This window comes from Pseudomonas sp. RIT357, assembly GCF_000632245.1.
GTDB classification, from domain to species: domain Bacteria; phylum Pseudomonadota; class Gammaproteobacteria; order Pseudomonadales; family Pseudomonadaceae; genus Aquipseudomonas; species Aquipseudomonas sivasensis.
On sequence record NZ_JFYX01000023.1, the window covers coordinates 170,258 to 283,556 of the forward strand.

Annotated in this window: 107 protein-coding genes and 1 riboswitch (1 of these 108 only partly in view); of the genes, 58 read left to right on the plus strand and 49 right to left on the minus strand. The window is 59.9% G+C overall.

Annotated features, from left to right (window positions below):
* Nucleotides 1–160 precede the first annotated feature (160 nt).
* From ccoP to ccoN, 4 genes are read right to left on the minus strand one after another with little or no spacing between them, the layout of a single operon-like run.
* Nucleotides 161–1,108, minus strand: a complete 948-nt coding sequence (gene ccoP / locus BW43_RS11835) for a cytochrome-c oxidase, cbb3-type subunit III (RefSeq protein ID WP_032887679.1) — start codon at nt 1,106–1,108, stop codon at nt 161–163.
* Nucleotides 1,105–1,305, minus strand: a complete 201-nt coding sequence (locus tag BW43_RS11830) for a cbb3-type cytochrome c oxidase subunit 3 (protein ID WP_032887681.1) — start codon at nt 1,303–1,305, stop codon at nt 1,105–1,107. Before BW43_RS11830 ends, ccoP begins: the two co-directional genes overlap by 4 nt.
* 3 nt (nt 1,306–1,308) lie before the next feature.
* A complete protein-coding gene (gene ccoO, locus BW43_RS11825) occupies nt 1,309–1,917 on the minus strand; it encodes a cytochrome-c oxidase, cbb3-type subunit II (protein WP_032887682.1) in 609 nt (202 codons plus the stop codon).
* A 10-nt stretch (nt 1,918–1,927) separates the two neighbouring features.
* A complete protein-coding gene (gene ccoN / locus BW43_RS11820; protein WP_032887684.1) occupies nt 1,928–3,352 on the minus strand; it encodes a cytochrome-c oxidase, cbb3-type subunit I in 1,425 nt (474 codons plus the stop codon).
* Between the two features lie 79 nt (nt 3,353–3,431).
* Here ccoN and BW43_RS11815 point away from each other — a divergent pair, with 79 nt between their 5' ends.
* Nucleotides 3,432–4,124: an alpha/beta family hydrolase gene (locus tag BW43_RS11815; RefSeq protein WP_032887686.1), complete on the plus strand. Its 693-nt coding sequence runs from the start codon at nt 3,432–3,434 to the stop codon at nt 4,122–4,124.
* A gap of 254 nt (nt 4,125–4,378) precedes the next feature.
* Here BW43_RS11815 and BW43_RS11810 read toward each other — a convergent pair whose 3' ends face one another.
* From BW43_RS11810 to BW43_RS11800, 3 genes are all read right to left on the minus strand, one after another.
* A complete protein-coding gene (locus BW43_RS11810; RefSeq protein ID WP_032887688.1) occupies nt 4,379–5,944 on the minus strand; it encodes a PAS domain-containing methyl-accepting chemotaxis protein in 1,566 nt (521 codons plus the stop codon).
* Between the two features lie 384 nt (nt 5,945–6,328).
* On the minus strand, nt 6,329–7,225 hold the full coding sequence (locus tag BW43_RS11805) for a DMT family transporter (RefSeq protein WP_032887690.1): 897 nt from the start codon (nt 7,223–7,225) through the stop codon (nt 6,329–6,331).
* 64 nt (nt 7,226–7,289) lie between these two features.
* Nucleotides 7,290–8,915, minus strand: a complete 1,626-nt coding sequence (locus BW43_RS11800; RefSeq protein WP_032887692.1) for a methyl-accepting chemotaxis protein — start codon at nt 8,913–8,915, stop codon at nt 7,290–7,292.
* A 388-nt stretch (nt 8,916–9,303) separates the two neighbouring features.
* Between BW43_RS11800 and aceK the strand changes: the two genes are divergently transcribed.
* Nucleotides 9,304–11,025, plus strand: coding sequence for a bifunctional isocitrate dehydrogenase kinase/phosphatase (aceK, locus tag BW43_RS11795; RefSeq protein WP_032887694.1), 1,722 nt, complete (start codon nt 9,304–9,306; stop codon nt 11,023–11,025).
* A 42-nt stretch (nt 11,026–11,067) separates the two neighbouring features.
* Here aceK and BW43_RS11790 read toward each other — a convergent pair whose 3' ends face one another.
* Nucleotides 11,068–11,622: a hypothetical protein gene (locus tag BW43_RS11790; protein ID WP_032887696.1), complete on the minus strand. Its 555-nt coding sequence runs from the start codon at nt 11,620–11,622 to the stop codon at nt 11,068–11,070.
* A gap of 249 nt (nt 11,623–11,871) precedes the next feature.
* Between BW43_RS11790 and hrpA the strand changes: the two genes are divergently transcribed.
* The 4 genes from hrpA (at nt 11,872) to BW43_RS11770 (ending at nt 18,112) form a co-directional block, all read left to right on the plus strand.
* The gene (gene hrpA, locus BW43_RS11785; RefSeq protein WP_032887698.1) at nt 11,872–15,783 is read left to right on the plus strand and encodes an ATP-dependent RNA helicase HrpA; all 3,912 of its coding nucleotides are present in this window, start codon (nt 11,872–11,874) and stop codon (nt 15,781–15,783) included.
* 328 nt (nt 15,784–16,111) lie between these two features.
* A complete protein-coding gene (locus tag BW43_RS11780; RefSeq protein ID WP_032887699.1) occupies nt 16,112–17,233 on the plus strand; it encodes a beta-ketoacyl-ACP synthase III in 1,122 nt (373 codons plus the stop codon).
* A 37-nt stretch (nt 17,234–17,270) separates the two neighbouring features.
* Complete coding sequence (locus tag BW43_RS11775) at nt 17,271–17,885, plus strand: RNA polymerase sigma factor (protein ID WP_032887701.1); 615 nt, start codon at nt 17,271–17,273, stop codon at nt 17,883–17,885.
* Nucleotides 17,879–18,112, plus strand: coding sequence for an anti-sigma factor (locus BW43_RS11770; RefSeq protein ID WP_032887702.1), 234 nt, complete (start codon nt 17,879–17,881; stop codon nt 18,110–18,112). The genes BW43_RS11775 and BW43_RS11770 overlap by 7 nt, the downstream gene beginning before the upstream one ends.
* Before the next feature lie 120 nt (nt 18,113–18,232).
* Here BW43_RS11770 and BW43_RS11765 read toward each other — a convergent pair whose 3' ends face one another.
* Nucleotides 18,233–19,579, minus strand: coding sequence for a putative porin (locus BW43_RS11765; RefSeq protein WP_032887704.1), 1,347 nt, complete (start codon nt 19,577–19,579; stop codon nt 18,233–18,235).
* Between the two features lie 283 nt (nt 19,580–19,862).
* On the opposite strand from BW43_RS11765, the gene BW43_RS11760 reads away from it, so the two are divergent.
* On the plus strand, nt 19,863–20,987 hold the full coding sequence (locus BW43_RS11760) for a GNAT family N-acetyltransferase (protein WP_032887706.1): 1,125 nt from the start codon (nt 19,863–19,865) through the stop codon (nt 20,985–20,987).
* 12 nt (nt 20,988–20,999) lie between these two features.
* Here the strand turns inward: BW43_RS11760 and aqpZ are convergent, their stop codons facing one another.
* The 5 genes from aqpZ to BW43_RS11735 form a co-directional block, all read right to left on the minus strand.
* A complete protein-coding gene (aqpZ, locus tag BW43_RS11755) occupies nt 21,000–21,701 on the minus strand; it encodes an aquaporin Z (RefSeq protein WP_032887707.1) in 702 nt (233 codons plus the stop codon).
* A 325-nt stretch (nt 21,702–22,026) separates the two neighbouring features.
* Nucleotides 22,027–23,859, minus strand: coding sequence for an ABC transporter ATP-binding protein (locus BW43_RS11750; RefSeq protein ID WP_032887709.1), 1,833 nt, complete (start codon nt 23,857–23,859; stop codon nt 22,027–22,029).
* 81 nt (nt 23,860–23,940) lie between these two features.
* A complete protein-coding gene (locus tag BW43_RS11745; RefSeq protein WP_032887711.1) occupies nt 23,941–24,504 on the minus strand; it encodes a peptidylprolyl isomerase in 564 nt (187 codons plus the stop codon).
* Between the two features lie 3 nt (nt 24,505–24,507).
* Entirely contained in the window at nt 24,508–25,311 is an 804-nt protein-coding gene (locus BW43_RS11740; RefSeq protein WP_032887712.1) for an alpha/beta fold hydrolase, read from the minus strand.
* A gap of 14 nt (nt 25,312–25,325) precedes the next feature.
* Entirely contained in the window at nt 25,326–26,249 is a 924-nt protein-coding gene (locus BW43_RS11735) for a LysR family transcriptional regulator (protein WP_032887714.1), read from the minus strand.
* 49 nt (nt 26,250–26,298) lie between these two features.
* On the opposite strand from BW43_RS11735, the gene BW43_RS11730 reads away from it, so the two are divergent.
* The 4 genes from BW43_RS11730 to BW43_RS11715 all read left to right on the plus strand — a co-directional run bounded on the left by BW43_RS11730 (nt 26,299) and on the right by BW43_RS11715 (nt 28,939).
* A complete protein-coding gene (locus tag BW43_RS11730) occupies nt 26,299–26,613 on the plus strand; it encodes a hypothetical protein (protein WP_032887716.1) in 315 nt (104 codons plus the stop codon).
* A 151-nt stretch (nt 26,614–26,764) separates the two neighbouring features.
* Nucleotides 26,765–27,367: an FMN-dependent NADH-azoreductase gene (locus tag BW43_RS11725; RefSeq protein WP_032887718.1), complete on the plus strand. Its 603-nt coding sequence runs from the start codon at nt 26,765–26,767 to the stop codon at nt 27,365–27,367.
* A 211-nt stretch (nt 27,368–27,578) separates the two neighbouring features.
* Nucleotides 27,579–28,454, plus strand: a complete 876-nt coding sequence (locus BW43_RS11720) for a carboxylate/amino acid/amine transporter (protein ID WP_032887720.1) — start codon at nt 27,579–27,581, stop codon at nt 28,452–28,454.
* Nucleotides 28,455–28,522: 68 nt separating this feature from the next.
* Complete coding sequence (locus BW43_RS11715; RefSeq protein ID WP_032887722.1) at nt 28,523–28,939, plus strand: Lrp/AsnC family transcriptional regulator; 417 nt, start codon at nt 28,523–28,525, stop codon at nt 28,937–28,939.
* A 28-nt stretch (nt 28,940–28,967) separates the two neighbouring features.
* Here BW43_RS11715 and BW43_RS11710 read toward each other — a convergent pair whose 3' ends face one another.
* The 6 genes from BW43_RS11710 to BW43_RS11685 form a co-directional block, all read right to left on the minus strand.
* The gene (locus BW43_RS11710; protein WP_032887724.1) at nt 28,968–29,645 is read right to left on the minus strand and encodes a phenylalanine--tRNA ligase beta subunit-related protein; all 678 of its coding nucleotides are present in this window, start codon (nt 29,643–29,645) and stop codon (nt 28,968–28,970) included.
* Between the two features lie 4 nt (nt 29,646–29,649).
* Complete coding sequence (locus tag BW43_RS11705) at nt 29,650–30,867, minus strand: ATP-grasp domain-containing protein (protein ID WP_032887726.1); 1,218 nt, start codon at nt 30,865–30,867, stop codon at nt 29,650–29,652.
* Nucleotides 30,868–30,879: 12 nt separating this feature from the next.
* Nucleotides 30,880–32,061 (minus strand): MFS transporter, encoded by a 1,182-nt coding sequence (locus tag BW43_RS11700; RefSeq protein WP_032887728.1) that lies wholly within the window; start codon nt 32,059–32,061, stop codon nt 30,880–30,882.
* 5 nt (nt 32,062–32,066) lie between these two features.
* On the minus strand, nt 32,067–32,384 hold the full coding sequence (locus tag BW43_RS11695) for a Rieske 2Fe-2S domain-containing protein (protein ID WP_032887730.1): 318 nt from the start codon (nt 32,382–32,384) through the stop codon (nt 32,067–32,069).
* Between the two features lie 12 nt (nt 32,385–32,396).
* A complete protein-coding gene (locus tag BW43_RS11690) occupies nt 32,397–33,620 on the minus strand; it encodes an iron-containing redox enzyme family protein (protein ID WP_233896885.1) in 1,224 nt (407 codons plus the stop codon).
* Between the two features lie 391 nt (nt 33,621–34,011).
* Nucleotides 34,012–35,298 (minus strand): mechanosensitive ion channel family protein, encoded by a 1,287-nt coding sequence (locus BW43_RS11685; protein WP_032887734.1) that lies wholly within the window; start codon nt 35,296–35,298, stop codon nt 34,012–34,014.
* A 193-nt stretch (nt 35,299–35,491) separates the two neighbouring features.
* On the opposite strand from BW43_RS11685, the gene BW43_RS11680 reads away from it, so the two are divergent.
* A complete protein-coding gene (locus BW43_RS11680; protein ID WP_017735367.1) occupies nt 35,492–36,838 on the plus strand; it encodes a DEAD/DEAH box helicase in 1,347 nt (448 codons plus the stop codon).
* Nucleotides 36,839–36,887: 49 nt separating this feature from the next.
* Here the strand turns inward: BW43_RS11680 and BW43_RS11675 are convergent, their stop codons facing one another.
* Nucleotides 36,888–37,163, minus strand: coding sequence for a hypothetical protein (locus BW43_RS11675; protein ID WP_032887735.1), 276 nt, complete (start codon nt 37,161–37,163; stop codon nt 36,888–36,890).
* Nucleotides 37,164–37,319: 156 nt separating this feature from the next.
* Here BW43_RS11675 and BW43_RS11670 point away from each other — a divergent pair, with 156 nt between their 5' ends.
* Nucleotides 37,320–37,709: a hypothetical protein gene (locus BW43_RS11670; protein WP_032887737.1), complete on the plus strand. Its 390-nt coding sequence runs from the start codon at nt 37,320–37,322 to the stop codon at nt 37,707–37,709.
* 42 nt (nt 37,710–37,751) lie between these two features.
* Here BW43_RS11670 and BW43_RS11665 read toward each other — a convergent pair whose 3' ends face one another.
* The 3 genes from BW43_RS11665 to BW43_RS11655 form a co-directional block, all read right to left on the minus strand.
* On the minus strand, nt 37,752–38,618 hold the full coding sequence (locus tag BW43_RS11665) for a DUF6279 family lipoprotein (RefSeq protein WP_032887739.1): 867 nt from the start codon (nt 38,616–38,618) through the stop codon (nt 37,752–37,754).
* Between the two features lie 66 nt (nt 38,619–38,684).
* Entirely contained in the window at nt 38,685–39,407 is a 723-nt protein-coding gene (locus tag BW43_RS11660) for a TorF family putative porin (RefSeq protein ID WP_032887741.1), read from the minus strand.
* 206 nt (nt 39,408–39,613) lie between these two features.
* Nucleotides 39,614–39,793: a hypothetical protein gene (locus tag BW43_RS11655; RefSeq protein WP_003193095.1), complete on the minus strand. Its 180-nt coding sequence runs from the start codon at nt 39,791–39,793 to the stop codon at nt 39,614–39,616.
* A 322-nt stretch (nt 39,794–40,115) separates the two neighbouring features.
* Here BW43_RS11655 and BW43_RS11650 point away from each other — a divergent pair, with 322 nt between their 5' ends.
* The 3 genes from BW43_RS11650 to BW43_RS11640 all read left to right on the plus strand — a co-directional run bounded on the left by BW43_RS11650 (nt 40,116) and on the right by BW43_RS11640 (nt 43,106).
* Nucleotides 40,116–40,952: a S1 RNA-binding domain-containing protein gene (locus tag BW43_RS11650; protein ID WP_032887742.1), complete on the plus strand. Its 837-nt coding sequence runs from the start codon at nt 40,116–40,118 to the stop codon at nt 40,950–40,952.
* 113 nt (nt 40,953–41,065) lie between these two features.
* The gene (locus tag BW43_RS11645; protein ID WP_032887744.1) at nt 41,066–41,464 is read left to right on the plus strand and encodes a DUF2177 family protein; all 399 of its coding nucleotides are present in this window, start codon (nt 41,066–41,068) and stop codon (nt 41,462–41,464) included.
* Between the two features lie 199 nt (nt 41,465–41,663).
* Complete coding sequence (locus BW43_RS11640; protein WP_032887746.1) at nt 41,664–43,106, plus strand: NCS1 family nucleobase:cation symporter-1; 1,443 nt, start codon at nt 41,664–41,666, stop codon at nt 43,104–43,106.
* Here BW43_RS11640 and BW43_RS11635 read toward each other — a convergent pair.
* Complete coding sequence (locus BW43_RS11635) at nt 43,018–44,223, minus strand: MFS transporter (RefSeq protein WP_032887748.1); 1,206 nt, start codon at nt 44,221–44,223, stop codon at nt 43,018–43,020. The genes BW43_RS11640 and BW43_RS11635 overlap by 89 nt on opposite strands.
* A 104-nt stretch (nt 44,224–44,327) precedes the next feature.
* Here BW43_RS11635 and BW43_RS11630 point away from each other — a divergent pair, with 104 nt between their 5' ends.
* A complete protein-coding gene (locus BW43_RS11630; protein WP_032887750.1) occupies nt 44,328–45,221 on the plus strand; it encodes a LysR family transcriptional regulator in 894 nt (297 codons plus the stop codon).
* A gap of 143 nt (nt 45,222–45,364) precedes the next feature.
* Nucleotides 45,365–45,487 (plus strand): PA1414 family protein, encoded by a 123-nt coding sequence (locus BW43_RS29300; RefSeq protein WP_003193089.1) that lies wholly within the window; start codon nt 45,365–45,367, stop codon nt 45,485–45,487.
* 90 nt (nt 45,488–45,577) lie between these two features.
* Here the strand turns inward: BW43_RS29300 and BW43_RS11625 are convergent, their stop codons facing one another.
* A complete protein-coding gene (locus BW43_RS11625; protein WP_032887752.1) occupies nt 45,578–45,886 on the minus strand; it encodes a hypothetical protein in 309 nt (102 codons plus the stop codon).
* 505 nt (nt 45,887–46,391) lie between these two features.
* Between BW43_RS11625 and BW43_RS11620 the strand changes: the two genes are divergently transcribed.
* On the plus strand, nt 46,392–48,464 hold the full coding sequence (locus BW43_RS11620; RefSeq protein ID WP_032887754.1) for an FAD-dependent oxidoreductase: 2,073 nt from the start codon (nt 46,392–46,394) through the stop codon (nt 48,462–48,464).
* 63 nt (nt 48,465–48,527) lie between these two features.
* On the opposite strand, the gene BW43_RS11615 is transcribed toward BW43_RS11620, so the two are convergent.
* Genes BW43_RS11615 through speB form a run of 4 tightly spaced genes read right to left on the minus strand, consistent with a single transcriptional unit; the run spans nt 48,528 to nt 52,852 of the window.
* Nucleotides 48,528–49,910, minus strand: coding sequence for a sodium:solute symporter (locus BW43_RS11615; protein ID WP_032887756.1), 1,383 nt, complete (start codon nt 49,908–49,910; stop codon nt 48,528–48,530).
* A gap of 33 nt (nt 49,911–49,943) precedes the next feature.
* Entirely contained in the window at nt 49,944–51,455 is a 1,512-nt protein-coding gene (locus BW43_RS11610; protein ID WP_032887758.1) for a cytosine permease, read from the minus strand.
* A gap of 21 nt (nt 51,456–51,476) precedes the next feature.
* On the minus strand, nt 51,477–51,902 hold the full coding sequence (locus tag BW43_RS11605; RefSeq protein WP_032887760.1) for a nuclear transport factor 2 family protein: 426 nt from the start codon (nt 51,900–51,902) through the stop codon (nt 51,477–51,479).
* Nucleotides 51,902–52,852 carry an agmatinase gene (speB, locus tag BW43_RS11600; RefSeq protein ID WP_032887762.1) on the minus strand — a complete coding sequence of 317 codons (951 nt, stop codon included), beginning with the start codon at nt 52,850–52,852 and terminating at the stop codon, nt 51,902–51,904. The genes BW43_RS11605 and speB overlap by 1 nt, the downstream gene beginning before the upstream one ends.
* A 149-nt stretch (nt 52,853–53,001) precedes the next feature.
* Between speB and BW43_RS11595 the strand changes: the two genes are divergently transcribed.
* From BW43_RS11595 to BW43_RS11565, 7 genes are all read left to right on the plus strand, one after another.
* On the plus strand, nt 53,002–53,895 hold the full coding sequence (locus BW43_RS11595) for a LysR family transcriptional regulator (RefSeq protein WP_017134867.1): 894 nt from the start codon (nt 53,002–53,004) through the stop codon (nt 53,893–53,895).
* Nucleotides 53,896–53,901: 6 nt separating this feature from the next.
* Nucleotides 53,902–54,507 (plus strand): tRNA-uridine aminocarboxypropyltransferase, encoded by a 606-nt coding sequence (locus BW43_RS11590; protein ID WP_032887764.1) that lies wholly within the window; start codon nt 53,902–53,904, stop codon nt 54,505–54,507.
* 230 nt (nt 54,508–54,737) lie between these two features.
* The gene (gene cysM / locus BW43_RS11585; protein WP_032887766.1) at nt 54,738–55,640 is read left to right on the plus strand and encodes a cysteine synthase CysM; all 903 of its coding nucleotides are present in this window, start codon (nt 54,738–54,740) and stop codon (nt 55,638–55,640) included.
* The gene (rlmD, locus tag BW43_RS11580; RefSeq protein ID WP_032887768.1) at nt 55,640–56,992 is read left to right on the plus strand and encodes a 23S rRNA (uracil(1939)-C(5))-methyltransferase RlmD; all 1,353 of its coding nucleotides are present in this window, start codon (nt 55,640–55,642) and stop codon (nt 56,990–56,992) included. The genes cysM and rlmD overlap by 1 nt, the downstream gene beginning before the upstream one ends.
* A gap of 121 nt (nt 56,993–57,113) precedes the next feature.
* Nucleotides 57,114–59,357, plus strand: a complete 2,244-nt coding sequence (relA, locus tag BW43_RS11575; RefSeq protein WP_032887770.1) for a GTP diphosphokinase — start codon at nt 57,114–57,116, stop codon at nt 59,355–59,357.
* A 132-nt stretch (nt 59,358–59,489) separates the two neighbouring features.
* Nucleotides 59,490–60,323 carry a nucleoside triphosphate pyrophosphohydrolase gene (gene mazG, locus BW43_RS11570; protein ID WP_032887772.1) on the plus strand — a complete coding sequence of 278 codons (834 nt, stop codon included), beginning with the start codon at nt 59,490–59,492 and terminating at the stop codon, nt 60,321–60,323.
* Between the two features lie 25 nt (nt 60,324–60,348).
* Complete coding sequence (locus BW43_RS11565) at nt 60,349–60,894, plus strand: DUF2058 domain-containing protein (RefSeq protein WP_014719402.1); 546 nt, start codon at nt 60,349–60,351, stop codon at nt 60,892–60,894.
* Nucleotides 60,895–61,015: 121 nt separating this feature from the next.
* Here BW43_RS11565 and BW43_RS11560 read toward each other — a convergent pair whose 3' ends face one another.
* The 4 genes from BW43_RS11560 to purM form a co-directional block, all read right to left on the minus strand.
* Nucleotides 61,016–61,204 carry a hypothetical protein gene (locus BW43_RS11560; protein ID WP_032887774.1) on the minus strand — a complete coding sequence of 63 codons (189 nt, stop codon included), beginning with the start codon at nt 61,202–61,204 and terminating at the stop codon, nt 61,016–61,018.
* Nucleotides 61,205–61,512: 308 nt separating this feature from the next.
* The gene (locus BW43_RS11555; protein WP_032887775.1) at nt 61,513–62,226 is read right to left on the minus strand and encodes a DUF3108 domain-containing protein; all 714 of its coding nucleotides are present in this window, start codon (nt 62,224–62,226) and stop codon (nt 61,513–61,515) included.
* Nucleotides 62,227–62,234: 8 nt separating this feature from the next.
* Nucleotides 62,235–62,885, minus strand: coding sequence for a phosphoribosylglycinamide formyltransferase (gene purN / locus BW43_RS11550; RefSeq protein ID WP_032887777.1), 651 nt, complete (start codon nt 62,883–62,885; stop codon nt 62,235–62,237).
* Complete coding sequence (gene purM, locus BW43_RS11545) at nt 62,885–63,943, minus strand: phosphoribosylformylglycinamidine cyclo-ligase (protein WP_014719398.1); 1,059 nt, start codon at nt 63,941–63,943, stop codon at nt 62,885–62,887. Before purM ends, purN begins: the two co-directional genes overlap by 1 nt.
* A gap of 343 nt (nt 63,944–64,286) precedes the next feature.
* Here purM and BW43_RS11540 point away from each other — a divergent pair, with 343 nt between their 5' ends.
* The 5 genes from BW43_RS11540 (at nt 64,287) to BW43_RS11520 (ending at nt 68,868) form a co-directional block, all read left to right on the plus strand.
* Entirely contained in the window at nt 64,287–65,327 is a 1,041-nt protein-coding gene (locus BW43_RS11540) for a DUF2066 domain-containing protein (RefSeq protein ID WP_032887779.1), read from the plus strand.
* Between the two features lie 35 nt (nt 65,328–65,362).
* Complete coding sequence (locus BW43_RS11535; protein ID WP_032887781.1) at nt 65,363–66,436, plus strand: AI-2E family transporter; 1,074 nt, start codon at nt 65,363–65,365, stop codon at nt 66,434–66,436.
* A gap of 203 nt (nt 66,437–66,639) precedes the next feature.
* A complete protein-coding gene (gene hda / locus BW43_RS11530) occupies nt 66,640–67,344 on the plus strand; it encodes a DnaA regulatory inactivator Hda (protein WP_032887783.1) in 705 nt (234 codons plus the stop codon).
* Between the two features lie 213 nt (nt 67,345–67,557).
* A complete protein-coding gene (locus BW43_RS11525) occupies nt 67,558–68,187 on the plus strand; it encodes a C40 family peptidase (protein WP_032887785.1) in 630 nt (209 codons plus the stop codon).
* A 144-nt stretch (nt 68,188–68,331) separates the two neighbouring features.
* Nucleotides 68,332–68,868: a C40 family peptidase gene (locus BW43_RS11520; RefSeq protein WP_032887787.1), complete on the plus strand. Its 537-nt coding sequence runs from the start codon at nt 68,332–68,334 to the stop codon at nt 68,866–68,868.
* A gap of 134 nt (nt 68,869–69,002) precedes the next feature.
* On the opposite strand, the gene BW43_RS11515 is transcribed toward BW43_RS11520, so the two are convergent.
* The gene (locus BW43_RS11515; RefSeq protein WP_032887789.1) at nt 69,003–70,316 is read right to left on the minus strand and encodes a sorbosone dehydrogenase family protein; all 1,314 of its coding nucleotides are present in this window, start codon (nt 70,314–70,316) and stop codon (nt 69,003–69,005) included.
* A 99-nt stretch (nt 70,317–70,415) separates the two neighbouring features.
* Nucleotides 70,416–70,669, plus strand: a riboswitch (cobalamin riboswitch).
* Nucleotides 70,670–70,747: 78 nt separating this feature from the next.
* Between BW43_RS11515 and cobO the strand changes: the two genes are divergently transcribed.
* The 13 genes from cobO (at nt 70,748) to BW43_RS11450 (ending at nt 82,092) form a co-directional block, all read left to right on the plus strand.
* A complete protein-coding gene (cobO, locus tag BW43_RS11510; RefSeq protein WP_027603802.1) occupies nt 70,748–71,359 on the plus strand; it encodes a cob(I)yrinic acid a,c-diamide adenosyltransferase in 612 nt (203 codons plus the stop codon).
* Nucleotides 71,356–72,663 carry a cobyrinate a,c-diamide synthase gene (locus BW43_RS11505; protein ID WP_032887791.1) on the plus strand — a complete coding sequence of 436 codons (1,308 nt, stop codon included), beginning with the start codon at nt 71,356–71,358 and terminating at the stop codon, nt 72,661–72,663. Before cobO ends, BW43_RS11505 begins: the two co-directional genes overlap by 4 nt.
* The gene (gene bluB / locus BW43_RS11500) at nt 72,660–73,310 is read left to right on the plus strand and encodes a 5,6-dimethylbenzimidazole synthase (RefSeq protein WP_032887793.1); all 651 of its coding nucleotides are present in this window, start codon (nt 72,660–72,662) and stop codon (nt 73,308–73,310) included. The genes BW43_RS11505 and bluB overlap by 4 nt, the downstream gene beginning before the upstream one ends.
* On the plus strand, nt 73,307–74,215 hold the full coding sequence (gene cbiB / locus BW43_RS11495) for an adenosylcobinamide-phosphate synthase CbiB (RefSeq protein ID WP_032887795.1): 909 nt from the start codon (nt 73,307–73,309) through the stop codon (nt 74,213–74,215). The genes bluB and cbiB overlap by 4 nt, the downstream gene beginning before the upstream one ends.
* On the plus strand, nt 74,208–75,197 hold the full coding sequence (gene cobD / locus BW43_RS11490) for a threonine-phosphate decarboxylase CobD (protein WP_032887797.1): 990 nt from the start codon (nt 74,208–74,210) through the stop codon (nt 75,195–75,197). Before cbiB ends, cobD begins: the two co-directional genes overlap by 8 nt.
* Nucleotides 75,194–76,645, plus strand: a complete 1,452-nt coding sequence (locus BW43_RS11485) for a cobyric acid synthase (protein WP_032887800.1) — start codon at nt 75,194–75,196, stop codon at nt 76,643–76,645. The genes cobD and BW43_RS11485 overlap by 4 nt, the downstream gene beginning before the upstream one ends.
* Before the next feature lie 157 nt (nt 76,646–76,802).
* The gene (gene cobU, locus BW43_RS11480; protein ID WP_032887802.1) at nt 76,803–77,324 is read left to right on the plus strand and encodes a bifunctional adenosylcobinamide kinase/adenosylcobinamide-phosphate guanylyltransferase; all 522 of its coding nucleotides are present in this window, start codon (nt 76,803–76,805) and stop codon (nt 77,322–77,324) included.
* Nucleotides 77,321–78,376 (plus strand): nicotinate-nucleotide--dimethylbenzimidazole phosphoribosyltransferase, encoded by a 1,056-nt coding sequence (cobT, locus tag BW43_RS11475; RefSeq protein WP_032887805.1) that lies wholly within the window; start codon nt 77,321–77,323, stop codon nt 78,374–78,376. Before cobU ends, cobT begins: the two co-directional genes overlap by 4 nt.
* Nucleotides 78,373–78,948, plus strand: a complete 576-nt coding sequence (gene cobC, locus BW43_RS11470) for an alpha-ribazole phosphatase family protein (protein ID WP_032887806.1) — start codon at nt 78,373–78,375, stop codon at nt 78,946–78,948. The genes cobT and cobC overlap by 4 nt, the downstream gene beginning before the upstream one ends.
* A 2-nt stretch (nt 78,949–78,950) precedes the next feature.
* Nucleotides 78,951–79,679, plus strand: coding sequence for an adenosylcobinamide-GDP ribazoletransferase (locus BW43_RS11465; protein ID WP_032887808.1), 729 nt, complete (start codon nt 78,951–78,953; stop codon nt 79,677–79,679).
* Between the two features lie 42 nt (nt 79,680–79,721).
* The gene (locus tag BW43_RS11460; protein ID WP_032887810.1) at nt 79,722–80,126 is read left to right on the plus strand and encodes a MarR family winged helix-turn-helix transcriptional regulator; all 405 of its coding nucleotides are present in this window, start codon (nt 79,722–79,724) and stop codon (nt 80,124–80,126) included.
* Between the two features lie 63 nt (nt 80,127–80,189).
* Nucleotides 80,190–81,389 carry an MFS transporter gene (locus BW43_RS11455; RefSeq protein WP_163033221.1) on the plus strand — a complete coding sequence of 400 codons (1,200 nt, stop codon included), beginning with the start codon at nt 80,190–80,192 and terminating at the stop codon, nt 81,387–81,389.
* A gap of 151 nt (nt 81,390–81,540) precedes the next feature.
* Nucleotides 81,541–82,092, plus strand: a complete 552-nt coding sequence (locus BW43_RS11450) for a glutathione peroxidase (protein WP_032887814.1) — start codon at nt 81,541–81,543, stop codon at nt 82,090–82,092.
* 65 nt (nt 82,093–82,157) lie between these two features.
* Here the strand turns inward: BW43_RS11450 and BW43_RS11445 are convergent, their stop codons facing one another.
* The 4 genes from BW43_RS11445 to BW43_RS11430 all read right to left on the minus strand — a co-directional run bounded on the left by BW43_RS11445 (nt 82,158) and on the right by BW43_RS11430 (nt 85,320).
* The gene (locus BW43_RS11445) at nt 82,158–83,435 is read right to left on the minus strand and encodes an OmpP1/FadL family transporter (protein ID WP_032887816.1); all 1,278 of its coding nucleotides are present in this window, start codon (nt 83,433–83,435) and stop codon (nt 82,158–82,160) included.
* Nucleotides 83,436–83,581: 146 nt separating this feature from the next.
* Nucleotides 83,582–84,064 carry a hypothetical protein gene (locus tag BW43_RS11440; protein WP_032887818.1) on the minus strand — a complete coding sequence of 161 codons (483 nt, stop codon included), beginning with the start codon at nt 84,062–84,064 and terminating at the stop codon, nt 83,582–83,584.
* A 281-nt stretch (nt 84,065–84,345) separates the two neighbouring features.
* The gene (locus tag BW43_RS11435) at nt 84,346–84,570 is read right to left on the minus strand and encodes a hypothetical protein (RefSeq protein WP_003175353.1); all 225 of its coding nucleotides are present in this window, start codon (nt 84,568–84,570) and stop codon (nt 84,346–84,348) included.
* Between the two features lie 444 nt (nt 84,571–85,014).
* Nucleotides 85,015–85,320: a hypothetical protein gene (locus BW43_RS11430; protein ID WP_032887819.1), complete on the minus strand. Its 306-nt coding sequence runs from the start codon at nt 85,318–85,320 to the stop codon at nt 85,015–85,017.
* A gap of 456 nt (nt 85,321–85,776) precedes the next feature.
* On the opposite strand from BW43_RS11430, the gene BW43_RS11425 reads away from it, so the two are divergent.
* Nucleotides 85,777–86,100: a hypothetical protein gene (locus BW43_RS11425; protein ID WP_032887821.1), complete on the plus strand. Its 324-nt coding sequence runs from the start codon at nt 85,777–85,779 to the stop codon at nt 86,098–86,100.
* 61 nt (nt 86,101–86,161) lie between these two features.
* On the plus strand, nt 86,162–87,640 hold the full coding sequence (gene rmuC, locus BW43_RS11420) for a DNA recombination protein RmuC (protein ID WP_032887823.1): 1,479 nt from the start codon (nt 86,162–86,164) through the stop codon (nt 87,638–87,640).
* A gap of 33 nt (nt 87,641–87,673) precedes the next feature.
* On the opposite strand, the gene BW43_RS11415 is transcribed toward rmuC, so the two are convergent.
* The 3 genes from BW43_RS11415 to BW43_RS11405 form a co-directional block, all read right to left on the minus strand.
* Nucleotides 87,674–91,144 (minus strand): PAS domain-containing hybrid sensor histidine kinase/response regulator, encoded by a 3,471-nt coding sequence (locus BW43_RS11415; protein ID WP_032887824.1) that lies wholly within the window; start codon nt 91,142–91,144, stop codon nt 87,674–87,676.
* 120 nt (nt 91,145–91,264) lie between these two features.
* Nucleotides 91,265–91,648, minus strand: coding sequence for a YbaN family protein (locus BW43_RS11410; RefSeq protein ID WP_032887826.1), 384 nt, complete (start codon nt 91,646–91,648; stop codon nt 91,265–91,267).
* Between the two features lie 20 nt (nt 91,649–91,668).
* Nucleotides 91,669–92,256: a YecA family protein gene (locus BW43_RS11405; RefSeq protein ID WP_032887828.1), complete on the minus strand. Its 588-nt coding sequence runs from the start codon at nt 92,254–92,256 to the stop codon at nt 91,669–91,671.
* A 279-nt stretch (nt 92,257–92,535) separates the two neighbouring features.
* Between BW43_RS11405 and recQ the strand changes: the two genes are divergently transcribed.
* Nucleotides 92,536–94,662 carry a DNA helicase RecQ gene (gene recQ, locus BW43_RS11400; protein WP_032887830.1) on the plus strand — a complete coding sequence of 709 codons (2,127 nt, stop codon included), beginning with the start codon at nt 92,536–92,538 and terminating at the stop codon, nt 94,660–94,662.
* 121 nt (nt 94,663–94,783) lie between these two features.
* Nucleotides 94,784–95,218 (plus strand): MarR family transcriptional regulator, encoded by a 435-nt coding sequence (locus BW43_RS11395; protein WP_032887832.1) that lies wholly within the window; start codon nt 94,784–94,786, stop codon nt 95,216–95,218.
* A 101-nt stretch (nt 95,219–95,319) separates the two neighbouring features.
* Here the strand turns inward: BW43_RS11395 and BW43_RS11390 are convergent, their stop codons facing one another.
* Complete coding sequence (locus tag BW43_RS11390; RefSeq protein WP_032887834.1) at nt 95,320–97,509, minus strand: patatin-like phospholipase family protein; 2,190 nt, start codon at nt 97,507–97,509, stop codon at nt 95,320–95,322.
* 84 nt (nt 97,510–97,593) lie between these two features.
* Here BW43_RS11390 and BW43_RS11385 point away from each other — a divergent pair, with 84 nt between their 5' ends.
* Nucleotides 97,594–97,881, plus strand: a complete 288-nt coding sequence (locus BW43_RS11385) for a SelT/SelW/SelH family protein (protein WP_032888088.1) — start codon at nt 97,594–97,596, stop codon at nt 97,879–97,881.
* Nucleotides 97,882–97,920: 39 nt separating this feature from the next.
* Here the strand turns inward: BW43_RS11385 and BW43_RS11380 are convergent, their stop codons facing one another.
* The 3 genes from BW43_RS11380 to BW43_RS11370 form a co-directional block, all read right to left on the minus strand.
* Entirely contained in the window at nt 97,921–98,202 is a 282-nt protein-coding gene (locus tag BW43_RS11380; protein WP_032887836.1) for a hypothetical protein, read from the minus strand.
* Between the two features lie 132 nt (nt 98,203–98,334).
* The gene (locus BW43_RS11375) at nt 98,335–99,219 is read right to left on the minus strand and encodes a DMT family transporter (RefSeq protein ID WP_032887838.1); all 885 of its coding nucleotides are present in this window, start codon (nt 99,217–99,219) and stop codon (nt 98,335–98,337) included.
* Between the two features lie 99 nt (nt 99,220–99,318).
* Nucleotides 99,319–100,068 carry a helix-turn-helix domain-containing protein gene (locus BW43_RS11370; protein ID WP_032887840.1) on the minus strand — a complete coding sequence of 250 codons (750 nt, stop codon included), beginning with the start codon at nt 100,066–100,068 and terminating at the stop codon, nt 99,319–99,321.
* A 134-nt stretch (nt 100,069–100,202) separates the two neighbouring features.
* On the opposite strand from BW43_RS11370, the gene BW43_RS11365 reads away from it, so the two are divergent.
* A complete protein-coding gene (locus BW43_RS11365) occupies nt 100,203–101,012 on the plus strand; it encodes a UDP-2,3-diacylglucosamine diphosphatase (protein WP_032887843.1) in 810 nt (269 codons plus the stop codon).
* A gap of 126 nt (nt 101,013–101,138) precedes the next feature.
* On the opposite strand, the gene BW43_RS11360 is transcribed toward BW43_RS11365, so the two are convergent.
* From BW43_RS11360 to phhA, 3 genes are all read right to left on the minus strand, one after another.
* A complete protein-coding gene (locus BW43_RS11360) occupies nt 101,139–102,332 on the minus strand; it encodes an amino acid aminotransferase (protein WP_032887845.1) in 1,194 nt (397 codons plus the stop codon).
* On the minus strand, nt 102,332–102,688 hold the full coding sequence (locus BW43_RS11355; protein ID WP_010208721.1) for a 4a-hydroxytetrahydrobiopterin dehydratase: 357 nt from the start codon (nt 102,686–102,688) through the stop codon (nt 102,332–102,334). Before BW43_RS11355 ends, BW43_RS11360 begins: the two co-directional genes overlap by 1 nt.
* A 105-nt stretch (nt 102,689–102,793) precedes the next feature.
* On the minus strand, nt 102,794–103,585 hold the full coding sequence (phhA, locus tag BW43_RS11350; protein WP_032887847.1) for a phenylalanine 4-monooxygenase: 792 nt from the start codon (nt 103,583–103,585) through the stop codon (nt 102,794–102,796).
* A gap of 258 nt (nt 103,586–103,843) precedes the next feature.
* Between phhA and BW43_RS11345 the strand changes: the two genes are divergently transcribed.
* The 8 genes from BW43_RS11345 to BW43_RS11310 form a co-directional block, all read left to right on the plus strand.
* Nucleotides 103,844–105,406 (plus strand): sigma-54-dependent phenylalanine hydroxylase transcriptional regulator PhhR, encoded by a 1,563-nt coding sequence (locus tag BW43_RS11345; protein ID WP_032887849.1) that lies wholly within the window; start codon nt 103,844–103,846, stop codon nt 105,404–105,406.
* 272 nt (nt 105,407–105,678) lie between these two features.
* Nucleotides 105,679–106,419 carry a flagellar basal body rod protein FlgF gene (locus BW43_RS11340; protein WP_032887850.1) on the plus strand — a complete coding sequence of 247 codons (741 nt, stop codon included), beginning with the start codon at nt 105,679–105,681 and terminating at the stop codon, nt 106,417–106,419.
* A 62-nt stretch (nt 106,420–106,481) separates the two neighbouring features.
* Nucleotides 106,482–107,267 (plus strand): flagellar basal-body rod protein FlgG, encoded by a 786-nt coding sequence (gene flgG / locus BW43_RS11335; protein WP_032887852.1) that lies wholly within the window; start codon nt 106,482–106,484, stop codon nt 107,265–107,267.
* Nucleotides 107,268–107,320: 53 nt separating this feature from the next.
* On the plus strand, nt 107,321–108,016 hold the full coding sequence (gene flgH, locus BW43_RS11330) for a flagellar basal body L-ring protein FlgH (protein WP_032887854.1): 696 nt from the start codon (nt 107,321–107,323) through the stop codon (nt 108,014–108,016).
* A 27-nt stretch (nt 108,017–108,043) separates the two neighbouring features.
* Nucleotides 108,044–109,132 (plus strand): flagellar basal body P-ring protein FlgI, encoded by a 1,089-nt coding sequence (locus BW43_RS11325; protein ID WP_081797739.1) that lies wholly within the window; start codon nt 108,044–108,046, stop codon nt 109,130–109,132.
* A 10-nt stretch (nt 109,133–109,142) separates the two neighbouring features.
* Nucleotides 109,143–110,408 carry a flagellar assembly peptidoglycan hydrolase FlgJ gene (flgJ, locus tag BW43_RS11320; protein ID WP_032887857.1) on the plus strand — a complete coding sequence of 422 codons (1,266 nt, stop codon included), beginning with the start codon at nt 109,143–109,145 and terminating at the stop codon, nt 110,406–110,408.
* Nucleotides 110,409–110,418: 10 nt separating this feature from the next.
* Nucleotides 110,419–112,467, plus strand: a complete 2,049-nt coding sequence (gene flgK / locus BW43_RS11315; RefSeq protein ID WP_032887859.1) for a flagellar hook-associated protein FlgK — start codon at nt 110,419–110,421, stop codon at nt 112,465–112,467.
* Nucleotides 112,468–112,481: 14 nt separating this feature from the next.
* A protein-coding gene (locus tag BW43_RS11310) for a flagellar hook-associated protein 3 (RefSeq protein WP_032887861.1) crosses the window boundary here: on the plus strand, nt 112,482–113,299 show its 5' portion. 823 nt of this gene lie beyond the right edge of the window; the window shows 818 of its 1,641 coding nt (coding positions 1–818); its start codon is at nt 112,482–112,484; its stop codon lies beyond the right edge, outside the window.

Here is a 113,299-nt window from a genome sequence, read left to right on the forward strand (position 1 = left end):
GGGTCGCAACGACTGTCGTCGCGTACGCCAAGATCGGTCCGCTGTGCAAGCAAGCGTAGACCCGAATGGCAGTAGGGGAAAGTTGTGCTTTGGAGGGGTGTGACACTTGGTCGCGTAGCGCGGTAGAGCTGCCGCCCCAAATTGGGGCGGCAGTCAGATGTTACTGAGCTGCGCTTTCTGGCATTGCACCATCAGCGTTGTGAGACAGGCTGTACACGTAAGCTGCGAGCAGGTGCACTTTGTCGTTGCCCTGCAACAGTTCCTGCGCCGGCATCTGGCCCTGACGGCCGTGACGAATGGTCTGCTGCAATTGCGCCAGGCTGGTGCCGTAGATATAGCCGCCTGGCAGCGTCAGGTTCGGCGCCCCCATGACTTCCATACCGTGGCCTTCCGGCCCATGGCAGGCCACGCAGGTGGTGTTGAACGCCGCTTTGCCCGCATCCAGGTCGGCAGTGCTATCGGCCGGCAGTGGCAACTTGGCCAAATCGTGACGTACATAGGCAGCGACGTTTTTCACACCGTCGTCACCCAGCACCGTACCCCAGGCCGGCATCGCCGCGTGGCGACCGTTCAGGATGGTGGTCTTGATGGCCTCAGCCGAGCCGCCCCAGCGCCAGATGTTGTCTGCCAGGTTAGGGAAGCCGAACGCGCCCTTGGCGTCCGAGCCGTGACACACCGCGCAGTTGGACGCGAACAGGCGACCGCCCATCTTCAGCGCTTGCGGGTCTTTAGCGACTTCTTCAACGGGCATGGCCGAGAATTTGGCGAAGATCGGCCCGAACTTGGTGTCGGCCTTGGCCATCTCCTTGTCCCACTCCTTGGCCGAGGTCCAACCGTCTTCATAGCCCGGCAGCACACCTTTCCAGTTGCCCAGGCCCGGGTAGAGCACCAGGTAGCCGACCGCAAACACCAGGGTGCCGGCGAACAGCATGAACCACCACTGGGGCAGCGGGTTGTCGTATTCCTCGATACCGTCGAAGGCGTGGCCCATGGTCTGGTCGACACTGCCCTTGGTCTCGCCCTTGCGGGTGGCGATCAATAGCCAGGTCAGCCCGATCAGGCTGCCGAGGGTCAGTACGCAGATCCATGTACTCCAGAATAGGGTCATGGCCGATTGCTCCTTGTTGCAGGCTCTTCTTGAGCGTCGGATGGAGAAGGTTCATCGGCGAAGGGCAGCAGGCGCGCCTGCTCGAATTCCTCATTGCGCCGGTTGTTGAACACCCACAGCGACAGGCCGATAAAGGCGATGGCAACGACCAGCGTGCCAAGGCCCCGGATGGTGCCCGCATCGAATTCAAATCCCATGGCTCACCTCTTGCTCTTGATGGCAGTGCCGAGTACTTGCAGGTACGAAACCAGCGCGTCCATCTCGGTCTTGCCCTTGAGGCTGGCCACGGCGCCACTGATGTCGTCGTCGGTGTATGGCACGCCGAGGGTGCGCATTACTTTCAACTTGTTCTCGGTGTGGCTGCTGTCGACCTGGGCCGTGACCAGCCACGGGTAGGCCGGCATCTTCGACTCGGGCACTACGTTGCGCGGGTTGTACAAGTGCGCGCGGTGCCAGTCGTCCGAGTAGCGGGCGCCAACGCGGGCCAGATCCGGGCCGGTGCGCTTGGAGCCCCACAGGAACGGGTGATCCCACACGCTTTCGCCCGCCACCGAGTAGTGGCCGTAGCGTTCGGTTTCGGCGCGGAACGGACGGATCATCTGCGAGTGGCACTGCACGCAGCCTTCGCGGATGTAGATGTCGCGGCCTTCCAGTTGCAGCGCGGTGTACGGCTTCATGCCTTCCACCGGCTTGTTGGTCACGTCCTGGAAGAACAGCGGGACGATCTGGGTCAGGCCGCCGATGCTCACGGCGAGCACCATGAGCAGCATCAGCAGGCCGACGTTCTTTTCAATCGTTTCGTGTTTCATCACAGACTCCTCAGGCCAGCTGCGCAGTGGTGGCGGCTTCGACAGGCTGCGGCGAACGCACGGTGCGCCACGTGTTGTAAGCCATCAGGAACATGCCGCTGAGGAACACCGCACCGCCCACCAGCCGCACGATGAAGCCTGGATGGCTGGCCACCAGGGTTTCGACGAAGGAGTAGGTCAAGGTGCCGTCTTCGTTGATCGCACGCCACATCAGGCCCTGGGCGATGCCGTTGACCCACATCGAGGCGATGTAGAGCACGGTGCCGATGGTGGCCAGCCAGAAGTGCGCGTTGATCAGGCCGAGGCTGTACATCTGCTCGCGACCGAAGACTTTCGGGATCATGTGGTACAGCGCGCCGATGGAGATCATCGCCACCCAACCGAGGGCGCCGGCGTGTACGTGGCCGATGGTCCAGTCGGTGTAGTGGGAGAGGGCGTTGACGGTCTTGATCGCCATCATCGGGCCTTCGAAGGTCGACATGCCGTAGAACGCCAGGGACACCACCAAAAAGCGCAGGATCGGGTCGCTGCGCAACTTATGCCAGGCGCCCGAGAGGGTCATCATCCCGTTGATCATGCCGCCCCAGCTCGGAGCCAGCAGTACCAGAGACATCACCATGCCCAGGGACTGCGCCCAGTCCGGCAGCGCGGTGTAGTGCAAGTGGTGCGGACCGGCCCAGATGTACAGGGTGATCAGCGCCCAGAAGTGCACGATGGACAAGCGATAGGAATACACCGGACGTTCGGCCTGCTTGGGCACGAAGTAGTACATCATCCCCAGGAAGCCTGCGGTGAGGAAAAAGCCTACCGCGTTGTGCCCATACCACCACTGCACCATGGCATCCGTCGCACCGCCGTAGAGGCTGTAGGACTTGGTCAGGCTGACCGGGATTTCCAGGTTGTTGACGATATGCAGGATCGCCACGGTGATGATGAACGCACCGAAGAACCAGTTACCGACGTAGATGTGCTTGGTGTTGCGCTTCATCACCGTGCCGAAGAACACGATGGCGTAGGCCACCCAGACAATGGTGATCAGGATGTCGATCGGCCATTCCAGCTCGGCGTATTCCTTGGAACTGGTGTAGCCCAGCGGCAAGGTGATCGCAGCCAGCAGGATGACCAACTGCCAACCCCAGAAGCAAAACGCGGCGATTTTCGGCGCGAACAGCTGCGTTTGGCAGGTGCGTTGCACCGAGTAGAACGAGCTGGCAAACAGTGCGCAGCCGCCGAAAGCGAAGATCACCGCGTTGGTGTGCAGCGGGCGCAAGCGGCCGAAGCTGGTCCAGGGCAAATCGAAGTTGAGTGCGGGCCAAACCAATTGGGCGGCGAGAAAAACCCCGAGCCCCATGCCGACGATGCCCCACACCACCGTCATAATGGCGAATTGGCGGACCACCTTGTAGTTATAGGCGGTACTTAAAGTAGTGTTCATGGTTCCCCATCCACGGTTCAACCCAAGCAAATGCGGCACTTGGGCTGGAGTTATAGGCAGACTAAATAGCGAGGCAAGCATGGGCAAAGAGCACAAGGCCAGTATTGACGGGGATCAATGGGCGCAGTGTGTGCGGGAACACGGCTGGTTGTGGGATGTAGCGAAAGGGTCTATCGCGCGTACACCGGTGACGCTGATCCTGGCCCACGGCGCCGGCGCACCGATGGACTCATCCTTCATGAACGACATGGCTGCACGCCTTGCCGGGCATGGCGTCAACGTGTTGCGCTTCGAGTTTCCCTACATGGCCCAGCGTCGATTGGATGGTGGCAAACGCCCACCCAACCCGGCGCCGAAACTGCTGGAAGCCTGGCGCGAAGTGCATGCCGAGGTGCGACGTCATGTCGCTGGGAAACTGGCCATTGGTGGCAAGTCCATGGGCGGGCGCATGGCGAGTCTGTTGGCCGATGAATTGGCCGCGGACGCGTTGGTGTGCCTGGGCTATCCGTTCTATGCGGTGGGCAAGCCGGAAAAACCGAGGGTCGAGCATTTGGTCGAGCTAAAGACGCCGACGTTGATTGTGCAGGGCGAGCGCGATGCGCTGGGCAATCGGGCGACGGTGGAGGGGTATGTGTTGTCACCGAGCATCGAGGTGATGTGGCTGGTGGCGGGGGATCATGATTTGAAGCCGTTGAAGGCTTCGGGGTTTAGTCATGAGCAGCATTTGGAGGCTGCGGCGGTGCAGGTCGCCAGGTTTCTCGGCGCCTGTTAGGGACGTATCGGGACGTAGGTATCTACACATCTTCGATGCAAACATACCCTGAGAAAACGAGGCTCTTGTGGGGAGCGGGCTTGCCCCGCGCTGGGCTGCGCAGCAGCCCCAAAACCTGCCAGTCGGGTGTTGCTGAAAAAATGCGGTGTCTGGATTAGGGCTGCTTCGCAGCCCAGCGCGGGCAAGCCCGCTCACCACAGAGTTATGTGTCTGCCTTTAAGCGTTGTGTAGATAACCCTGCCCCCGAGAGCGGTCTAGCGGTTAAAACGCTCCACCAGCGAGTACTGGGTATTGGCGGTATGCGTCAATTCCTCACTCAACTGCGCCGAGTTCATCGCCTGCTCCGAGGTCTGATCTGCCAACAGCGCAATGGTGCTGATGTTACGGCTGATCTCTTCGGCTACCGAGCTTTGCTCTTCAGTCGCCGCTGCAATTTGCGTGGTCATGTCAGTGATATGCGCCACCGCCTCACTGATGCCCACCAACGCCTGATCCGCTTCCATCACCCGCGCCACACCTTCTTCGGCCTGGCGATGCCCGGCGTCCATGGTTTGCACAGCGGCGGCGGCGGTGTGTTGCAGCTTGGCGATCAGAGCATGGATCTGCCCGGTCGACTCGGCCGTACGCTGCGCCAGCTGCCGTACTTCGTCAGCTACCACGGCAAAGCCACGGCCCATCTCGCCGGCACGAGCGGCTTCGATAGCAGCGTTCAATGCCAACAGGTTGGTCTGGTCGGCAATGCCCTTGATCACGTCAACAACACCGCCGATCTCATCGCTGTCCTTGGCCAGTTGAGTGACGGTCACGCCCGTCTCACCCACGGCAACCGACAGACGCTGAATGGCCTCGCGGGTTTCCCCCGCGATATCCCGGCCGCGACCGGTCAAGCGATTGGCTTCCTGAGTGGCGTCAGCCGTGCGCTGCACATGGCTGGCGACTTCCTGGGTGGTCGCCGCCATCTGGTTGACCGCTGTGGCCACCTGTTCGGTTTCCACGCGCTGGCGTTCCAGGCCGCTGGAGCTGTTGTGGGCCAGGGTGTTGGACTGCGCCGCTTGCTCGTTGAGATGCTCAGCAGTGTCCTGCAAGCGTGTAAGGCATGTCTTCAGACGCGCTTCCTGGCTGAGGATCGACATCTCCAAGCGCGCCTGAGCGCCACGGCTGTCGGTGTACATCTGCGCGATCAACGGGTCGGAGGTGGTCTGCTCGGCCAAACGCAGCAGGCGCTTGAGACCGCGCTGTTGCCAGCTCAGGCCCAGCAGGCCCAACGGCACCGACAAACCCGCCGCCAGGGCAAAGCCCCAGTGGGAGTTGAGCGACACGCCAATCATGAAGCTCAACTGGCTGATCAGGATAAACGGCAGCCAGTCCTGCAACACCGGCAACCACTTGTCCCGCTGGGGAACGGCCGACTTGCCCTGGTTGATACGTTGGTAGAGCGCTTCGGCCCGGCGGATCTGCTCGGCGGTGGGCTTGATGCGCACCGATTCGTAGCCGACCACCTGATTGCCTTCAAAGACCGGCGTCACATAGGCGTTAACCCAGTAGTGATCGCCCGTCTTGCAGCGGTTCTTAACGATGCCCATCCATGGCAAGCCTTGTTTGAGCGTGGCCCACATATGCCCGAACACCGCCGCCGGCACGTCCGGGTGACGAACCAGGTTGTGCGGGGCGCGTACCAGTTCTTCGCGACTAAACCCACTGATCTCGACGAAAGCGTCGTTGCAGTAGGTGATCACGCCTTTGGCATCTGTGGTTGAGATCAACCGTTGCTGAGCGGGGAAGGTACGTTCGCGCTGGGTAACGGGTTGGTTATTACGCATGGTTGTTCAATCCGCAAGGCTTTCAGGGGGTATCGACCGGAACGGGGGTTTATTTAACTTATTTTTGCAACAATCCCTCGGTCGGACGCCACCTCACTGTTCTATTTGAGTTTTCCGGTATTGAGAATGTCGATCGCCATAGGCTGCTGGATAGTGCTGCGCTAATACTCGTGGATAAAAGCCATATGCTCAGTAGCGCCTTGGCTCAACTAGGTGAGTGTGGCATCCGGGTTAATGGGGTAAATACCGAAGCATCTGGAATACATTGAGAAGGCCATGGCATCCGGGGACGGGCTGTACGTCAATGCCGTTTCCGTTATAGAAGCCGGGCAGCCACTGGAACGCCAGGCTCAGTGCCAACACGATAAACAGCCCTTGTCCCGCCTAAATCACTTTGGCCAATTTCCCCGGTCGCAACACCAGCCACAACGCCCCCCCAATCAACACCCCGCCGTATAGATGCGCCATCGATAACGGTTCGTCGAGCAACAACGCCCCCCACAGCACCCCAAACGGCGGGATCAGGAAGGTAGTGGTCATCGACCTCACCGGTCCAATAGCCGTCAGCAACCGGAAGTACAAAACATACGCCAACGCTGTACACCCCAACCCCAACCCGAGCAACGATGCCCACACCTCCCAGCCACCCCAGCTCGCGGGCGGATGCAGGGCGGCGCTGTAGACGAAGAGCGGCAACAGAAACAACGTCGCGCCGAGCATGCTGCCCAAGGCGGACAGGCGACTGTCCAACCCGCCACGCTGGTCCAGCCAACGCCGCGCGAGGAAGCCGGCGAAGCCATAACAGGTGGTCGCCACCAGGCAGGCCACTGCACCCATCAGCAGCTCAAGGTCAAAGGCCACCGGCCTGGCGCGCGTGAGTACGCCTACACCAAGCAGGCCAAGGCTCACCCCGGCTATTTTTGAAGCGGTGAGCCGTTCGCTGAAGAACAGCCCGCCGATCAATACACCCATCAGCGGCGTGGTGGCATTGAAGATCGCCGAGTAACCGGCCGGCAGCACTTGGGCGGCCACGGAGTACATGGTCGCCGGGATCCCGGAGTTGATCACGCCGAGCAACAGGACTGTCTTGAACTTGCCCTGGAAATCCCAGCGCACTCGCATTACTGCCAGCATCACCAGCAGGCCGGCGGCGGCAATCGATACGCGGAAAAACGCGGTCGGGACGGGGCCGATTTCCGGGGCGATGATGCGCATGAACAAAAAGCTCGCGCCCCAAATGGCAGCCAGCCCCAACAGGTACAGGGTGTCGACAGGTCTCACGGAATATTCCTACATCAATAAGGCCGCGAGTGTTGCCCAGTCACCTGTCCGACACAATCACTGTTTACACGACAAACCGCGTCACCAAACCGTTGAGGTCCACTGCCAGGCGCGACAATTCCTGGCTGGCGGCCGAGGTCTGGGTAGCGCCGGCGGCGGTCTGGGTGGACAGGTCGCGGATATTCACCAGGCTGCGGTCCACTTCGCGGGCCACCAGCGCCTGTTGCTCGGCGGCGCTGGCGATCACCAGGTTGCGCTGGCTGATCTGCGAGATGGCGGCGGTGATTTTCTCAAGGGCGCTGCCGGCGCTGTTGGCCCGTTGCAGGGTCTGGCCAGCGTGCTCTGCGCTGCTGTTCAACGCTTCGACGGTGTCCTGCGTGCCTTGCTGGATACCGCTGATCATCTGCTCGATTTCTTCGGTGGAATCCTGTGTGCGCTGCGCGAGGGAACGCACCTCGTCGGCAACCACCGCAAAACCGCGCCCGGCTTCACCTGCGCGCGCCGCTTCAATCGCAGCGTTGAGGGCCAGCAGGTTGGTTTGCCCGGCAATCCCACGGATGACTTCCAGCACCTTGCTGATGTCCTGGGCCTGTACCGCCAGGCCTTCGGCTTTGTTCGAGGCGCTGAGTACTTCATCCACCAGGTTCTGGATCGAGCTGATGGTTTCGCTGATCTGGTAGTGGCCGTGCTTGCTGTCTTCATCCGAGGCCTGGGACGCTTCAGCGCTGGACACCGCATTGCCCGCCACTTCGTCCACGGCCGCGCTCATCTGGGTAACGGCGGTGGCGGCTTGTTCGATTTCATCGTTTTGCGCTTGCAGGCCGCGTGTGCTCTGTTCCATCACCGAGCTCATTTCTTCGGCGGCCGAGGCCAGTTGTTGCGCCGATTCGCTGATCCCACGGATGGTGGTCTGCAACTGCGTCTGCATGGTGACCAGGGCGCCAAGCAGTTGGGCCGGCTCATCATTGCCGCTGACGTTGATCGGTTGGCTCAAGTCGCCGGCGGCGATGGTGCGCGCCACGGACAGCGCCTGGCTGAGCGGCGCGGTGATGCTGCGGGTCAGCAGCCACGCCAGCAGCAAAGTGGCGATCAGTGCAATCACGATGATCAGGCCGACCACCCATTGCGCGCTCGAATACATCTGTGCGGCGGAGTCCGCAGCGGCTTCGACACCGTTCTGATTGAAGACGATCAGCTTTTCCAAACTCTGGGTGAGGAGGGTGCCTTGAGGCGCAAGGCGGTTGTTGAGCAGGTCAATAGCGTCTTGTTGCTGATCCTTATCGATCAAATCAACCATTTGGCCGACGATCGCCAGGTAGCCGGCCACGTCGGTTTTGACCTGCTTGAGCATCTCGCGCTCTTCGTCATTGGTCAGCAGGGTTTCATGGCGGGCCAGCAGGGTTTGCAGTTCGTTGCGCTGCAGGGTAATCAGGTTTCTGCTGTTGTCACGCACCCGGGACTCATCGGTGGTCACCAGGCGCAAAGCCTCCAGGCGGATACTGGCCGCGAAGGCCGCGCTGTCGTGGATATTCTCGATGCTCGGCATCCACGACTGCTCGATGACCAGCGCGCTTTCGCGCAGCTTGGCCATCTGCCCCAGGCCGAACAGGCCAACAATCACCAGCAAGCTGGCCAACACCCCAAAACTCAGACTGGCACGCAGACCGATCCTCATGTTCCTCAATGACATCTCAATGCTCCTTGGGCAATTAGAACCTGCTCCCGGATCGGTCTTTTGACCTTGTTAGGGTGGGAGAGGGCGCGCTGTATATCAAAGTGCCATCAAGGTGGTAATCGGGGTTTCCCTTAGTTGGATCCAACGCTTGAGGCGGGATCAAAATTGGAATTGGCACCGCTATTTCTGGCACCAAGTGCCAAGCCCCGCCGTTAGCGGCTATTGGTCAAACGGATGACGACTAATAGGTGTTTTTATTGACCGTATGGTCGAATTAAAAAAATTGAAAACAAATGTACGATGTGAACGAAGTTGTACAACGCAGCGCAAAAAATCAGCCTTCTCCTGCTTACGTACACTGGCTAAGCTCAGGGCTTCCCGATGCTCGTTCGAGGTTTTCCGCATGTCGCAACCCACGCCCGCCCTCGCTATCGCCCGCACGATCCTCGACGGCTTCGACGATTACCGTGAGCACTTTCGCCAGATCACCGATGGCGCCCGCGAGCGTTTCGAAAAGGCCCAGTGGCAGCAGGGCCAGGCGGCGTCTGCGGCGCGGATCAACCTGTACGAAGAGAAGGTCTCTGAGGTGATCGCTGGCCTGCGCGCCCGTTTCGAAGACGCGGACTTACTGGATGTCGACCTGTGGCCCTTGGTCAAAAGCGCCTACATCGACTTGATCGACCTGCGTTTCGACGATGAGCTGTCCGAGACTTGGTACAACTCGATCTTCTGCGGCCTGTTCAGCCACGACCTGATCAGCGACGGCTGCATGTTTATCCACACCACTCGGCCCAGCCTGCGTCGGGCGCGGGCAGCGCAGACCCGCACCTATACGCCCGCCGGTAAAATCGGCGAGATGCTTGCGCAGATCTTTGCGGACTACCGTTTCAGCGAGCCCTACGCCGATCTGAACGCAGACCTGCAGCGCCTCGAAGCGCAATTACGGGAAAACCTGCCCGATTGGGTATGCAAGGACCCGGACCTCAAGGTCGAGTTGTTTTCTTCGGTGCTCTACCGCAACAAAGGCGCCTATCTTGTAGGTCGCCTCTACACCCGAGAGGAACAATGGCCCCTGGTGATTCCGTTGTTGCACCGCGAAGGGCAGGGCATCCAGATCGATGCGTTGATCACCGACGAAGCCGATGTGTCGATCATCTTTTCGTTTACGCGTTCCTACTTCATGGTCGACGTACCGGTGCCCGCGGAGTTCATCGGTTTCCTCAAGCGCATCCTGCCGGGCAAGCACATCGCCGAGCTGTACACCTCCATCGGCTTCTATAAGCATGGCAAGTCGGAGTTCTATCGCGCGCTGATCAATCACCTGGCCACCACCGACGACCAATTCATCATGGCGCCGGGCGTGCGTGGCATGGTCATGAGTGTGTTCACGCTGCCGGGCTTCAACACCGTGTTCAAGATCATCAAGGACCGCTTTTCACCGTCGAAAAACGTCAACCGCGCCACGGTCATCGAGAAGTACCGGCTGGTCAAAAGCGTCGACCGTGTGGGGCGCATGGCCGATACCCAGGAGTTTGCCGACTTCCGTTTCCCCTTGAGCAAGTTCGAGCCCGAGTGCCTGGCCGAGTTGCTGGAAGTCGCCGCCGGCACCGTCGAAGTAGAGGGCGACACCGTGCTCATTCGTCACTGCTGGACCGAGCGGCGCATGACCCCGCTCAACCTGTACCTCGAAAACGCCAACCCCGCCCAGGTGCGCGAAGCCCTGGAGGACTACGGCTTGGCCATCAAGCAACTGGCGGCGGCGAATATCTTCCCCGGCGACATGCTGCTGAAGAACTTCGGCGTCACCCGCCACGGCCGCGTGGTGTTTTATGACTACGACGAAATCTGCTTTCTCACCGAAGCCAATTTCCGCCACATCCCCGAGCCACGCACGCCCGAGGATGAAATGGCGTCGGAACCCTGGTACTCCATCGGTCCGCTGGACGTGTTCCCAGAAGAATTCCCGCCGTTCCTGTTCGCCGACGCCGGGCAGCGCAAGCTATTTGATGAATTGCATGGCGAGTTGTACAACGCCGACTACTGGAAGGGACTGCAAGAAGCGATTCGCGCGGGGAAGGTGATTGATGTGTTTCCGTACCGACGCAAGGAGCGCGGTTACTCCTGAAGGGCGAGGTGTGCTGGAACCCCCGCCCTGAGTCAGCCGGCGTCAGACGATGACACATACGCCCTTGGTTGCCTCCACGCCCATGCTCCTTAAATGTTGCAGCGCGGGCCTCAAGTCACTTTGCTTGGGTAAGTAATGGCCTGACGTATTGGATAGACAGACTTTCCCCAGCAGGTTTTTTTTCATGTACCCGGCACTGACGATCTTCTGCGACTGACCGGGGCCAGCGCCGATTTCGGCAATGGCGGGGTGAGACATCCACTTGGGTGGCACGTTTTTGTCGATGTTGCCGACTACCAATTGGCCGCCTTGGGTTAGCACAAACTTATTCAACGAAGTCGGTTTATCCAGGATCTTCAGGTCTTTTGGCTGATTGACGTTCACCAACTGACCTCTGGGGCTTCTGGGGTTCAGCGCCGCGCCTGCCAGGTGCAGTTCCGCATTCAGGTCCCGCGCTTTTGTATTGTTCAGCAGCGCATAGCCAACGGAAGTGCAGCAGGGTAACGGCGAGCCCTTATAAGGCGTGACGTCGTGATGTGTGTTGGCGTGTGAATGCGAGAAACTGCCGCTGGTAGAGCGATGGGGATTAATAGGCATACGAAATCCTCTTGGGGGGGGCAGATTTGAACCCCGCGTCGCTCGCTCAATACATCGGATTTCAGCTTTAACGCGTGGGAAGGGTGGTCGGATTTTTGTAGGAACCGTCCTTGTGATGGGGTTGCCAGCGGCGTTACCCGATGACGCAACGTCTCCCGTCCTGCCGAAATCTGCGACAATCGCGTCCATTCCATCGACTGATGCTGCGCAGGCCTCACCTGCCTCACCCAAAAGACCCTTGCCGCCCTGATGACTGACCAAGCGCCCGCTATTGACCAACTGCTGAAAAACCTCGATCACGCCATGCTCGCCGACCGCCACCGCTTGCGGCGGCAGTTGCTTGAGCTGCGCAAGAAGCCCGACGAGGAAAAACTGGCGCAGTGGGTCACGCGCATGCAGGCGTCCTGCGCCCAGGTCACGGCACGGCGCGCCAGCCTGCCGGTGATTCGCTACGACGACAGCCTGCCGATTGCCGCCAAGCGCGACGAGATCAAGGACGCGCTGAACAAACATCAGGTACTGATCATTGCCGGCGAAACCGGTTCGGGTAAAACCACCCAGTTACCGAAAATCTGCCTGGAAATCGGTCGCGGCCAGTACGGTTTGATCGGTCACACCCAGCCACGCCGAATTGCCGCGCGCAGCGTTGCCAGCCGGGTTGCCGAAGAGTTGGCCACGCCTTTGGGCGCGTTGGTGGGCTATCAGGTCCGGTTCGAGGATCAGAGCGATTCCAACACCCTGATCAAGCTGATGACTGACGGCATCCTGCTGGCGGAAACCCAGAACGACCGTTACCTGGAACGCTACGACACGATCATCGTCGACGAAGCCCACGAACGCAGCCTGAACATCGACTTCCTGCTCGGTTACCTGAAAACCCTGCTACCGCGTCGCCCGGACCTCAAGGTCATCATCACCTCGGCCACCATCGACCTGGAGCGCTTTTCCAAGCACTTCGACGATGCACCGATTGTCGAGGTCTCGGGTCGCACGTTCCCGGTGGACACGTGGTACCGCCCGCTGACCCTGGAACAGGACGAAGAGGGCAACCGCGTCGAGGATGACTTGACCGTTGACCAGGCGATTCTCGCCACCCTCGATGAAATTGCCGCTTACGAGCGCAGCGAACGGCGCAGCCCCGGCGATGTGTTGGTGTTTTTGCCGGGCGAGCGCGAGATTCGTGACGCCGCCGAGATGCTGCGCAAGGCCCAGCTCAAGCACACGGAAATCCTGCCGCTGTACGCGCGCCTGTCACCGGCCGAGCAGCAGCGGATTTTCCAATCCCACCCGGGCCGGCGCGTGGTGCTGGCGACCAACGTCGCGGAAACCTCGCTGACCGTGCCTGGCATTCGCTATGTGATCGACAGCGGCACCGCACGCATCAGCCGCTACAGCTACCGCGCCAAGGTGCAGCGCCTGCCGATCGAGGCGATTTCCCAGGCCAGTGCCAACCAGCGTAAAGGTCGGTGCGGCCGGGTCGAGCCGGGTATCTGCATCCGTCTGTTCAGCGAAGAAGATTTTATCGGGCGGCCGGAATTTACCGATCCGGAGATCCTGCGTACCAACCTCGCCGCCGTGATCCTGCAGATGCTGCACCTGCGCTTGGGTGAAATCACCGACTTCCCGTTTATCGAACCGCCGGATGGCAAGGCGATCAGCGACGGTTTCAACCTGTTGCAAGAGCTCTCGGCCGTGGACCGCAACAGCCAACTCACCCCGCTGGGCCGCCAACTGGCGCGCCTGCCGGTGGACCCGCGCATGGGGCGCATGTTGCTGGAAGCCGCCAAGCTCGGCAGTTTGCAGGAAGTGCTGATCGTCGCCAGCGCCATGTCGATCCAGGACCCACGCGAGCGTCCGCCGGAGCGCCAACAGGCCGCCGACCAGGCCCATGCACAGTGGAAAGATCCCGATTCGGACTTCGCCGGGCTGGTCAATTTGTGGCGCGGCTTTGAAGAACAGCGCCAGGAATTGACTGCCAGCCCGCTGCGCAATTGGTGCCGCAAGAACTTCCTCAACTACCTGCGCCTGCGCGAGTGGCGTGATTCCCATCGCCAGTTGAGCCTGATCTGTCGTGACATGCAGCTGACCATCAACAAAGAACCGGCTGATTTCCCGAAACTGCACAAAGCGGTGCTCTCCGGCCTGCTCAGCCAGATTGGGCAGAAGACCGAAGACGGTGATTACCTCGGTGCGCGCCAGCGGCGCTTCTGGATTCACCCTTCGTCGGGTATTGGCAAGAAGCGTCCGCAATGGCTGATGACCGCCGAACTGGTGGAAACCACCAAGTTGTACGCGCGGATGGTCGCCAAGATCGACGCGGACTGGATCGAACCGCTGGCCGGGCACCTGATCAAGAAAAACCACTTCGAGCCGCATTGGGAGAAGAAGCGCGGCCAAGTGGTGGCGTTTGAGCAGATCACCTTGTTCGGGTTGATTGTGGTCGGGCGCCGGCCGGTGCATTACGGGCCGATTGACCCGGTGGTGTCCCGCGAGCTGTTTATCCGCGAAGGCCTGGTGCGCGGCGAGATTCAATCCCGCGCCAAGTGCCTCACGGCCAACCAGCAACTGCTGGAACAACTCGACGAACTGGAAGCCAAGGCCCGCCGTCGCGACATCCTGGCCGATGAAGAAACCCTGTACGCCTTCTACGACGCGCGCTTGCCGGCGGAGATCCACCAGACCGCCACCTTTGACAGCTGGTACAAGGTCAACAGCCAGAAAGACCCGCAACTGCTGATCATGCGCGAAGAAGACGTGCTCGCCCGTGAGGCCAGTGAAGTCACCGCCGCGCATTACCCGGACACCCTGCACTTGGGCGACCTGGAACTGGCCCTGAGTTACCACTTCGAACCCAACCACCCGCGCGACGGCGTGACCCTGCGCGTACCGGCGCCGCTGTTGCCGGCCTTGCCGGCGGAACGTTTGGAATGGCTGGTGCCGGGGGTGATCGAAGCCAAGTGCATCGCCCTGGTGCGCAACCTGCCCAAAGCGCTGCGCAAGAATTTCGTGCCGGTGCCGGACTTCGTAAAGGCCGCACTGCAACGCATCGAGTTCGGTCAGGGCTCGCTGCCCCAGGCGCTGGGGCGTGAACTGTTGCGCATGACCGGCGCGCGGGTCAGCGATGAAGCTTGGGCCGAGTCGGCGCAGCAGGTGGAAAGCCACCTGAAGATGAACCTGGAAGTGGTCGACGGCCAAGGTAAGTTCCTCGGCGAAGGTCGCGACTTGGCTGAGCTGACCGCACGCTTTGCCGAAGCCAGCCAAGCCGCGTTGGCCGTGCCGCAAACGGCGAAAAGCCAGCAGCCGGTGGAAGCCAAGGTGTTCGCCGCTGTGGCCGAGAAAACCCAGCAAAAGATCGCAGGGCTGTCGATGACGGTGTACCCGGCGCTGGTGGAAGAAAACGGTACGGTCAAGGAAGGTCGCTTTTCCACCGCCGCCGAGGCTGAGTTCCAGCATCGCCGCGCGTTGCAGCGTCTGCTGATGCAGCAACTGGCGGAACCGGCGAAATTCCTGCGCGGCAAGTTACCCGGCCTCACCGAGTTGGGGCTGATGTACCGTGAATTGGGGCGTATCGATGCGCTGGTGGAAGATATCCTGCTGGCGAGCCTAGACACCTGCGTGCTCGAAGGCGAAGCCAGCCTGCCGCGTGATGGCGCTGGTTTGGCCGCTTTGGCCGAACGCAAGCGCGGCAGTTGGACCGAACACGCCGAACGCCAGGCGCGCTTGACCCTGGAGGTGCTGAAACTCTGGCACGGCTTGCAAAAGCGCTTCAAAGGCAAGATCGACCTGGCGCAGGCGGTGGCCTTGAATGACATCAAGCAGCAACTGAGTAATTTGGTCTATCCAGGTTTTGTGCGGGAAACCCCGGCGCAGTGGTTCAAGGAGCTGCCGCGTTACCTCAAGGCCATTGAGTTGCGTCTGGAAAAACTGCCGAGCCAGGTGCAAAAAGATCGGGTGTGGAGCAGCGAGCTCAGCGGGCTGTGGGCGCAATACCAGAACCGCCTGAACAAGCATGCCCAGGAAGGTAAGCGTGATCCTCAGTTGGAGCTTTATCGCTGGTGGCTGGAGGAATATCGGGTGTCGTTGTTTGCCCAGCAGTTGGGCACCAAAGTGCCAATTTCCGACAAGCGCTTGAGCAAGCAGTGGACGCTGGTCGAGGCCTGATCCCTTCACGATTTCCAGCATCAACAAGGTTTCAATGTGGGAGTGGGGTTGCTCCCGATGGCGGTCTATCAGAAACAAATTCTGTAACTGACACACCGCTATCGGGAGCAAGCCCCTACCACACATTAAAAAGGTGTTTGTCTGGGAAGTGGCGCCAAACCCCAGCGTTTGTGGCAAACTTCGCGCCCATAAATGCCGGGATCGTCGTAGCAGCGACGCGATGGAATAAAGCGATGCCAGTTTGATGTCCGCTGGGCGGAATAGAACTACTCACAGTTTGGTACGACGGTACCAATATCTTCTGCCTGACAGATTTAGAGGAACGACCGTGCATAACGTCGTCATCAGCGGCACTGGCCTTTACACCCCTGCCAACAGCATCTCTAACGAAGAGCTGGTGCAGTCTTTCAATACCTACGTGCAGCAGTTCAATGCTGACAACGCTGCTGCCATCGAGCGTGGCGAGGTGCAGGCGCTGACTGAGTCCAGCGCGGCCTTTATCGAAAAGGCGTCGGGCATCAAGAGCCGCTTCGTGATGGACAAAGACGGCATTCTCGATCCGCAGCGCATGGCCCCACGCCTGCCTGAGCGCAGCAACGACGAATGGTCGGTGCTCTGCCAGATGGCCATCGGCGCCGCCGAACAAGCCCTGCAGCGTGCAGGCAAGACCGCCGCCGACATCGACGGCGTGATCGTCGCTTGCTCCAACCTGCAGCGCGCCTACCCGGCCATTGCCATCGAAGTCCAGGAAGCCCTGGGTATCGCCGGGTTCGGTTTTGACATGAATGTGGCGTGCTCCTCGGCGACCTTCGGCATCCAGAACGCCGCCAACAGCATCCAACTCGGCCAGGCCCGGGCGATCCTGATGGTCAACCCGGAGGTCTGCACCGGCCACCTGAACTTCCGCGATCGCGATAGCCATTTCATCTTTGGTGACGCCGCTACTGCTGTGGTCCTGGAACGTGCCGACCTGGCAACGTCCGAGCACCAGTTCGATGTGGTGAGCACCAAGCTGCTGACCAAGTTTTCCAACAACATCCGCAACAACTTCGGCTTCCTCAACCGTGCGGCGGAAGAGGGCATCGGCGCGCCCGACAAGCTGTTCGTGCAGGAAGGCCGCAAAGTCTTCCGCGACGTATGCCCGATGGTGGCCGAGCTGATCGGCGTGCACCTCGAAGAAAACCAGTTGAACGTGGCCGATGTGAAACGCTTCTGGCTTCACCAGGCCAACCTGAGCATGAACCACCTGATCGTGAAGAAACTGCTGGGCCGCGAAGCCACGGTAGAAGAGGCCCCGGTGATTCTCGATACTTACGCCAATACCAGCTCCGCTGGCTCGGTGATTGCGTTTCACACCTACCAGGATGACCTGCCCAAAGGGTCGGTTGCGGTGCTCAGTTCGTTCGGTGCAGGTTATTCCATCGGCAGCGTGATCCTGCGCAAGCGTTGATCCTGCGACAGGCCTTGCAGTGAAATCGAGGTAGACAATGGCAGCAGCGGACGACGCGCATCTGCTTGAACGCCTGCTCAAGGGTGATCAACGGGCTTACAAGGAGTTGGTCACCACCTACCAGAGCGCCATGCGGGCGGTGGCATATGCCATCGTCGGCCAGCGCCATGCCGATGAAATCGTCCAGGACGCCTGGCTGTCGGTAGTGCGCAACCTGTCCAAGTTCGAAGGCCGGTCCAGCCTCAAGACCTGGCTGCTGACCATCACCGCTAACGCCGCCAAGGGGCGCTACAAGCAGAATCGTCGTGAGGTGTTGCTCGACGATTTGCCTTCGCCCCACGGCACCATCGGCGATGACCGCTTTACCCCCGACGATGGCCACTGGGCGGTCGCCCCCTTTGCCTGGCATCAGGACACGCCGGAAGCCTTGCTGACCGAGGATGAGCTGCGTGATTGCCTGGAGCATACGCTGCTGAGTTTGTCGCAGTTGCAAAGCAGCGTCCTGGTGCTGCGTGAACGCCAGGGCCTGGAGTTGGAGGAGATTTGTAATCTCCTGACGCTCTCACTCTCCAATGTCCGTGTGCTGTTACATCGAGCACGGCTTAAAGTCTTTGCCACGGTGGAGCATTTTGAGGAAACGGGCGAATGTTGACCTGTAAAGAACAAGTGGCACGTTCCAGTGACTATCTCGATGGGCAATTGACCTTTCGCGAGCGCTTGCTGGTGCGTCATCACTTGATGTTCTGCCCGAACTGCCGCCGGTTTATCCGTCAGATGCGCCTGATGCAGGCGACCCTGAAGATCATGCCGGATGAGCCGGTGAAGGATGTGGATGCCTTGGCGCAACGGCTGGCTGCCGAGCGGCTCAAGGATCAATAAAGGCGGGGTAGAAGCAGACTCGCGTGGCGTGATCGAACGGATGATGGGGATCGATCTCGCCACGCAAGGCTGTTGCAACCACCTCGGGTCGTCCTGGCCCAAGGCTTATTACACGTACTGTTAGAACTTGGCTTCTGCGTCCAACTGCAGAGTATTGGCATTGGCGTCGCGGTAACCTGCGACGCTGGCGTAGTCTGCCTTGGTCAGGAAGTAAGTCGCGCCGATGGCGAAGTTCTTGTCGATGTCGTAACCGACCTTGAACTTGTGACCCCGTGCACCGGTGAAGCCGCCGGCGAAGTCCGAGTCGGTGAGGGCACCCACCACCGCGTAACGCTGCACATCGCGGTAGTTGTAGTCCAGGTTCAGGCCAAACACCTTGGACTTGGCACCCAGCAACCAGGCTGTGTCCTTGTCTTTATCAGTGGCTTTGGTGTTTTGCACGTACTGGCCGTAGAACGACAACGGTACGGCCAGGCCGCCGATATCGATTTGGCTGAAGCCTTCGTACAGGCGGTATTCGCTGGCATTGCCGGCCGTGGTGTTCGCCACGGTTTCAGCCGGGGTCAGGCACTGGAAGGAACCGGCGGTCGGGCAGCGGCTGTCTTCGTCATTCTGGAACGCATAGACACTGCCGCCCAGCGTCAGCTTCAGGTTGTCGGTCAGGGTGAAACGCGAGCCCAACTGGCCGGCGGTCATGCGCAGGTCATTGCGAAATTGCACGCCGTCGCCATTGACGTTGTCTTTGAGGTTGTAGTTACCCAGGCTGCCGAACAGCTCGGCGCTGCTCCCCAGTGGGTATTTGTAGGTCAGGGCCAGACCTTCCGGGTTGATATCGCTATCCCAGATCACGTCGCCCATGCTGACCCACGGTTGCAGCATCTTGCCGCCGATCACGTGCAGGTTTTTGATCTGGTCCGGGTGGTAGTCGATGTAGCCCAGGTCCAGCCAGATCGACTTCTTGTTGAAGTAGCCATCCAGGTCCTGGTTGGTGGAACGGGCGTCGTCGCTGCTACCGGTAGCAATGCGGATGCCGGTATCCACTTGTGGGTTGATTTCGGTGTAGGCGCCCAGACGCGCGCGGATGCGCTCACGGTCCTTGTCCTTGCCGCCATTGTTGGGGGTGCCATCGATCTTGATGGTCTCGTGGCGGAAACGTACGTCACCCTTGAATTGTGTCTTGGCTGCCCAAGCCAGCTTCTGGTCGAAGCTGCTCAGCTCATTGGTTTTTTTCGCGGTGGCCGCGATCTGTTCGTTGCTCTCTTGCTGAGCTTGCCGGGCGATCTGCTGTTCTTTCTGGTCTTTGGCCAACTCGTTTTGCAGTTCGGTGTACTGCGAAGCGGTGATCTGGCCGTTGGCCTTGAGCATGTCGAGCAGTTTAGCGTCGACTGCAGCGCTGGCCGGAACGCTCAGGGCCAGTAACAGGCCGCCGCACAGGGCCGCCGCAGTTTTAGTGGAAGCAAGACGCATATCAATCTCCGAAAGTGAGGAGGGATGGCAAACCATCCAGGACACAACCGACCGATGACGGACGGAAAAATAGCCGACTGGTAGAACCAGGCGCTCTAAAAACAGGCGTCAGTATCGCGATGGTTTATGACGCAGCAGTGGCGAAGTGATGTCATCTGTGTGACAAATTCATTTGCTTCGGAACTATTGTTTTAGAGCCTTGTCGGGCGATTTGAGGGTGTGTGAAACCTAGCGATAAGCGATACTCGCGGAGCTTTTACGCCCTGATGTAGTGAGGATGCCGATGCCGTTGCAACGCCTGCAAAGCTTGTCCGAAATAGCCCCGCAGACCTGGGATGCCTTGGTGCCTCAGGCCCAACCGTTCGTGCGGCACGCGTTCCTGAGCGCCCTCGAAGACAGCGGCAGCGTCGGCCCGCACTCCGGCTGGCAGCCGGAGCATTTACTGCACTGGGAAGGTGATCGGCTGGTGGCGGCACTGCCGGGTTATCGCAAGTGGCATTCTTATGGCGAATACGTGTTCGATCACGGTTGGGCCGATGCCTGCGAGCGGGCCGGTATCGAGTACTACCCCAAATTGCTGACAGCTGTACCGTTCAGTCCGGTCAGTGGCCCGCGCCTGTTGGCGGCCAACGCACAGGACGGTTTCGAATTGCTCAACAGCCTGCCGGGCTACCTGGAAATCGAAGGGCTCTCCAGTGCGCATATCAACTTTACCGATGCCTTGGCCGATGAGGCCTTAGCCCTGCAACCGGGCTGGATGCAGCGCCTGGGCTGCCAGTTTCATTGGCAGAACCGTGGCTACCGTGACTTCCAGGATTTCCTCGACGCCCTGAGTTCACGCAAGCGCAAGCAGATGCGCAAAGAGCGTGAGCAAGTGGCGGGGCAGGGTATCGACTTCGAATGGTTGCAAGGCCATGAGTTGAGCGAGGCGCAGTGGGATTTTGTTTACGCCTGCTACGCCAACACCTACGCGGTGCGCCGCCAATCGCCCTACCTGACCCGCGCGTTTTTCAGCCTGCTGGCCGAACGTATGCCCGAGGCAATCCGGGTGGTGCTGGCCAAACAAGGCGCGCGGCCGGTGGCCATGGCCTTCAGCCTGATCGGCGGTGACAGCTTCTACGGCCGCTACTGGGGTTGCCTGGCGGAGTTCGACCGCCTGCATTTCGAAACCTGTTTCTACCAGGGCATGGACTACGCCATCGCCCACGGCGTGCAACGCTTCGACGCTGGCGCCCAGGGCGAGCATAAATTGATTCGCGGGTTTGAGCCGGTGATTACCCACTCCTGGCATTACCTGCGCCATCCAGGGTTGAAGAATGCCGTGGAGGATTTTCTTGAGCGTGAGCGGGTAGGGATTCTGGCGTATGCCGAAGAGGCGAGGGCGGCCCTGCCTTATCGGCAGGGCTGACCCCCGCTGGTTTCAGGCTGAGTCCTCCCTGCCCAGCCATCGATAGGTAACACCGCCGATGACCGCACCGAGGATCGGCGCGAGCCAGAACATCCACAATTGCTGGATCGCCCACCCGCCCACGATCAGTGCCGGCCCGGTACTGCGAGCCGGGTTGACTGAGGTGTTGGTGACAGGGATGGAGATCAAGTGGATCAAGGTGAGCGCCAGGCCAATGGCGATGGGCGCGAGGCCCTTCGGGGCGCGGTGGTCGGTGGCGCCGAGGATGATCAGCACGAACATGGCCGTCATCACCAGCTCGCACACCAACCCCGCCGCCATCGAATAACCGCCCGGCGAATGCTCGCCATAGCCGTTGGAGGCCAGCCCGCCGGCCAGTTCAAAGCCAGGCTTGCCGCTGGCGATGAAGTACAACAATGCGGCGGCGACTACCCCGCCAATGACTTGGGCCACGATGTACGCCGGTAACTCCCTGGCCGGAAACCTCCCGCCCACTACCAGCCCCACCGATACCGCCGGGTTGAGGTGACAACCGCTGATATGCCCAATGGCAAACGCCATGGTCAGCACCGTGAGCCCGAACGCCAGGGACACGCCCAACAACCCGATCCCGACAGCAGGAAACGCGGCGGCCAACACCGCACTCCCGCAACCGCCCAACACCAGCCAAAACGTACCCAGCCCCTCTGTGACTGAACGCTTGAACAAAGACATGCAGCACGTCCTTGATAGATCACTCTACCGAATCAGTAAATCAATGATGCTCCCTGCAGATTTACTTCAGCGCCCGTCTGGGCACTGCACTCAGTACAGCACGGTTTTTACACAAATCCAGGCGATGAAAAAGCGCCAAAGGGCTGTGGGCGTTGGCGCGAACTGCACATTCTACTGAGTGGCTGGCTACTGAATGGCTGTGAGCAAATGTGGGAGAGGGCTTGCCCCCGATAGCCGTGTGTCAGTCACCGATGCAGCAACTGACACACCCTCATCGGGGACAAGCCCCCTCCCACAATTTGAACGGTGTATAGGATTGAAATCCTCAGTCGATTCCGACAAACCCGCCCGTCTGGTGCTGCCACAACCGCGCATACAAGCCCTTATGGGCCAGCAACTCGGCATGGCTGCCGCTTTCGGCAATCTGGCCTTTCTCCAGCACCACCAAGCGATCCATCCGCGCAATCGTAGACAAGCGGTGTGCAATCGCAATCACGGTCTTGCCTTTCATCAGGGTTTCCAGGCTTTCCTGGATCGCCGCTTCCACTTCCGAGTCCAGGGCCGAAGTGGCTTCGTCCATGATCAGGATCGGCGCATCTTTGAGAAGCACGCGTGCGATGGCAATACGCTGACGTTGGCCACCGGAGAGTTTCACCCCGCGTTCGCCCACGTGTGCATCCAGCCCGGTGCGGCCTTCGGAGTCTGACAGCAGTGGGATGAACTCATCGGCGCGAGCCTTGTGCACGGCGGCCCAGAGCTCTTCGTCGGTGGCGTCGGGCTTGCCGTACAGCAGGTTGTCGCGGATCGAACGGTGCAGCAGCGAGGTGTCCTGCGTGATCATGCCGATTTGGGCGCGCAGGGATTCCTGGGCGACCTCGGCTATGTTCTGGCCATCGATCAGGATGCGCCCGCCTTGCAGGTCGTACAGGCGCAGCAGCAGGTTGACCAGGGTCGATTTTCCCGCCCCGGACGGGCCGATCAGGCCGATCTTTTCACCGGCCTTGATCTCAAGGTTCAGGCCGCCAATGATCCCGCTCTGTTTGCCGTAGTGGAAATCCACCTGCTCAAAGCGTACTTCGCCATGGGGCACCGTCAGGCGCGGCGCGTTGTCGCGGTCAATCACCGCCAATGGCTGAGCGATGGTCTTGAGACCGTCCTGCACCATGCCGATGTTTTCGAAGATGCCGTTGACCACCCACATGATCCAGCCGGACATGTTGACGATTCGGATCACCAGACCGGTGGCCAGGGCAATCGCGCCCACGGAAATCAGCGACTGGGTCCATAGCCACAGGGCGAGGCCGGTGGTGGTGACAATCAGCAGGCCGTTCATGGTGGTGATCACGATGTCCATGCTGGTCACCACGCGGCTGGCCAACTGGGTTTTTTCGGTCTGCTCGATGATCGCTTCCTTGGCGTACTCCTGTTCGGATTGGGTATGGGCGAACAGCTTCAAGGTGGTGATGTTGGTGTAGCCGTCGACGATGCGGCCCATCAGTTTGGAGCGCGCCTCGGAGGAAATCACCGAGCGCTCCTTCACCCGTGGCACGAAGTAACGCAGTGCCAGGCTGTAGGCGATGATCCAGGTCACCAGCGGGATCATCAGGCGCCAGTCGGCCTCAGCGAACAGCACCAGCGAACTGATGGCGTAGATCGCCACGTGCCAGATCGCATCCACCGCCGCCACGGCGGAGTCGCGCAGGGAGTTGCCGGTCTGCATGATGCGTTGGGCGATACGACCGGCGAAGTCATTCTGGAAGAAGTTGAGGCTCTGTTTGAGCACATAGCTGTGGTTCTGCCAGCGAATCAGGCTGGTCATCCCGGGGCTGATGGTCTGATGCACCAGCAAGTCATGCAGTGCGCCGAAGATCGGGCGCAGCAACAGGGCGACAACGGCCATCCAGATCAGCTCGGTGCTGTGGACCTGGAAGAAGTCAGCGGGCGGGGTGCCTTGGGCGAGGTCGATGATGCGGCTCAGGTAGCTGAACAGCGCGACTTCGATCAGCGCACCGATCAGTCCCACTACCAGCAAGGCGGCAAAGTGCGGCCACACCTGGCGCAGGTAGTAGAGGTAGAAGGGCAGGACTTTATCGGGAGGGGCTTCGCTGGGTGCGTCGCGGAAAATATCGATCAGTTGTTCAAAACGACGATAGAGCATTGAGTATGACGCCCGCTATGCGGGCTCTCCTTTCAAATGCGCGCGCCGCCTTGTGGGCCGCGCGCGGAACTACCTGCTACCTCAGTCGATGCGCTTGGCCGACTTGATGTACACAGGATCGATTGGCACGTTCTGCATGCCCTGCTTGGTAGTGGTTTGCGAGTTGACGATCACATCAACCACGTCCATGCCCTTGACCACTTTGGCGAACACCGCATAACCGGCATCGCGACCCGGATCGAGGAAGGCGTTGTCAGCCACGTTGATGAAGAACTGGCTGGTCGCCGAGTTCGGGTCATTGGTGCGCGCCATGGACAAGGTGCCACGCACGTTATGCAGGCCGTTGCTGGCTTCGTTCTTGATCGGTGCTTCGGTCGGCTTTTGCGACATCGACTGGGTAAAACCGCCACCCTGGACCATGAAGCCCGGGATCACACGGTGGAAAATCGTGTTGGTGTAGAAGCCCTTGTCGACATAGGCCAGGAAGTTCTTGGTACTGATCGGCGCCTTGACCGGGTCCAGTTCGATTTCAATGTCGCCGTTGGTGGTGGAGATCAATACGTGTGGCGCCTTGGCGGGTTCGGCCGCCATCAGGTTGGCAGCGAACAGAACGGAACCGGCAAAGAAGGCGATTTTTTTCAGCATGGGTCAGTGATCCTGGGTAGTGGTTTCGACTGTCTCTAGAAAATCGAGCAGGGTGGTATTAAAGACTTCGGGTTGGTCCAAGGGCGTGGCGTGGCGGGAATCCTTGATCACCACCAGCCGCGCATCGGGCAGCAGTTTTACATAGTTTTCTTTCTGGGCCACGGGGGTGTAGTCGTGGTCGGCGCTGATGACCAGGGTTGGACAGGTAATCCTCGAAAGTCGTTCCTGCACGCCCCAGCCCACAATGGCATCGAAGCTGGCGAGATAAGCACGTTTGTCGTTTTTTGCCCAGCGTTCGGCCATCTTGCGGCGCAGGTCGGCCTGCGCAGGTTTGGGGAACAGCCGGTCGCCGAGGGCCTTGCCGATGGTGGCCAGGCTGAGCACGCGGGCCAGCGTCCAGCGCTTGGCCCACTGCCAATAGTCATCGGCACTGCGCACCTTGACCTCGGGTGCGCTGTTGACGATGCACAGGCTTCTGACCAACGTAGGTTCATCCACGGCTAACTGGAAAGCGATCATGCCGCCCATGGACAGGCCCACCACATGAGCGGCAGGCAGGTTCAGGTGCTCGAACAGCGCCACCACGTCATGGGTGAACCCTGGGATGCTGTAACGCTCACGCGGTTTGTCGGAGCGACCATGACCGCGTACGTCCACCACGATCACCCGGTAGTGCCTGGACAGTACCGGAATCTGCAATTCCCAATCCTGGCTGCTGGAGCCCAGGCCGTGGATCAGCACCAGCGGTGTGCCGTGGCCGTATTCCTCGTAGTGCAGGCTGCATCCTTCGTGGTCGAACCAGGCCATGGATGAACTCCGTTTCAGGCTTGTTGGGGGGCGGCGAAAGGTGCGTCCAGGGGCGCCGTGTCAAACGTGCGCAGTAATTCCACGAGGATCTGCGTCGCCGGCCCCAGGGGTTTGTCCTTGTTCGAGTACAGGTAGAACGCGGGGTGACGGCTGCCGCCCTGTTCCAAGGGTAGTTGCTTGAGCACGCCCTCGGCGAGTTCGCGTTCGATCATGTGCCGCGGCAGCCAGGCGAAGCCCAGGCCGCTGCCGACAAAGGCGGCCGCGGTGGCCAGGCTGCCGACGGTCCAGCGTTGTTCGGCGCCGAGCCAGCCCACATCCCGTGGCTGCTGGCGGCCGGAGTCGCGGATCACCACTTGCATCTGGCTTTCCAGGTCCTGGAAGCTCAGCTCGCGATTCATACGGTGCAGCGGATGCTCGGGGTGGGCCACGGCGACGAATTCCACGTCGCTCATTTCCGTGCCCAGGTAACCGGGGATGCTGAAGCCGCAGATCGCCAGGTCGGCCACGCCTTCGATCAACAACTCTTCAACACCGGACAACACCTCTTCACGCAGGCGCACGCGGCAACCACGGCTTTGCGGCATAAAGGCCGTGAGGGCGCGCACCAGGCGGGCGTTGGGGTAGGCAGCGTCCACGACCAGCCGCACTTCGGCTTCCCAGCCCTGTTCCATATGGTGGGCGAGGTCTTCCAGCTGACTGGCGTTTTTCACCAGTTGCCGGGAGCGGCGCAACAGCACTTCACCGGCGTCAGTGAGCACGGCTTTGCGCCCGTCGATGCGCAGCAGCGGCACGCCAAGCTGGTCTTGCATACGGGCCACGGTGTAGCTCACCGAAGATTGCGAACGGTGCAGCGCTTCGGCCGCCTGGGCGAAGCCGCCATGGTCGACCACGGCTTGCAGCGTGCGCCATTGATCGAGGGTAACGCGGGGCGCTTTCAAGATAGGTTCCTCTTGTCCTAAGCTGGCGGTCCTTATTGGAGACTGCCGAATGAGAAAATTTTGTTATGTGCTGTTGGCGCTGCTGCCGATGAGCGCGTTTGCGTACCCCATCGACGTGACAAAAAAGATCAGTGGCGTGAGCGTGGACTACACCGCCTCAGACGTGGACGGCGACATCAGTTCGATTCAACTAAACAACTACGGCACCAACGATGCCTTGTGCTCGGTAGTCTTCACCAATGGCCCGGAGGCCCCCCGCCGACGCACGGTCTCGGTGCCGGCAGGTAAAAGCACCAACACCACGGTCAAGTTCAACCGCGCCATTATCAAGATGCGGATTGCCTTGGACTGCGCGCCAAAATAAAGGGGTAGCGGAGCATGTCTACAGGAATACTCCGCATATCAACAAATTTCTAGATGGGTTATAGCAGTTTTTTGCGCTTTTTTATCGAATGAGCCATGGTTAATCTTTTCTCCATCGACTTACAGCATTTACAGATGGAGCCTACGAAGCCATGTCCAACGTTCTGATCATCGAAAGCAGCGCCCGCCAACAGGACTCGATCTCCCGTCAACTGACCCAGCAGTTCATCAGCCAATGGCAGGCCGCCCACCCGGCAGACCAGATCACCGTGCGCGACGTGGCCCTCAACCCGGTGCCGCACTTGGACGCCAACCTCCTTGGCGGCTGGATGAAACCTGCGGATCAGCGCAACGACAGCGAGCAGGTGTCCCTTAACCGCTCCAACGAATTGACCGACGAACTGCTCGCCGCCGACGTACTGGTGATGGCCGCGCCGATGTACAACTTCGCCATCCCCAGCACCCTCAAGGCCTGGCTGGATCACGTGTTACGCGCTGGTGTGACCTTCAAGTACACTCCCACCGGCCCACAGGGTCTGTTGACCGGCAAGCGTGCCATTGTCCTGACCGCGCGCGGCGGCATCCACGCCGGCGCCAGCTCCGATCACCAGGAGCCTTACCTGCGCCAGGTCATGGGGTTTATCGGGATTCATGACGTCACCTTCATTCACGCCGAAGGGGTGAACCTGAGCGGTGACTTCCAGGAAAAGGGCATCAACCACGCCAAGGCCCTGCTGGTGCAACTCGTGGCATGAGCCGCTTGATCCTTTAATCGTCAGATAATCGCGCGGTGTTTATATCGCTCCACGCAAACCCTTCAAGTACGCGTACGAACCTCCCTTTGCACTTGTTGCTCCTAAGTGCTCCTGCCCGACTGACGCTTTAGCGAGGTCGGGTTTTTTTTGCCCTGAGTTTCTTCAAACCCTGAAAACCTTTAATGTCGCGCCCATTCGAAGCGAGGCACACATGGGCTATCTACTGGTTGTCACCCTGATTCAGGCATTTTCCTTCAGTCTGATCGGCGAATACCTCGCCGGTCATGTCGACAGTTACTTCGCGGTGCTGGTGCGCGTCGTGCTGGCCGGGCTGGTATTTATCCCGCTGACCCGCTGGCGCTCGGTAGAGCCGGCCTTTATGCGAGGCATGCTGGTGATCGGCGCGCTGCAGTTTGGCGTGACCTACGTGTGCCTGTACCTGAGTTTTCGCGTGCTCACGGTGCCGGAGGTGTTGCTGTTCACCATCCTCACGCCGTTGCACGTGACGCTTATCGAAGATGCACTTAACCGGCGCTTCAACCCCTGGGCCCTGGTCGCCGCCTTGGTGGCAGTGGCGGGGGCGGCGGTGATTCGTTTCGATCAGATCACGCCTCACTTCCTGATGGGCTTCCTGCTGCTGCAACTGGCCAACTTCACCTACGCCGCCGGGCAAGTGATGTACAAGCACCTGGTAGCGCGTTATCCGAGTGACCTGCCGCACTACCGGCGCTTCGGTTACTTCTACCTCGGTGCGTTGCTGGTGGTGTTGCCGGCGTTCCTGCTGTTCGCCAAGGCCGACTTTCTCCCGCAAGCGCCGCTGCAATGGGGTGTGTTGGTGTTCCTCGGGCTGGTCAGCACGGCGCTGGGCATGTACTGGTGGAACAAGGGCGCGTGTTTGGTGCATGGCGGCACGCTGGCGGTGATGAACAATCTGCATGTACCAGTGGGGTTGCTGCTGAACCTGCTGATCTGGAACCAACACGAACCCCTGGGCCGCCTGGCGTTGGGTGGGTTGGTGATTCTCGGGGCGGTGTGGATCAGTCGGTTGGGCATAAAGCCTGCGCCTGGCGTAAAGTCTGCGACGTGATGGCCCCAAGGCATACGTGAGCGGCAATGAAAGTCTGTTATAGAAAAGAACGGTGTGGGGGCGGCAGAGTGGACAAGATTGATGAACTGATCATTGCAGCCTTGAAGGACGACTCCCGGGTCAGCCTGGCGCAATTGGCGCGGCAAGTTCATAAGTCGCGAACAGCGGTGGAGTCGCGTGTCCAGAAGTTGATTGAAAAGGGCATCATCCTAGGCTTCACCATCAACGTAGCCGAGGGCGATGAGACCCTGCAAGCGGCGTTCTTGATGCTGACGCTCAATGGCAGCAACTGCCACCTGGTGTTTCCGAAGATCCAGCAGTTCAGCCAAGTGGTGCACGCCTACTCACTGTTTGGCGACGTGGACATGATGCTCGACGTTCGCTACAGGAGCTTTGAAGAACTGATGGTCTTCAAGGAAAGCCTGCTGAACATCGAGCATGTGAAGGAAGTCGTGGTCAACCCCGTGCTTAAGGCCTGGCGCTAGGCGCCGGCCGTTTCTTCAACGCGTGGCTTCAGGCGTGATCGCGAACCGTTTCAAGGAAGTGATGGCTCAGGTTCGGCATTTTCTGACGAAGCGTGTCCACCAGCTCTTCGATGACGCCCTGGTTGAATTGAAGCGACGTGTCGTCATGCCCCAGGATCACCACCAGAAGCCTTGACGAGTCCTTCGTCAGCCGGAAGTCATGGGCGTCGGCGTCAACCTTGCCGATGCTCGCCAACGGCACATCCCCGCAGGTATAGACAATATCGCCAACGGGAATGGTGATGGCCTTCTTGGCGAACAGTGGGCGTAGAACCCTTGGTTTGTCAGAGCGCATCACGTAGATGTCATCTTTCTGATGATAGGTGTGCACACCGATGCTGACCCCATGACGGATGGAGACGGCGTTATAGGCGTCAACGATGTTGTTGATGGGGTACACGCCCTTGGCGATGAAACGCCGCAGCAGCTTTTCGTTGGCGCTGACGGTGTTTTCGTAGCCGAGTTTTTTGAGCTGCTTGGCAAACCCTTCATACACGATGTTCGAGTCCAGCTCATTGAGGCGGGATGCGACGTGGTTCAGGTTGCTCTGCAACACCCCGACGAAGCTTTGGTCGTCTGAAACGGTGATGTCTTCGATAACCGCGGCGCACGCATTATTGATGCCCAGCTCACAGGCTGATTTTTTGATGATCAAGCGACTTTGCATAACCTTAGCCCCAGAGTAGTTTTCGAAGGTTCGCGGTACTGGTGTCCAGTTGCAGCGCCGAAGGACTCTGTAGCCAGAACAGCCCCGGACAGGTGGCGAAGTCAATCGTGACCGGCGTGGTATGACCGGGAGCGATGAAGTACCGGTGGCCGCAATAGGCCTCGTCCGCTTGGGCACTCTGGAGAGCCTGGGGGGAGGGAGGATCGAAGGTGCGTTGTGCATCGGAGCAGAAGAAACCGATCCGGCCATGGCTGATCTGGCTCGCTGCATCAGCCTGTGGGCGTGGGTGGCCGAGGTAGCTGTCGATCGACAGCGACAGCAAGTCGGGGTGATAGACCTGTTGAAACAGAAGGGGCGCGATGCCGCCGTGCAAGCGACCTCCGGCTTCAATCATCACCGGCCCGGCATCGGACCAAATGATCTCCATATGAATCGGCCCGACCCGCACGCCGAGCGCCGCGGCTGCCTGGCGGGCGTAATCGGTCAGCGGTTGCAGGTGCGCAGCCTGGGGATCAAGTGTGTCCAGGCTTTCGTAGACAAACATGCTGCCGTTCTTCTGAATCTTGGTGTACTTGCAGACACTGGCAATGATGTACGTGCCGTTGAAGGCGACCATATCCACCACGTACTCCGGCCCCGCGATAAACGACTGCACGATAAACCCCAGGTTGACCTCACCCAGGTCATTCTTCTGCTGCCAGGCCGCGTTTCTCAACGCGGTTTCTGCTTCGCCTTTGCCCTGGGCAAACACCACGCCTTCGGTGGCGGCCGAATTCAGCGGCTTGACCACATAGGTGGCCGACTCTTCCAGCTTGGCCACCACTTCGCCAATGCGGCTTGGCGAGCTCAACAGGTGCGAGTCGATGTGCGCCAACTGGTGTTTTTTCAGCGCCTGCTGCATGGAGAATTTGTTGCGCCGCAGGTCGCTGGTGATACGGCTGTTACCCGGAATGCTGAGCAACTCCGTCAGGTAGTCCGTGAGGTAGATGGCGGTTTCGCAACCGGCGATTACTGCGCTCAAAGACAACGTTTCCAGGGTGATCAGCAGGCTCTCTTCCCAGTGATACACCTCATGGAAATTCTCAGCGACCAGGTCGTTGGTGAAGTGTTCGGGCAAGGCGCGTGTGGAGATCACGGCGATGCACCGTATGCCCTGCGCGTTGAGCAGGGGCGCATAGAGCTTGCCCGTGGAGAATGGGTCAACAATCAGTACGGTTTTCACGTCGTGCAATCCTTATTCCGTGGTGGCGGCAGGCGAGGCTGCGGGGGTCAGGTTCCACGCCAGTACGGCAGTGGCCAACAGGCCGGCGGAGACGATCATCAACAGCCGTGCGCCTTCGAGTCCGAGAAAGCCCGAGGTGGTAAAGAACGTTAGGATCATCGGTGCCGAGCCACTGACCAGCAGGTAGTAGAGCGAGCTTTTCGCGGCGATGACGTCGGCTACCCGGTCGTTGGGCGCCGATTCGATCAGGGTTTTACGCAGTTGGATCCGCAGGCTGTTGATGCAAAAGCCCAGCAGGAACGCAGCGGCCATCATCACGTAGAGATTCTGGAAGTAGACGATTGCCACGTCCGCCAGAATCACCAGTGCGATGGCCCCATAGCTGTTGAGCTTGATACGCGGAAGCACGGCGGCGCTGAAGGCCCCCAGGCCGGCGAGGCCACTGGCGACGCCAAACAGGGTGGCGTTCCACTCATTGAGCTTTTGAAAAACGATAGGCACCAGGCTGTTGAACGCGCCGATATGGAAGCCGATCATGCTCAGCACAATGATCAGAATGTAGAGGTTGCGCGGCAGGTCCAGCGGCGCGGCGGCGGTGGAGGCTGCGGTCTGATCGGTGCCTTTTGCGCTGGGGCTGTCGGCCACCAGGTAGACGCCCGCCAGTGACACAATCGCCGCCAGGCTGATGATTTGCAGCGTCTCGCTGACCGAGAACACATCCACGATCAAACCGCCCAGGAGCGCGCCGCCGAAGGCACCGATCTGGATGGAGGTTTGCATCAACCGCGCGCAGGTATCGCTGTCGGTGAGGCCTGCCAGCACCAGCTTGGTGTTTTTCGATTCCAGGGTACTGATGGTGAAGTAGTCGGTGACGCCCACCACAAACGCGATCGCCAGGAAGCCGATCGGCAGCAAGGCGGCCTGTGTAAACGACAATCCCAGGACGGCGGCGAACGCAGCCAGGCGTATGTACAGCAGCCGTTTCAGGCTGAGTTCAATCGTGAAGAACTTGCCGATGTACTGTTCGCATAAATAGGGGACCACGGTCGCTACACACAAGGTGGCGCCTACCAGGAATGTGGACCCGGTGGTCTCAAGGCCAAACCAGACCATCGCGATCACAATCGCCATGTCGAGGCCGGTGAAGAGGGTCACGATTGAATAGAACGCGGTCAGTGTCGAATTAGTCTTCATGGGCTTCATCCGTCGTAACGGGAGAGTTTAAGTAGCGGCACGCACCGTTCGGTGTCGCCGACCACGGTGCTGATCTGGTTTCTGACGCGCACGGTGGGCAGCGCCTTCTTTTCCAGGTTGCAGACCTTGTAGGCGTTGTCGTGCCAGGGACAGATCACGCTTTGGCCGTCGCCCGTCACTTCGCCCATGTGCAGTGGGCCGCCACGATGGGGGCACGAGGTGGGCAGCAATTGCGTCGAATACGCGTGACGCTTCAGAAAATAGGTTCTGTCCTCCACGGCCACGTAATGGGCGTGGGTGATATTCAGGCTGATGGCTTTCATTGGGTGGCCCATTCAGATGGCGGTGACGGTGTACGTGCAGGACGGACTGACGATGCGCGTGCCATGGAGCATTCCCTTGGGAATCACGACGCCTTCGCCGGCGATGAGGCGCACAGTCAATTCGGGGCTGGCGATAAACTCCAGCTCGCCGGATTCGACCCAGAACAGTTCGTCATTGGGGTGGGTGTGCAGCACCGAGAGCTCGTGTTCAGCCTCGGTGATTCGCAGGTCCACCGGCTTTTGGCCCTGAAGCTGCGAAGCCTTGGCGCGATGTTCATCCAGCTCGTCGTGCCATTTGATATGGGCATACAGTTCTTCGTCGGCGATGTCCTGAAGGAGCTTGAACTCTTCAAAGCCGCGGATAAGGTCGGGGATGATCTTGGTGCCGAACTGCTTGATCATGGGAATGATCAGGCGCTGAAGTGCCATTCTGCCGTGGTGCACATCGATATGAGCATGCTCATCGAAGTAGGCAGTGGAGACCTGGCCATCGAAGATGGTCTTGATCGCACGGGACTGGTGCTTGGTCGTCAGCGCCAGCGTAGCTTCGGTGTAGTACATGGCGCCGATGTAGCGGAACAGTTCGCCGTGGTTGGCCGACACATAGTGGAAATAGTTGGTCAGCGACAGCGACGCCGGCGTGTAGAACTGCCAGTAATGGTGCACGTGGTGTGACATGTCCATGTCCTGGAGCATGTCTTCAAAGATGGTGCTGTGCTTCTTTTTGTCGACGCCGTAGCCATACTCGTCGATCAGGATCTTGAACAACTCGCTGGTGTACACACCGCAGTTACCCAAAACATTGCGCGCCATGGCCGAGGCTTCACTGAGGAAATCCCCTGCGCATTGGGTCATGAAAAAACGCGCGGCACGCTGGGGGTTGCGGCTGGTGGTCAGCACCTCATGCAGTTTGGAGTCGGCTTGGGCTACATCATCCAAGACTTTATCGGTGTGGGCGACAAAAGAGTCCAGGCACCAAGGGCCATTGATGTGCACTTCTTCCTTAAGCCAGTTGTATAAGTAGTGTTCCAGTAACGGGCGGATCTTTTTGCCACTGGCGGCATGTTGGGGGTCATAAAACTGTTTGAAAGCCTTTAAGTCGAGTTCTAATGGCGGCTTGGGCAAGAAGACTAAGTCTTGCTCGTAGATATTCAATAACAAGCGTTGCGCCAACAAATGCTGACTGTCTGAAAGTTGGTCGCTGGTCAGGCTGGTGGTGATGATCGAGTCGGTCACGTCCTGCGGCCTGGAAGGTCGCTGATAGGGACTAGTGGTATAAAAATCGCGAGGTTGAGCAAAGGCACTAGCACCACAATAGTGGGTCAACGCTTCGGCATTCGAAGTTAATACAAAGTCTGCCGCATTATCAGAAAGCTGAGTTGTCCATAACATGAGGGATGGCCTTTATCTGGCGTTGTTTGATGGCCAAATGCTAAGGCGTTGGTTTTTTTAAAAACAGATTAGAAATAGTGCGCACAAGTAGTGAAAATCACTAAAGGCGTAGGAGAAATTTTCTTTATTGTTTGCGTCAGTTGATTATTCGGTCGCAGCGGCTACACATAGTTGCCGGCGCTTAGGGGGATATTGCGCCGGCGAGGCGCGTATTTTCACCTCGCCGGCTTCGGGCTCACTGCAGGGCTGGCGTGCTCTGGGGGCTGGGTGTCAGCGCCAGAATTCCTGCCCGTAGATCGGTGCCACTCGGTTGCTGGTACAGACTCAGTCCAAACTCCGGCAACACCGCCAGCAGGTAATCGAAGATGTCCCCCTGGATGCGCTCGTAATCGGCCCACGCCGTGGTGCGGGTGAAGCAGTAGATCTCCAGTGGCACGCCCTGAGCCGTGGTTTGCATCTGGCGCACCATGCAGGTCATGTTCGGCTGGATGTCCGGATGGCTTTTCAGGTAGGCCAGGGCATAGGCGCGGAAGGTGCCGAGGTTGGTCATTCGGCGACGGTTGGCCAGCAGTTGTGCGCTGTGTCCTTGGGCTTCATTCCAGGCCTTGAGCTCTGCCTGCTTGCGCCCGATGTAGTCGGTGAGCAGGTGCACCTGGGTCATGCGCACCTCTTCGTCATCGCGCAGGAACCGCACGCCGCTGGCGTCGATGAACAGGCTGCGCTTGATCCGACGCCCGCCGGAGGCTTGCATGCCGCGCCAGTTCTTGAACGACTCGGACATCAGGCGCCAGGTAGGAATGGAGACGATGGTCTTGTCGAAATTCTGCACCTTGACCGTGTGCAGAGTGATGTCCACCACGTCGCCGTCGGCGCCGACCTGGGGCATTTCGATCCAGTCGCCGACCCGCAGCATGTCGTTGCTGGTGAGCTGCACACTGGCGACGAACGACAGTAGCGTGTCCTTGTACACCAACAGAATCACCGCCGACATCGCACCCAAACCTGACAGCAGCAACAGCGGCGAGCGGTCAATCAGGGTGGCGACGATGATGATCGCGCCGAACACGAACAGCACCATCTTCGCCAACTGCACGTAACCCTTGATTGAGCGGGTGCGCGCGTGTTCGGTGCGGGCATAGATGTCCAGCAGGGCATTGAGCAGGGCGCTCATGGCCAGGACTAGGAACAGGATGGAGATGGCCAGTGCCACGTTGCCGATGAACAGAATTGCGGTTTTGCTCAAGTCCGGCACCAGGTACAGGCCGAACTGGATCACCAGGGACGGCGTCATTTGCGCCAGGCGGTGGAAGACTTTGTTGTGCCGCAGATCATTGAGCCAGTGCAGCGACGGTTGGCGGCCGAGCAATTTGACGGCGTGCAGGGTGAGGTATCGCGCTACCCGTCCGAGCAGCAGGGCCACCACCAGCAACACCATAAAACCAAGGCTGGCATGCAGCACCGGGTGTTGGTCGAGGGCGCCCCATAGGTCTTGGACGTTGAGCCAAAGCTGTTTGATATCCATGGGTGAAACCGATTCCTCTGTAAGACAAGACGGCGCGATTAGAGCATCTAAGTGCGACAAAGTTGACGTTGTAGACAAATGCCCTGACAAAAAAGCACCTGATTCGCACCGTTCGCGTAAAGAAACTCGGTTTGGGCGCCCGAAACCGTTACCCTATGCAGCTGATATTTTGTATTTCTTCGAGGTAGCACCCGTGTTTTCCCAATTCGCCCTGCACGAACGCCTGCTCAAAGCCGTGGCCGAGCTAAAATTTGTCGAGCCTACGCCTGTGCAAGCAGCGGCCATCCCGCTCGCGCTCGAAGGGCGTGACCTGCGGGTGACGGCTCAAACTGGCAGCGGCAAAACCGCCGCTTTCGTCTTGCCGGTTCTGAATCGTCTGATCGGCCCGGCCAAAGTCCGCGTGAGCATCAAGACCCTGATCCTGCTGCCGACCCGTGAGCTCGCCCAGCAGACTTTGAAGGAAGTGGAGCGCTTCTCGCAGTTCACCTTCATCAAGTCCGGCATTATTACTGGCGGCGAAGACTTCAAGGTCCAGGCCGCCATGCTGCGCAAGGTGCCGGACATCTTGATCGGCACCCCAGGCCGTATGATCGAGCAACTCAACGCCGGCAACCTCGACCTCAAGGAAGTCGAAGTGCTGGTGCTCGACGAAGCCGACCGCATGCTCGACATGGGCTTTGCCGACGACGTTCAGCGTCTGGTTGCCGAATGTGTCAATCGCCAGCAGACCATGCTGTTCTCCGCCACTACCGGCGGCTCGACCTTGCGCGAAATGGTCGCCAAGGTGCTGAACAACCCTGAGCACTTGCAGGTCAACAATGTCAGCGACCTGAATGCCACCACGCGCCAGCAGATCGTCACCGCTGACCACAATGTGCACAAAGAACAGATCCTCAACTGGCTGTTGGCCAACGAGACCTACCAGAAGGCCATCGTGTTCACCAACACCCGCGCTGCCGCCGACCGCATCTACGGTCGCTTGGTTGCCCAGGAATACAAGGCGTTCGTGCTGCACGGCGAGAAAGACCAGAAGGACCGCAAGCTGGCCATCGATCGCCTCAAGGCGGGCGGCGTGAAGATCCTGGTGGCTACCGACGTGGCTGCCCGTGGCCTGGACGTTGATGGCCTGGACCTGGTGATCAACTTCGACATGCCACGAAGCGGCGACGAGTACGTGCACCGTATCGGCCGTACCGGGCGTGCCGGCAACGATGGCCTGGCCATTTCGCTGATCTGCCATGGCGACTGGAACCTGATGTCGAGCATCGAGCGCTACCTCAAGCAGTCGTTCGAGCGCCGCACCATCAAGGAAGTCAAAGGCACCTACACCGGGCCGAAGAAGGTCAAGGCGTCGGGCAAGGCTGTTGGCGTGAAGAAGAAAAAGACTGACGCCAAGGGCGACAAGAAGAAGACAGGCGCCAAGTCGCCGACCAAGCGCAAGATCGCCAACCGTCCGAAGACCGATAACCTGTCGTTGGTCAGCAAAGACGGCATGGCCCCGCTTAAACGCCGCAAGCCCGAAGCACCGGCTGCTGAATAAGCCAGCGCTGATGTGAAAAAACCGGACATCGTCCGGTTTTTTTATGCCTTCAGTTTTTGGCTTTTGCCGCAGCTTCTTTCAATTCTTTAAGGCGGGCTTCGATCAGCTGGCACTTGTCAGGGAATTCCGCGCTTTCAGTGTCCAGGTCCATCTTCTGCAGCTCGTCGTTCATCTCTTTGGCTTTGGTGGGGTTCTGCTCGGTGAGCTTGGTCACTTCCGTCGCCAACTGCTCTCGTTTCGCGGTGGCCTCTTCGGGCGTGCAGGCCCAGGCGGGCAGGGCCGTGAGCAGGGCGGCGGCGATGGCCAGGTTTCTCAAGGTGTTCATGGTACGTACCTCCTTGGTGATGATGTGCGGTTGAGGGGGCGAACGTCTGGAAAGTTCAGAGAAATGACGTCCGTCTGGCGGGCTGAACGGTGGCAGGTGTGGCATGTCACACCTTTTGACGGGCTACTTTTTCTTAGGCCTGCAGGAGGAATCAGGATGACGACTTACAACTGGGATCTAATCGAACGTCTGCTGCACGAAGTGCAGAACGGCGAAGGCAGCTTTGCCCCGCGCAAATACGCCGAGCAGGAAGCGGCCGAGAAGGCCACGGCGGGTGAGAATACCGGCAATCTGGATGCGCTGAAAAAGACCGCAGCGGATTATGAAGCGCTGCTGTTCAAGCGCGGTTTTATTGAATCGCGCCCCGAGGCAGAGGGCGGAAATGGTGAGAACTTCATTTTGACGCAATTGGGTGCCCAACTGCTGGCGCTGATCGACAGTTCCATTCCCGGCAACGATCACCCGCGCCAAGTGCTGGATGAGCAGCCGGATGCACTGGACCCGGCAACCTTCGCTGAAGTGGCGTCCAAAGCGCAGATTGCCTGACGGGTATGCGCGGACCCAGTGTGGGTGGCAGCCCCTCCCACATTAAATCCCGGCGGCCTTGAGGCATTTGAGTGCCTTGAAGTCGCTGCGTACGCCGTCGATTTTCTGCGTGAGTTTAAGGCGTTGCTGCGGCGTACTTTCGGCCATCACGTCGACAATCAGGCTGCGCGCCGCAGCTTCGGTCTGGGCGTAAGCCGCGCGATATTGCGGGGTCCATAGGCTTTCGCGGTCCACCAGCAGTTGCTGCATCTTCTGTGGGAATTCGGCGCTGTGGCGTTGCTGCACCGCTTCGATAAATTGCGCCTGCCAATGGGCGCGATTGCCGATCCATTCCTGATTCTGTTCGCCCAGCGCGACGGACCACGCGGTGACGCGATTTTGCTGGCTAGCGCTCAGTGGGCCCATCCAGGTGTCCAGGCGTTTGTTCATGCGCTCGGCGCGGTCCTTGATTTGTTGGGCGAGGGGCGGCTTAAGGTAGTCGTCCTGGCGTTTGCGCAGATCCTTGGCCAGGGCGTCATTCATTTCTTTGACCTGCTGATCATTCAATCCCTGGAGCAATTCGATGGCTGAGGGGGTGATTTCGCGGGCGACTTCAGCGATTGCCTGTTCGGCTTCAGCGGTGCGCGTTTTCAATGCAGCATCGGTGACTTGGTTTTCGTCGACCATCTGTTGCAGGCGATCGAGCCAATCGAGATAACCCGGCAACTGCGTTGTGCAATGCCAGGCCAGGTGTTCCTTGAGCTTATCGTTGAACCAACTCTTCTGCCCGGCGTTCATGTCCAGGTAGTCATTGAGGGTCCAGGGGATGATCACGTCCAGGTTGCGGTAGGCCAGGCCCACGCGGTTGCAGCCGGCGAGTGCCAGGCTTAGGGTCAGCAGGGCCACCAACAGTTTGAGCCGACGCAGCATGGGCGTTTCCTTGGGCAGAGGGATTCAATGCATGTGAACCCGCGCCAGGCGCTACAGTTCAGCCCATCAATAAAACGACCGCGCGGCCTTTAACGTCAACAGCCCGTCGCATTGCGAATTGTGTCCGGAGTACGCCGAGCAGTCGCCGCCGCTAAGGCTGGAGTCGCTGTAAATCAGGTCCAAGTCGATGCCCTTCCAGGCGCGGGAGAACTGAACCGACCAGTCGCTGAAGCTGCTGATGGTGCCGCCGTCCACCGAAGCTGGAGTGCCCAATTGGTGGGTGGTGTACTTCATGCTGACGCCGATGCCGAAGGGTTGGGTGCCGCCGAGGTCGGCGAAGAGGGTGCTGTCCTGGCGGTCCGGGTCGTTGCTGAAGGAGGCACCGAAACGATTGCCCAACAGGTTCAAGCCACCGTAGAACTCTTGGCTGTCGAGGGGGCTGAGCTTGGGGTAGCTGTAGTGGATCAAGCCGACTTCGTAGCCGAGCGTCTGGTCGAAGGGGTGTTTGAAGCCCATGTAGGAGTCGACTTCGAGGGTGCTTGCCGAAGACAGGCCCATGTTTGGCGAGAACTGGCCGAAGTACAGGCCGCTGTTGTGGCTGAGGTCCAACCCCCCGTGGAAAGAGTCGCTGCCCGGCGAGGTCGGCTTGACCAGGCCCTGTGCCATGCTGCGGCTGGGGGTGGTGCCTAATTTCAGGTCGAAGTCGCCCAATTCGCGCTGGAAGATCTGCGCTTCGGCAAGGGGGCAAGCCACTAATGTGCTGACCAGAAAAATGCAGGATTTGAGCATGCTTCACTCCATGAAAAGCGAGGAGCAGTAACGGAGAAAATCGGGCAGATGCCCGTGCTAGACGTGTGCAAGGATACCGGCGAATGCCAGGCGATGAGGCCCGTTCGTCGATTAACGCAATATTGAATGTAGAAGGAGGGTGTTTCGGGCTCTAGTCCTAGCGCCTTGGAGGCAAGACGCTTAGGGACCAGGTATTTTGCGCGGTGTTACTTTTTACCCAGGCTGATCTGCTTGGACGGGCCGAAAGTCTGGCCGCTCACGCCTTTTGCAATTTGTTGGATTTCGCCACCGGACTTGAGGAAAGCAGCGATTTGGCTGTTGATCGATTCGCTGGTTTCAACGGCTGGAGCTGGCTTTGCTTTGCTGTTGGATGCTTTTACGCGCATGGCGGCCACTAACCTGTAGAAAATTAACTTGGCCAGGCATCGTACAGGAAATACTTGACAATTGCTTGGCAAATATCCCCTGGGAATAAGTAGCAAGGCTAGAAATAAACGAAGTTCATCGTTGAAATTAGGCCCTAACTTACTGTTTTGACTCGAAACCACCTAGCAAAGCAGTGCTGGTGGAAGGGCAAAACTCAGTCGAATGATCGGACGAGCGGAGCGATGCCATCGTAGGGCCATGCCAGGCCGCGATTTTTCAGGCGTGCGCGCGTCGCGGGCGCAACTCGGGTAGAATGCCGCCCACGCAATGAGGGTATTGGAAATGGCTCTAGTCGGGCGCTACAACAGCTTACAAGTGGTTAAACACACTAACTTCGGTTTGTACCTTGATGGTGCGCAAGATGGCGAAATCCTCTTGCCTAATCGGTATATCCCAAAAGATATTCCCAGTGAAGATGAAGACTGGCTTAACGTTTTTATTTACCTGGACAGCGATGACAAACTTATCGCCACCACCGAAAAACCCAAAGTTCAAGTCGGCGAATTTGCCAGTTTGAAAGTGGTGGAAGTCAACAGTATTGGCGTGTTCCTCGATTGGGGTCTGCCAAAGGACCTTTTGCTTCCGTACTCGGAAGAAAAACGTCAGATGACCGCCGGTGAATACTGCGTGGTGCACGTCTATCTCGACAAGCACACCAAGCGTATTACCGCCACCGCGCGCCTTGACCGCTACCTGGACAAGACGCCGGCCAACTACGTTGTGGGCCAGGAAGTGGACCTCTTGGTGGCCGAAGCCACTGATATGGGCTTCAAGGCGATCATCAACAACAAACACTGGGGGCTGATCCACAAGAACGAAGTGTTCAAGTTCCTGCGTCCCGGCAAGGAAGAGAAAGGCTTCATCAAAGAGATCCGCGCCGATGGCAACATCAGCCTGAGCCTGCAACCGGTCGGCCAGGAAGCGGCCTCCAGTCTCAACTCGAAGATCCTCGCCAAGTTGCGCGAAAACAACGGCACGTTGCCGGTCAGCGATAAAAGCGACCCGGCAGTAATCAGCAACTTGTTCGGCGTGAGCAAGGGTAACTTCAAGAAGGCTATTGGTGCGCTCTACAAGCAGGGTCAGATCGTGATTCACGCGGATCGCATTGAACTAAGCTGAGTAGGGTTTGCTCTTCTGTAGGAGCGAGCTTGCTCGCGAAAAGGGTACATCCGATACCGCGATGGGCCTGAGATATTTTCGCGAGCAAGCTCGCTCCTACAGAGGTCCGCTTGATGTCTAAAAAATCGTTGTTCGCCTACCTCGGCACCTTGCTTGCTTTTCTGGTGCTCGACGGCCTCTGGCTCGGCGTCCTCATGGGCCCTACCTACAAATCCTTGCTGGGCCCGCTGATGCTTGATCAGCCCCGCCTATTGCCCGCAGTGCTGTTCTATCTCCTGTATGTCCTCGGTTGTGTGGTGTTCGTGGTCTTGCCAAGCATCAACTGGCAACGCGCAGCGCGTCTGGGTGCCTTGCTGGGTCTGGTGGCCTATGGCACCTATGACCTGAGCAACTGGGCCACACTGCAAGGCTGGTCTGCGAGCTTGGCCCTGATGGACATGGCCTGGGGCACCTTCCTGACAGCGGTGTGTTGCACGGTTGGACACGTGTGTGCACATCGGGTGCACCGATGATTGTGTACAGGATTTATGTGCACCGTTGCTGAGCGCGGTCCCCGCTACTAAACCGTCATAAGCGCCTTTGGAGCACCGTCGTAGAGGGATTGTGTGCCATTGGCACGCATTCTGCTGACTGTCTCGTATACAAACCTGGCCGCCTCCCGTATGCATCCCCGTGACGGAAGCGCAGGCCGGTATTACGAGGAGCCCAGCGATGACCGAACAATTGCCCAAAGGCTATAGCCCGCGCCTGTACAACCAGGATCTGGGCCCACTGCCGCAGAAGTGGAACTGGTACAACATTTTTGCCTTCTGGATGAGTGACGTGCACAGCGTCGGTGGTTATGTATTCGCTGCCAGTCTGTTCGCCTTGGGGCTAGCTAGTTGGCAGGTGTTGATCGCCTTGCTCGCGGGTATTTGCATCGTGCAATTGATCGCCAATCTGGTGGCTAAGCCTAGCCAGCAGGCCGCCGTTCCTTATCCAGTCATCTGCCGGCTCGCATTTGGTGTGTTTGGCGCGAATATTCCTGCGGTGATTCGTGGCCTGATTGCCGTGGCCTGGTACGGGATTCAGACCTATCTGGCGTCCAGCGCTTTGATCATCGTGGTGTTGCGCTTTTTCCCACAGATGGCGGTGTATGCAGAACCGCATTTCGCCGGTCTGTCCTACTTGGGCTGGTTTGGTTTCCTCAGCCTGTGGGTACTGCAAGCTGCAGTTTTCTGGGCCGGCATGGAGTCTATCCGCCGCTTTATCGATTGGGCGGGGCCCGTGGTATATGCGGTGATGTTTGCCCTGGCTGGCTGGATTGTGTGGAAGGCTGGCTGGTCGAACATCAGCTTTACTCTGTCGGAAAAGTCCCTGTCGGGCTGGCAAGCGTTCGGCCAAGTGATCGTAGCCACGGCGCTGGTGGTGTCGTACTTCTCTGGGCCAACCCTGAATTTCGGCGATTTCAGCCGCTACTGCCGCAGCATGCAGGATGTGCGACGCGGAAACTTTTGGGGCCTGCCGGTGAATTTCCTGGCCTTTTCCCTGGTGACGGTAGTGATCGTCTCTGGCACCTTGCCGGTGTTTGGCGAAATGCTCCACGACCCGATCGCCACGGTTTCGCGTATCGACAACAACATGGCCGTGCTGCTTGGCGCATTTGCCTTTGTGACCGCGACCATCGGTATCAATATCGTCGCCAACTTTGTGTCCCCTGCGTTTGACTTCGCCAACGTCGCGCCAAGCAAAATCAGCTGGCGTGCCGGGGGCATGATCGCAGCAGTAGCCTCGATCTTTATCACTCCATGGAACCTGTTCAATAACCCGCTGATGATCCATTACACCCTGGATATCCTCGCGGCGTTTATCGGGCCGCTGTTTGGGATTCTGTTGGTAGATTTCTACCTGATCAAAAAACAGAAAATCGATGTAGATGCGCTGTTCGATGACAGCCCAAGCGGGCGCTATTACTTCGACGGCGGCGTGAACTGGACAGCGGTCAAGGCGCTGGTGCCCGCAACACTGGTGGGCGTCGCGATCACCTTCACACCGGCGTTACAGGGCATGGCCAACTTCGCCTGGTTTACCGGCTGCTTCCTGGGAGGGCTGTTTTTCCTGGCGCTGTCACGGCGCGAACAGGTGCGCACGCAAGCGCCTTTGGTTGCTGGCTGACCAATATCCCCCCCGCCAAGAACAGGCCTGTACCGGCAATCACCAATGCCGGTTGCAGGCCGCCGCTTAGATGGCTGCTCGCCGACGCCAATAAGGGCCCGCTCAATTGGCCGATGGCAAAGCTGGCGGTCAGCAGACCGGTGCTGCGCTGGTAGCCGTGGGGCGCTACATCCCGCAAGCGCGCCATCACCAATTGCATACAGGCCAGGAACGGACCGCCGCAAAGCAGAACGCCCAGTGCCAACCCCCAGCCATTGCCCAGCAAGCACGTGAACACTCCCGCCGCTTGCAGCCACAGGGTTGTCATCAGCCAGCGGCGAGTAGCGTCTGGATCTTTGCGACGCAGAGTCGCCACGCCCACGCCAATCGCTGCCAGCAGGCCAAAGCACGGCCAGAACAGATCGGCCTGCCAGGCCCCTTTGAACTGGGCGCTGGCCATCTGTGACAGGAAGGTCGCTGGAATGATGTAACCCAGTCCGAATAGCACATAAACCCAGCACAGGTGCGTGATGCTGCCGTTGCTGCCCGCGTCGCTATGACCCGCGCCAGGGGCGCTGGCACAGGGCTGCGGCAAAAACGGCAGGATCGCCAGCAGCATGAGCAGCGCCACAGCGCCATAGATCAACCATAACGTGGCGGAGTTTTGCCCCAGCAGGTTTGAGCCGAGCGCCAATAGCCCGGTCAAGAGAATCCCCAGGCCCGGTCCGGCAAATACCAGAGCACCCAGACGCGGGCGTCCGGCGGCGAGCGCCAGCGGCTGGCTCAAGCTAGTGATCATCACCAATGCCCAGGCACTTGCCACGCCAGTGCCAAAGCGCAACAGCAGATGGGGCCAGAACCCATGGGCCCAGGAGGACGCAAAGGTCAGCAGCACACATAACCAGAGCCCACCGTACAGCCGACCGCGTACATGACGGTGACCGCGGGCGAAAATCGAATCCACCGCGCCCACGAAGTAGCCGAGGTAATTGGCGGCGGCGATCAGGCCGGCGTCGGTCAGGTCGATCTGCCCTTCGCTAAGCATGTGGGGCATTTGTGGGGTGAGGGCGAAGCGGCCAATGCCCATGGCCATCATCAGGGCGATGGAGCTGGCGAGTAAGCGAATCAGGGGTGACATGGTCAGGTGTCCTGCTGAGAAACGAATGACCCTCAGCCTAAGGTGTGTTGACTTTCTGTAAAATTGAATAATATTGAGTAACTTATTCAGTTTTGGAGAAAGTCGTGGAGTTCAGTCAATTGCGCATTTTCCAGGCCGTGGCGGAAGAGGGGTCCATCACCCGCGCGGCTGAGCGCCTGCACCGCGTGCCGTCAAACCTATCGACCCGACTCAAACAGATGGAGGAACAGCTCGGTGTAGAGCTGTTCCTGCGCGAACGTCAGCGCTTGCAGCTGTCTCCGGCGGGCAAGATATTGCTGGACTACAGCACCCGTCTGCTGGCACTGCACGATGAAGCCCATGGCGCCGTGCAAGGTGGGCAACCGGCCGGCGACTTTGTTCTGGGCAGCATGTACAGCACTGGAGCAGTGCATTTGCCCAAGCTGCTGGCGCGTTATCACAAGGCCTACCCAATGGTGAATCTGCAGGTGCAGTCAGCGCCCAGTGGTGAGTTGCTGGAAGGTCTGATCACGGGGCGTCTGGACGCAGCGTTTGTGGACGGCCCGCTGACCATCGCCAGCCTGGACGGCGTACAGTTATGCGAGGAAAAACTGGTGCTGATCTGTGAAGCCGACCACCCACCCGTGCGTGGTCCCCAGGACGTTGCCGGCCGCTCGGTGTTTACGTTCCGACGCAGTTGCGCTTATCGCACACGCCTGGAGAGCTGGTTTTCCCACGAGCGCGTAGCCATGGGACGGGCGATTGAGATCGAGTCATATCAAGGCATGCTCGCTTGCGTGATTGCCGGTTCAGGAGTGGCGTTGATGTCCCAAGCCATGCTCGACAGCCTGCCAGGCAAGGACAGCGTGTCCGTTCATCCACTGACAGGGCATTTTGCCACTGCGACCACCTGGTTGATGTGGCGAAAGGGTATGCTCGGCGCTAACCTCAATGCGTGGATCGACTTGCAGCAAGAGGGCCAGGCGACGGTAATGAAAGACACCCGCGCCATTGCCTGACCGGTCCGTCAGAATTCGGATGAATTCAGTAATAGTTCGTTGTGGTTTCGTTCAAGCAATATTTAGGACTTAGGGCTACTATCAGTGTAGGAAAAGGCGACATAGCTTGCGCCTACAAGCATTACCCTCAAAGGGGGCAAACCATGAAAGAGAAAATCCAAAACTGGCTCCATGATCTGGGCGTTGCACTGGGCTTGATCGAGCCTCCGCTGCAGCCGGTGCCGATTCGTACGGATGACGAGCAGCGTCGCCCACGTCGCAGATGAGGCCCGGGGAGCGCTCGCGCGATGAATACCTCTCTATGTCGTGGGAGCGCTGCCAGGTAAATCGGATGGCTGTACGACGTGTGAGTTGCGTCATTCGCCTTTACTGACTTCGGTAAACCCGAAGCTATGTATGTGGTCCTCGCCAGTGGCGCAATCGTGATAATGGCCCTTTACCTCCATCTCACCATTGAAACTTCCGTGAACTTCAAAGCCGAACCAGTCTTTAAATGCTCGTTCTATGGGCAGTGTGGCAAATGAAGTCCCGTTTTTATAAAACATGAGCTTGTATATTCCAGTGCAGACGCCTGCGTGGGGGCCGCTCATATGCACGCGGTCGCCTGTCTTAAGTTGCGGTGGAACTGTTGACGAAGCGGGGTAGCTAGGATCGCGCTGTTTCATTTCATCACCTCATGGGTTATCGGGTAGCCAAGCCAACTTCTTCAGATTTGAAATAGCGATGTCAGGCTATTACGGCCCTCAGCGGTCCTTCTACTGTGATAACTACCAGTTTCGACCAATGGCAGCTGGGTGAGCTCAGGGAAAACAGGTGCAGCATCCGCGTGCATCTGATGCAGTAAATTCCTCCCGAACATATTCGTTGGGTAACGCCTCGTAGACACGGGTTGCAGTCCGTAAGTGAGCGTGCCATTCAGGCTGTGCTTTTTTAAGACCGGAATTGGACTACCCGTTTATCAGAAGCGGTTGGGTTAGTTAGTTTGAAATATCGGAGTAGTTTGAGTTTCGTTAAGTAATGATTTGTACCGCTTACTGATATAAAGCTTCCTGAAGAAAACGGGTTTATGAAGAGTGAGTTTTAGGGCTTTAAGTATTTAAAGTGTTGGCCCCAACTTATTTAACTCCTATCTCCAGGCATTAGTCAGCCAGAATTGTTGGAGACGAAACTATGCTGCTCTCTCACGTTCCGCCAGTTGCCGCGTCACTCATCGCCACTACCGAAAATATTTTACATATCGCGCCTACGTCGAGCCGTTGGAAGGCTGATGCACCCAGCAACGTAGTGTTTTTCCCCCCGAACTCAACCAAGCAAGCGCTGCTGCTACAGATCGGGCTCGTGCGCCCATCAACGATCATTATTGGAGATCAGGTTATCGATGGGGAGGTCATTGACCTATGGCGTTTAAGCCACCCATTTGGAGATCTCTGTCTGATTCGCCGAGGCACAAGTCTGGATAAGGTGCGGTTGGATTTATGCGAGTCAAACGGCATTCGAGTGGTCAACACTCCTGGGGTCAACGCGCCGCACGTTGCGGCTTATATCGCGCACTGGCTGACACTTGCCGATGGCTCTACACCCCAAGACATCTGTGTCCTGGGTTACGGAAATGTGGGGAAAGAGCTGGTCAAGTTGTTACTTGATCGAGATCCGCATGTTCGGATCAAAGTGTTGAGTCCACGCAACCAGGCGTGTCCAGATAGCCGAGTCTCATTTGTGTCGGACTGGTCCGAGGCACTGCAAGGGGCCCGTTCTATCGCCATTTGTTTATCCCTGAATGATGAGTCTGCGCATCGCATTGATCGGGCCCTGATTCAATGTATGCACAGGCAGGCGCGTCTGATCTGCGTCGCCAAACCAGATGTGTTCAGCGACGATGCGTTGCAATCCCTTTCACTGGCTGACGACGTCCAACTTGTCTTGGATTACGGGCCAGCGACATTGGAGGCGTTTCGGATACGTACACAAGCGCTCGGTTGCAGTGTCGCCACCTGGCGCAGACCGGCGACGCTGACTGCACAGGCGGCAACCACCGAAGCCTGCCATTGCGACCTTGATTATGCCGTCGCTGTTCAATTGAGCTTGGTGGCCCTGCGTGGCCTTGTCAGGCGCAAACTTGCACGCTCACTGACGATCCCCCCACTGCATGCACATGCCGATGCGCCCCGTGTATCAATCATCGGCAGAGGGATCAACGGCCTGCTCCAGGCCGTGATGTTTCGCTTGGCGAATTATCAGGTAACAGTCTATGGAGGCAATCGGGACAGTGATGGTGCCAGCCATAAGCGTATGAATATGCGCCATCTTTCATCAACTGAGACGACTGCAAAGCCGCCACATAACGACTATTTACTTCCAGGAAATCAGTATCTGGCCATTGAGTGCAACCGCGCCGGCATTGAGTTGTTTGAAAAATTTCTGGCTGACAACCCATCACTGGAGCAATTTGCGCGAGCGCGGGTTGTGCGCGCTTATACGGAGACAACCAGTGAAGTAGATGCCGCAATACGCGAGCAACGCGAGATCGAAAGCAGACCGTGGCCTAGTGGCAAACCTGGAGGTGAGCTCAGAGAAATCAGCCCACAACAACTCCACGCGCTTTGTGGCATCCATGGAGTGGGTAGGGCTATTGAAGTATCAGGCTACGATGTGGAATTTGTTCACCTAATGGATGAGATTGAGGTGCTGTTGCAGTGCTCTGGGGTTCAGTTCCAGCCTCAGCATCTGAGCCGTGTCCAAATTGCTGAGCTGAGCAAAGAACATTTCGTCGTCAGTGCCATGGGCGTAGAGGAGCCAGAGGTTATCGCGATCATCGGCTGGTTTTTCAAGCTGCCTGCTGTGGGTAATGAAGGCGCTGAAATGCGGGGGCTCAAGCTTCAATACGATCTGCCAATTGGTGTCATGAATTGCCGCTTGGACGGGCACTGCATTCTCGTCTCCGGTGGACAGGTCCCGCCCGATTCGACGCCGGAGCACAAAGAGCAGATCCTGGCAGCCTGTCTGGCCGCTGTTTCTCTTCACTTTCCAATGTCTTATTGCAGTGCAATCGAAAGTGGCGACTTGCATATTGTCGAATGTGCCAGGCCCGGCACCTCAGATGGACTTTCGATCGTTTATTGGGCCGCCCATCATCAAATCGCCGCCGGAGGCACCTATGCCGGAGGCACAACCCAAGGATTGGTATGGGCCTCCCTGGTCCAGGAAATCATCCAGGCAAACCAAAACCTGTCAGTTGGACGATAAAAAAACGGGCGCGACATCCGACGTCGCGCCCGCTGAAGAAACCGCTCTTGATTCTGTGAGGCGTCAAACCACCCGAGTCGCCATCGCCTCCGGCCGCCGGGACAACAAACTGACCAGCACAAAACTCACCAGCCCAACCGCCAGGCTGTAGTAAATCGGCGTGTTCGCATCCAGCCCATCCTTGAACATGAACACCAGCGCCGTCACAAAGCCCAGCGTCATGGACGTAATCGCCCCCGACGTGGTCGCGCGCTTCCAGAAGATCGCGCCAATCAACGGGATCAACATCCCGCCGACCAAAAGGTTATAGGCCAGGGTCAGCGCGCTGATTACATCGCTGACCACCAGCGCGATACCCAGCACGGCGATACCGGTCAGCATCGTGAACAGGCGGTTGATGTTGAGGCTCGACTGCTTACCACCACGCAAACGCGGCAGCAGGTCCTCGGTCAGTACGGTGGAGGCGGCCAGCAAGCCGGCGCTGGCCGTCGACATCATCGCCGCCAGTGCTGCCGCGATCACCAGCCCACGGATGCCGTCCGGCAGCGACAGTTTGACGATGGCCGCAAACGCGTTGTTGACGTTGTCCAGGTCCGGAATCAGTACATGGGCCGCCATGCCGATCAGCGCACAGGCCAGGCCGTAAAGGATGCAGTAGAAACCGGCGAAGGTGCCCGCGTACTTGGCGACCTTTTCGTCACGGGCGGTGAACACCCGCTGCCAGATGTCCTGGCCGATCAGGATGCCGAAGAAGTAGATCATGAAGTAGGTAATGATCGTGTCCCAGCCGATCGCGGTGAAGCTGAAGCTCGACGCCGGCAGCTTGGCTACCAGTTCATCCCAGCCGCCTACGCGGTACAGGCAGATCGGCAGCAGGATAAACATCAGGCCGACGGTCTTGATCACGAACTGCACGATGTCTGTGAGGGTCAGCGACCACATGCCGCCGATGGTCGAGTACACCACCACCACGCCGCCGCCTAGCAGTACCGAGATCCAGAACGGCAGGCCGAACAGCACTTGCAGCACGGTGCCGATGGCCAGGATCGAAGTTACGCCGATCATCAGCGCGTAGGCCAGCATGATCACCGCACTCGCTTGGCGAGCCATGGGGTTGTAGCGTTTTTCCAGCACCTGGGTGACGGTGAAGATCTTCAGTTTGAGCAGCGGCTTGGCCAGGAACAGGTTCAGCGCGATGATTCCCATGCCCAGCGCGGCGCACAGCCAGAAGCCGGAGATGCCATGCACATAACCCAGGCGCACGGTGCCGACGGTGGACGCTCCGCCCAATACCGTCGCGGCCATGGTGCCCATGTACAGCGACGGGCCCAGGTTGCGCCCGGCCACCAGGTAGTCTTCGTGGGTCTTGGCGCGGCGCATGCCGTAATAGCCGAGCACGAGCATGCCGGCGGCGTAGATGAGTACGACGAATAAATCCAAAGCCATGACGGCGAGTCTCCGATTATCTTTTTTATGAGGTCAGGCGGCGTGTTGCATCGCCGGTTTAGCGAGCGAATCCATGCTCTTGCTGCGTGGATCAGTCGGTCCATAAACAGAGACCGGCTCCGGGAACACACGCAACAACGTCAGGTACACCACTGACGCCAACCCCAGCGTTACCGGCAGGCTGATATCGATGCCATCGGCCAAATTGCCCAGCGGCCCGACAAACTGCCCCGGCAGGTTGACGAAGCACAGGCCCACCAACGCGCTCGGAATCCAGGCCCCCAGCCCGCGCCAGTTCCAGCCATGGCTGAACCAGTAGCGCCCGCCGGTTTCACCGCGGGTGAACACTTGCAGGTCATCCGGGCAGTAGAAGCCGCGGCGCACGATCAGGCCGATGATCATCATCACCATCCACGGCGTGGTGCAGGTGATGATCAGCACGGCGAAGGTCGACACGCTCTGCACCAGGTTGGCGGCGAAACGTCCGATAAAGATGAAGGCAATCGACATCACCCCAATCAGCAGCGTGGCCTTGACCCGCGACAGCAGGCGCGGGAATACGCTGGACATGTCCAGCCCCGTGCCATAAAGCGAGGTCGTGCCGGTGGACATGCCGCCGATCACCGCGATCAGGCACACCGGCAGGAAGAACCAGGTGGGTGCCACCGCCAGCAGGCCACCGACATAGTTGTTGGCTGCGATGTAATCCGGTGCCTTGATCGCCACGATGGTCGCGGTGGCGAGGCCAAACAGGAACGGGATCAAAGTAGCGATTTGCGCCAGGACCACTGCCAGCATGATGCGCATTTTCGGCGTCTCACGGGGGATGTAGCGTGACCAGTCTCCGAGGAACGCGCCGAAGGAAATCGGGTTGCTCATGGCTACCAGCGCAGCGCCGATAAACGCGGCCCAGAAGCCGGTCTGGCCCATGGCGACGCTGCCTGAGAAGTGGCTGTCAAAGGCTGGCGCGAACGCGAAGATCCCCAGCAAAAACAGCAGGCTCGCCGCCCACACCGCAATTCGGTTGACCCACAGCATGAAGCGAAAGCCGTAGATGCACACCGTGAGGACAAGCAGGGCGAACAGGCCGTAGGCCAGGCCCAGGGTCAGGTCGGTTTCCGGCAGGCCAATCAGGCGTTTCGCACCTCCGACCAGCGCATCGCCTGAACTCCACACCGACAGTGAGAAGAAGGCAATTGCCGTCAGCAATGACAGAAACGAACCGACGATCCGCCCGTGCACCCCAAAGTGCGCACCTGAAGACACCGCGTTGTTAGTGCCATTGATCGGCCCGAACAAGCCCATAGGCGCCAGGATCAGAGCACCCAGCAGCACGCCCAGCACAATGGCCCAGACACCGGCCTGGAATGACAAGCCAAACAGCACTGGGAACGAGCCCAGCACGGCAGTGGCGAAGGTATTGGCACCGCCGAAGATCAGACGGAACAGATCCTTGGGGTTGGCGGTACGTTCTTGGTCCGGGATCTGTTCGACCCCGTTGGTTTCAATCTTGCGAATACTGTTTTCGTTGTTTTTATTATTCATGATCAGCTCCGATCACATTGGCTAAGGGGGCGGCAGCCCTTCCGGCACAGCGGACAAATGTTCGTGACAGGCCAGCCACAGGCCTTGTTTTTGTTGTGTGCGTAGCCCTTGCCGTTTGAAGACAATGGTCTCGCGTTCCTGGCTGAAAAATTGCTCCCCGTTCATGCGCAACTCGGTGGCCACGTCATGAATAAATATCGCCACATCCTCACCTTGCAGGCTGACAGACGGGTTGCTCGACGTGCAGGACAGCACCTCGAAGCCCTCGTCCGCGCGCCAGCTGTCCCACAACGCCTGGTAGGCATCGCGGCTGAGCAGCGGTTGGGGGAGGGTGTAGAACACAAAGCTGGCATCGGCCGTGAACGCACCGAAGTAGGCGGCGCGGTCATTGCGGGCGAAGGCCGTCACCAGGTTGGCGGCGGCTTGCAGCACCTCGTGCGTGCTCATCAGCGATGCGCCACGCCGGGCAGTACGCAGAGCATCTCGTACAGCAGGTTGGCGCCGAGCAGCGAGGTGTTGCCGGTGGTGTCGTAGGGCGGCGAAACTTCTACCAGATCACAACCAACCAGGTCGAGGCCCTGGCAACCACGGATGATCTCAATGGCCTGGATAGTGGTCAGCCCGCCGATTTCCGGAGTGCCTGTGCCGGGGGCCCAGGCGGGATCGATGCCGTCGATGTCGAAGCTCAGGTACACCGGGCCGCCGCCAACTTTCTCCCGCACTTCGGCCATCAACGGCGCGAGGGAGTGGTGCCAGCATTCTTCCGCCTGGACCACGCGAAAGCCCTGTTTGCGGCTCCAGTTGAAGTCTTCCGCGGTGTAGCCCTGGGCGCGCAGGCCTATCTGCACCACGCGGTCGCAATCGAGCAGGCCTTCTTCCACGGCGCGGCGGAAGGTGGTGCCGTGGGCGATTTTCTCGCCGAACATATGGTCGTTGACGTCGGCGTGGGCATCGATGTGCACCAGCCCGACCTTGCCGTGTTTCTTGTGGATCGCCCGCAGGATCGGCAGGGTGATGGTGTGGTCACCGCCCAGCGTCATGGGGATCACATCGTGTTCTAGGATCTCGTCGTAGGCTTCTTCGATGATGCGCACGGCGTCGAGCAGGTTGAAGGTGTTGATCGCCACGTCGCCGATGTCAGCCACGGAAAGCGAGTCGAACGGTGCTGCGCCGGTGGCCATGTTGTACGGGCGGATCATCACTGATTCGGCGCGGATTTCACGCGGCCCGAAGCGGGTGCCGGCACGCAGCGAGGTGCCGATGTCCAAGGGCACGCCGACAAAAGCAGCGTCCAGGCCTTTGGCCGATTGCAGGTGGGGAAGACGCATCATGGTGGCGATGCCGGCGAAGCGCGGCATTTCGTTGCCGCCCAGTGGTTGGTGGAAGATCTTGTCCACGGGATTGCCTCATCGTTGTTTTGTTTATTAGGGGCCGATTCTGCGAAATGCGAAGGAAGGGAAGAATCGGCAGAGGCAAATACTTAGTTCAGGTTTTTCTAAACTAATGCACGCGAGTAAACTGCTCCGGTCCTTACCCGGAGCCGACCATGGCCAACGCCTTGCCCGACCTCAAACTCCTGCGCATCTTCGTCAGCGTCGTGCGCCACCAGGGGTTCGCCAACGCCCAGCACGAACTCAACCTGTCCACGTCGGCCATCAGCACCTATATGAGCCAGTTGGAAAGCGCGTTGGGCCTGGTGCTGTGCCATCGCGGGCGCGGCGGCTTCAGCCTCACCAGCAAGGGCGAGTTGTTTCACCAGGAAACCTTGCGCCTACTCGGTGAACTGGAAGGCTTCGAGCAGTACGCCGCCGCGCTCAAAGGGGAGTTGCGCGGCACCCTCAAGCTTGGCGTGCTCGATTCCACCGTCAGCGACAAGGCCCTGCCGTTCGCCGAAGTGATCGGCGCCTACAGCCTGGAACATCCGGCGGTGCATCTGCATCTCTCGGTGATGAGCCCGTACGAATTGCAATTGGGTGTGCAGGACAACCGCCTCGACCTGGCCATCGGCGCCTTCTCCAACCGTATGAGCGGGCTGATCTACATGCCGCTTTATCGCGAGCAGCATTGGCTGTATTGCAGCACGCGGCATCCTTTATTCAATGAGCGACGCATTCCCGAACAAGTGATCACCCAGCAACGCATGGTCGGACGCGGCTACTGGAGCCAGGCGGAACTCGCGCGCCACGGCTTCAAGCACAGCGCCGCCACGGTGGAAAGTATGGAGGCGCAGCTGATCCTGGTGCTGTCCGGCGCCTATATTGGTTACCTGCCGGAGCATTACGCCCAGGCCTGGGCCGACAAGGGTGACCTGCGCGTATTGCTGCCAGCCACCTTTGGCTATCAAGCGCCATTTTCGATGATCATGCGCCGGGGCCGCAGCCGTGAGCCGCTGATCCAGACCTTCCGCGATTTGCTCAAAGCCCAGCTCAATCAGGCCTGAAGAACCATGTCCAGACCCCAATGCTCCCGTTGCCTCAGGCCCACTGCCCATTGCTTGTGCGCGCTGATCCCCAACCTCGATAGCCGCACCCGCGTATTGCTGTTGCAGCACCCGAGCGAGGTCAACCATGCGCTCAATACCGCGCGGTTGGCGGCGCTGGGATTGAACAATGCGCAGTTGGTGGTGGGCGAGGTCTTTGATGACTTGCAGGCCCTGTTGAACCCGCCCGGCTACCAGGCGAGGCTGTTGTTTCCTGCTGACGATGCCCAGCCGCTGCAAGCCTACGCGCCAGGGGCTCAGCCGCTGTTGCTGGTGGTGCCTGACGGCACTTGGCGCAAGGCGCGCAAGCTCTTGCACCTCAATCCCTTGCTGGCGGCGTTGCCTCGGGTGACGCTGGCTGAGGCCGCCGTGTCCCGCTATCGACTGCGCAAGGCGCCCGGGCCAGGGGCGTTGTCGACGGTGGAGGCGATTGTGCAGGCGCTGCAAGTGCTGGAGGCGCCGGTGTCGTTTGAACCGTTGCTCAAGCCGTTTGATGCATTGATCGAAGGGCAGATTGCAGCGATGGGTGAGGAGGTCTTTCGGAGAAATCATGGCGATGGGCATTTGGGCTAGGTGGGGTATCGAGGCGCGGCCATCGGGAGCAAGCCCGCTCCCACATTCGACCGAGTTCCAGCATGAGAATGCGGTCCAGTGTAGGAGGGGGCTTGCTCCCGATGGGGTCCCCAAGCTCACCCTCTTTTCCGCTTATTCCTTTAAGCCATAAGCACCACACTTTGCGTGATATGGCCCGCCGGCCTTTCCCGGTATGATGTGCGCCCCGCAGTCTGGATTGCGAATACGCCATGACCTTGCAGTACCCTACAATCGCCGATTGCGTCGGCAACACGCCCCTGGTCCGCTTGCAACGCATGGCGGGTGAAACCAGCAATACCCTTTTGCTCAAGCTCGAAGGCAACAACCCGGCCGGCTCGGTAAAAGACCGCCCGGCGCTGTCGATGATCACCCGCGCCGAGCTGCGTGGGCAGATCAAGCCCGGTGACACCCTGATCGAAGCCACCTCCGGTAACACCGGGATCGCCCTGGCCATGGCCGCCGCGATCAAGGGTTACAAGATGGTGCTGATCATGCCCGACAACGGCAGCGCCGAGCGCAAGGCGGCGATGACCGCCTATGGCGCCGAGTTGGTGCTGGTCACCCAGGAAGAAGGCATGGAAGGCGCCCGCGACCTCGCTGAGCGCATGGCCGCCGAAGGCCGTGGCCAGGTGCTGGACCAGTTCGCCAATGGGGACAACCCCGAAGCGCACTACACCACCACCGGTCCGGAAATCTGGCGTCAGACCCAGGGCACCATCACCCATTTCGTCAGCTCCATGGGTACCACCGGCACCATCATGGGCAACTCGCGCTACCTCAAGGAGCAGAATCCGGCGATCCAGATCGTCGGCCTGCAACCGATGGAAGGCGCGGCCATCCCAGGCATTCGTCGCTGGCCCGAAGAGTACTTGCCGAAGATCTACAACGCGGCCCGCGTGGATCGCATCATCGACATGGCCCAGCGCGAAGCCGAAGACACCACCCGCCGACTGGCCCGTGAAGAAGGCATCTTCTGCGGCGTGTCGTCCGGCGGTGCCGTGGCGGGTATGTTGCGCTTGTCCAAGGAAGTGGAAAACGCGGTGATCGTCGCGATCATCTGTGACCGAGGCGACCGTTACTTGTCGACCGGCATTTTCGACGAACCCAACTGATGGCCAAGCACGAGAGAGGCCTGCGCTTCCAACCGACGGGCGGCAGCCGGGCCCCACAGATTCCAGTGGGCAAGAAACAACGCCTGACCATTGAGCGCCTGGCCAACGATGGCCGTGGCATCGTCTTTTTTGAAGGCCGCACCTGGTTCGTCAATGGCGCGCTGGCCGGCGAAGAAGTCGAAGCGCGGGTGTTGGGTACCCACGGCAAAGTGGTCGAGGCCCGCACCGAGCGGGTGTTCAAGGCCAGTGAACTGCGCCGTCCTGCACCGTGCGCGCACTTCGGCCGCTGTGGCGGTTGCAGCGTGCAGCACTTGCCCCACAACGAACAACTCGCCCTGAAACAGCGCATGCTCGCCGAGCAACTGTCCCGCGTGGCCGGGGTCGAACCGCAAGAGTGGGCCGCACCGTTGAGCTGCCCGGAGTTCGGTTACCGGCGCCGTGCCCGCGTGGCGGTGCGTTGGGATGCCAAGGCAAAAAAACTCGACGTGGGTTTCCGCGCTGTTGCCAGCCAGGACATCGTCGCCATCGATGATTGCCCGGTGCTGGTACAGGCCTTGCAGCCGATCATGCAGCGCTTGCCCAACATGCTCCGTCGTCTGAGCAAACCTCAGGCACTGGGCCATGTTGAGTTGTTCAGTGGCTCGTCCGTCGCCGTCTTGTTGCGGCATATGGCGCCGTTGTCGGAGGCGGACCTGCTGATCCTGAAAGAATTTTGTAGCTTCCATGAAGCCCAGTTGTGGCTGCATGGCGAAGGCCAGCCGGAACCCTTTGAGGCCGATCAGTCACTAGGTTTCCGATTGGACGCATGGGACTTGGAGTTGGCGTACCGGCCGGGGGATTTTGTCCAGGTCAACGCCGGGGTCAATGAGGCGATGGTTGCCCAGGCCCTGGACTGGCTGGCGCCGCAACCTGATGAACGGGTGTTGGACCTATTTTGCGGCTTGGGCAATTTTGCCCTGCCACTGGCCAAACAGGTGCGTGAAGTGGTGGCAGTGGAAGGGGTGCAGACCATGGTGGACCGGGCTGCACAGAACGCCATCAGCAACAATTTGCATAATGCGCAGTTTTTTCAGGCCGATTTGTCCCAGCCTTTGACTGACGCGGATTGGGCCAAACAGGGCTTTTCTGCGGTACTCTTGGATCCACCCCGCGATGGTGCCCAAGAGGTTGTGCGCAAGCTCGCCACCCTGGGGGCCAAGCGCCTGGTGTATGTGTCCTGCAACCCGGCGACGCTGGCGCGGGACACGGTTGAGTTGGTCAAGCAAGGCTACCGGCTAAAACGGGCCGGGATCCTCGACATGTTTCCGCAGACGGCGCATGTCGAGGCGATGGCGTTATTTGAAGCGGGCTAGGATGCCCGTTTAATCCGACTGGCCTGCATTCTCCAAGGCCGTGAACTGCCAGGGAGTTTGCAGCAAAAGGTCGGCATGATTTTTGGCGCATCCAAGGTGCGTCGTAGGGAAGGTAAGCAAGATGGTACAGGTGAGAGCACACCAGCCGATCAACACCGACGGCAGTATCAACCTGGAGGCATGGCTGGATCATGCCATCAGTGTCGACCCGGCACTGGACCGTGAAGCCTTGAAAGCAGCCTGCGAGTTCGCTCGCGAGTCTGAGCAGCAAGACAATGCGGCCAAGAACCTGTGGGCTGAAGGCACTTCCAGCTTTCGCACCGGGTTGGAAATCGCCGAGATTCTTGCCGATCTCAAGTTGGACCAGGATTCGCTGATCGCCGCCGTGCTCTATCGCGGCGTGCGTGAAGGGCACATCCAGTTGCCTACGGTCAGCCAGCGTTTCGGCGCAGTGGTGGCCAAGCTGATTGACGGCGTCCTGCGCATGGCGGCCATCAGCGCGAGCCTCAGTCCGCGCCAGTCCATGGTGCTGGGCACCCAGGGCCAAGTCGAGAACCTGCGCAAGATGCTGGTCGCTATGGTCGACGACGTACGCGTCGCCCTGATCAAGCTGGCCGAACGCACCTGCGCGATCCGTGCGGTAAAAACCGCCGACGACGAAAAGCGCAACCGCGTTGCCCGCGAAGTCTTCGACATCTACGCCCCCCTGGCTCACCGCCTGGGCATCGGCCATATCAAATGGGAGTTGGAGGACTTGTCCTTCCGCTACCTGGAACCCGATCAATACAAACAGATTGCCACGCTGCTGCATGAGCGGCGGCTCGATCGCGAGCGGTTTATCAGCGACGTGATGGGCCAGTTGCGCTCCGAGTTGCAGGCCACCGGGGTCGACGCCGACATCAGCGGCCGTGCCAAGCACATCTATTCCATCTGGCGCAAAATGCAGCGCAAGGGCTTGGCCTTCAGCCAGATCTACGACGTGCGTGCGGTGCGCGTGCTGGTGCCGGAAATGCGCGACTGTTACACCGCGCTGGGCATCGTTCATACGCTGTGGCGTCACATTCCCAAGGAGTTTGACGACTACATCGCCAACCCCAAGGAAAACGGCTATCGCTCTCTGCACACCGCCGTGATTGGCCCCGAAGGCAAGGTACTGGAAGTGCAGATCCGCACCCACGCCATGCACGAAGAGGCTGAGCTGGGCGTGTGCGCGCACTGGCGCTACAAGGGCACCGACGTTAAGGCCGGGTCCAACCAGTACGAAGAGAAAATCTCCTGGCTGCGCCAAGTGCTGGAATGGCATGAAGAGCTCGGCGACATCGGCGGCCTGGCCGAACAACTGCGTGTGGATATCGAACCGGATCGGGTCTACATCTTCACCCCCGACGGCCACGCCATCGACCTGCCCAAGGGCTCGACGCCGCTGGACTTCGCCTACCGCGTTCACACCGAGATCGGCCACAACTGCCGGGGCGCCAAGATCAACGGGCGCATCGTACCGCTCAACTACAGCCTGCAGACCGGTGAGCAGGTCGAAATCATCACCAGCAAACACGGCACGCCGAGCCGCGACTGGCTGAACCCGAACCTGGGCTACATCACCACGTCGCGGGCGCGGGCGAAGATCGTCCACTGGTTCAAATTGCAAGCGCGCGACCAAAACGTCGCCGCCGGCAAGACCCTGCTTGAGCGCGAACTGGCTCGCCTGGGCCTGCCGCAGGTGGACTTCGACAAGCTGGCCGAAAAGGCCAACATGAAGATCGCCGAAGACATGTTCGCCGCCCTGGGTGCCGGCGATCTGCGCCTGGCGCAACTGGTCAATCTGGCCCAGCAGTTGGTCGAGCCGGAACGCGGCAACGAACAACTTGAGCTGATCCCCCGTAAAGCCACCGGCTATAAGCCTGGCAAGCGCGGTGATATCCAGATCCAGGGCGTGGGCAACCTGCTGACGCAAATCGCCGGCTGCTGCCAGCCGCTGCCGGGGGATGCGATCGTCGGTTACATCACCCAGGGCCGTGGCGTGAGCATTCACCGCCAGGACTGCGCCTCGGTGCTGCAACTGGGTGGGCGCGAGCCGGAGCGGATTATCCAGGTCAGCTGGGGCCCGGTGCCGGTGCTCACCTACCCGGTGGACATCATCATCCGTGCCTACGACCGTTCCGGCCTGCTGCGTGACGTCTCGCAAGTGTTGCTCAATGAGCGCATCAACGTGCTGGCGGTCAACACCCGCTCGAATAAAGAGGACAACACTGCATTGATGTCCTTGACCATCGAGATCCCGGGGTTGGACGCATTGGGCCGGTTGCTGGGGCGGATTTCCCAGTTGCCGAACATCATAGAGACACGGCGTAACCGCACACCATGATTCGCGGAATGAATGCAGGCTAAATGTGGGAGGGGGCTTGCTCCCGATAGCAGGCTGTCAGTTGATACATCTGGTGGCTGACGCACCGCTATCGGGAGCAAGCCCCCTCCCACACTGATCGGACACAGAAAGATGTATTCACTTGAAGACCTGCTGCACCTGATGAGCCGCCTGCGAGACCCGCAATATGGGTGCCCGTGGGACCTCAAGCAAACCTACGCGACCATCGTCCCGCACACCCTCGAAGAAGCCTATGAAGTGGCCGACGCCATCGAGCGCGGCGACTTCGATCACCTGCAAGGCGAGTTGGGCGACCTGTTGTTCCAAGTGGTGTATTACAGCCAGTTGGCGCGGGAAGAGGGGCGTTTCGAATTTGCCGGCGTGATCGACAGCATCACGCGCAAGCTGATCCGGCGTCATCCCCATGTGTTCCCCACCGGTGATCTGTATGCGCCACTGGATATCCCACAGTTGAGCGAAGAGCAGGTCAAGGAGCGCTGGGAGCAGATCAAAGCCGAGGAGCGTGCGGAAAAATCCGACGCACCAGAGCAGCTTTCCCTGCTGGATGATGTGCCCACGGCGCTGCCGTCCTTATCCCGTGCCGCCAAATTGCAAAAGCGCGCCAGCCAGGTCGGTTTCGACTGGCCGTCTGCCTTGCCGGTGGTGGACAACGTGCGCGAAGAGCTGGATGAAGTGCTCGAAGCCATGGCCGATAATGACTCGGTAGCCATTGCCGACGAAGTCGGTGACCTGCTGTTTGCGGCGGTCAACTTGGCCCGTCACCTCAAGGTTGACCCGGAAACCGCACTGCGTGGCGCCAATGCCAAGTTCGAACGACGTTTCCGATTTATCGAACAGGCATTGCGCGACACCCGTCGTCCCATAGAAGATTGCACCCTCGAAGAGTTGGACGCCCTATGGGGCGAAGCCAAACGTCAGGAAAAGAATGTGTCCAGCTGCGGTTGAGCAGTTGCCTAAGTGAGTAAGCACCATGAGCCTTTCCCTTCGCGACCAGTTGCTCAAAGCAGGTCTGGTCAACCAAAAGCAGGCCAAGCAGGTCGGCAAAGAGAAACAGAAGCAGCAGCGCCTGGTCCACAAAGGCCAAGCTGAGGTCGATGACACCCAGGCACGCCTGGCTGCCGAGGCACACGCCGAAAAGGTCAAACGTGACCAGGAGCTGAATCGCCAGCAGCAGGAAAAAGCCGAGGCCAAGGCCCGCACGGCTCAGGTCAAGCAATTGATCGAAACCTCGCGCCTGCCCAAGCTCACCACCGAGGATTACTACAACTTCGTGGATGACAAGAAGGTCAAGCGCCTGTCGGTCAACACGCTGATGCGTAACAAGCTGAGCAACGGCTCCCTGGCGATCGTGCACCACGGCGGCGGCTACGAAGTGATCCCGCGTGAAGCGGCGCTGAAGATTCAGGAGCGCGCACCAGAGCGCATTGTGCAACTCAACATCCTCACAGAAAGCCAGGTGCCGGATGAGGACGATCCGTACGCGGCTTACCAGATCCCGGATGATCTGATGTGGTAAAGCGTTCAAGCACCTGAGTGGTAAGCAGTACCTCTCAAAACAACAAACCCCGCTCAAAAGGCGGGGTTTGTGTTTTCAGGCGTCGGGCTGCGTGGGCCTTGTGCCGAAATCCTGCAAATATTCAGGAGCTTTGTGCCTGGCGTTTCATCTCAAGCGACTCAAGCTCGTTTTTATAATTGTGAGCGTCGCTCTCGTTGTGAAACATGCCGACCAGCAGGTCTTGTTGGTGTACATCCCAGATGTGAATCCCATGGCCCAGTGCTTCGTGGGACATATGTGCATCGTCGCGTTCAGTTACTTTTACAGTCATCTGCTTGCTCCAATTTCTGGTGGGTATGCGGCAAGTCGTCGCAGGTCTTTTTATACGATTTGTTAGCTTGCTAAGTAAACCGCTTTGGCGGTTTATGACAGAAGTTTCATGTTGGGCGGCAGCCTGATAGGGCTGTGTTGGTCATGCCGGCGCCATCGGGAGCAAGCCCCCTCCCACAGGGGTAAGTGTTCGCAGTTCAAATGTGGGAGGGGGCTTGCTCCCGATGATGGCAGACACTTGAACCCAAAATCCCCAGACGAAAAAAAGCCCCGCATTCAGCGAGGCTCTTGTTCAGCTCATCCGCGCAATCAGTTGCCTTTGACAGCCTTGCCGTCAACGGTACCGTCTTGCAGCATGATGTTGTATTCCTTGCCGTCGGTCTCAACCTGACGCAGGGCAACCAGGATGCCGCCCTGGTCCTTGGCAAACCACATCTGGGTGATGCGCTTGCTTTGGGTCGGGTCACGCACGCGCTCGACCTTGATCGCGTCGATGGAGCCTACCTTGGTCTGGACCTTTTCCGGGCCGATCACGCGGAAGTCGTAGGTGTCGACGTCGGTCCCTTCAACCACGTTGTAGCTCATGCTTTTCTTGCCGGCTGCCACATCGCGTTGCAATGCGAGCTGGTAGGTCGACTTGTCGAGCATGTTGCTTTGCAGGGCCACGTTCACCGGGTCTTTGTTTTCAAAACCGGTAACTTTCTTGGCGGTCTGGTCGAAGTCCAGGTTGATTTTCTTTGCCTTGCCCAGGCCGCCACGTTCGAAGCTGTAGCTCACGGGTTGCAGGGTGTCCTTGTCGAAGCGGATCACGCTGGTTTCGGTCAGGCTGGCGATCATCATGGATGCCTTGAAATTCAAGGTCCACGAGCCGTTGTCGTTCTTGGTCAGGCTGCGCTCAGCCGAACCACTCATGGGCAACTGTTTCCAGTCGGCGGTGTAGCTGGCGGAGAAGGGGTGAAGGTCGGCTGCCTGCACGGCAGGCAAGGCGAACAGCGCAACAGCGAAAAGCAAGGCGCGACGCATAAAATCTCCTAGGTTCGAATCAAGTGGCCGCTGGCCGCAAGTAACTGACCGTCCAATAATGCACCCTGGTCACCAAGAATCAACCGCCCCTCGGCAAACCAGCGCACAGCCAGCGGGTAAATCCTGTGTTCCTGGGTATGAACCCGTTGCGCAAGTGTCTGCGCCGAGTCGTCAGACTCTACCGGAACCACTGCCTGTACGACCAGAGGCCCGCCATCGAGTTCCTCGGTGACAAAGTGCACGCTGCAGCCATGCTCACTGTCACCGGCTTCAAGGGCGCGCTGATGGGTGTGCATGCCTTTGTATTTGGGCAGCAGGGAAGGGTGGATATTCAGCAGGCGCCCGTCGTAGTGCCGCACGAAATCGCCGCTGAGGATTCGCATGAATCCGGCCAGTACCACGAGTTTGGGGTTGAAGGCATCGATGAGTTCGATCAAGGCGCTGTCGAAGGCCTCGCGGCCCTCGAAAGCCTTGTGATCCAGCGAGCGGGTTTCGATACCCGCGTCCCTGGCACGTTGCAGGCCGTAGGCGTCGCTGCGGTTGGAGATCACCGCAGCGATGCGCACCGGGCTGTCGCCGGTGCGCGTGCTGTCGATCAGGGCCTGCAAGTTACTGCCGGTGCCGGAGAGCAGCACCACAACATCACAGGTCTGAGACATCAATGAGCCTTGAGGTTCTTCAGTTCAACCTGGGCCGCGCCCTCGGCAGCGGTGGCGATCTGGCCGATGACCCAAGGCTGCTCGCCGGCTTCACGCAGGACGTTCAGCGCAGTTTCAACGTGCTCTTGCGCTACGCAGATCACCATGCCCACGCCGCAGTTCAGCACGCGGTGCATTTCGGTTTCATTGACGTTGCCTTTCTCTTGCAGCCAGTCAAATACCGCAGGACGCTGCCAGCTGGCCACGTCGACGATCGCCTGAGCGCCTTTTGGCAGGACGCGCGGGATGTTGTCCAGCAGGCCGCCGCCGGTGATGTGGGCCATGGCTTTGACCGCGCCAGTGTCCTTGATCAGCTTGAGCAGTGGCTTGACGTAGATGCGGGTCGGGGCCATCAGCAGGTCGGTCAGTGGCTTGCCGTCGAGTTGGATGTTCTCGATGTCGGCACCGGACACTTCGATGATCTTGCGGATCAGCGAGTAGCCGTTGGAGTGCGGGCCAGAGGATGGCAGGGCGAGCAGGGCGTCACCGGCAGCCACTTTGGAACCGTCGATGATTTCAGCTTTCTCTACAACACCCACGCAGAAACCGGCCAGGTCGTAGTCTTCGCCTTCGTACATGCCTGGCATTTCAGCGGTTTCGCCGCCTACCAGGGAGCAACCCGACAGTTCGCAACCCGCGCCAATGCCGGTTACCACTTGGGTAGCGGTCTCGACGTTGAGCTTGCCGGTGGCGTAGTAGTCAAGGAAGAACAATGGCTCGGCGCCGCATACCACCAGGTCGTTGACGCACATGGCCACCAGGTCGATGCCGATGCTGTCGTGCTTGTTCAGGTTCAGTGCCAGGCGCAGCTTGGTGCCCACACCGTCGGTGCCGGAAACCAGAACAGGCTGCTTGTAGCCGGCCGGGATTTCGCAGAGGGCGCCAAAACCGCCCAGGCCGCCCATGACTTCGGGGCGCGCAGTGCGCTTGGCGACGCTCTTGATGCGTTCGACCAATGCTTCACCGGCGTCGATGTCTACACCGGCGTCCTTGTAGCTCAGGGAGGGTTGCTTGCTCATGATCCAGGCCTTTAGGGGGGATTCAGGGGTAACGACCGAGCGGGCAGGGGCTTTTGGTAAAAGGCCCAGCCGATGACGGTCTGCGAAGGCGCGCGATTTTATCAGGCTTGAGGGGCAGCGGCCATCCTCGGGCCGACGGGCAGGGCCATATAGGTTAAAAAAATGCTAATCGCGTCAGCCGTGGCACGTATTAAGGTATAGCCTTGAACGCGCTATCGTTATGACAGCATGAAAACTTACCAGGACCCTGTGAATGTTTTACCGGTTGCCGTGGTCACAGCCTTGGCAAACCGAGTTCACGCGGTCTGTTCCAGCCGCTAAATTTGTCGTTCGGGAATCTTCCATGCGTCTGTGTAAATTCTTCTTTATGGGCTGCTTGTCATTGGTCAGCCTGGCGAGTCATGCCGAAACCCTCAATGGTCTTTATCAAGTACTTGAACCCGTCAGCAGCCAATCGCCCCAAGAGCGCGACCAGGCCACCCAGCGCGCGGTGCAGACCCTGGTAATCCGCCTGACCGGCGACGCCAAAGCCGCCGACGGCCCAGGCCTGGCGGCGATTCGCAAGGATCCGCAGCAAATCATCACGCAATACGGTTACGACGCCGGCCCACCCGAGAGTCTGCAAGTGGATTTCGACCCGGTCAGCACCGACCGCGCTCTGCGTGATGCGGGCCTGTCGATCTGGGGCAGCAATCGGCCGTCGATCCTCGGCTGGTGGTTGAACGATTCCACTGAAGGCAGCAGCCTGGTGGGGGATGGCCAGACCGTCGCCCAGGCGCTGCGTCATGCAGCCCAGCACCGTGGCTTGCCGTTGCGTCTGCCGCTGGGCGATCTGGATGAGCAGGTCGTCGCTACGGCGCCGAACCTGGAGAGTGCCGACGCCACACCGTTGCGCGCCGCATCCGAGCGCTACGGCGCCGACGCGTTGCTTGCCGTGCACGCGCGTCAGGAAGGTAACCAATGGCAGGCCAAATGGCGCCTGTGGCTGGGCGACAAGAGCGAACAGGGCACAGCCCAAGGCGCCGACACCGGCGCGGTGGCCGACGCAGTGATGCTGGCGGTCAGCCAGAAATTGGCGCCGCGTTTTGCGGTCAAGCCTGGCGTGAGCACCGAACAACTGCTGGAAGTGCAGGGGATGACCCTGGAGCGCTACGCGGCACTGGGTCATCTGCTGGAGCCGTTTGGTGGCCAGCCGCAGTGGGTTGACGGCAATCGCATTGTGTATCGGGTTAACGGGAGCGCCGATCAGTTGCGCACCCAGTTGAGCCTGGCCAAGCTGCAGGAGATCCCTGCGGGCGAGGCGCCGGCTACGCAGCCAGTCGCTGAGGGCGCGCAACCGGCCGCTGCACCTGAGCCTCAGGCGCAACTGCGTTTTCGTTGGTAACAGTTCTTCCTTATATAGAAGCAATGGAGTGGTTTATGGCGGATACGCGTCGTTGGGTGTGGCTTGGCGGGATCGTCCTGCTGTGCGTTTTTGTGTTCTTGCTGCATTCGATCCTGACGCCGTTCCTGGTTGCGTTGCTGCTGGCCTATCTGTTCGATCCGGTGGTGGATCGTTTGGAGAAAGCCGGGCTGTCGCGGACCTTGGGCGTAGTGGCGGTGTTTGCGCTGTTCACCTTGATCATCACCGCGCTGGTGCTGGTGTTGGTGCCGATGCTGGCCAAGCAACTGTTTCGTCTCTATGAGTTGGCGCCGCAGATGCTCGACTGGTTGCAGCACACGGCAATGCCGTGGGCCCAGGCCAAGTTGGGGTTGTCGGACGGCTTCTGGAAGTTCGATAAGGTCAAGGCGGCGATCAGTGAGCATATGGGGCAAACCACCGATATCGTCGGTGTGATCCTCAGTCAGGCGACTGCGTCGAGCCTGGCGTTGATCGGCTGGCTGACCAATCTCGTGCTGATCCCGGTGGTGGCGTTCTATCTGCTGCGCGACTGGGACATCATGATGGCCAAGATCCGCAGCTTGCTGCCGCGTGATCGTGAGGAGCGCATCGTCTCCCTGGCCGGTGAGTGCCATGAAGTCCTTGGCGCATTCGTGCGTGGCCAGTTGCTGGTGATGCTGGCCCTGGGCGTTATCTACGCCGCCGGCCTGATGGCCATCGGCCTGGAGCTGGGCCTGTTGATCGGCCTGATCGCTGGCCTGGCGGCTATCGTTCCTTATATGGGCTTTGTGATCGGCATCGGCGCGGCGCTCGTGGCTGGCCTGTTCCAGTTTGGTGGTGACCTGTATCCGATGCTCGGGATTGTCGCGGTGTTCATGGTCGGCCAGGCCCTTGAGGGCATGGTGCTGACGCCGTTGTTGGTGGGTGACCGGATCGGTCTGCACCCGGTGGCGGTAATCTTTGCGATCCTGGCGGGGGGCGAGCTGTTTGGCTTTACCGGCATCTTGCTGGCATTGCCGGTCGCGGCGGTGATCATGGTGCTGGTGCGCCATATGCACGATTTGTACAAGGATTCGGATGTGTACACGGGCGTCGAAGACCCCGACCTGTAACCGCTGCTTCATAAACCCGGCTTCGGCCGGGTTTGTTGTTTATGGGGGGATGGCGTCAAACAATCCGCGTAAAACCGGCAAGTTAACGCAAACCTTTGATTTTGCTTGTGGTCTGCTGCATTGTGCGCCCCGCGTCACGGGTATAAACTTTGCAAACTTTACACAGAGGCCACTAGCGGTTCGATGGGAGCCGTTCAGTCAGCATGAAACCGATTCAGCTGCCCTTAGGTGTGCGTCTGCGTGATGACGCCACCTTTATCAATTACTACCCAGGCGCCAATGCCGCTGCACTCGGCTATGTCGAGCGGCTCTGCGAAGCCGACGCCGGGTGGACTGAAAGCCTGATCTATCTGTGGGGCAAGCACGGCGTGGGGCGTACTCACCTGTTGCAGGCCGCCTGCTTGCGCTTCGAGCAAATGGGCGAGCCGGCGGTGTACCTGCCTTTGGCTGAATTGATGGACCGCGGTATCGGGATCTTCGACAACCTTGAGCAATACGAGCTGGTGTGCCTGGATGACCTACAGGCGATTGCTGGCAAGGCCGATTGGGAAGAGGCGCTGTTTCATCTGTTCAACCGCCTGCGAGACAGCGGACGGCGCTTGTTGATTGCTGCCTCCACATCGCCCCGCGAGTTGCCCGTCAAACTGGCCGACCTCAAGTCGCGCCTTACCCTGGCGCTGATCTTCCAGATGCGCCCGCTCTCCGACGAAGACAAATTGCGCGCCCTGCAACTGCGTGCCTCTCGCCGCGGCCTGCACCTCACCGACGAAGTCGGACACTTTATCCTCACCCGTGGCACTCGCAGCATGAGTGCGTTGTTCGATTTGCTCGAACAGCTCGATCAAGCCTCTTTGCAGGCCCAGCGTAAACTGACCATTCCCTTTCTCAAAGAAACCCTCGGCTGGTAGCAACCCCTTTGTTTGCAGGGGTTTTGGCAAATTCCAGGCGTCAGAAAACCCGCGTTTGGGCCGGTTTGGCCACGCGAAAGGTGCGTATAGGGTGTTAAGGGCTTAGATGTCATAGTCCAAGCAGGAAGTCACATAGGTCACGATTGAATTTGCAAATCGATGTGATAGAGGGCATAGTCTCGGCTTCTTTACACATCAGCCACGGTCGTGCCCATGCTAAATCGCTTCGCACCCCTCGTGCCCCTCGCACTCGTTACCCTGTTGTTTGGTTGCGCCTCCCATCCTCAGCAGGTGGTTGAGCAGCAAAAGCCTCAACAACATTCCCAGGCAAAATTTGTTGCAGCGCAGTCTTCCACTGTCTATGAGGAAGAAGTTGCAACAGAGAAAGAACTGGCCGATTTCTCCGGCAGCAAGCCTTATCAGCTTCCAGTTCTGGCCGACAGCATTCTCGAACGCGGCATGTCCCTGATCGGTACCCGTTACCGTTTTGGCGGTACTTCCGAAGCCGGTTTCGACTGCAGCGGTTTCATCGGCTATCTGTTTCGTGAAGAAGCTGGCATGAACTTGCCACGCTCCACTCGCGAAATGATCAACGTGAACGCACCGTTGGTCGCGCGCAACAACCTCAAGCCCGGTGATCTGCTTTTCTTCAGTACTGCAGGTCGTGGTCGTGTCAGTCACGCCGGTATTTACCTGGGTGATAACCAGTTTATCCACTCCAGCAGCCGTCGCAGTGGCGGTGTCCGAGTTGACAACCTGGGCGACAGTTACTGGAGCAAAACCTTCATCGAAGCCAAGCGTGCACTCGCCATGGCCCCGACGACCGTTACCGCTAGCAAGTAAACTTAAAGTGATACTTGAAGTTTGACGTGTAAGCGCTAGAATCCCTGGACATTGTTGTAATCCGTTCGCGCGAGCCTTGCTTGCGCGTTCTGGTTTTCAGCGTTCGGCAGCGAAAGCCGCATCCAGACCAGGATTGTTCTGCACATGTCGACGTCAGCCCGCCTAGTTCTTCTCGTTTGCGCCGCGCTGCTCAGCGCCTGCGCCAGCCGTCCGCCGCCTGCTCCTGTCGCGGCCAAGCCCAAGCCGGTATTCAACTACGCCACCCAGAATTTCTCGCCTGCTGCCGAAGACGTGCTCTTCCGTGCGCTGGGCCTCGTCGGCACGCCTTATCGCTGGGGCGGCAACACGCCGGACTCGGGCTTTGATTGCAGTGGCCTGATCGGCTTTGTGTTCCGTGACGCCGCCGGCATTTCCCTGCCACGCACTACCCGTGAGCTGATCGTGATGCGCGCTCAGGACGTGAGTGAGCAGAACCTGCAAACCGGTGACCTGCTGTTCTTCGCCACCGGTGGTGGTTCGCAGGTCAGCCATGCTGGGATCTATGTGGGCGAGGGCCGCTTTGTCCATGCGCCGCAAACCGGCGGTACGGTGAAGCTCGATACCCTGTCCAAGGCGTATTGGCAGAATGCTTATCTGAGCGCTAAGCGGGTATTGCCAGCAAACCTGGCACGTAATCCCTGAACCCAATACCTAACTAAATGTGGGAGGGGGCTTGCCCCCGATAGCGAAGTATCAGTCACAGTATCTGTGCCTGACCCACTGCTATCGGGAGCAAGCCCCCTCCCACATTGGTTTTGTGATGCTTCTGGGGGCGTTTATTTGGCCGCCGACACCCGCCATACCTTGTTCCCCACGTCATCCGCCACCAGCAAACCCCCTTGCTGATCAATCACCACGCCCACTGGGCGGCCCATGGCTTTCTCATCTTTATCGAGGAAGCCGGTCAGCACGTCCACCGGCTGGCCTTTAGGCTGACCTGCCTCGAATGGCACGAAAATCACCTTGTAGCCGCTGTGCGGCTTGCGATTCCACGAGCCATGCTGGCCGATGAATGCGCCGTTGCTGAACGGCGCCGGGAGTTTGCTGCCCTCGGCGAACGTCAGGCCCAAAGAAGCGGTGTGCGGCCCTACGGCGTAGTCCGGCGCAATGGCCTTGGCGACCAGGTCCGGGTTCTGCGGCGTGACGCGCACATCCACATGCTGGCCGTAATAGCTGAACGGCCAGCCATAGAAACCGCCGTCCTTGACCGAGGTGATGTAGTCCGGCACCAGGTCGCTGCCGATCTCGTCGCGCTCGTTCACCGCTGTCCACAGCTTGCCGCTCTGCGGTTCCCAAGCCATGCCATTGGGGTTGCGCAGGCCGGAGGCGAAAATACGGTGCTGGCCGCTGGCGCGGTCGACTTCCCAGATCGCGGCACGCCCCTGTTCCGCCTCCAGGCCGTTTTCACCGACGTTGCTGTTTGAACCGACGCTCACGTACAGCTTGCTGCCGTCCTTGCTGGCCACCACGTTTTTCGTCCAGTGGTGGTTCAGCGGACCGCCTGGCAAGTCGACCACCTTGGAGCCTTGGGCCTTGATGGCAGTTTCGCCTGGCTGATAGGGGAAACGCAGCAGCTTGTCCGAGTCGGCCACATACAGGTCGTTTCCGACCAGGGTCATACCGAACGGCGAATTGAGGTTTTCCAGGAACACCGTACGTGTTTCGGCGACGCCGTCGTGGTCGGCATCGCGCAATAGAGTGATACGGTTCGGGCTCGGCACCCCGGCGCCGGCACGTCCCATGACCTTCTCCATGACCCAGCCGCGTATGCCCTTGGCGTCATCCGGTTTGGGCGGTGCGTTGGTTTCCGCCACCAGCACATCGCCATTAGGCAACACATACAGCCAGCGCGGGTGGTCGAGGCCCTCGGCGAACGCGGCCACTTGGGTGCCGGGGGCTGCCGTTGGCTTCGCGCCATCTGGCCAGCCGATGGCCGGAGCGATGTTGACGGTAGGGATCAGCGTTTTGTTCGGCTCCGGCAGTCGGGGCGAGGGGCCGGTGCCGTCGGAAGCCTTCAGGGTTGAGCTTTCTCCGCACGCCGCGAGGGCGCCGGCAAGCATGATTAACAGGGCGAGTCTGGTTTTATGCATGGTGTTCTCCTTGATACCTGTAAGGGTAGAGGAGGGCGGTGGTGCGATGGTTCAAGTACTCGACCAGCTTTCATTGACGCTCCACCCCCAACCCACTAACCTTCGCCGCTTGTTCCAGGTGCTCTGTGACCCGTGGGTCGACAGAGTGAAACAGGGAAGCCGGTGAGTGAGCGCGCTTGTACACAGCGCCGCCGCAATTCCGGCGCTGCCCCCGCAACGGTAAATGAGTCAAGACGCTGCTTTTGCCACTGTATCGCGTGCGATATGGGAAGGCGCAGCGTTGGCCTGCTTGCTCTCTACAAGAGCTGCGCCACTCATGAGCCCGGAGACCGGCCTGGATCATCCAACAGCATCACGGTGGGCGATGCTTGGCTGTCTGTTTTTTCTTTTTCCTGCCCGCCGTTTTTGTCCAGCCCCAACGGAGAGCTGCCATGACCGATACCCCCGACCGCGACGAACGCCACCTGGCGCGCATGCTGCGCAAAAAAGCCGTGATCGACGAGCGCATCGCCAACTCCCCTAACGAATGCGGCTTGCTGCTGGTACTCACCGGCAACGGCAAAGGCAAGAGCAGCTCGGCGTTTGGGATGCTCGCTCGCGCCATGGGCCATGGGATGCAATGCGGTGTGGTGCAGTTCATCAAGGGGCGTAACAGCACTGGCGAAGAGTTGTTTTTCCGCCGCTTCCCCGAGCAAGTGCGTTTCCACGTCATGGGCGAAGGCTTTACCTGGGAAACCCAGGACCGCCAGCGCGATATCGCCGCCGCCGAGGCAGCCTGGGCGGTATCCCGCGAACTGCTGCAAGACCCAACCATCGGCCTGGTGGTGCTGGACGAGCTGAACATAGCCCTCAAGCACGGTTACCTCGACCTGGACCAAGTGCTCAGCGACCTGCAAGCCCGCCCGCCGATGCAACACGTGGTGGTCACTGGCCGTGGCGCTAAGCCGGAGCTGATCGAGATGGGCGACACCGTCACCGAAATGGGCATGCTCAAACACGCATTCCAGGCCGGTATCAAGGCACAGAAGGGCGTCGAACTTTGAATCAGCCCCGTCATTGCCCGGCCGTATTGATCGCCGCACCGGCGTCCGGCCAAGGCAAAACTACCGTCACCGCCGCCCTGGCCCGTTTGCACCGCAATCTGGGACGTAGGGTGCGCGTGTTCAAATGCGGTCCGGACTTTCTGGACCCGATGATCCACGAACGCGCCAGCGGTGCGCCGGTGTATCAATTGGATATGTGGATGGTGGGCGAGCAGGAAAGTCGCCGCCTGCTGTGGGAAGCGGCGGGGGAGGCCGACCTGATCCTGATCGAAGGCGTGATGGGTCTGTTCGACGGCACGCCCTCCAGTGCCGACCTGGCGCGGCATTTCGGCGTGCCGGTGCTGGGCGTGATTGATGGCACCGCCATGGCCCAAACCTTTGGTGCTCTGGCGCTGGGCCTTGCGCGCTACCAGCCGGATCTGCCGTTCGCGGGCGTGTTGGCCAACCGCGTCGGCACGTTGCGTCATGCGCAATTGCTCGAAGGTAGCCTCACTGAAGGCCTGCGCTGGTACGGCGCGCTGTCCCGCGAGACGGGAATCGAGCTGCCGAGCCGTCATCTAGGCCTGGTTCAAGCCAGCGAACTGAATGACCTCGATGCACGCCTGGACGCCGCCGCCCAAGCCTTGGGCAGCAGTTGCGAAGTCGCTTTACCGCCGCCCGTGACCTTCGCCGCGCCTGAAGTGATCGAAGCTGAGCCGTTGTTGGCCGGTGTCCGCATTGCCGTGGCCCGCGACGAAGCCTTCGCCTTCACCTACGGCGCCAGTCTTGACCTGTTGCGGGCGATGGGCGCTGAGCTGACATTTTTCTCCCCGATCCACGATCGCGAATTACCTGACGCCGACAGTCTGTATCTGCCTGGCGGCTACCCGGAACTGCACCACCAGGCGTTGTCGGAAAATACTCCGATGCTCGACGCCATCCGTGCTCACCATGCGGCGGGTAAGCCGTTGCTCGCTGAGTGTGGCGGCATGCTCTACCTGCTGAACTCCCTCACCGACGTCGACGGCAACCGCGCCGAACTGCTCGGCCTGTTGCAGGGTGATGCAGTGATGCAAAAGAAACTGGCGGCCCTGGCGCTGCAAAGCGTCGAATTGCCGGAAGGCGTGCTGCGCGGCCATACCTATCACCACTCCCTGACCAGCACCGAATGGCAACCGATTGCCCGTGGTCTGAGCCCCAATGGTGGGCGCGGGGCCGAAGCGGTCTACCGACAGGGGCGGATGACGGCCTCTTACGTGCACTTCTACTTTCCGTCGAATCCGGCTGCTGTGGCCGCATTGTTTTTACCCACGATAGCGCCATGACTGACAACGCCTTCCCCCAGGCCGACCGCGATGCCGTTTACCGCGCCATTGCCGAACGCCGCGACATGCGCCACTTCAGCGGTGGCACTGTCGCCCCTGAATTGCTCCACCGCCTGCTTCAGGCCGCGCATCAGGCGCCGAGTGTCGGCCTCATGCAGCCCTGGCGTTTTATCCGCATCAGCGACCGCCACCTGCGCGGGCAGATCCAGCAACTGGTGGAAGAAGAGCGCGTGCGCACAGCCGAGGCCCTTGGCGAACGTACCGATGAGTTCATGAGGCTTAAGGTCGAAGGCATCAATGACTGTGCCGAAGTACTGGTGGCGGCATTGATGGATGATCGCGAGCGCCATATTTTCGGCCGGCGCACCTTGCCGGAGATGGACATGGCCTCGCTGTCCTGCGCGATCCAGAATCTGTGGCTGGCCGCTCGCGTGGAAGGCCTTGGCATGGGCTGGGTCTCGTTGTTTGAGCCCCAGGCCCTGGCCGATTTGCTGGGCCTGCCGCCCGGCGCAAAACCTCTGGCTGTGTTGTGCCTGGGGCCGGTCGCCGAGTTCTATCCGGCACCGATGTTGCAGCTCGAAGGCTGGACCGAACCGCGTCCGCTGAGTGACATGTTGTATGAGAATACGTGGGGAGTAAGTCAATGAGTGTGGCCTTGCTGTGTGTCGCTGCAGTGGCGTTGGATGCGCTACTGGGCGAGCCCAGGCGCTGGCATCCGCTGGTGGCGTTCGGCAATTTTGCCGGGCGCATCGAGCAACGTTTCAACAGTGGCGGCCGTGGCTGGCGCAGTCACGGCGTGACGGCGTGGTTTATCGCCGTGGTGCCGCTGACGCTGCTGGCCACCGCGTTGTCGTGGGCGCCTTATATCGGCTGGGTGTTGGAGATTCTGGCGTTGTACTGCGCCCTCGGTATGCGCAGCCTCGGCGAGCATGTGATGCCGGTGGCCCAGGCGTTGCGCAGCGATGACCTGGATGAAGCCCGCACGCGGGTGAGTTACCTGGTGAGCCGCCAGACCAGCGAGCTGGATCGCACCGAAGTCGCCCGCGCTGCCACCGAATCGGTATTGGAAAACGGCAGCGATGCGATATTCGCCGCGCTGTTCTGGTTCGTGGTCGCTGGCGTACCGGGCGTGGTGCTCTACCGATTGAGCAACACCCTTGATGCCATGTGGGGCTATCGCAACGAACGCTTCGAGCGCTTCGGCTGGGCCGCAGCGAAAATCGACGACGTGCTCAACTACATTCCGGCACGCCTGGTGGCCTTGACCTACGCCGTGCTCGGCAAAACCCGCCTGGCCCTCAAATGCTGGCGCACCCAGGGCCCGACCTGGGACAGCCCCAACGCCGGGCCGGTGATGGCTGCCGGCGCAGGCGCCTTGGGTGTTGAATTGGGTGGTGCTGCGATTTATCACGGCGAAGTGCACCAGCGTCCGCCATTGGGCGAAGGCCCGGCGGCGGATGCCGACTCCATCGACCGAGGCTGGCAACTGGTGCAGCGCGGCGTATGGTTGTGGCTGCTGATCCTATGTGTGGGGGCGCAATTCTATGCTTGAACACGGTGGCCGACTGCGTAAAGCATCCATTCAATACGGGATTGCCGAGGCCGACTGGCTTGACCTGTCCAGCGGTCTCGCGCCTTGGCCCTGGCCGATCCCGCCGATCCCGCTGCGTGCCTGGGCACGATTGCCAGAGACCGACGACGGCTTGGAACAGGCTGCCAGCGAGTACTACGGGGCCGCGCATTTATTGCCGGTGCCCGGTTCCCAGGCGGCGATCCAGTTGCTGCCGCGCCTGCGCCGATCCGGCAAAGTCGGCGTGCTGTCGCCTTGCTATGCCGAGCATGCCGAAGCCTGGCGCCGCGCCGGGTATGTGGTGCGCGAGGTGCAGGAACAGGAAGTCGACTTCTTCCTCGATAGCCTCGACGTTTTGGTGGTGGTCAATCCCAACAATCCTACAGGCCAGAGCCTGACTCCCCAGCGCCTGCTGGACTGGCACACACGGCTGGCCCAGCGCGGCGGCTGGCTGGTGGTGGACGAAGCGTTTATGGACGTGACGCCGGAGTTGAGTTTGGCAGGCCAGGCTCATCAGGTCGGTCTGATTGTGTTGCGCTCGTTCGGCAAGTTCTTCGGCCTGGCCGGCGTGCGTCTGGGATTTGTGCTGGCCGAACGCAAGTTGCTCAAGTTGCTCGCTGAACAGGTCGGGCCTTGGGCCGTTAGCGGACCGACGCGCGTGTTGGGGCAAGTGTGCCTGCGCGACACTGCCGGGCATACCCGTCAGCGGGCGCGTTGCGTCGAGGCTGGCGAGCGATTGTTCACGCTGCTTGAGCGCCACGGATTTCAGCCTCAGGGCGGCTGCGCGTTGTTCCAATGGCTGATCACCCCGCACGCCGAACGCATGCACGAATTCATGGCCCAGCGCGGCATCCTCCTGCGCCTGTTCGTCCACGACAGCAGCCTGCGCTTCGGCCTGCCCGACACCGAGGCCGATTGGTTGCGACTCGACGCCGCACTGGCCGCCTATAAGGATGCTTCATGAGTACGCTGATGGTGCAAGGCACCACGTCCGACGCCGGCAAAAGTACGCTGGTGACCGCGCTGTGCCGCTGGCTGGTACGCCAAGGCGTCGCAGTGGTGCCGTTCAAGCCGCAGAACATGGCGCTCAACAGTGCCGTGACGGCCGAAGGCGGCGAGATCGGCCGCGCCCAGGCGGTGCAGGCCCAGGCAGCTAATCTGGCGCCTCACACCGACATGAACCCGGTGCTGCTCAAACCCAACAGCGACACCGGTTCCCAAGTGATCATCCACGGCCGCGCCGTGACCACCATGAACGCCGTGGCCTATCACGACTACAAAGCCATCGCCATGCAGGCAGTGCTGGCCTCCCACGCACGGTTGAGCGAAGCCTATCCGGTGGTGATGGTGGAAGGCGCAGGCTCCCCGGCGGAGATCAACCTGCGCGCCAATGACATTGCCAACATGGGCTTCGCCGAAGCCGTCGACTGCCCAGTGCTGCTGATCGCCGACATCAATCGCGGCGGTGTATTTGCCCATCTGGTCGGCACCTTGGAATTGCTTTCGCCCACCGAACAAGAGCGGGTCAAGGGCTTCGTCATCAACCGTTTTCGCGGCGATATCGCGCTGTTGCAACCCGGTTTGGATTGGCTGCAAGCACGCACTGGCAAACCGGTGGTGGGGGTTTTGCCCTACGTGATGGATTTGCACTTGGAGGCTGAAGACGGCATCGACCAGCGTCAGATCGACAAGGCGGCGCAGGTGCTCAAGGTGGTGGTGCCGGTATTGCCGCGCATCAGCAATCACACGGATTTTGACCCACTGCGCCTGCATCCTCAGGTGGATTTGCAGTTTGTCGGTCCGGGCCAGTCGATTCCTGCCGCCGACCTGATCATCCTGCCGGGCTCGAAAAGCGTGCGCAGTGATTTGGCGTATCTGCGTGCCAATGGCTGGGATACCGCCGTAGCGCGGCATTTGCGGTATGGCGGCAAGGTGCTGGGGATTTGCGGCGGGTTGCAGATGCTGGGCGAGCAGGTGCACGACCCATTGGGGCTGGAAGGAGCGGCGGGTTCCAGTGACGGGTTGGGGTTGTTGGCGTTCAGCACGACTTTGGAAGAAGAGAAGCAACTGCGCAATGTGCGGGGGCGGTTGTTGCTGGAGGATGCTGAGGTCAGCGGGTACGAGATTCATGCGGGTGTGACGTGTGGCGCTGCCCTGTCGAACGCCGCCGTGCTGCTGGAGGACGGTCGCAGTGACGGCGCGCAAAGTGCTGACGGGCAGATTCTCGGCACGTATCTGCATGGCTTGTTCGAGACCCCGGCGGCCTGCAGTGCGTTGCTGCGTTGGGCCGGGTTGCAGGATGTGCAGGAGGTGGACTACCACGCCCTGCGCGAGCGCGATATCGAACGCCTGGCCGATCTGGTGGAGAACCATTTGGACACCGATTTGTTGCGCAAACTGTGTGGGATTTAATGGTGTACACACGGTTCAAAGGTGGTAGAGGGCTTTTGGTGTACGTATCCATTCCTGCGTTCGGCCAGCGTGGTTTACGGGGCGACTTCAGATCAAAAGCAGGATCAAAAACGACTCGCTTCGCATCGTGGATGGGTGAATGGGTAGGGGGTGTCTCATGCTTCAACTGATTTTAGGCGGCGCTCGTTCCGGTAAAAGCCGCCTGGCCGAAAAGCTCGCCAGCGACAGCGCTTTGCCCGTCATCTATATCGCCACCAGTCAGCCGCTTGACGGCGAGATGAATGCCCGCATTGCCTCGCATCGCGAGCGTCGCCCTGATCATTGGGGTTTGATCGAAGAGCCTGTCGAGCTGGCGCGTGTGCTACGCGAAAACGCCGCACCCGGTCGCTGCTTGCTGGTGGATTGCCTGACCCTGTGGCTGACCAATCTGCTGATGCTCGAAGACGCAGAGCGCTTGGTGTTTGAGCGCGATCAATTGCTGGAAACCCTGGCCACGCTGCCGGGGGAAATCATTTTTGTCAGCAACGAGACCGGAATGGGTGTCGTGCCGCTGGGCGAATTGACTCGCCGCTATGTGGATGAAGCCGGTTGGCTGCATCAAGCTTTGGCCGAGCGGTGTCAGCGTGTTGTCCTGACGGTTGCCGGCCTGCCCCTGACTTTGAAAGGTATTGCGTTATGACTGACACCTGGTGGCTCAACCCTTGTAAGGCGATTGACGCCTCGGCGTACGAACAGGCCCTGGCGCGCCAGCAGCAATTGACCAAGCCGACCGGTTCCCTCGGTCAGTTGGAAGCGCTGGCCGTGCAATTGGCTGGCTTGCAGGGCCAGGTCAAACCGTCGGTTGATCACGTGTGGATTGCGATTTTTGCCGGGGATCACGGCGTGGTTGCCGAAGGTGTATCGGCGTATCCCCAGGAAGTGACCGGGCAGATGCTGCATAACTTTGTCACCGGTGGTGCGGCCATCAGCGTACTGGCGCGGCAATTGGATGGGCAGTTGGAGGTGGTCGACCTCGGTACGGTGAACCCGTCGCTGAGCCTGCCGGGCGTGCGTCACCTGAATATCGGTGCGGGCACCGCCAACTTCGTCAAGGGCCCGGCAATGACCGTGGCTCAGGGGCAATTGGCATTGCAGGCGGGTCGCGATAGCGTGCTGCGTGCCCGTGAAAGCGGTGCGCAGTTGTTTATCGGCGGCGAAATGGGCATCGGCAACACCACCGCTGCCAGTGCGTTGGCGTGCGCGTTGCTCGATTGCCGCGTCAGCGATCTGACCGGCCCGGGTACAGGGTTGAACGCTGAAGGGGTGAGCCACAAGGTTGCCGTGATCGAACGCGCGTTGGCGTTGCATGCCGGGCAGCGTGGTGACGCACTGCACACCCTGTTCAACCTGGGCGGCTTTGAGATTGCTGCATTGGTGGGAGCTTATCTGGCGTGCGCCCAAGAAGGCGTGGTGGTGCTGGTGGATGGGTTTATCTGCACGGTCGCCGCACTGGTGGCCACGCGTCTGAATTCGGACTGCCGCGATTGGCTGTTGTTCGGCCATCGGGGCGCTGAACCGGGTCATCGTCATGTGCTGCAAAGCCTTGATGCACAACCGTTGCTCGAACTCGGCTTGCGCCTGGGCGAAGGCAGCGGCGCCGCGTTGGCGGTACCGTTGTTGCGCCTGGCGTGTGCGCTGCACGGGCAGATGGCGACCTTTGCTGAAGCGGCCGTGGCAGACCGTCCGGCATGATTTTGCACCTGGACCTGCTGCGCCACGGCGAAACCGAGCTGGGCGGCGGCCTGCGTGGCAGCCTGGATGACGCCTTGACCGCCAAAGGCTGGGAGCAGATGCGCGCCGCCGTCATAGCGCAGGGGCCTTGGGACCGGCTCATCAGTTCGCCGCTGCAACGCTGCGCGCGCTTCGCTGATGAGTTGGCGGCGCGGCTGAAGGTGCCGGTGAGCTTGGAAAAGGACCTGCAAGAGCTGCACTTCGGCGCTTGGGAAGGACAGAGCGCGGCGGCGTTGATGGAAACCGACGCCGAAGGCTTGGGCCTGTTCTGGGCCGATCCCTATAGCTTCACGCCACCTGAGGGTGAGCCGGTCAGGGAATTTTCCGAACGTGTTTTGAGCGCCGTCTCACGCTTGCATCAGGCCTATGCTGGTGAGCGCGTGCTGTTAGTCAGTCATGGCGGGGTGATGCGTTTGCTATTGGCCCAGGCCCGAGGCTTGCCCCGCGAGCAGTTGCTGAATGTCGAAGTCGGCCATGGTGGGCTGTTCAGCTTGCAGGTCGCTGCCGATGGCGTGTTGAAGGAAGGAATCTGACGATGCTGCCGTTCTGGATTGCCCTGCAATTTCTCAGCAGCCTGCCGATTCGCTTGCCGGGCATGCCGCAGCCGCAGGAGTTGGGGCGCTCGTTGCTGTTTTATCCGGTAGTCGGGCTGCTGTTCGGGTTGCTGTTGTGGGGGCTGAATACGGCGTTGATGGGGGCGCCATTGTTGCTGCATGCCGCGCTGCTGCTGACGGCCTGGGTGCTGCTCAGTGGCGGGTTGCACTTGGATGGCCTCGCGGACAGCGCGGACGCCTGGCTCGGTGGTTTTGGCGACCGTGAGCGCACCCTGACCATCATGAAAGACCCCCGCAGTGGACCGATTGCGGTGGTCACCCTGGGCTTGGTGTTGCTGCTCAAGTTCACTGCACTGGTGGCCTTGATTGAGCAACACAACGGCGCTGCGCTTATTTTGGCACCGCTGATCGGGCGGGCCTCGATGCTGGCATTGTTTCTGACCACTCGTTATGTGCGTGCAGGCGGATTGGGTCAGGCATTGTCGGATCATTTACCTCGGCTGGTCGGCCAACAGGTGCTGATCCTCAGTGGTCTGGCCTGCATTCTCATCGGGGGTGTCAGTGGTGGGGGCGCGGTGCTGCTCGCGGCGATCTGCTTCATTGGTCTGCGCCAGTTGATGGTCAATCGCCTCGGCGGCACCACCGGCGACACCGCTGGGGCCTTGTTGGAGCTGCTGGAAGTCGCTGTATTGGTCGGTCTGGCGCTGTAACACTTTCTTGCATTTCAATAATCGCGGGTATATACACGTTCCATGCTTGCCTCCCAATGTTTATGCACCAACCTGCGACGCGCCGCCCGTGGCGTCAGCAGGCACTACGACGGCGCCCTCGACGGCTTCGGGATCAACGTTGCCCAGTATTCTTTGCTGTGTAACCTGCAGCGCCTTGATCAGCCGAGCATTTCCAGCCTGGCGGACGCCATGGGGCTGGACCGCAGCACCTTGGGGCGCAATCTCCGGGTGTTGGAGTGCGAAGGATTGGTCCAGTTGGTCGAGGGCAATGACCTGCGAAATCGCCTGGTGCTGCTGACCGAGGCGGGTGCAGAACGGCTGGCTGCGGCCTTGCCAGCCTGGGAAGCAGCGCAACAGAAATTGATCGATCAACTCGGCGCGGATAAACGCGAAACCTTGTTGGCCTTGCTGGATGAGCTCGCCTGAAGGCGAGCTTGTTCGAACATAAGCGGGTATATACCCGCGAGCGGAGAATAAGAAATGACCTCGATGTGGCGCACCAGTGGTTGGATCCTAGTGGGGAGTGCGCTGATCCTGGCGTTGTCATTGGGGGTGCGGCACGGTTTCGGCCTGTTCCTTGCGCCAATGAGCAGTGAATTCGGCTGGGGTCGAGGCACGTTCGCCTTGGCGATTGCGCTGCAGAATCTGATCTGGGGCCTGGCGCAGCCATTTGCGGGGGCGGTGGCCGACCGATTCGGCGCGACCAAAGTGGTATTTGTAGGTGGAGTGCTGTACGCCGTGGGCCTCGTGTTGATGGGCCTGTCCGATTCCGCGTGGTCGCTTTCGCTGAGTGCCGGTCTGCTGATTGGTATCGGCCTCTCTGGAACCTCGTTTTCGGTGATTCTTGGGGTCGTCGGCCGTGCCGTGGCGCCGGAAAAACGCAGCATGGCCATGGGTATTGCCAGCGCCGCAGGTTCATTCGGCCAGTTCGCTATGGTGCCCGGCACCTTAGGCTTGATCAGTTGGCTGGGCTGGTCCGCAGCACTGCTTGCGTTGGGCCTGATGGTGGCGTTGATCTTGCCGCTGGTCAGCATGCTCAAGGATCAGCCGCTGCCGGTACTGGCCGGGCAGCAGACCTTGCGCGAGGCATTGCACGAAGCCTGCGGACACTCCGGATTCTGGCTGCTGGCCTTTGGCTTTTTCGTCTGTGGTTTCCAGGTGGTGTTTATCGGTGTGCACCTGCCGGCCTACCTGGTGGATCAGCACTTGCCGGCCACCACAGGCACCACCGTGCTGGCATTGATTGGCCTGTTCAATATCGTCGGTACCTACACCGCCGGTTGGCTGGGTGGGCGTATGTCCAAGCCGCGTCTGCTGACCGGGTTGTACCTGTTGCGAGCGGTGGTGATTGTGCTGTTCCTGTGGGCGCCGGTGACCCAACTCAGCGCCTACCTGTTCGGCATGGCGATGGGCTTGCTGTGGTTGTCCACGGTGCCGCTGACCAACGGCACCGTAGCCACCTTGTTTGGCGTGCGAAATCTTTCGATGCTCGGTGGGATTGTGTTCTTGTTCCATCAGATTGGTTCGTTCCTCGGCGGTTGGTTGGGCGGGGTGGTCTATGATCGAACCGGCAACTACGATTTGATCTGGCAAGGTGCCATTGTGTTGAGCCTGCTCGCAGCCGCCCTCAATTGGCCGGTACGCGAGCGGCCGGTGGCGCGTCTACAGGCGCAAATGGAGGCGGCATGAGCCTGAAAGCACAGGGTTTATTGATTATTGCGGGGCTCATCCTGCTGGTGCTGGCATGGTGGGGCTGGCAGCGCGGCGGGCTGGCATTGATGCAACTGGGTATGTCGATCTGTTAAGTTCGATCCCTGAACTCTTGAAAGGACGTTTCGACATGCAGATGCGCTGGCTGGCTGTACCTGTGCTGATGGCGGCTTTTGGCGGTGTGGCGTTGGCTGCTGATTGCCCACCTTTGCTTGAAGGCCAATTGCCCAAACTGCGCGCCAAGGAATCCATCGACCTGTGCCAGCGCTTTGCCGGCAAGCCTTTGGTTATCGTCAACACCGCAAGCTTTTGCGGATTCGCCCCGCAGTTCAAAGGCCTCGAAGCCTTGTATCAACGCTACAAGGATCAAGGGCTGGAAGTGATCGGCGTGCCGTCCGATGACTTCAAGCAGGAAGCCAAGACCGGCGAGGAGACCGCCAAGGTCTGCTACGTGAACTACGGCGTGACCTTCACCATGACCGAGCCGCAGAAGGTCAAGGGCCCTGATGCAGTGAACCTGTTCAAGGTGTTGGCACAGCAGAGCAACGCGCCGAAGTGGAATTTCTACAAGTACGTGGTGGATCGCCAGGGTAAGGTGATTGCCGATTTTTCCAGCCTGACCAAGCCGGACAGCCCGGAGCTGATCAAGGCGGTGGAGCAGGCGATAGCGTCTAAACCCTGATCCGCGCCCAATGAAAAGCCCCGCCTCCTTTGCAGGAGAGCGGGGCTTTTTTACACCTGCCTGAATCAGAAGGTGTAGGTCATGCCCAGGCCGAAACCGTTGGCACTGTTTTCGTACTTGGCGCGATAGCTCGACGGCGCCGCAGTGTTATTGACCTTGACGTCTTCTTCCTTGAGGTAGGAATAAGCCAGGTCTACCGTCATGTTATCCATCACTTTGTAGCCCAAGCCAACACTGAAGATCGTACGGTCGCCAGTAGGAATACGTGGCGAACGGTCGGTGTTGTTGGTTGGCGACTGGTCGAAGGTCAGGCCGGTACGCAGCACGACCTGTTTGGTCAACTGGTACGAAGTACCTACGGCGTACGCCCAGGTGTCATGCCAGTTTTGTTCTTCAGTAATGTTGCTGATTCGGCTCGGGGCCAGGATGCCGCCGTTTGTACCGGTCACGCCTTCGTTGTTAACAGTGATTTCTTTCAGGCGGCTCCAGCGGGTCCAGGTTGCACCGCCATACAGTTTCCAGGCATCGGTCAGGTCTTGAGTGACCGACAGATCGTAGGATTCTGGCGTTTCAATTTTCAACGATGCGTCGTAGCGGTTGTTACGCAGGAACCCTTGGGTGGCTGCCGGGCCGCTGACGGTCGTGTGACCCTCAAGCTTGTACTTCACTTTGGAGTGGTAGGTCAGGCCGACTCGGGTGGTATCGGTGGCTTGTACCAGTACGCCGACATTGAAGCCCAGCGCGGTATCGTCGCCCTTGATTTTGACATTGGTATCGGAGAATGCAGGGGACAAGGTCTTGTCCGATTCCAGCACGCCGGAAATCCGGTTGATCGTTGGACCAAAGCCGATCGACACACGATCGTTGAACGCGTAGCTGACAGTTGGCTGGAAGGTCATGACCTTCACTTCACTCTTGCTGCCGAAACCACGGCCCTGGAAGCCGTTTTCATAGTCGGTCACCAGGCCGAACGGTGCATACACACCGAAGCCGATGGCCCACTGATCGTCAAGTTTGTTGGTGTAGAAACCGAATGGCACGGCGGTGAACGGTACCATGTCACCTTTGTTCGAGCCGCTGGAGGCGCCGCCCGTGTCCTTGATGTTGGACGAAGCATCAATGGCAGCAACACCGCCCGTGATCTGCTGGCCATTCAGGCGAGCCATACCGGCAGGGTTACCGTAAACAGTGCTTGCATCATCGGCAGAAGAGGAGCGACCTGCGAAACCCGTACCCATCCCGCTCACGCTTTGTTCGTTCAGTGCAAAGCCGCTTGCGAACAGTTGGGAGGATGCCATGGCAACGGCGAGGCTAAGTGTGGTCTTGAGCATTACTTTTTTCATTATTAGAACTCCGTGGTGATCACCGCTGCGGAAAGTACCAATAAAATTAACATCGCGCTATAGGTTGTAATGTCGGAGATAGAGCGTTTTTGTAGGACAATCCGACCAAAATTCAGCGTTTTTGGCGAATCTTGCAAATTGCCCGGTCAGCAGGCCACGTGATTCATGGGTGAAACACAGGTTTGCCAGGTTTGGGTGAAATCTCGCAGCCTTCCTTGCGGATGAAATATTTCTTTCCAGATACGTGCCATCGCTAAAACGTCACCGGATGGAGGCAGGGCAGGGCTGTGTTGTTCCACCAGAAGCCATGCGATGGCGGTGGCGTAACGCAGGTTTACAGTGAGTTCCAATTGTGGGGCGCTGAGAAAGGCGTGTTGGCTGGCCAGCCCGCGCACCAGGCTGGCACGCTCGGGGTCAAGTGCCAGGTAGGTGTCCCACAAAGCGCGATGACGGGGTTCGGTGATGCTGTACAGGCCGTGACCGCGTCGATCGTGCAAGGCGGAACCCAATTCCGACTGGCTCGCCGCGATACCCAGGAGCAGAGACTCTGCCGTTGGGCTCTGTCGGTCGAGGTACATCAGCGTCGGCCGGATTACATAACGACACAATTCACTGGCAGCGATACCCATACAAGCCTCAATCCGTGAAAGTGGTCGACGAGACCTGAGAAGGAGGGGGCTTGGCAGCAGTGGATCGGATCTCAGGCTCGCCGGAAGCGGATCACGCCGCTTGAGTTGAAGTGTAGTGTCATATTCACGATGTAAAGGTCTGTTTTTAAAACATCTTATTCAACCAGTTATAATGTTTATATCGATTTGAACTTAGTAAAACTTCGCAATTCAGGAATCGCAGGCAATAAAAAACCCTGTGTTTTAAACAGGGTTTTTTGTGTTTCAGCGACTCGGGTCGATCAGGCAACCAGTGCCTGACGGGTACGCTCGATCACGGCCTGCAGCGGTTCTGCGCTGGAGTATTGATCGGGGTACAGGCGTTCGCTGTGACGAGCGATGCCGTGTTCGTTGACCAGTGTGAAGCTGAAGCAGCCTTTGCGAGCGGCCATGATCAGGCAGTTCATTGGGGCAAAAGCATTAGTGAGGGTGCGAATGGCATCCTGAGTATGGATTTGAGCGTTCATATTATTGGTGTTCCTACAAATGACACGGATTAAGAGCCGTGCAACGTTAAAACGTTCCAGTAACGTTGATCACCATTGATCAAACGAAGAACCTGACTGGAACAAAGCAGCCAGTTTGAAGCGCTAATAAGTTAGGCGCGCTTGGGCTGGCAGGTAGGTACTTAGGAGGGCAGGCAGCACAACAGGGGCAAAGGTTCTGGGCCCAGGGTGAAGATCCTGATCAATTTGCAGGTTGGTTCGGTCAGAGTATGGAAACTTCGCGACACCCTTTGCTTGTTCAAAGGCAATGTCGTCGCAAGTGATACCTGGAAACCTTCGAGGTGGTCGATCCCGTGTTGTTCAGGGGAGTTGTTCGACCAGAATTGACTTTCAGCTTGGTACTAACGCCGCGGATAGTAACGGAATGAAACAGGTAATGGAAGTGTGTTACCAAAAAAACTTCAATCAGCCAGCCAGCAGGCTGCGGTAGACCAGTACGGTGATAGCTGCGGCCATCGAACAGCCCAGCCCATAGGCGGCTAAGGTCAGGCGCAGTGATTGGCCGGTCTCAACGACCTTCATCACATCGCGCATATCGTTGATGCGGCCTTCGCCGAGCTCGATGCACAGGCTTATGGCCGTGAAAGCGGCCGACAGCAAGATAGCGATGGCGAACAGCGCGCCATCTGGCGATGGCAGCGCGGCATTAATCCACAATGAGATGGCGCAGATGGCCAGTAACAGCACAGCGAATAACAGAATTCCTTTCATCGACCTAGTCCGCATTGCGTTGCCCGTCGGGCAGTGTGGAGAGCCGGTAAAGATTTGAAAAGTCCCCAATTGGCTTCGCGGTAACGTTTTTGAAGGCAGTCGCTCCAAAAAAAGCCGGGGATATAACCATCGGATCGGTACTTGTGCACATTGGTTGCGGCAGGTGTAACCAGGCTGTCCATCGCATCGCAGCCTCGCCATTTGCCTGTAATGGAAATTTAAGTCAATGAAAAATCTGGCTTTTTTTTATTGGTGAAAAAATCGTCAGTTTGACTGCGAGCCCCGCTCCATGGGCCTTTGCGCGAGTTTAAGGTAGGTTGTCCACTGAGTTATCCACAGCTTCTGTGGATTGTCCCAAGCGCTTGCTCTAGCACGGGCGTGCACGGTTTTTTGAGCTTTACCTGTACGAAAAAAAGAGTAGAGTGGCGCGCCTTCCGTTCTGTCCCACAGTGCTTTATGAAGTTTCGCTCAGTATCACCTTCTGTTACCGACACCCTACAGACTGTTACCGCACCCAAGCGCTTCTCATTGAAAGTGGCCCTGTGGTTGCTCGACAGCCCGCGCCTGGGACACAGCAGCAACGTCAAACACTTCGCCGGACGCTTGCTCAAGCAGCCGGCTCGTGAAGGCGTCGTCGCCGCACAAAGCCGCTTGGGCCAATTGATGTGCCGTGAATGCGGCAATGCCCGCGACCGCCGTATCGGTCACGACCTGCTGCGCATGGCCGCCCGTGCCGGTGACCTGCGCGCCCAACGCGAACTGGGCCAGGTCGAAGACTGAGCTGTCTTCCCGCCCTATGCTTGGTTAACCTTGCTCCTTTTCGGTGATGGCAGAAATGGCTATGGCTTTTGACTGGACCAGTATTGCCCTGGGCCTTGCAGGCGCTGCAGTGCCGTTGTTGGCCGTGTGCTGGCAGCTCCAGCGGCGGTTGACCGCGCGCACCACTGGCTGGGAATTGCTTGAAGAGCGCCTGGCCACTGCGCAACTGGCCCAGGAAGGCCTCGCCGCGCAACTGGATGCCAGCCGCGATGAAATCAGCGACCTGAGCCAGGCCAACGCCGCCAAGCAGGCCGACCTCGCCGCTGTGCGCCGCGAAGTCGAACTGCTGCAGATCGACCGTGATAACGCCCGCGACGCCGCCCACGCCTGGAACCTCGACCGCAGCGCAAAAGACACCGAATTACGGCGCCTCGACGCCCTGGCGGCCGGCTTGCGCGCCGAACTGCGTGAGCAACAGGACAGCCATCAACAGCGTCTGACTGACCTGCAAGGCTCGCGAGATGAGCTGCGCGCGCAGTTCGCCGAATTGGCCGGCAAGATCTTCGACGAGCGTGAACAGCGCTTTGCTGAAACCAGCCAGGAACGCCTCGGACAGTTGCTCGATCCGTTGAAGGAACGCATACAGTCCTTCGAAAAGCGTGTGGAAGAGAGCTATCAGAACGAGGCGCGTGAGCGTTTTTCCCTGGCCAGGGAGCTTGAGCGCTTACAGCAACTGAACCTGCGTCTGTCAGACGAAGCCACCAACCTGACCCGCGCCCTCAAGGGCCAGAAAACCCAGGGCAACTGGGGCGAACTGATCCTTGAGCGCGTGCTGGAACATGCGGGACTGGAGAAGGGGCGCGAGTACCAGACCCAGGTCAGCCTCAAAGGGCCGGACGGCGAACGCTTTCAGCCGGATGTGCTGATCATGTTGCCTGGCGACAAGCAGGTGGTGGTGGATTCCAAGGTCAGCCTGACGGCGTATCAACAGTACGTTGCGGCTGATGATGAAGTGATTGGCCAAGCGGCGCTGAAACAGCACGTGCTGTCGCTGCGCAATCACGTCAAAGGCTTGGCCGGCAAGGACTATAAGCGCCTGGAAGGCCTGCACAGCCTGGATTTCGTCTTGCTGTTCGTGCCGATCGAAGCGGCGTTTTCCGCTGCGTTGCAGGCCGAGCCGAATCTGTTTCAAGAGGCCTTCGACCGCCATATCGTGATCGTCAGCCCTACGACCTTGCTTGCGACACTGCGGGTGATCGATAGCCTGTGGAAGCAGGAACGCCAAAGCCAGAACGCCCGGGAAATCGCCGAGCGCGCTGGTTGGCTGTATGACAAGTTTGTGCTGTTTATCCAAGACCTGGACGAAGTGGGCAACCGTCTTCAGCAGTTGGATAAGGCCTACAGCGCCGCGCGAAACAAGCTGACAGATGGACGCGGAAATCTGGTCAGCCGCACCGAGCAATTAAGGCTGCTGGGTGCTCGCGCGAGCAAAAGCCTGCCGGCGGATTTGCTGGAGCGGGCGATGACCGATTCAGACGGCGTCGCACACCTTCCCGAATAAACGCAGCGCTAAATGTGGGGGGGCGCATCCGGTTTATAGAGGTAAGTGTCGACTCAGCAACGCCCGCAACGCCGCCGGCTTCACCGGCTTGGCCAGATAGTCCAAGCCAGCCGCATGCACCTCGGCAACCATCTCCGGACGGCCGTCGGCACTGATGACCACACCGGGAATAGGCTCCGCCAACTGCGCGCGCAGCCAACCCATCAATTCAGTGCCGGTTTCTCCATGATCCAAGTGGTAATCCACCAGCGCCAGTTGCGGCCGCACCCCTTCGGCTAACAACGCCGCGCACTGCGCCTGGTCGGTGGCGGTCCACACTTCGCACCCCCAGCGCGTCAGCAGGCTGCGCATGCCGATCAGGATGCTTTCTTCGTTATCCACGCACAGCACTTGCGCGCCGCTCAATGGCTGGCCGTTATCCGCTGTCGGCTTGGGCTGCGGGCTGGCCTGGTTGCGCGCCAGTGGCACGCGCACGCTGAACACGCTGCCTTTGCCCGGCCACGAGCGCACGCTCAGACGATGGCCCAGCACCCGGCACAGGCCGTCGGCAATCGCGAGGCCCAGGCCCAGGCCTTTCTCGGCGCGGGTCTGATGGCTGTCCAGGCGCTTGAACTCTTCGAAGATCACCTTCTGTTTATCCTGCGGAATACCGGGGCCTCTGTCCCACACCTCCAGGCACAACTCGCCCTTGCGCCGGCGTACGCCAAGCAGCACCGGGCCGTCGGCATAACGGAAAGCGTTGGTCAGGAAATTCTGCAGGATTCGTCGCAGCAGCTTGATGTCGCTGTCGACCCGCAGGCGACTACCGCGCAGGCGGAAGCGCAAACCTTGCTCCTGGGCCAGTGCCTTGAATTCCGCGCCCAAAGTGTCGAACAGCTCGTTGAGCACAAAGGGTTGGCGTTGCGGATTGATCTTGCCGTTTTCCAGGCGCGAGATATCCAGCAGGTCGCTGATCAGGTCTTCGGCGGAGCGCAGCGAACTGTCCAAGTGCTGCACCAGTTGCCGGGCTTCGCTGGACAGGCCGTCGTTCTGGTGGGAGAGGGCGGCTGAGAACAGGCGGGCGGCGTTCAATGGTTGCATCAGGTCATGACTGACGGCTGCGAGAAAGCGTGTCTTCGACTGGCTGGCGGATTCGGCCACGCCTTTGGCATCGGTGAGCGCCACATTGAGCTGCGACAGTTCATGGGTACGTTCGGTCACCCGCTGCTCAAGGCCCTCGTTCGCTTCGGTGAGCGCCTGCTCGGCTTCGCGGAACGCGGTGATGTCAGTGAAGCTCATGACAAATCCACCACCGGGCATCGGGTTGCCAATCAGCTCAATCACCCGTCCATTCGGGAACAAACGCTCGGAGGTGTGCGCGCGGCCCTGGCGCATCCAGTGCAGGCGTCGCGCCACATGCACTTCGGCCTCGCCCGGGCCGCAAAGCCCTCGCTCGGCGTTGTAGCGGATGATGTCGGCGATTGGCCGGCCGACGCTGATCAGCCCGTCGGGGTAGTTGAACAGTTCCAAGTAGCGTCGATTCCAGGCCACCAGCTTGAGCGACTGGTCGACGACGCTGATGCCCTGGGTAATGTTTTCGATAGCACCTTGCAGCAGCGCGCGGTTGAACTGCAGCACTTCCGACGCTTCATCGGCGATGCGTACTACGTCCTCCAGCTGCATTTCCCGCCCTTCAATCGCAGCTTTTACCACCGCACGCGTCGAAGAGGCGCCGAGCACACCGGCCAACAGGCGTTCGGTGTGGGCGATCCAGTCGTTATCGGCATTCTGATTGGGGTTGAAGCCTTTGCCCTGGCGGTAGGCAAAGCGGATAAAGCTCTGCTGGGCACGTTCTTCACCAACAAAACGTGCCGCCAGGCTGAGGAGGTCGCTGATCTGTACCGACAGCATTGAGCGGGCGTTGGCGCGTTGGCTGATTTCCTGGCCGATAAAACGCCCGGCTTGCCAGTGCTCCGACACCCGCGTGCGCGACAGCATCGACACCCACACAAACAGCGTGAAGTTACCCGCCAGGGAGAACACCGTGCCCAGGGTCAGCGAGGTGACGGATAAACCCAACGGGTGGGAATGCATCCACGTCAGCCCAGGGAAAAGGCTGAGGGACCAGCCCAGGCTTTTCGCCGTTACGGGTAGGACCAATGTGTAGAACCACAGGAATGTACCCGCCGCCAGGCCGGCAAACACACCGCGGCGGTTGGCCTGCTTCCAATACAGCGCACCAAGCATGGCCGGGGCGAGCTGGGTCACGGCGGCAAAAGCGATCTGTCCGATAGTTGCCAGGCTTGCCGTAGAACCCAGTAAGCGGTAACTCACGTAAGCCAACAGCAAAATGATCACAATGCTGACCCGGCGCACCGAGAGCATCCAGTGGCGGAACACCTCGAACGGGCGCTCTGCGCTGGAACGGCGCAACAGCCACGGCAGCAACATGTCGTTGGAGACCATGGTCGACAGTGCGATGCTCGCCACGATTACCATGCCGGTGGCCGCAGAGGCGCCGCCGATAAATGCCAGCACCGCCAACGCCGGATGGGCTTCGGCCATGGGCAGGCTGATCACGTAGGAGTCCGGCAATACGGAGCCGGGCAGCAGCATCTTGCCGCCGAGAGCGATGGGGATGACGAACAGAGCGGCGAGGATCAGGTAGGCGGGGAATACCCACTTGGCTACGCGCAGGTCCTGCGGGTCGATGTTCTCTACCACCGTCACATGAAACTGTCGGGGCAAGCAGATGATCGCCATCATCGCTACGCCGGTCTGCACCACCATTGACGGCCAGTTGACGGTCTCCTTCCAGTATTCCTCCAAGCGTGGCGCGAGCATTGCCTGGCTGAACAGGTCGCCGAAACCGTCGTAAAGGCCGTAGGTCACGAACGCGCCCACTGCAAGAAAAGCGAACAGCTTGACCAGGGATTCAAACGCAATCGCCAGCACCATGCCACGGTGGTGCTCCGTGGCGTCGAGGTTGCGCGTACCAAACACGATGGTGAACAGCGCCAGGACCAGGGACACGATCAGTGCCGTGTCCTGGGCCCGCGTGCCGGTGGTATCGGCGCCCGCGCCGATCAGCAGGTTCACCCCCAGCACGATGCCTTTGAGTTGCAGGGCGATATAGGGCAGCACGCCCACCAGGCAGATCAGCGCGACCACCACTGCCAGGGACTGGGATTTGCCGTAGCGCGCGGCAATGAAGTCTGCGATGGAGGTGATGTTTTCCTGTTTGCTGATCAGAATCATCTTCTGCAGCACCCAGGGTGCCAACACAAGCAACAGCACCGGTCCCAGGTAGATCGGTAAAAACGCCCACAACTGTTCGGCGGCTTGGCCTACGGCGCCGAAGAACGTCCAACTGGTGCAATACACCGCCAGAGACAGGCTGTACACCCAGGCGCGCACGCGCGGCGGCAATGGCGCGCGACGGCGGTCACCGTAGAAGGCAATGGCAAACATAATGGCCATATAGGCCAGGGCAACGGCTGCAATCAGCCCGCTGGACAGCGTCATGGTAACTCCGAGCATAGAAACACCCGGGTATTCCTGCCCCGGTTGGACAGTCTCGCATGATGGCTGAGGTTAGTCAGTGTCGACCAAGGTCGTGTGGGATCTAATGTCGCAGGGCGGCACTTAGCGCGGTGGCAGGGTTTTCTGGCGCAGGATGTAGATCGTGACCAGTACCGCACTGGTCAGCATGAACCCGCGTGCCCACGGCAGCGGCACCAAGTAGCACGAGAGGCCGATGCTCAGCCACATCAAGCCAATGGCGTAGACCTTACCCTTGAGTGGGATGCCATTGCCGTCCAGATAATCGCGAATCCAGGGGCCCAGGCGCGGATGTTCCACCAGCCACTGGTAGAAACGCGGGGAGCTTCGAGCGAAGCAGGCGGCGGCGAGCAGGAGGAAAGGCGTGGTCGGCAATACCGGTAGGAAAATGCCGATTACCCCCAGCGCTACGCTTAACCAGCCGATGGCCAGCAGCACGTAACGCAGGAGGAGCGAGCGATTGCCCATGGGTGTCACGGGCAAGGGACTCAGTGGTGACGAGGCTTGAGGATCGCCGGTTTTTCGTCTGGGGCGTTGCACAGCAGGTACAGGGCGGTCAGGGCTTCCGGGATCTGTACGATCATGTCGTCCATCAGGTTGGCGTCGGCGGCGATGTCGGAAAACTCAGCTTCTTCTTCAAACAGCCCCGAACCGACCATGATCGGCAGCAGCATTTCGCTGACTTCTTCCTCGGCGGTTTCGAACCAGGCAGCTTCACGCAGGAACACGCCTTCCATGAAACCGATGCACCAGCCGCGCAGGTCGGAGTCGTCCGGATCTTCGCCCAGGTCCAGCTCGCATGGCAGTTCGAATTCCTCATCGGAGGCCAGTTGGCGAGCGATGTGGGCCTTGAGGGCCAGCAGGGTGGATTCGATTTCTTCGCGCTGGGCGTCGTCTGCGTAATGAGGCTCTTCAGCGAATAGCGCGTCAATCCATTCACGGTCGGGAACGACGTCGGAGCAGATCGAAAGGGCGGTCAGGTAGCCGTGGGCGGCCACATAGTCCAGCGCCTCGTCATGCAGCTCATCGGCGTCGAGGAAGGCTTGCAGGCGGGTTAGTTGCTCAGCGAAGGACATTGAAGGACTACCTTGGGAATAAACGATGCTGAATTCTAGGCGTTCTTGCGCGCCCAAGCCAGTCGGCATGCAGATTTGCCCGGTTTTAGAGACGGGCTGCAATTCGTCAGCGGCGCCCTTTGCCGGATGGTGCTCGGGTATACTGCCGCGTTTTGTGATGCCCCAGCAGGCCAAGCGCCAGGTCGAGAAAACTCCACTTACGGATTATTTTCCGTGAGGTCGGATTTTTTCGACCAGCCTGTACAGAGGGATTTCGGCACTATTTTGTTGGAGTTATACATGCTCGATCAGGCTCAACGCGTCCTCAAGGACATCTTCGGCTACGACAGCTTTCGTGGCCGCCAGGGTGCGATCATTGAGCGCGTGGCCAAAGGCGGTGACGCCCTGGTACTGATGCCTACCGGCGGCGGCAAGTCGTTGTGTTTCCAGGTGCCTGCATTGTTGCGCAACGGGCTGGCCGTGGTGGTGTCGCCGTTGATTGCATTGATGGACGACCAAGTGGCGACCCTGGAAGAACTTGGTGTCGCCGCCGCCGCCTTGAATTCCACCCTCAGTGCCGAGCAGCAGCGTGACCTGGCCGCACGCATCAAGCGCGGTGAAGTGAAAATGCTCTACCTGGCCCCCGAACGCCTGGTGCAGCCGCGCATGCTGGCGTTTTTGCAGAGCCTGGAAATTGCCCTGTTCGCCATCGACGAAGCTCACTGTGTATCCCAATGGGGGCACGATTTCCGCCGCGAATATTTGCAGCTGGGTCAACTGGCGGAGCTGTTCCCGGACGTTCCGCGCATCGCCCTGACCGCCACCGCCGACAAGCGCACCCGCGAAGAAATCGTCGAGCGCCTGCACCTGCAGAACGCCGAGCGTTTCCTGTCGAGTTTCGACCGACCGAATATTTTCTACCGCATCGTGCCCAAGGAGCAGCCGCGCAAGCAGTTGCTCGCGTTCCTCTCTGAACGGCGCAGCGACGCGGGCATTGTCTATTGCCTGTCGCGCAAGAAGGTCGATGAGGTGGCCGCGTTCCTCTGCGAGCAAGGCTACCCGGCGCTGCCGTACCACGCCGGTCTACCTAATGAAACGCGCTCCGCTCACCAGAAGCGCTTCCTCAACGAGGAAGGCCTGATCATGGTGGCGACCATCGCGTTCGGCATGGGCATCGATAAATCCAACGTGCGTTTTGTCGCCCATATGGACCTGCCAAAATCCCTTGAGGCTTACTACCAGGAGACCGGGCGTGCTGGCCGTGATGGTTTGCCGGCGGATGCGTGGATGGTCTACGGCCTGCAGGACGTGGTGATGCTCAAGCAGATGTTGCAGAACTCCGAAGGCGATGAACGGCACAAGCGCTTGGAGCAGCACAAACTCGACGCCATGCTCTCGTTGTGTGAAGAGACTCGCTGCCGCCGTCAGACCTTGCTGGCGTATTTCGACGAAGACATGCCGGAGCCTTGCGGCCATTGTGATAACTGCATCGATGGCGTGCAGACCTGGGACGCTACCGAGCCCGCACGCCAGGCGTTGTCGACCATCTACCGCACCGGTCAGCGTTACGGTGTGGGCCATCTGGTGGATGTGTTGCTGGGTAAGGACAACGAAAAAGTCCGCAGCTTCGGTCACGAAAAACTCTCGGTCTACGGCGTCGGTAAAGCCCGCGCTGAGGGCGAGTGGCGTTCGCTGTTCCGCCAGATGGTCGCGCGCGGCCTGGTGGATATCGACATTGAAGGCTACGGCGGCCTGCGTCTGAATGACAGTTGCCGCCCGCTGCTCAAGGGCGAGGTCAGCCTGGAACTGCGTCGCGACCTCAAACCGCAAACCACTGCCAAGACCAGCACCAGCCAGGCCAGCCAGCTCGTGCGAGGCGAGGAGCGCGAGCAGTGGGAAGCCTTGCGCACCCTGCGGCGCAAATTGGCACAGGAACACAGTGTGCCGCCTTACGTTATTTTTCCCGACTCCACCTTGCTGGAGATGCTGCGCGAGCAGCCCACCACCATGGCCGAGATGGCGCGGGTCAGCGGCGTCGGTGCACGCAAACTGGAGCGCTATGGCCAGGCGTTCCTCGAAGTGCTCGGCGGCCAGGCCGAAGCACCGAAGGAAATCGCCGACATTCGGCACGAGCTGATCAGCCTGGCGCGCGCTGGCATGACGCCGATCCAGATCGCGGGCCAACTGCAATGCTCGGAGAAAAACGTCTACACCCTGCTTGCTGAATCCATTGGCAAGCAGCAGTTGTCCCTGGAGCAGGCCCTTGATTTGCCGGAAGATTTGCTCGGTGAAATCCAGGATGCATTTCTCGACGGAGAAGGCGAACTGCCACCGGTAGCCGAGATTGCGCCACTGTTCACAGGACGTGTTCCAGAGGGTGTTTTGTACTGCGTGCGGGCCGCTTTGCAGTCTGAATTCGAAATTTAGTGTGCCAATTACGACAATGTAACGATTCAGTTCATAGCAACTCTTGCCTAGTGGCATGGCTCATGCTTAGCTGGCTAATAATTAGCCACACTTTATTTTCAGTCTAACCCATGAGTTTTTTATGCCGTTAACCGATCAACACCGATTTGGCATGCAGCTGGCGCAAATGTCCCGAGGTTGGCGCGCCGAGCTAGACCGCCGTTTGGCGGGGCTGGGCTTGTCCCAGGCGCGCTGGCTGGTGCTGCTGCACTTGGCCCGTTTTGAAGAAGCTCCCACTCAGCGTGAGCTGGCGCAAAGCGTTGGCGTAGAAGGGCCGACCCTGGCTCGCTTGCTCGACAGTCTCGAAGGCCAGGGCCTGGTGCAACGCCAGGCAGTGGTTGAAGACCGCCGCGCCAAGCGCATTCTGCTGTGTGACACCGCGCGGCCGCTGATCGAACAGATTGAAACCATCGCCACTGAGTTGCGTCACGAGCTGTTCGTGGGCGTGGATGAAGCGGATTTGAGCGTGTGCATGCGCGTGCACGGGCACATCCTGGCGAATCTGGAAAAGTCCTGAACCCAAGTGCAGTGAAGATCAACGTGTGGGGGGCTTGCTGCGGTGAGCGGGGCAAGCCCGTTCACCACAATTAGCCGCTCCAACACTGATTCAGCGTTGTCTCAGAACGTCTGCCCCAGGTTCAGGTACACCGCCTTCTGATTATCATCGTTGAACCCGTAGCTGAAATTCAGCGGCCCCAACGGTGTATCAAACCCCAGAAAAATACTCGCAGCGTTTATATAACCGCTGTCGAACTCATTGTCGTTGTTCCATGCCCGGCCCCGCTCCAGAGACGCGCCCAGGTACAACGGGAAATCCAACGGTAAGTACGAGCGCGGCGTCAGTCGGCGGTAGTACACCGCGCGCATCAGGCTGATGTTCTGCCCGGAAATCGCATCCTGGCGGAAGCCTGACAACTGTCGTGCACCGCCCAGCAGGAAGCTGGAAATCACCACATCGGAATCATCCAGGGTGCGCCCATACCGGCCGCCCAGCACCAGTGTGTCCGGGCCATGGCTCATGGCCTTGTCCAGCTTGAATTCCCATTGTCGATAGCGCTGGTCCGAACCCAGTCCCGGTTCGAACTCGCGGTAGGCTAGGCCGATGTCCTCACCGGTGTGCGGGAAGTACACGTTATCCAGGGTGTCGAAGGAGTACTTCAGTTCATAGAAACCTTCGCTGAAGCTCACACTCGGCAGGTCGCGGTCGCCAATGCGCACATCCGCCTTGCCCCAGGCCTCGCCGACACCGAAGCGGATCTCGCCGCTGTTGCCGATCTGCCGCCCCACGTTCAGGCCGAAACCATAGCGTTCCAGGCGGTATTCGGAGATGGGGTCGTTGTCCAGAATCAGCTCGACGTTCTGCGCCTGGGCGCTGAGATAGGGCGCGATGAAGTAGCGCGAGCCAGCGTCCATCGGTTGATAGAACTCGCTGTACAACTCCTGCCGATCACCGATCTGCACGCGGGTCAGCCACTCGGCGCCGAGGCGATTGATGCCGTTCATGCGGTAGCTCGCGCCGAGGTTGAAGGCGCTGTCGCCGCGCATATCGTCCGACAGGTTCAAGCCCAGGCGCAGGTAGTCGGTGCCGCTGCGCTTGCCCCGCGCGCTGATCACCAAGGTGTTGTCGTGGCCTTTTTTCACCACGCGGTATTGCACCTGCTCGAAGTAATCCAGGCCGTACAACGTGCCCATGTCGGTTTGCAGACGGCCAAGCTCCAACGGTTCGCCCAACGGTTGGCGGATGTAGTAGCGGATCACGTCGTCGCTGACTTTCGAGTCGTTCTCCAGCTTGATCGCGGTGATCACCGGAGTCCGCTCGCCCGGAGTCCGCGCGGCCACCAGTTCGGGGTCAACCGGTTCGGCGGGGCGCAAATGGGCCAGGCGCAGGTCGAGGGCGCGGGTGGCGCGGTAGCCGGCGTCGATCATGTCTTTGGCGCGGCCGAAATCGGTCACGCCAAAGGCGGACAGTGGCGGCTGGATCAGTACGTCCTTGGGATTGAGGGCCTTAAGCTGTTCTTCTGAGTTACGCCGGGTCATCAGGGTGATGGACTGGTTGAGTACATCTACCACGGTCGCGAGTTGCTTGCGTGAGCGCAGCGGGGTGCCGATGTCGACCACGATGGCGATGTCCACGCCCATCTCACGCGCCACATCCAATGGGATGTTATCGGTCATGCCGCCATCCACCAGCAGCCGGCCATCCAGCTCCACAGGGGCGAACACCGCCGGGATCGACATACTGGCGCGGATTACCTGGGGCAGGTGGCCCTTGCGGAACACTACTTTTTCGCCGGTGGTGATGTCGGTGGCCACGGCGCGAAAGGGGATCGGCAGCTTGTCGAAATTACGCGTGTCGCTGCTGTGGGCGAACATGCTTTCCAGCAGCAGCGCCAGATTCTGGCCCTGGATCACGCCCAGGGGCAGGCCGAGGCTGCCGTCATCGCGGAAGCTGAGCTTCTGCTTGACCAGGAAATCCCGGTCATCCTGCTTGCGCCGAAACGGCACGTCTTCACGCGGCGGCGCGTCGGATAACGCCTGCTGCCAGTCGATGCTCAGGGCGAGCTTTTCCAGCTCGTCGATCTTGTAGCCCGAGGCGTATAACCCACCAATCACCGCGCCCATGCTGGTGCCGGCAATGGCGTCGATATGGATGCCCTGTTCCTCCAGGGCCTTGAGCACGCCAATGTGCGCCAGGCCGCGGGCGGCACCGCCGGACAGCACCAGGCCGATTTTTGGTCGGGGTGGTTCAACGGCGTCGGCAAGCAAGGGGACGAGGCACAGAAACAGGCAGGACAGCAGGCGGCGCATCAGGAATCTCAGGGCTGGGCGATAAAGGCCGGTATTATAGCCACTCGATCCTCATCACTCGTCATGCCAGGAACTTGTCAAATGATGTCCGTCAGCAAACCCGAGATCGTTATCACCTATTGCACCCAGTGCCAGTGGCTGCTGCGCGCCGCGTGGTTGGCTCAGGAACTGTTAAGCACCTTTGCCGATGACCTGGGCAAAGTGTCGCTGGAGCCAGCGACTGGCGGCGCGTTTCGTATCACCTGCGATGGCGTGCAGCTTTGGGAGCGCAAGGCTGACGGTGGTTTCCCTGAGGCCAAGGTGCTCAAGCAGCGCGTGCGCGATCAGATCGACCCGCAGCGTGACCTGGGGCACAACGACCGTACACAGTGAAGGTCACCGCCATCGGCTGACGGTGACTGATGGAGGCCGCTACTTGGCGGCCATTTTGCTTTTGATGAAGCCCACGACCCACGTCAGCACCAGGCCTCCGACGCCGCCGCCGACAATATTGCTGCCGACCGCCGCCACATCCAGCGCCTCACCGCCCGAAGCGCCCGCCAGCGCCGTCACTATCTGGCCCAGTACAAGCCCGCCGACACCGCCCAGCATGGTATTGAGCCCGGTCCCCAGGCTTTGTTTGGTCATGCCGGCCAAATTGCCGCCGACGGCACCGCTGATGATTTGAACCAGTAAGCTGATAAACATTTCCATGATGTAGCCTCTGCATCGCGTTTAAGGAGTGACTACTCGCTTGCAGCAACTGCAGGGCACACCAAGGCTGTCGTCGAGCGGTCAGTTATCCGTTGAACGACTCCAGACTGTTGCGGATGTTTAAAGTATAGATCAGGTCGTTGCAGTCGGCTGTTTGGCCTGGCTGGCGCTGCCCATCAGCCCTGAGAGCACGATGGCGACGATGATCAGCGCGCCCCCCAGCAGCATGCGCAGCGTCGGGGTTTCGGCGAACAGCAGCCAGGCCGCGGTAATGCCGTAGACCGGCTCCATGGCAAATACCACGGAGGCGGTACGCGCCTTGATTACTGCGAGGCTGGCGACAAACAGGCTGTGGGCCAAGCCTGTGCAGAACACGCCTAGCAGGCCGATCCACAACCAGTCCAGCGCACGCACATCTGCCAACCCCGGCGCGGCCACGGGCAACAGGCACACCGCAACGACCACGTTCTGGCACAGGGCTGCCTGTACGGCAGGAATGCGCCCGGAGCTGGCACGGTTGTTCAGCGACAGTAAAGAGAACAGCAGCCCCGACGCGATGCCCCACAGCAGGCCGCCGGTGGCTTCGCTGGCCAGGTTGAAGTCCGGCGTCACCAGCACCAGGCCAACGGTAACCAGCGCCACCAACACGACTTCATTGGCGCGGATACGCTCGCGGAAGATCAGTCCTTCAAGGATCACGGTAAACGCCGGAAACGCCGTGAACCCGAGCGTGGCGACGGCCACGCCAGCGACTTTGACCGCCATAAAGAACGTCACCCAATGTGCGGCCAGCAACACGCCGCTGACCAGCAGGCGTTTCCAGTCGCGCAGTTCCAGCGTTTTCCAGGGTGCGTTGCTGACGAAGCGCGCAAACACTGCCAGGGCAATCACGGCAAATGCGGCGCGACCGAATACGATAATGGCCGGTGAGGCGGCCGCCAGCTTGCCGAATACGCCGGTAAGGCCAAACATCAGTGCGCCGATATGCAGGGCGCCGAGGGCTGAACGGGGAGTCATTGCGATCCTTGAACCAACGGGAGTGACAGGACCGCAGTCTAGAGGGTGCTACTGCGCACGTCTGTCGCGCAGCTCGCGATTTTTAGCGCCAGCCTCGCCCTATGTCGAGCGCCGCAACGCGCCGGGAGAGGCGCCAAACTCGCGCAACATAGCGGCTGCAAAGGCACTTTGAGAGGTGTAGCCGACACGCTCGGCGATTTCACCGATGGGCAATGGCGTTTCGCGCAGCAGGTTCAGGGCCAGTTGCAGGCGACGGCTGCGGATGTAATCCATGGGTGTTTGGCCGCACTCGGTCACAAAGCGCGCATGCAGGCGCGCCACCGACAGGCCGGCAATCCGCGCAAGGTCGGCGACCTGCAGCGGATGGGCGACGTGGCGCTCTATATGCGTATTGAACGCCGCATACGGCAGGCGCCGGCCAAGTACCGGTTGGGCCAGTGAATGATTGAGGCTGGCCAGCAACAGCACCGCGCCCTGTTGCACGATCAGTGGGTCATCCACCGGACTGTGGGCCAGCCATTGCACCAGTTGGTGTTGTCGCGAATCCAACGCCAGGCGCGCCGGTTGATCCAGCAAGCGGCGGCTTGCATCAGCGTGTTCACCCAACGATTGCAGCACCCAATGCTCCGTGGGCACATCCAGCACCAGGCAGCGGCTGCCATCGCGACTGCCGCAGGCATGGTGGGCAGAGAAGGGCAGGACCATCACGCTGCTTTCACGCACCTGGCTGCCACGGCCATCGACTTCCAGGTCCAGATGACCGGACAGGCCGAACACCAACTGCGCATGTTCATGGCTATGGGCGATGGGCGCTTCGAGGTAGTGGCGCAGGGTGAGGGTCGGTCTCATCGCGGTCTCCTATGCAGGTCGCCAGTCTACAACGCTTCGCGAACACCGAGCGTTGTCATCAGACTGACGCACAGTTGTCATGGGCTATTAATCGCTATGGCGCAAGCTCGCGAAAACAGCGTCGAGTGATGCCCATGACCAGTGCCGAGTTCACCAAGCCCAGCCGCAAGCAACGGGTACGTACCCTGTGGATTTCCGACGTGCACCTGGGCACCCGGGATTGTCAGGCCGAACATTTGTCGCAATTCCTCAAGGGGTACCACGCCGACAAGGTGTACCTGGTGGGCGACATCATTGACGGCTGGAAAATGCGCGGCGGCATGTATTGGCCCCAGGCCCATACCAACGTAATCCGTCGCCTGCTGACCATGGCCAAGCGCGGCACCGAGGTGATCTACGTCACCGGCAACCATGATGAGTTCCTGCGGCGCTATTCCAAGCTGATTCTGGGCAATATCCAGTTGGTCGATGAAGCAGTGCACGTCACCGCCGATGGCCGGCATTTGTTGGTGATCCACGGTGACCAGTTTGATGTGATCACCCGTTATCACCGCTGGCTCGCATTCCTCGGCGACTCTGCCTACGAATTCACCCTCACGTTGAATCGCTGGTTGAATCATTGGCGTGCGCGGTATGGCTACGGCTATTGGTCGTTGTCGGCGTATCTGAAGCACAAGGTCAAAACGGCCGTGAGCTTTATCAGCGATTTCGAAGAAGCCATCGCCCATGAGGTGACCAAACGCGAGTTGCACGGCGTGGTGTGCGGGCATATCCACCATGCGGAGATTCGCAAAGTGGGCGAGGTGGATTACCTCAACTGCGGGGATTGGGTGGAGTCGTGCACGGCATTGATCGAGCACTGGGATGGGAGTATCGAGTTGTATCGGTTGGCGGACGCGCAGGCGAAAGAGGCGCTGCTGAAAGCCGAGATGGTCGCCAACTGAAGGGTGTACTCGGTCAAAATGTGGGAGGGGGTTTGCCCCCGATGAGGGAGTGTCAGCCAGTACACCTGTCACTGACCCACTGCCATCGGGAGCAAGCCCCCTCCCACATTTTCAGTCCCGGTTTCGTCAGTTGGATACGTCGGCGATGGCTTCGGCCAGGAGTGTCAGGCGTGTCGCATCAATACCCGCCACGTTGGCTCGCCCCGAACTGACCATATACACGCTGTGCTTTTCCCGCAGTTGCTTGACCTGCTCGGCACTCAAACCGGTATAGGAAAACATCCCGCGTTGTGCGCCGATGTGCGCAAAGCGCTCCGATAAACCATGGGGCGCCAACGCCTCCACCAGTCCGGAACGCAACTGCGCGATCCGCGCACGCATGGCTTCGACTTCCTCGCTCCACTGCTTTTTCAGCTCGGCATCACCGAGGATAGTCGCGACCACTGCCGCACCATGGTCCGGCGGCGTAGACCACAGATTACGCGCGATATTCGCCAGTTGGCTGCGTACATCCGTCAGCTTCTCGGCGTCTGCAGCGCACACGATCAGCGCGCCAACACGGTCGCTGTACAGGCCGAAGTTTTTCGAGCACGAGCTGGTGACCAATACTTCCGGCAACTCTCTGGCAAACAAACGCACCGCCCAGGCGTCCTGCTCCAGGCCATCGCCGAAGCCCTGGTAGGCGAAGTCGATCAGTGGCAGCAGTTGGCGCTCGCGCACGATCTGCAGCACGTGGCGCCAGTCATCCTGGGACAGGTCGAACCCGGTGGGGTTGTGGCAGCACGCGTGCAGCAGCACCACATCACCTTTTGGCACGGTGGAAAGGGTCGCTAGCATCGCCTCCACATCCAGGCGGTTGTCGGCGCCTACATACGGATAGTGGCTGACCTTGAGCCCGGCCTTGGCAAAGATGCTTTCGTGGATTGGCCAGGTCGGGTTGCTCAGCCACACGCCGCGTCCTGGAAGGTTATGAGCGATGAAGTCGGCACTGAGGCGCAAAGCACCGGTACCACCCGGGGTTTGCGTGGCGCCGGCCCGGCGTTCACGGATAAGTGCAGAATCGGCACCGAGGACCAGCTCGCTGATCAATGTGCCGAACGCTGCATTACCGTGGCCGCCGATGTACGTCTTGGTGGTTTGGGTGTCAACCAGGCGCTGTTCGGCGAGCTTCACTGAATGGGGAATCGGCGTCAGGCCCTGATCATCTTTATAGACGCCCACGCCGAGGTCGAACTTGTTCGGGTTGGTGTCCTGGGCATACAGGTCCATCAGCCCGAGGATCGGGTCGCTGGGCACGCGGCCAATGGCATCGAAATGCATTACTTGCGGCCCTCGGCGTCCTTGGCCACTTCGTCGGTGCGCGCGGCCATGATGAAGTCGTTGCGGTGCAGGCCTTTGATGGAGTGGCTCCACCACGTCACGGTGACTTTGCCCCATTCGGTGAGCAGGCCCGGGTGATGGCCTTCGGCTTCGGAGATTTCACCCATGGCGTTGGTAAAGGCCAGGGCGAATTTGAAGTTCTTGAACAGAAAAACCTTTTCCAACTGCATCACGCCGTCGCGGACTTCGATGTTCCAGTCTGGGATCTGCTTGAGCAGCACTGGCAATTCTTCATCGCTGACTTGTGGGGCATCGGCGCGGCAGGCTTCGCAGTGGGCTTGGTTCAAGGTGGTCATGTGGTGGTGTCCTGAATTCGAGTGTCTAAAAACGGTCGTCAGTGGCGTCACCCTAAAGCAACGCGGGGCCAGGGAACAGACTCACCTGGCCTTAAAAGCCACGGTTCACGCGGCCTTGGGTTTTGGCGGGAATTTCGGCGCATGCAACCCAAGCTGCATACCGCGCTCGACCATGCCCATGATGTCTTCCTGCGCGACTTCGAACAGGCGCTTGAGGTTGGGCAGTACGAAATACAGCGGTTGGAGGATGTCGATGCGATACGGCGTGCGCATCGCTTCCAGCGGGTCGAAGGCCTGGTGCTCGGGCTCGTCCGACAGGCAGTACACGCTTTCCTTGGGCGACGACAAAATCCCGCCACCGTAGATGCGCCGACCCTCGGGCGTATCCACCAGGCCGAACTCGATGGTCATCCAGTACAGGCGCGCCAGGTACACCCGTTGCTCCTTGCTGGCCGCCAAGCCGAGCTTGCCGTACGTGTGAGTGAATTCGGCGAACCAGGGGTTGGTCAGCAGTGGGCAGTGGCCAAAGATCTCGTGGAAAATATCCGGCTCTTGCAGGTAGTCCAGTTCTTCACGGGTACGAATAAAGGTCGCCACCGGAAATTGCTTGTTAGCGAGCAATTCGAAGAAGGTCTGAAAGGGGATCAGCGCGGGGACCCGGGCCACTTGCCAGCCGGTGGTCTCGGCCAGCACTTTATTGATTTCGCCCAACTGTGGAATGCGGTCCAGGGGCAGGCCAAGTTTGTCGATACCGTCCAGGTATTCCTGGCAAGCGCGGCCTTCGATCACTTTCAACTGGCGCGTGATCAAAGTGTTCCACACCGCGTGTTCTTCCGGCGGGTAGTGGATAAAACCTTGCGCATCGGGCTCGCGGGCCACGTAGTGCGTCTGCTTCATACGGCTCTCCTGCTAGGCATTCGTTCTTGTTATGTCCTGCGATGAACCTATTGATAACCCGCGTGGAGCAGGATTCCATCTGTCTGTGACCGGATCTTGTAGGAAAAAATACCGATTTTCGTAAAGTAATCGTTACGCTTGTGTGGTTCATCGCGCCGTTGGGCTGTGAAAAGCACATAAGCTGTCACATAATCTTGACGACTATCTGCGCCCAGTGACAAAAAGACGCGGCGCCTACCCACTTTTTCGGGCCCTTTCATGCGTATCAAAGTGCACTGCCAAAACCGCATCGGCATATTGCGGGACATTCTCAATCTGTTGGTGGAGTACGGCGTCAACGTCGCCAAGGGCGAGGTCGGTGGTGAGCATGGAAATGCCATTTACCTGTTTTGTCCGAACCTGGTGAACATGCAGTTCCAGGCATTACGTCCGCAGTTCGAAGCCATTGCCGGGGTGTTTGGCGTGAAAAGGGTAGGGCTGATGCCCAGCGAGCGCCGGCACATGGAGCTCAATGCCTTGCTCGGTGCGTTGGAGTTTCCAGTGCTGTCCATCGACATGGGCGGCTCCATTGTCGCCGCCAACCGCGCGGCGGCGCAGTTGCTCGGGGTGCGCGTGGACGAAGTGCCGGGCATTCCGCTGTCGCGCTACGCCGAGGACTTCGACTTGCCGGAACTGGTGCGCGCGAGCAAGTCGCGGATCAATGGTCTGCGGGTCAAGGTCAAGGGTGACGTGTTCCTGGCGGACATAGCGCCACTGCAATCCTCCGAGCACGACGACAGCGAGGCCATGGCTGGCGCCGTGCTGACCCTGCACCGCGCCGACCGCGTGGGCGAGCGCATCTACAACGTGCGCAAGCAGGAACTGCGCGGCTTTGACAGCATCTTCCAAAGCTCCAAAGTCATGGCGGCGGTGGTACGTGAAGCCCGGCGCATGGCGCCGTTGGACGCACCGCTATTAATAGAAGGCGAAACCGGCACTGGCAAAGAACTGCTGGCCCGCGCCTGCCACCTGGCCAGCCCCCGTGGGCAATCGCCGCTGATGGCGCTCAATTGTGCTGGTCTGCCGGAGTCGATGGCTGAGACCGAGTTGTTTGGCTACGGCCCCGGTGCGTTCGAAGGCGCGCGGGCCGAAGGCAAGCTCGGGCTGCTGGAGCTGACGGCGGGCGGTACGTTGTTTCTCGATGGCGTGGGGGAAATGAGTGCGCGCTTGCAGGTGAAATTGCTGCGCTTCCTGCAGGATGGTTGCTTCCGTCGCGTGGGCAGTGATGAGGAGGTGTACTTGGATGTGCGGGTGATCTGCGCAACCCAGGTGGATTTGTCCGAACTCTGCGCCCGTGGCGAATTCCGCCAGGACCTTTATCACCGCCTCAACGTGCTGTCGTTGCACATCCCACCACTGCGCGAATGCCTTGATGGGCTGGGGCCGTTGGTTGACCACTTTCTTGACCAGGCCAGCCGTCAGATCGGCTGCCCACTGCCCAAGCTGGCGCCGGCGGCGATGGAGCGACTCAGTCACTACCACTGGCCGGGCAATGTGCGGCAGTTGGAAAACGTGCTGTTCCAGGCCGTGTCGTTGTGCGAGGGCGGGACGGTCAAGGCCGAGCATATTCGCTTGCCGGATTATGGCGTGCGTCAGCCGCTTGGCGATTTTTCCCTGGAGGGTGGGTTGGAGGCGATCGTCGGACGGTTCGAGAAGGCGGTGCTGGAGAGCCTGTATGCCGAGCACCCGAGCAGCCGGCAGTTGGGCAAGCGGCTGGGGGTATCGCACACCACCATCGCCAATAAGTTGCGCGATTACGAAATTCTGAAGGCTGATAAATAACCTGTGTGGTTGGGGGGCTGCTTCGCAGCCCGGCGTGGGGCAAGCCCGCTCACCACAGCAAGCTCGCTCTCACATTTGATCTACGTCGTTGCCGTAAGCGGCAGTAGTCCGCCGTTTTTTCGACTATCCCCAGTCCTTCAAATCCTGCTGACTCAACGCAAACCCCCGTCCTGCCTGGTCTTTCCCCTTTTTTTAAAAGTTGGTTCGCAAATTGCTTAAGCCTCATCAGTACAGCGGTGGGCGGCAAGCCTGCGTCAGAAAGAGGAAAGAATGTGGACAAGTACCTTTATGTGGCAATGACCGGCGCCAGCCAGAATGCTCTGGCGCAGAAGGCCCATGCCAACAACTTGGCGAACATTTCCACCAACGGCTTTCAACGTGACCTGGAACAGGCGCGTTCGATGCCGGTGTTCGGTGACAGCTTTCCGGCGCGGGCGTTTGCCCTGACCGAACGTCCAGCCACCGACTTCACCCCCGGCGCGATGATCGAAACCGGTCGTGATCTGGACGTGGCGGTCAACGGCGACGGTTGGATGGCGGTGCAAACCCCGGATGGCAGCGAAGCCTATGTGCGCAGCGCCAGCATGAACGTCGATGCGTTGGGCGTGCTGCGCGCCGGTAACGGCATGCCGATCATGGGCAACGGTGGCCCGATTGCCGTGCCGCCCCAGCAGAAGATCGAAGTCGGTTCCGACGGCACCATCAGCATCCGCGCCATGGGCGAAGGCCCACGGGTGATGGCTGAAGTGGACCGGATCAAGCTGGTCCAGCCCGACCTGAAGAATATGAATAAAGGCCTCGATGGCACCATTCACACCAAAGATGGCCAGCCGGCCGTGGCCGATGCGAGTGTCAAGCTGACCTCGGGTTTCCTGCAGGCAAGCAACGTCAATGCCGTGGAAGAAATGACGGCAGTGCTGGCGCTTTCCAAGCAGTTCGAGCTGCACATCAAGATGATGAACAGCGCCAAAGAAGACGACCAGGCCATGACTCGCGTCATGCAGATGAGCTGATCAGCGCTCACTCACTAATTTGCTAAACGGCGCCAACAAACAGGCGCACGAAGGAGAACACCATGCTTCCGGCTCTATGGGTTGCCAAAACAGGTCTGTCCGCCCAGGACACCAACCTGACCACCATTTCCAACAACTTGGCCAACGTGTCGACCACGGGCTTCAAACGTGACCGCGCTGAGTTCCAGGACTTGCTCTATCAGATCAAGCGCCAGCCAGGCGCCCAGTCGACCCAGGACAGCGAATTGCCGTCGGGCCTGCAATTGGGTACCGGTGTGCAAATCGTCGGCACCCAGAAGAACTTCAACGCCGGTAACCTGCAGCAAACCGGCCAGCCGCTCGACATGGCTATCAACGGCAAGGGCTTCTTCCAGATCCTGCAACCGGATGGGACCACTTCGTACACCCGTGACGGCACGTTCCACCTGGACGCCAACGGTCAGATCGTGACGGCCAACGGTTTCGCCCTGGAGCCGGCCATCGTCGTCCCGAACAACGCCCAGACCTTCACCGTCGGCAACGACGGCACCGTGTCCATCACCGTGGCCGGTAACCCGGCATCGCAAGTGATCGGCAACCTGCAAACCGCCGACTTCATCAACCCGGCTGGCCTGCAGGCCATGGGTAATAACCTTTTCCTGGAAACCGCCTCCAGCGGCGCGCCGCAAATCGGCACCCCTGGCCTGAACGGTTTCGGCACCACGCTGCAAAGCACCCTGGAAACCTCCAACGTGAGCACCGTTGAAGAGATGGTCAACATGATCACCACTCAGCGCGCCTACGAGATGAACTCCAAGGTGATTTCCACCGCCGACCAGATGCTCTCGTTCGTAACGCAGAATCTGTAATCAAGTCTATGGGGCGCTCTTGAAGGCGCCTGCAACACCGTGAGGTATGGGTCATGAATCGCTATGTTTCCGTTTTGGCATTGAGTGGGATTGCCGTGCTCGCGGGCTGTGTCGCCCCGACGCCCAAACCCAATGACCCGTACTACGCGCCGGTGTTGCCGCGCACGCCGTTGCCGGCGGCGGCCAACAATGGCTCGATCTACCAGGCGGGTTTCGAACAGAACCTGTACAGCGACCGCAAGGCGTTCCGGGTTGGTGACATCATCACCATCACCCTGAACGAGCGGACCCAGGCCAGCAAGAACGCCAACTCGCAGATCGGCAAGACCAGCAAGGCCAGCATTGGCCTGTCCTCGCTGTTCGGCGGTGTTCCGAACACCAATAACCCATTGGGCAGCGGTGACTTGAGCCTCGATGCCGGCTACAGCGGCGACCGTGCTACCAACGGCAAGAGTGCGGCGGCGCAAGGCAACACACTGACCGGTTCGATCACCGTGACCGTGGCCGACGTGTTGCCCAACGGCATCATTGCTGTACGCGGTGAAAAGTGGATGACCCTCAACACCGGTGACGAACTGGTGCGCATCGCCGGCATGGTCCGTGCCGATGACATCGCCACCGACAACACCGTGCCGTCGACACGGATTGCCGATGCACGCATTACCTACTCGGGTACGGGTTCGTTTGCTGATGCGAGCCAGCCGGGTTGGTTCGACCGTTTCTTCCTTAGCCCGCTGTTCCCTTTCTAGGTGGCCACTTTGAAACTCAAACAGCTGATGGCTGCCGCACTCCTGCTTTCGTTAAGCGCTGTCGCCCAGGCCGAGCGCCTGAAAGACATTGCGAGCATCTCCGGCGTGCGTTCCAACCAGTTGATCGGTTACGGCCTGGTAGTGGGGCTCAACGGCACGGGTGACCAGACCACCCAGACTCCGTTCACTCTGCAGACCTTCAACAATATGCTCTCGCAGTTCGGCATCAAGGTGCCGGCGGGCTCGGGCAACGTGCAGCTCAAGAACGTCGCGGCTGTGTCTATCAGTGCCGACTTGCCAGCGTTCTCCAAGCCGGGCCAGGTGGTGGACATCACCGTGGCTTCCATCGGTAACTCGAAAAGCCTGCGCGGCGGCACGCTGCTGATGACACCGCTTAAAGGTATCGACGGTAACGTCTATGCCATCGCCCAGGGCAACCTGGTGGTGGGCGGGTTTGACGCCGAAGGTCGTGACGGTTCGAAGATTACCGTCAACGTGCCATCGGCCGGTCGCATTCCTGGCGGTGCCACGGTGGAACGTACCGTGCCCAGTGGTTTCAACCAAGGCAACAGCCTGACCCTGAACCTCAACCGTTCCGACTTCACCACCGCCAAGCGCGTGGTCGACAAGATCAACGACATGCTCGGCCCTGGCGTGGCCCAGGCCATCGACGGCGGCTCGATCCGTGTAACTGCGCCGCTGGACCCAAGCCAGCGTGTGGATTACCTGTCGATCCTGGAAAACCTTGAAGTCGACCCAGGCCAGGCGGTGGCCAAAGTCATCATCAACTCGCGCACCGGCACCATCGTGATCGGCCAGAACGTCAAGGTGTCGCCGGCAGCGGTGACCCACGGCAGCCTGACCGTGACCATCACCGAAGACCCGATCGTCAGCCAGCCTGGGCCGTTGTCCAATGGCCAGACGGCAGTAGTGCCGCGCTCGCGGGTCAATGCTCAGCAGGAAGCCAAGCCGATGTTCAAGTTCGGCCCCGGCACCACGTTGGATGAGATTGTCCGCGCGGTGAACCAGGTGGGCGCTGCGCCAGGCGACTTGATGGCAATTCTTGAAGCCCTGAAACAGGCCGGCGCCTTGCAAGCCGACCTGATCGTAATCTGAGGCCGTGGCCATGGATATGCGCAAGAGCGGGATCAGCAGCACGGCGGACTCGGGGTCTTACTCCGACTTGAACCGGCTTAACCAGCTCAAGGTCGGCGACGACAAGAACAGCGAAGGCAATATGCGCAAGGTGGCGCAGGAGTTCGAGTCGCTGTTCTTGAGCGAGATGCTCAAGTCGATGCGTTCGGCCACCGAGGCCCTGGGCAAAGACAACCCGATGAACACGCCTGCGGCCAAGCAATATCAGGAGATGTACGACCAGCAACTGGCGGTGTCGTTGTCCCGTGAGGGCGGTGGTATCGGCCTCGCCGACGTGCTGATGCGCCAGATGCAGAAGAACAAACCGGTGGACGCCGCTGCGGCCACTTTGCAGGGCCCGGCAGCCGCTGAACCGGTTAAGAAAGTCGACGTGCCGACGGAAATTGCCGCCGGCACCCAGGCTCAGGGTCCGCTGGGTCGTTCCAATGGCCAGCGTCCGTTGTGGGCTTACCGCGTGGCAGAGCCCCAGGCCGGTGCCGCTGCTGCTCATAGCAACGATATGGAGCTGATGAACCAGCGCCGGATCGCCTTGCCAAGCAAGCTGACCGATCGCCTGCTCGCCGGCATCGTTCCGAGCACCCAAGTGGCGACCGAGGCCAAGGCCGCGCCGCTGCGTAACAGTGCCTCCGATGACAACGTCGTCAATAGCACCGCACGCAGTTTTGCGGTGCCCAGCGACCGTATGCAGATCTACAGCCGCGCCGTGGCCCAGCCGCCGCTGGCACCGGCGAAGAAGGCGTTCAGTTCGCAGGACGAATTCGTCGCCACCATGCTGCCGATGGCCAAGGCGGCTGCGGCGCGCATTGGTATTGATCCGAAGTACCTGGTGGCCCAGGCCGCCCTGGAAACCGGTTGGGGCAAATCGGTGATGCGCGCCGAAGATGGCAGCAGCAGTCACAACCTGTTCGGCATCAAGGCCGGCCAGAGTTGGCAGGGCGGTCAGGCGCGTGCGATCACCAGCGAGTTTCGCGATGGCGCGATGGTCAAGGAAACGGCGCAGTTCCGTTCCTACGACTCCTACCAGGACAGCTTCCACGACCTGGTGACATTGCTGCAAAGCAATGATCGCTATAAAGAAGTTGTGAAGTCGGCCGACAACCCGGAACAGTTTGTGCGCGAGTTGCAAAAAGCCGGTTACGCCACCGATCCGGCCTACGCCAGTAAGATTTCGCAGATCGCAAAAACGATGAACAGTTATCAGAATTACGCTGCCGCGGGCGCGACCACTCATTTATAAGGTCTGAACCATGAGTTTGCTCAATATCGGGATGTCGGGGCTTAACGCCGCTCAAGGATCGTTGTCGGTCTTGAGTAACAACATCGCCAACGCCAATACCGCGGGCTATTCGCGTCAGCAGACCACCCAGAGCGCGAACGCGTCGAATCAGTACGGCGGCGTGTTCATCGGCAGCGGCACCACCCTGGCCGACGTGCGCCGGGTCTACAACGAATACCTGGACACCGCTTACCAGAACAGCACCTCGCTCAACAGCGATGCCAAGGCTTACCTGGACCAGATCAGTGCGGTCGACAAGACCCTGTCGGACAAGACCACCGGCATGTCCGCCGTGCTCAGCTCGTTCTTCGCGGCGGTGCAGACCGCCTCGGCCAGTCCGAACGATACTTCGGCCCGTCAGATCCTGCTTACGAACGCCCAGACCCTGACCAACCGGTTCAACACCATCTCCAGCCAGTTGAGCCAGCAGAAAGAGACCATCAACAGCCAGTTGACCTCGATGAGCGATCAGGTCAACCAACTGACGTCGTCGATTGCGTCCCTCAACAAGCAGATCGCCCAGGTACAGGGTTCGTCGAACACTTCCCCGGCCAACCTGCTGGACTCCCGTGCCGAGGCTGTACGCTCGCTCAATGAGTTGATCGGCGTGACCGCCACGGAAAAGAACGGCGTGTTCAGCCTCAGCACCGGCAGTGGCCAGTCCCTGGTGCTGGGCGATCAGTCCAGCAGCATTTCCGCGGTGCCGAGCAAGAGCGACACTAGCCAGTACACGATCCAGCTCAATGCGCCGGGCGGTACCGCCCTGGACTTGGGCAACGTGATCAGTGGCGGCAGCATTGGTGGCCTGCTGCGTTATCGCAGCGATGCGCTGATGCCGGCAATCAATGACTTGGGCCGTATCGCGATTGTCACTGCCGATGCGCTCAACAGCCAGTTGGGCCAAGGCCTGGACCTCAATGGCGAGTTCGGCGCCTCGATGTTCACCGACATCAATAACGCAGCCTCCGTTGCCCTGCGTAGCCAGGCGGCCCAAGGCAACCTGGGCGACGGCGCCTTGGGCGTGACGATCAAAGACAGCAGCCAGTTGACCAACTTCGATTACAAGGTCAGCTTCAACGATGGGACCAATCTCAACAAAGTGACGGTCCTGCGATCCGACGGCAAGGCTATGGGCACTTATGACTTGAGTGCCACGCCGCCGCCGGTTATCGACGGTTTCACCCTGGCGGTCCAGAGCGGCGCAGTGCAGGCGGGTGACAGCTTCAAGGTCAGCCCGACCGCCAACGGCGCCAAGGAAATCGGCACCGTGCTCAGCGATCCGAGCAAGATTGCCTTTGCCGCGCCGTTGCAGGGCGAGGCGGGTAAAACCAACCAGGGCACCGGCACCTTTACGCCGCCGACCCTCACAGTGCCTCTGGATATCCAGGGTGGCGCCGACACCGCGCAATTGCGTACGGGCATTGAGCACTCGATGCCGGTGACGATGGTCTTTGGTAAGCCCGCGGCCGATGGCACTCAGGCTTACACCCTCAGCAACGCCCAGGGTGATCCGATCGGCTCCGGCACTATCATTCCAGGCCAGGCCAACAAGATCAGCATCAGCGTGCCGATGCGCGATGCCGGCGGTGTCTTGTTGTCGCCAGCCAAGAGCTTCAGCTTCGACACCACGGTGGGCGGTTCGCCAGCGAATGGCGACAGCACCTCCTTCTCGTTCAATGCCTCCGGCAAGTCCGACAACCGTAACGCCCAGGCTCTGCTCAACCTGCAGACCAAGTCAACCGTAGGTCTCGCGGCCGATGGCAGTGGCGGCACCAGCCTGGTGGGGGCCAACAGCAAGTTGGTCTCGACCGTCGGCGCCAAGGCCGCAGCGGCCACCACAGACACCACAGCGACCAACGCGCTGTTGACGGCCAACAAGAACGCACGCAACTCCGTATCCCAGGTCAACCTGGATGAAGAAGCGGGCGACATGATCAAGTTCCAGCAGTACTACACAGCGTCGTCGCAGATCATCAAGGCTGCGCAAGAAACCTTCAGCACGCTGATCAATAGTCTTTAAGGGAGTCTGGGACGATGCGCATTTCTACACAGCAGTATTTCGACACCAGTGCCAGCAAGTATCAGAACAATTATTCAGGTGTGGTGCAGGCCCAGCAGCAGGCCAGCTCCGGCGTGCGTGTGCAGACCGCCGCCGATGATCCGGTGGCTGCCCAGCGCTTGCTGATGCTGCAACAGCAGAAAGATATGCTGTCGCAGTACAGCGGCAATATCACCAGTATTCAGAACAAGCTGACTAACGAAGAAAGCATCCTGGATGCGATCAACACCACGATCCAGGCCGGCAGCCAACTGGCGCTGCGTGCCGGTGGCGTGACCAGTGATGCTGACCGCAAGTCCATTTCGGTTGAGGTGGGCGCGCTTGAGGATCAACTGTTGGGCTTGCTCAACAGCAAGGACTCGGCCGGCAACTATCTGTTCTCAGGCTCCAAGACCGACACGCCGCCGTACTCGCGCAACAACGATGGTACTTACAGCTATCAGGGCGACGAGAACGAGCTGAGCCTGCAGGTATCCGAGACCCTGACGGTTCGCACCGGCGACACCGGCAAGACCATCCTGGAAGGGGCGGTCAATACCAGTCGCACCCAGTCCAATTACCTCGCGCCTGCCACTGCGCCGGTGGCGCCTGCGATTTCGCCGCCCCTGGTCGACGACCACAAGGTCGCCTTATCGAGCGGCCTTGTGACTTCGGGTTCCGACTACACCCGGCAGTTTGCCGACGGCCAGCCGTACAAACTGACGTTCACCAGCAGCACCCAGTACGTCATTACCGACAAAGACAACAACGACATTACTTCGCAGGTTGCCGGTAACGGGACGTTCGACTCCAC

What these genes read in the sequence shown, in the direction of transcription:
- ccoP (WP_032887679.1), bottom strand. Translation starts at nt 1,108, where the DNA reads ATGACCCTATTCTGGAGTACATGGATCTGCGTACTGACCCTCGGCAGC.
- BW43_RS11830 (WP_032887681.1), bottom strand. Translation starts at nt 1,305, where the DNA reads ATGGGATTTGAATTCGATGCGGGCACCATCCGGGGCCTTGGCACGCTG.
- ccoO (WP_032887682.1), bottom strand. Translation starts at nt 1,917, where the DNA reads ATGAAACACGAAACGATTGAAAAGAACGTCGGCCTGCTGATGCTGCTC.
- ccoN (WP_032887684.1), bottom strand. Translation starts at nt 3,352, where the DNA reads ATGAACACTACTTTAAGTACCGCCTATAACTACAAGGTGGTCCGCCAA.
- BW43_RS11815 (WP_032887686.1), top strand. Translation starts at nt 3,432, where the DNA reads ATGGGCAAAGAGCACAAGGCCAGTATTGACGGGGATCAATGGGCGCAG.
- BW43_RS11810 (WP_032887688.1), bottom strand. Translation starts at nt 5,944, where the DNA reads ATGCGTAATAACCAACCCGTTACCCAGCGCGAACGTACCTTCCCCGCT.
- BW43_RS11800 (WP_032887692.1), bottom strand. Translation starts at nt 8,915, where the DNA reads ATGTCATTGAGGAACATGAGGATCGGTCTGCGTGCCAGTCTGAGTTTT.
- aceK (WP_032887694.1), top strand. Translation starts at nt 9,304, where the DNA reads ATGTCGCAACCCACGCCCGCCCTCGCTATCGCCCGCACGATCCTCGAC.
- BW43_RS11790 (WP_032887696.1), bottom strand. Translation starts at nt 11,622, where the DNA reads ATGCCTATTAATCCCCATCGCTCTACCAGCGGCAGTTTCTCGCATTCA.
- hrpA (WP_032887698.1), top strand. Translation starts at nt 11,872, where the DNA reads ATGACTGACCAAGCGCCCGCTATTGACCAACTGCTGAAAAACCTCGAT.
- BW43_RS11775 (WP_032887701.1), top strand. Translation starts at nt 17,271, where the DNA reads ATGGCAGCAGCGGACGACGCGCATCTGCTTGAACGCCTGCTCAAGGGT.
- BW43_RS11770 (WP_032887702.1), top strand. Translation starts at nt 17,879, where the DNA reads ATGTTGACCTGTAAAGAACAAGTGGCACGTTCCAGTGACTATCTCGAT.
- BW43_RS11765 (WP_032887704.1), bottom strand. Translation starts at nt 19,579, where the DNA reads ATGCGTCTTGCTTCCACTAAAACTGCGGCGGCCCTGTGCGGCGGCCTG.
- BW43_RS11760 (WP_032887706.1), top strand. Translation starts at nt 19,863, where the DNA reads ATGCCGTTGCAACGCCTGCAAAGCTTGTCCGAAATAGCCCCGCAGACC.
- aqpZ (WP_032887707.1), bottom strand. Translation starts at nt 21,701, where the DNA reads ATGTCTTTGTTCAAGCGTTCAGTCACAGAGGGGCTGGGTACGTTTTGG.
- BW43_RS11750 (WP_032887709.1), bottom strand. Translation starts at nt 23,859, where the DNA reads ATGCTCTATCGTCGTTTTGAACAACTGATCGATATTTTCCGCGACGCA.
- BW43_RS11745 (WP_032887711.1), bottom strand. Translation starts at nt 24,504, where the DNA reads ATGCTGAAAAAAATCGCCTTCTTTGCCGGTTCCGTTCTGTTCGCTGCC.
- BW43_RS11740 (WP_032887712.1), bottom strand. Translation starts at nt 25,311, where the DNA reads ATGGCCTGGTTCGACCACGAAGGATGCAGCCTGCACTACGAGGAATAC.
- BW43_RS11730 (WP_032887716.1), top strand. Translation starts at nt 26,299, where the DNA reads ATGAGAAAATTTTGTTATGTGCTGTTGGCGCTGCTGCCGATGAGCGCG.
- BW43_RS11725 (WP_032887718.1), top strand. Translation starts at nt 26,765, where the DNA reads ATGTCCAACGTTCTGATCATCGAAAGCAGCGCCCGCCAACAGGACTCG.
- BW43_RS11720 (WP_032887720.1), top strand. Translation starts at nt 27,579, where the DNA reads ATGGGCTATCTACTGGTTGTCACCCTGATTCAGGCATTTTCCTTCAGT.
- BW43_RS11710 (WP_032887724.1), bottom strand. Translation starts at nt 29,645, where the DNA reads ATGCAAAGTCGCTTGATCATCAAAAAATCAGCCTGTGAGCTGGGCATC.
- BW43_RS11700 (WP_032887728.1), bottom strand. Translation starts at nt 32,061, where the DNA reads ATGAAGACTAATTCGACACTGACCGCGTTCTATTCAATCGTGACCCTC.
- BW43_RS11695 (WP_032887730.1), bottom strand. Translation starts at nt 32,384, where the DNA reads ATGAAAGCCATCAGCCTGAATATCACCCACGCCCATTACGTGGCCGTG.
- BW43_RS11685 (WP_032887734.1), bottom strand. Translation starts at nt 35,298, where the DNA reads ATGGATATCAAACAGCTTTGGCTCAACGTCCAAGACCTATGGGGCGCC.
- BW43_RS11675 (WP_032887735.1), bottom strand. Translation starts at nt 37,163, where the DNA reads ATGAACACCTTGAGAAACCTGGCCATCGCCGCCGCCCTGCTCACGGCC.
- BW43_RS11670 (WP_032887737.1), top strand. Translation starts at nt 37,320, where the DNA reads ATGACGACTTACAACTGGGATCTAATCGAACGTCTGCTGCACGAAGTG.
- BW43_RS11665 (WP_032887739.1), bottom strand. Translation starts at nt 38,618, where the DNA reads ATGCTGCGTCGGCTCAAACTGTTGGTGGCCCTGCTGACCCTAAGCCTG.
- BW43_RS11660 (WP_032887741.1), bottom strand. Translation starts at nt 39,407, where the DNA reads ATGCTCAAATCCTGCATTTTTCTGGTCAGCACATTAGTGGCTTGCCCC.
- BW43_RS11655 (WP_003193095.1), bottom strand. Translation starts at nt 39,793, where the DNA reads ATGCGCGTAAAAGCATCCAACAGCAAAGCAAAGCCAGCTCCAGCCGTT.
- BW43_RS11650 (WP_032887742.1), top strand. Translation starts at nt 40,116, where the DNA reads ATGGCTCTAGTCGGGCGCTACAACAGCTTACAAGTGGTTAAACACACT.
- BW43_RS11645 (WP_032887744.1), top strand. Translation starts at nt 41,066, where the DNA reads ATGTCTAAAAAATCGTTGTTCGCCTACCTCGGCACCTTGCTTGCTTTT.
- BW43_RS11640 (WP_032887746.1), top strand. Translation starts at nt 41,664, where the DNA reads ATGACCGAACAATTGCCCAAAGGCTATAGCCCGCGCCTGTACAACCAG.
- BW43_RS11635 (WP_032887748.1), bottom strand. Translation starts at nt 44,223, where the DNA reads ATGTCACCCCTGATTCGCTTACTCGCCAGCTCCATCGCCCTGATGATG.
- BW43_RS29300 (WP_003193089.1), top strand. Translation starts at nt 45,365, where the DNA reads ATGAAAGAGAAAATCCAAAACTGGCTCCATGATCTGGGCGTTGCACTG.
- BW43_RS11625 (WP_032887752.1), bottom strand. Translation starts at nt 45,886, where the DNA reads ATGAAACAGCGCGATCCTAGCTACCCCGCTTCGTCAACAGTTCCACCG.
- BW43_RS11620 (WP_032887754.1), top strand. Translation starts at nt 46,392, where the DNA reads ATGCTGCTCTCTCACGTTCCGCCAGTTGCCGCGTCACTCATCGCCACT.
- BW43_RS11615 (WP_032887756.1), bottom strand. Translation starts at nt 49,910, where the DNA reads ATGGCTTTGGATTTATTCGTCGTACTCATCTACGCCGCCGGCATGCTC.
- BW43_RS11610 (WP_032887758.1), bottom strand. Translation starts at nt 51,455, where the DNA reads ATGAATAATAAAAACAACGAAAACAGTATTCGCAAGATTGAAACCAAC.
- BW43_RS11605 (WP_032887760.1), bottom strand. Translation starts at nt 51,902, where the DNA reads ATGAGCACGCACGAGGTGCTGCAAGCCGCCGCCAACCTGGTGACGGCC.
- BW43_RS11595 (WP_017134867.1), top strand. Translation starts at nt 53,002, where the DNA reads ATGGCCAACGCCTTGCCCGACCTCAAACTCCTGCGCATCTTCGTCAGC.
- BW43_RS11590 (WP_032887764.1), top strand. Translation starts at nt 53,902, where the DNA reads ATGTCCAGACCCCAATGCTCCCGTTGCCTCAGGCCCACTGCCCATTGC.
- cysM (WP_032887766.1), top strand. Translation starts at nt 54,738, where the DNA reads ATGACCTTGCAGTACCCTACAATCGCCGATTGCGTCGGCAACACGCCC.
- rlmD (WP_032887768.1), top strand. Translation starts at nt 55,640, where the DNA reads ATGGCCAAGCACGAGAGAGGCCTGCGCTTCCAACCGACGGGCGGCAGC.
- relA (WP_032887770.1), top strand. Translation starts at nt 57,114, where the DNA reads ATGGTACAGGTGAGAGCACACCAGCCGATCAACACCGACGGCAGTATC.
- mazG (WP_032887772.1), top strand. Translation starts at nt 59,490, where the DNA reads ATGTATTCACTTGAAGACCTGCTGCACCTGATGAGCCGCCTGCGAGAC.
- BW43_RS11565 (WP_014719402.1), top strand. Translation starts at nt 60,349, where the DNA reads ATGAGCCTTTCCCTTCGCGACCAGTTGCTCAAAGCAGGTCTGGTCAAC.
- BW43_RS11560 (WP_032887774.1), bottom strand. Translation starts at nt 61,204, where the DNA reads ATGACTGTAAAAGTAACTGAACGCGACGATGCACATATGTCCCACGAA.
- BW43_RS11555 (WP_032887775.1), bottom strand. Translation starts at nt 62,226, where the DNA reads ATGCGTCGCGCCTTGCTTTTCGCTGTTGCGCTGTTCGCCTTGCCTGCC.
- purN (WP_032887777.1), bottom strand. Translation starts at nt 62,885, where the DNA reads ATGTCTCAGACCTGTGATGTTGTGGTGCTGCTCTCCGGCACCGGCAGT.
- purM (WP_014719398.1), bottom strand. Translation starts at nt 63,943, where the DNA reads ATGAGCAAGCAACCCTCCCTGAGCTACAAGGACGCCGGTGTAGACATC.
- BW43_RS11540 (WP_032887779.1), top strand. Translation starts at nt 64,287, where the DNA reads ATGCGTCTGTGTAAATTCTTCTTTATGGGCTGCTTGTCATTGGTCAGC.
- BW43_RS11535 (WP_032887781.1), top strand. Translation starts at nt 65,363, where the DNA reads ATGGCGGATACGCGTCGTTGGGTGTGGCTTGGCGGGATCGTCCTGCTG.
- hda (WP_032887783.1), top strand. Translation starts at nt 66,640, where the DNA reads ATGAAACCGATTCAGCTGCCCTTAGGTGTGCGTCTGCGTGATGACGCC.
- BW43_RS11525 (WP_032887785.1), top strand. Translation starts at nt 67,558, where the DNA reads ATGCTAAATCGCTTCGCACCCCTCGTGCCCCTCGCACTCGTTACCCTG.
- BW43_RS11520 (WP_032887787.1), top strand. Translation starts at nt 68,332, where the DNA reads ATGTCGACGTCAGCCCGCCTAGTTCTTCTCGTTTGCGCCGCGCTGCTC.
- BW43_RS11515 (WP_032887789.1), bottom strand. Translation starts at nt 70,316, where the DNA reads ATGCATAAAACCAGACTCGCCCTGTTAATCATGCTTGCCGGCGCCCTC.
- cobO (WP_027603802.1), top strand. Translation starts at nt 70,748, where the DNA reads ATGACCGATACCCCCGACCGCGACGAACGCCACCTGGCGCGCATGCTG.
- bluB (WP_032887793.1), top strand. Translation starts at nt 72,660, where the DNA reads ATGACTGACAACGCCTTCCCCCAGGCCGACCGCGATGCCGTTTACCGC.
- cbiB (WP_032887795.1), top strand. Translation starts at nt 73,307, where the DNA reads ATGAGTGTGGCCTTGCTGTGTGTCGCTGCAGTGGCGTTGGATGCGCTA.
- cobD (WP_032887797.1), top strand. Translation starts at nt 74,208, where the DNA reads ATGCTTGAACACGGTGGCCGACTGCGTAAAGCATCCATTCAATACGGG.
- BW43_RS11485 (WP_032887800.1), top strand. Translation starts at nt 75,194, where the DNA reads ATGAGTACGCTGATGGTGCAAGGCACCACGTCCGACGCCGGCAAAAGT.
- cobU (WP_032887802.1), top strand. Translation starts at nt 76,803, where the DNA reads ATGCTTCAACTGATTTTAGGCGGCGCTCGTTCCGGTAAAAGCCGCCTG.
- cobT (WP_032887805.1), top strand. Translation starts at nt 77,321, where the DNA reads ATGACTGACACCTGGTGGCTCAACCCTTGTAAGGCGATTGACGCCTCG.
- cobC (WP_032887806.1), top strand. Translation starts at nt 78,373, where the DNA reads ATGATTTTGCACCTGGACCTGCTGCGCCACGGCGAAACCGAGCTGGGC.
- BW43_RS11465 (WP_032887808.1), top strand. Translation starts at nt 78,951, where the DNA reads ATGCTGCCGTTCTGGATTGCCCTGCAATTTCTCAGCAGCCTGCCGATT.
- BW43_RS11460 (WP_032887810.1), top strand. Translation starts at nt 79,722, where the DNA reads ATGCTTGCCTCCCAATGTTTATGCACCAACCTGCGACGCGCCGCCCGT.
- BW43_RS11455 (WP_163033221.1), top strand. Translation starts at nt 80,190, where the DNA reads ATGTGGCGCACCAGTGGTTGGATCCTAGTGGGGAGTGCGCTGATCCTG.
- BW43_RS11450 (WP_032887814.1), top strand. Translation starts at nt 81,541, where the DNA reads ATGCAGATGCGCTGGCTGGCTGTACCTGTGCTGATGGCGGCTTTTGGC.
- BW43_RS11445 (WP_032887816.1), bottom strand. Translation starts at nt 83,435, where the DNA reads ATGAAAAAAGTAATGCTCAAGACCACACTTAGCCTCGCCGTTGCCATG.
- BW43_RS11440 (WP_032887818.1), bottom strand. Translation starts at nt 84,064, where the DNA reads ATGGGTATCGCTGCCAGTGAATTGTGTCGTTATGTAATCCGGCCGACG.
- BW43_RS11435 (WP_003175353.1), bottom strand. Translation starts at nt 84,570, where the DNA reads ATGAACGCTCAAATCCATACTCAGGATGCCATTCGCACCCTCACTAAT.
- BW43_RS11430 (WP_032887819.1), bottom strand. Translation starts at nt 85,320, where the DNA reads ATGAAAGGAATTCTGTTATTCGCTGTGCTGTTACTGGCCATCTGCGCC.
- BW43_RS11425 (WP_032887821.1), top strand. Translation starts at nt 85,777, where the DNA reads ATGAAGTTTCGCTCAGTATCACCTTCTGTTACCGACACCCTACAGACT.
- rmuC (WP_032887823.1), top strand. Translation starts at nt 86,162, where the DNA reads ATGGCTTTTGACTGGACCAGTATTGCCCTGGGCCTTGCAGGCGCTGCA.
- BW43_RS11415 (WP_032887824.1), bottom strand. Translation starts at nt 91,144, where the DNA reads ATGACGCTGTCCAGCGGGCTGATTGCAGCCGTTGCCCTGGCCTATATG.
- BW43_RS11410 (WP_032887826.1), bottom strand. Translation starts at nt 91,648, where the DNA reads ATGGGCAATCGCTCGCTCCTCCTGCGTTACGTGCTGCTGGCCATCGGC.
- BW43_RS11405 (WP_032887828.1), bottom strand. Translation starts at nt 92,256, where the DNA reads ATGTCCTTCGCTGAGCAACTAACCCGCCTGCAAGCCTTCCTCGACGCC.
- recQ (WP_032887830.1), top strand. Translation starts at nt 92,536, where the DNA reads ATGCTCGATCAGGCTCAACGCGTCCTCAAGGACATCTTCGGCTACGAC.
- BW43_RS11395 (WP_032887832.1), top strand. Translation starts at nt 94,784, where the DNA reads ATGCCGTTAACCGATCAACACCGATTTGGCATGCAGCTGGCGCAAATG.
- BW43_RS11390 (WP_032887834.1), bottom strand. Translation starts at nt 97,509, where the DNA reads ATGCGCCGCCTGCTGTCCTGCCTGTTTCTGTGCCTCGTCCCCTTGCTT.
- BW43_RS11385 (WP_032888088.1), top strand. Translation starts at nt 97,594, where the DNA reads ATGTCCGTCAGCAAACCCGAGATCGTTATCACCTATTGCACCCAGTGC.
- BW43_RS11380 (WP_032887836.1), bottom strand. Translation starts at nt 98,202, where the DNA reads ATGGAAATGTTTATCAGCTTACTGGTTCAAATCATCAGCGGTGCCGTC.
- BW43_RS11375 (WP_032887838.1), bottom strand. Translation starts at nt 99,219, where the DNA reads ATGACTCCCCGTTCAGCCCTCGGCGCCCTGCATATCGGCGCACTGATG.
- BW43_RS11370 (WP_032887840.1), bottom strand. Translation starts at nt 100,068, where the DNA reads ATGAGACCGACCCTCACCCTGCGCCACTACCTCGAAGCGCCCATCGCC.
- BW43_RS11365 (WP_032887843.1), top strand. Translation starts at nt 100,203, where the DNA reads ATGACCAGTGCCGAGTTCACCAAGCCCAGCCGCAAGCAACGGGTACGT.
- BW43_RS11360 (WP_032887845.1), bottom strand. Translation starts at nt 102,332, where the DNA reads ATGCATTTCGATGCCATTGGCCGCGTGCCCAGCGACCCGATCCTCGGG.
- BW43_RS11355 (WP_010208721.1), bottom strand. Translation starts at nt 102,688, where the DNA reads ATGACCACCTTGAACCAAGCCCACTGCGAAGCCTGCCGCGCCGATGCC.
- phhA (WP_032887847.1), bottom strand. Translation starts at nt 103,585, where the DNA reads ATGAAGCAGACGCACTACGTGGCCCGCGAGCCCGATGCGCAAGGTTTT.
- BW43_RS11345 (WP_032887849.1), top strand. Translation starts at nt 103,844, where the DNA reads ATGCGTATCAAAGTGCACTGCCAAAACCGCATCGGCATATTGCGGGAC.
- flgG (WP_032887852.1), top strand. Translation starts at nt 106,482, where the DNA reads ATGCTTCCGGCTCTATGGGTTGCCAAAACAGGTCTGTCCGCCCAGGAC.
- flgH (WP_032887854.1), top strand. Translation starts at nt 107,321, where the DNA reads ATGAATCGCTATGTTTCCGTTTTGGCATTGAGTGGGATTGCCGTGCTC.
- BW43_RS11325 (WP_081797739.1), top strand. Translation starts at nt 108,044, where the DNA reads ATGGCTGCCGCACTCCTGCTTTCGTTAAGCGCTGTCGCCCAGGCCGAG.
- flgJ (WP_032887857.1), top strand. Translation starts at nt 109,143, where the DNA reads ATGGATATGCGCAAGAGCGGGATCAGCAGCACGGCGGACTCGGGGTCT.
- flgK (WP_032887859.1), top strand. Translation starts at nt 110,419, where the DNA reads ATGAGTTTGCTCAATATCGGGATGTCGGGGCTTAACGCCGCTCAAGGA.